This window comes from Pseudomonas prosekii, from assembly GCF_900105155.1.
Classification (GTDB): Bacteria; Pseudomonadota; Gammaproteobacteria; order Pseudomonadales; family Pseudomonadaceae; genus Aquipseudomonas; species Aquipseudomonas prosekii.
The window spans coordinates 1-114778 of sequence record NZ_LT629762.1 but is presented as its reverse complement, the minus strand read 5'-3'; the positions used below and the strand labels follow the sequence as shown (position 1 = coordinate 114778).

General features: G+C 60.2%; 101 protein-coding genes, 3 tRNA genes and 2 riboswitches (1 of these 106 cut by a window edge). Of the genes, 49 read left to right on the top strand and 55 right to left on the bottom strand.

What is annotated here, in order from left to right; genetic code table 11:
* The 4 genes from BLU01_RS00515 to BLU01_RS00500 form a co-directional block, all read right to left on the bottom strand.
* On the bottom strand, positions 1–655 hold the start of the coding sequence (locus tag BLU01_RS00515) for a hydrogenase maturation protein (protein WP_092269331.1). The gene continues 1064 nt to the left of window position 1, outside the view; 655 of the gene's 1719 nt are visible here — the first part of the coding sequence; it begins with the start codon at positions 653–655; the stop codon falls past the left edge of the window.
* 261 nt (positions 656–916) lie between these two features.
* Positions 917–2764 (bottom strand): amidohydrolase, encoded by a 1848-nt coding sequence (locus BLU01_RS00510; RefSeq protein ID WP_167370459.1) that lies wholly within the window; start codon positions 2762–2764, stop codon positions 917–919.
* A gap of 347 nt (positions 2765–3111) precedes the next feature.
* Positions 3112–3426 (bottom strand): SCP2 sterol-binding domain-containing protein, encoded by a 315-nt coding sequence (locus BLU01_RS00505; RefSeq protein WP_092269324.1) that lies wholly within the window; start codon positions 3424–3426, stop codon positions 3112–3114.
* A gap of 92 nt (positions 3427–3518) precedes the next feature.
* Positions 3519–4229: a histidine phosphatase family protein gene (locus tag BLU01_RS00500; RefSeq protein WP_092269321.1), complete on the bottom strand. Its 711-nt coding sequence runs from the start codon at positions 4227–4229 to the stop codon at positions 3519–3521.
* Between the two features lie 207 nt (positions 4230–4436).
* On the opposite strand from BLU01_RS00500, the gene sohB reads away from it, so the two are divergent.
* The 3 genes from sohB to BLU01_RS00485 all read left to right on the top strand — a co-directional run bounded on the left by sohB (position 4437) and on the right by BLU01_RS00485 (position 10013).
* The gene (sohB, locus tag BLU01_RS00495; RefSeq protein WP_092269317.1) at positions 4437–5459 is read left to right on the top strand and encodes a protease SohB; all 1023 of its coding nucleotides are present in this window, start codon (positions 4437–4439) and stop codon (positions 5457–5459) included.
* A gap of 352 nt (positions 5460–5811) precedes the next feature.
* Positions 5812–6096 (top strand): hypothetical protein, encoded by a 285-nt coding sequence (locus BLU01_RS00490; protein WP_092269314.1) that lies wholly within the window; start codon positions 5812–5814, stop codon positions 6094–6096.
* A 44-nt stretch (positions 6097–6140) separates the two neighbouring features.
* The gene (locus BLU01_RS00485; RefSeq protein ID WP_092269311.1) at positions 6141–10013 is read left to right on the top strand and encodes a dermonecrotic toxin domain-containing protein; all 3873 of its coding nucleotides are present in this window, start codon (positions 6141–6143) and stop codon (positions 10011–10013) included.
* Positions 10014–10083: 70 nt separating this feature from the next.
* Here the strand turns inward: BLU01_RS00485 and BLU01_RS00480 are convergent, their stop codons facing one another.
* From BLU01_RS00480 to metH, 4 genes are all read right to left on the bottom strand, one after another.
* Positions 10084–10578, bottom strand: coding sequence for a DUF934 domain-containing protein (locus BLU01_RS00480; RefSeq protein WP_092269307.1), 495 nt, complete (start codon positions 10576–10578; stop codon positions 10084–10086).
* Positions 10562–12220 carry a nitrite/sulfite reductase gene (locus tag BLU01_RS00475; RefSeq protein ID WP_092269304.1) on the bottom strand — a complete coding sequence of 553 codons (1659 nt, stop codon included), beginning with the start codon at positions 12218–12220 and terminating at the stop codon, positions 10562–10564. Before BLU01_RS00475 ends, BLU01_RS00480 begins: the two co-directional genes overlap by 17 nt.
* Positions 12221–12854: 634 nt before the next feature.
* Positions 12855–13073: a DUF2970 domain-containing protein gene (locus BLU01_RS00470; protein ID WP_092269301.1), complete on the bottom strand. Its 219-nt coding sequence runs from the start codon at positions 13071–13073 to the stop codon at positions 12855–12857.
* Between the two features lie 189 nt (positions 13074–13262).
* Positions 13263–16973: a methionine synthase gene (gene metH, locus BLU01_RS00465; protein WP_092269297.1), complete on the bottom strand. Its 3711-nt coding sequence runs from the start codon at positions 16971–16973 to the stop codon at positions 13263–13265.
* A 155-nt stretch (positions 16974–17128) separates the two neighbouring features.
* Between metH and BLU01_RS00460 the strand changes: the two genes are divergently transcribed.
* From BLU01_RS00460 to nfuA, 3 genes are all read left to right on the top strand, one after another.
* Entirely contained in the window at positions 17129–19426 is a 2298-nt protein-coding gene (locus tag BLU01_RS00460) for a fatty acid cis/trans isomerase (protein WP_092269294.1), read from the top strand.
* Positions 19427–19757: 331 nt separating this feature from the next.
* Positions 19758–20792, top strand: coding sequence for an acyltransferase family protein (locus BLU01_RS00455; RefSeq protein ID WP_092269292.1), 1035 nt, complete (start codon positions 19758–19760; stop codon positions 20790–20792).
* A gap of 57 nt (positions 20793–20849) precedes the next feature.
* Complete coding sequence (gene nfuA / locus BLU01_RS00450; RefSeq protein ID WP_092269289.1) at positions 20850–21434, top strand: Fe-S biogenesis protein NfuA; 585 nt, start codon at positions 20850–20852, stop codon at positions 21432–21434.
* Between the two features lie 108 nt (positions 21435–21542).
* On the opposite strand, the gene cobM is transcribed toward nfuA, so the two are convergent.
* From cobM to BLU01_RS00430, 4 genes are all read right to left on the bottom strand, one after another.
* Positions 21543–22289: a precorrin-4 C(11)-methyltransferase gene (gene cobM, locus BLU01_RS00445; RefSeq protein ID WP_092269287.1), complete on the bottom strand. Its 747-nt coding sequence runs from the start codon at positions 22287–22289 to the stop codon at positions 21543–21545.
* Between the two features lie 91 nt (positions 22290–22380).
* Positions 22381–22794: a cobalamin biosynthesis protein gene (locus tag BLU01_RS00440; RefSeq protein WP_092269284.1), complete on the bottom strand. Its 414-nt coding sequence runs from the start codon at positions 22792–22794 to the stop codon at positions 22381–22383.
* Positions 22791–23501, bottom strand: coding sequence for a CbtA family protein (locus tag BLU01_RS00435; protein WP_092269281.1), 711 nt, complete (start codon positions 23499–23501; stop codon positions 22791–22793). The genes BLU01_RS00440 and BLU01_RS00435 overlap by 4 nt, the downstream gene beginning before the upstream one ends.
* Positions 23502–23512: 11 nt before the next feature.
* Entirely contained in the window at positions 23513–23707 is a 195-nt protein-coding gene (locus tag BLU01_RS00430) for a CbtB domain-containing protein (RefSeq protein ID WP_092269278.1), read from the bottom strand.
* Between the two features lie 118 nt (positions 23708–23825).
* A riboswitch (cobalamin riboswitch) is annotated at positions 23826–24054 on the bottom strand.
* 213 nt (positions 24055–24267) lie between these two features.
* Positions 24268–24484: riboswitch (cobalamin riboswitch) on the top strand.
* A 96-nt stretch (positions 24485–24580) separates the two neighbouring features.
* Between BLU01_RS00430 and cobW the strand changes: the two genes are divergently transcribed.
* The 5 genes from cobW to BLU01_RS00405 all read left to right on the top strand — a co-directional run bounded on the left by cobW (position 24581) and on the right by BLU01_RS00405 (position 33047).
* Positions 24581–25642: a cobalamin biosynthesis protein CobW gene (gene cobW / locus BLU01_RS00425; protein ID WP_092269275.1), complete on the top strand. Its 1062-nt coding sequence runs from the start codon at positions 24581–24583 to the stop codon at positions 25640–25642.
* Positions 25643–25645: 3 nt separating this feature from the next.
* A complete protein-coding gene (gene cobN, locus BLU01_RS00420; protein WP_092269273.1) occupies positions 25646–29500 on the top strand; it encodes a cobaltochelatase subunit CobN in 3855 nt (1284 codons plus the stop codon).
* 68 nt (positions 29501–29568) lie between these two features.
* Complete coding sequence (locus BLU01_RS00415) at positions 29569–30567, top strand: ATP-binding protein (protein WP_092269270.1); 999 nt, start codon at positions 29569–29571, stop codon at positions 30565–30567.
* 2 nt (positions 30568–30569) lie between these two features.
* A complete protein-coding gene (locus BLU01_RS00410; protein ID WP_231987189.1) occupies positions 30570–31232 on the top strand; it encodes a vWA domain-containing protein in 663 nt (220 codons plus the stop codon).
* Between the two features lie 168 nt (positions 31233–31400).
* A complete protein-coding gene (locus BLU01_RS00405; RefSeq protein WP_092269264.1) occupies positions 31401–33047 on the top strand; it encodes a phospholipase D-like domain-containing protein in 1647 nt (548 codons plus the stop codon).
* Between the two features lie 112 nt (positions 33048–33159).
* Here BLU01_RS00405 and poxB read toward each other — a convergent pair whose 3' ends face one another.
* Together poxB and BLU01_RS00395 are read right to left on the bottom strand one after the other, a co-directional pair.
* On the bottom strand, positions 33160–34884 hold the full coding sequence (gene poxB / locus BLU01_RS00400) for a ubiquinone-dependent pyruvate dehydrogenase (protein WP_092269262.1): 1725 nt from the start codon (positions 34882–34884) through the stop codon (positions 33160–33162).
* Positions 34885–34989: 105 nt separating this feature from the next.
* Positions 34990–36522, bottom strand: coding sequence for an MFS transporter (locus tag BLU01_RS00395; protein WP_092269259.1), 1533 nt, complete (start codon positions 36520–36522; stop codon positions 34990–34992).
* Between the two features lie 140 nt (positions 36523–36662).
* Between BLU01_RS00395 and BLU01_RS00390 the strand changes: the two genes are divergently transcribed.
* Together BLU01_RS00390 and BLU01_RS00385 are read left to right on the top strand one after the other, a co-directional pair.
* The gene (locus tag BLU01_RS00390) at positions 36663–37529 is read left to right on the top strand and encodes a LysR family transcriptional regulator (protein ID WP_092269257.1); all 867 of its coding nucleotides are present in this window, start codon (positions 36663–36665) and stop codon (positions 37527–37529) included.
* Positions 37530–37907: 378 nt separating this feature from the next.
* A complete protein-coding gene (locus BLU01_RS00385) occupies positions 37908–39467 on the top strand; it encodes a TerC family protein (protein WP_092269254.1) in 1560 nt (519 codons plus the stop codon).
* 140 nt (positions 39468–39607) lie between these two features.
* On the opposite strand, the gene BLU01_RS00380 is transcribed toward BLU01_RS00385, so the two are convergent.
* Positions 39608–40039 carry a thioredoxin family protein gene (locus BLU01_RS00380; RefSeq protein WP_092269252.1) on the bottom strand — a complete coding sequence of 144 codons (432 nt, stop codon included), beginning with the start codon at positions 40037–40039 and terminating at the stop codon, positions 39608–39610.
* A 306-nt stretch (positions 40040–40345) separates the two neighbouring features.
* Here BLU01_RS00380 and BLU01_RS00375 point away from each other — a divergent pair, with 306 nt between their 5' ends.
* The 10 genes from BLU01_RS00375 (at position 40346) to BLU01_RS00330 (ending at position 47874) form a co-directional block, all read left to right on the top strand.
* Entirely contained in the window at positions 40346–40594 is a 249-nt protein-coding gene (locus BLU01_RS00375; protein WP_092269249.1) for a type II toxin-antitoxin system Phd/YefM family antitoxin, read from the top strand.
* On the top strand, positions 40584–40865 hold the full coding sequence (locus tag BLU01_RS00370) for a type II toxin-antitoxin system RelE family toxin (protein ID WP_092269246.1): 282 nt from the start codon (positions 40584–40586) through the stop codon (positions 40863–40865). Before BLU01_RS00375 ends, BLU01_RS00370 begins: the two co-directional genes overlap by 11 nt.
* 298 nt (positions 40866–41163) lie before the next feature.
* Positions 41164–42012 carry a transporter substrate-binding domain-containing protein gene (locus tag BLU01_RS00365; RefSeq protein ID WP_092269243.1) on the top strand — a complete coding sequence of 283 codons (849 nt, stop codon included), beginning with the start codon at positions 41164–41166 and terminating at the stop codon, positions 42010–42012.
* A 53-nt stretch (positions 42013–42065) separates the two neighbouring features.
* Entirely contained in the window at positions 42066–42728 is a 663-nt protein-coding gene (locus tag BLU01_RS00360) for an amino acid ABC transporter permease (RefSeq protein WP_092269241.1), read from the top strand.
* 9 nt (positions 42729–42737) lie between these two features.
* Complete coding sequence (locus BLU01_RS00355; protein WP_092269237.1) at positions 42738–43400, top strand: amino acid ABC transporter permease; 663 nt, start codon at positions 42738–42740, stop codon at positions 43398–43400.
* On the top strand, positions 43397–44188 hold the full coding sequence (locus BLU01_RS00350; protein ID WP_092269234.1) for an amino acid ABC transporter ATP-binding protein: 792 nt from the start codon (positions 43397–43399) through the stop codon (positions 44186–44188). The genes BLU01_RS00355 and BLU01_RS00350 overlap by 4 nt, the downstream gene beginning before the upstream one ends.
* Positions 44189–44231: 43 nt before the next feature.
* Positions 44232–44621, top strand: a complete 390-nt coding sequence (locus tag BLU01_RS00345) for a RidA family protein (protein ID WP_092269232.1) — start codon at positions 44232–44234, stop codon at positions 44619–44621.
* Positions 44622–44768: 147 nt separating this feature from the next.
* Positions 44769–45533, top strand: a complete 765-nt coding sequence (locus tag BLU01_RS00340) for an IclR family transcriptional regulator (protein WP_092269230.1) — start codon at positions 44769–44771, stop codon at positions 45531–45533.
* A 38-nt stretch (positions 45534–45571) separates the two neighbouring features.
* The gene (locus tag BLU01_RS00335) at positions 45572–46825 is read left to right on the top strand and encodes an amino acid deaminase (RefSeq protein ID WP_092269227.1); all 1254 of its coding nucleotides are present in this window, start codon (positions 45572–45574) and stop codon (positions 46823–46825) included.
* Positions 46826–46953: 128 nt separating this feature from the next.
* Positions 46954–47874 (top strand): sugar kinase, encoded by a 921-nt coding sequence (locus BLU01_RS00330; protein WP_092269225.1) that lies wholly within the window; start codon positions 46954–46956, stop codon positions 47872–47874.
* A gap of 102 nt (positions 47875–47976) precedes the next feature.
* Here BLU01_RS00330 and BLU01_RS00325 read toward each other — a convergent pair whose 3' ends face one another.
* Together BLU01_RS00325 and BLU01_RS00320 are read right to left on the bottom strand one after the other, a co-directional pair.
* Positions 47977–48252 carry a peptidylprolyl isomerase gene (locus BLU01_RS00325; RefSeq protein WP_029293742.1) on the bottom strand — a complete coding sequence of 92 codons (276 nt, stop codon included), beginning with the start codon at positions 48250–48252 and terminating at the stop codon, positions 47977–47979.
* Between the two features lie 55 nt (positions 48253–48307).
* Positions 48308–50845, bottom strand: coding sequence for a PAS domain-containing hybrid sensor histidine kinase/response regulator (locus BLU01_RS00320; RefSeq protein WP_092269222.1), 2538 nt, complete (start codon positions 50843–50845; stop codon positions 48308–48310).
* A gap of 147 nt (positions 50846–50992) precedes the next feature.
* On the opposite strand from BLU01_RS00320, the gene BLU01_RS00315 reads away from it, so the two are divergent.
* Positions 50993–52099 (top strand): PilT/PilU family type 4a pilus ATPase, encoded by a 1107-nt coding sequence (locus tag BLU01_RS00315; protein ID WP_092281394.1) that lies wholly within the window; start codon positions 50993–50995, stop codon positions 52097–52099.
* A 407-nt stretch (positions 52100–52506) separates the two neighbouring features.
* On the opposite strand, the gene BLU01_RS00310 is transcribed toward BLU01_RS00315, so the two are convergent.
* The 10 genes from BLU01_RS00310 to BLU01_RS00265 all read right to left on the bottom strand — a co-directional run bounded on the left by BLU01_RS00310 (position 52507) and on the right by BLU01_RS00265 (position 65626).
* Complete coding sequence (locus tag BLU01_RS00310; RefSeq protein ID WP_092269219.1) at positions 52507–54462, bottom strand: acetoacetate--CoA ligase; 1956 nt, start codon at positions 54460–54462, stop codon at positions 52507–52509.
* A 209-nt stretch (positions 54463–54671) separates the two neighbouring features.
* Positions 54672–55445 carry a 3-hydroxybutyrate dehydrogenase gene (gene hbdH, locus BLU01_RS00305; protein ID WP_092269216.1) on the bottom strand — a complete coding sequence of 258 codons (774 nt, stop codon included), beginning with the start codon at positions 55443–55445 and terminating at the stop codon, positions 54672–54674.
* Positions 55446–55452: 7 nt separating this feature from the next.
* The gene (locus BLU01_RS00300; protein WP_092269213.1) at positions 55453–56844 is read right to left on the bottom strand and encodes a GntP family permease; all 1392 of its coding nucleotides are present in this window, start codon (positions 56842–56844) and stop codon (positions 55453–55455) included.
* A gap of 274 nt (positions 56845–57118) precedes the next feature.
* Positions 57119–58534 carry a sigma-54 interaction domain-containing protein gene (locus tag BLU01_RS00295; protein WP_092269210.1) on the bottom strand — a complete coding sequence of 472 codons (1416 nt, stop codon included), beginning with the start codon at positions 58532–58534 and terminating at the stop codon, positions 57119–57121.
* Positions 58535–58672: 138 nt separating this feature from the next.
* Entirely contained in the window at positions 58673–60247 is a 1575-nt protein-coding gene (locus BLU01_RS00290) for an ABC transporter ATP-binding protein (RefSeq protein ID WP_092269207.1), read from the bottom strand.
* 14 nt (positions 60248–60261) lie between these two features.
* The gene (locus tag BLU01_RS00285; protein WP_092269204.1) at positions 60262–61284 is read right to left on the bottom strand and encodes an ABC transporter permease; all 1023 of its coding nucleotides are present in this window, start codon (positions 61282–61284) and stop codon (positions 60262–60264) included.
* Complete coding sequence (locus BLU01_RS00280; protein ID WP_092269201.1) at positions 61284–62345, bottom strand: microcin C ABC transporter permease YejB; 1062 nt, start codon at positions 62343–62345, stop codon at positions 61284–61286. The genes BLU01_RS00285 and BLU01_RS00280 overlap by 1 nt, the downstream gene beginning before the upstream one ends.
* Positions 62345–64213, bottom strand: a complete 1869-nt coding sequence (locus BLU01_RS00275) for an extracellular solute-binding protein (RefSeq protein WP_092269198.1) — start codon at positions 64211–64213, stop codon at positions 62345–62347. Before BLU01_RS00275 ends, BLU01_RS00280 begins: the two co-directional genes overlap by 1 nt.
* Before the next feature lie 136 nt (positions 64214–64349).
* On the bottom strand, positions 64350–64631 hold the full coding sequence (locus tag BLU01_RS00270; RefSeq protein ID WP_092269195.1) for a peptidylprolyl isomerase: 282 nt from the start codon (positions 64629–64631) through the stop codon (positions 64350–64352).
* A gap of 113 nt (positions 64632–64744) precedes the next feature.
* Positions 64745–65626, bottom strand: coding sequence for an esterase/lipase family protein (locus BLU01_RS00265; RefSeq protein ID WP_092269191.1), 882 nt, complete (start codon positions 65624–65626; stop codon positions 64745–64747).
* Between the two features lie 72 nt (positions 65627–65698).
* Here BLU01_RS00265 and BLU01_RS00260 point away from each other — a divergent pair, with 72 nt between their 5' ends.
* On the top strand, positions 65699–65965 hold the full coding sequence (locus tag BLU01_RS00260; RefSeq protein ID WP_146197719.1) for a hypothetical protein: 267 nt from the start codon (positions 65699–65701) through the stop codon (positions 65963–65965).
* The gene (locus BLU01_RS00255; RefSeq protein ID WP_092269186.1) at positions 65966–67003 is read left to right on the top strand and encodes a hypothetical protein; all 1038 of its coding nucleotides are present in this window, start codon (positions 65966–65968) and stop codon (positions 67001–67003) included.
* 75 nt (positions 67004–67078) lie between these two features.
* On the opposite strand, the gene BLU01_RS00250 is transcribed toward BLU01_RS00255, so the two are convergent.
* Together BLU01_RS00250 and BLU01_RS28160 are read right to left on the bottom strand one after the other, a co-directional pair.
* Positions 67079–68152 (bottom strand): 3-deoxy-7-phosphoheptulonate synthase, encoded by a 1074-nt coding sequence (locus tag BLU01_RS00250; RefSeq protein WP_092269183.1) that lies wholly within the window; start codon positions 68150–68152, stop codon positions 67079–67081.
* Between the two features lie 338 nt (positions 68153–68490).
* Positions 68491–68619: a hypothetical protein gene (locus BLU01_RS28160; protein ID WP_024164522.1), complete on the bottom strand. Its 129-nt coding sequence runs from the start codon at positions 68617–68619 to the stop codon at positions 68491–68493.
* Positions 68620–68780: 161 nt separating this feature from the next.
* On the opposite strand from BLU01_RS28160, the gene BLU01_RS00245 reads away from it, so the two are divergent.
* The 5 genes from BLU01_RS00245 to BLU01_RS00225 all read left to right on the top strand — a co-directional run bounded on the left by BLU01_RS00245 (position 68781) and on the right by BLU01_RS00225 (position 72553).
* A complete protein-coding gene (locus BLU01_RS00245; protein ID WP_092269180.1) occupies positions 68781–69248 on the top strand; it encodes a GNAT family N-acetyltransferase in 468 nt (155 codons plus the stop codon).
* A gap of 104 nt (positions 69249–69352) precedes the next feature.
* On the top strand, positions 69353–69994 hold the full coding sequence (gene gacA / locus BLU01_RS00240; protein ID WP_082356623.1) for a response regulator transcription factor GacA: 642 nt from the start codon (positions 69353–69355) through the stop codon (positions 69992–69994).
* A 2-nt stretch (positions 69995–69996) separates the two neighbouring features.
* A complete protein-coding gene (uvrC, locus tag BLU01_RS00235; protein WP_092269177.1) occupies positions 69997–71820 on the top strand; it encodes an excinuclease ABC subunit UvrC in 1824 nt (607 codons plus the stop codon).
* A gap of 33 nt (positions 71821–71853) precedes the next feature.
* The gene (pgsA, locus tag BLU01_RS00230; protein ID WP_092269174.1) at positions 71854–72414 is read left to right on the top strand and encodes a CDP-diacylglycerol--glycerol-3-phosphate 3-phosphatidyltransferase; all 561 of its coding nucleotides are present in this window, start codon (positions 71854–71856) and stop codon (positions 72412–72414) included.
* A gap of 63 nt (positions 72415–72477) precedes the next feature.
* Positions 72478–72553 (top strand) — tRNA-Gly (locus BLU01_RS00225).
* 115 nt (positions 72554–72668) lie between these two features.
* Here BLU01_RS00225 and ycaC read toward each other — a convergent pair.
* The 4 genes from ycaC to BLU01_RS00205 form a co-directional block, all read right to left on the bottom strand.
* Entirely contained in the window at positions 72669–73301 is a 633-nt protein-coding gene (ycaC, locus tag BLU01_RS00220) for an isochorismate family cysteine hydrolase YcaC (RefSeq protein ID WP_092269171.1), read from the bottom strand.
* A 169-nt stretch (positions 73302–73470) separates the two neighbouring features.
* Entirely contained in the window at positions 73471–73749 is a 279-nt protein-coding gene (locus tag BLU01_RS00215; RefSeq protein WP_092269168.1) for a Rho-binding antiterminator, read from the bottom strand.
* A gap of 1 nt (position 73750) precedes the next feature.
* Positions 73751–74014, bottom strand: a complete 264-nt coding sequence (locus BLU01_RS00210) for a DUF2024 family protein (RefSeq protein WP_092269165.1) — start codon at positions 74012–74014, stop codon at positions 73751–73753.
* On the bottom strand, positions 74011–74754 hold the full coding sequence (locus BLU01_RS00205; protein WP_092269162.1) for a hypothetical protein: 744 nt from the start codon (positions 74752–74754) through the stop codon (positions 74011–74013). Before BLU01_RS00205 ends, BLU01_RS00210 begins: the two co-directional genes overlap by 4 nt.
* A 70-nt stretch (positions 74755–74824) precedes the next feature.
* Here BLU01_RS00205 and BLU01_RS00200 point away from each other — a divergent pair, with 70 nt between their 5' ends.
* Positions 74825–75433: a MarR family winged helix-turn-helix transcriptional regulator gene (locus BLU01_RS00200; protein WP_092269159.1), complete on the top strand. Its 609-nt coding sequence runs from the start codon at positions 74825–74827 to the stop codon at positions 75431–75433.
* Between the two features lie 121 nt (positions 75434–75554).
* Positions 75555–76577, top strand: coding sequence for a UV DNA damage repair endonuclease UvsE (gene uvsE, locus BLU01_RS00195; protein WP_092269156.1), 1023 nt, complete (start codon positions 75555–75557; stop codon positions 76575–76577).
* Here uvsE and BLU01_RS00190 read toward each other — a convergent pair.
* Positions 76574–78994: a hypothetical protein gene (locus BLU01_RS00190; protein WP_092269153.1), complete on the bottom strand. Its 2421-nt coding sequence runs from the start codon at positions 78992–78994 to the stop codon at positions 76574–76576. The genes uvsE and BLU01_RS00190 overlap by 4 nt on opposite strands.
* Before the next feature lie 55 nt (positions 78995–79049).
* Complete coding sequence (locus tag BLU01_RS00185; RefSeq protein WP_092269150.1) at positions 79050–79559, bottom strand: PaaI family thioesterase; 510 nt, start codon at positions 79557–79559, stop codon at positions 79050–79052.
* A 197-nt stretch (positions 79560–79756) separates the two neighbouring features.
* Here BLU01_RS00185 and ligD point away from each other — a divergent pair, with 197 nt between their 5' ends.
* The 3 genes from ligD (at position 79757) to BLU01_RS00170 (ending at position 85700) form a co-directional block, all read left to right on the top strand.
* Entirely contained in the window at positions 79757–82312 is a 2556-nt protein-coding gene (gene ligD / locus BLU01_RS00180) for a DNA ligase D (protein ID WP_092269148.1), read from the top strand.
* Between the two features lie 13 nt (positions 82313–82325).
* Positions 82326–82550 (top strand): DUF2188 domain-containing protein, encoded by a 225-nt coding sequence (locus tag BLU01_RS00175; protein WP_092269145.1) that lies wholly within the window; start codon positions 82326–82328, stop codon positions 82548–82550.
* Positions 82551–82730: 180 nt separating this feature from the next.
* Positions 82731–85700 carry a sensor domain-containing phosphodiesterase gene (locus BLU01_RS00170; RefSeq protein WP_092269142.1) on the top strand — a complete coding sequence of 990 codons (2970 nt, stop codon included), beginning with the start codon at positions 82731–82733 and terminating at the stop codon, positions 85698–85700.
* On the opposite strand, the gene yghU is transcribed toward BLU01_RS00170, so the two are convergent.
* On the bottom strand, positions 85633–86472 hold the full coding sequence (gene yghU, locus BLU01_RS00165) for a glutathione-dependent disulfide-bond oxidoreductase (protein WP_092269139.1): 840 nt from the start codon (positions 86470–86472) through the stop codon (positions 85633–85635). The two genes, BLU01_RS00170 and yghU, sit on opposite strands and share 68 nt — an antisense overlap.
* Positions 86473–87008: 536 nt before the next feature.
* Positions 87009–89135, bottom strand: coding sequence for a TonB-dependent receptor family protein (locus BLU01_RS00160; protein ID WP_092269136.1), 2127 nt, complete (start codon positions 89133–89135; stop codon positions 87009–87011).
* A gap of 367 nt (positions 89136–89502) precedes the next feature.
* Here BLU01_RS00160 and BLU01_RS00155 point away from each other — a divergent pair, with 367 nt between their 5' ends.
* A complete protein-coding gene (locus tag BLU01_RS00155; protein WP_092269133.1) occupies positions 89503–90387 on the top strand; it encodes a manganese catalase family protein in 885 nt (294 codons plus the stop codon).
* 260 nt (positions 90388–90647) lie between these two features.
* Complete coding sequence (locus tag BLU01_RS00150) at positions 90648–91577, top strand: ZIP family metal transporter (RefSeq protein WP_092269129.1); 930 nt, start codon at positions 90648–90650, stop codon at positions 91575–91577.
* A gap of 226 nt (positions 91578–91803) precedes the next feature.
* Here the strand turns inward: BLU01_RS00150 and BLU01_RS00145 are convergent, their stop codons facing one another.
* The 3 genes from BLU01_RS00145 to BLU01_RS00135 form a co-directional block, all read right to left on the bottom strand.
* A complete protein-coding gene (locus BLU01_RS00145) occupies positions 91804–92058 on the bottom strand; it encodes a DUF6555 family protein (protein WP_092269126.1) in 255 nt (84 codons plus the stop codon).
* 193 nt (positions 92059–92251) lie between these two features.
* Positions 92252–92974: an NUDIX hydrolase gene (locus BLU01_RS00140; RefSeq protein WP_092269123.1), complete on the bottom strand. Its 723-nt coding sequence runs from the start codon at positions 92972–92974 to the stop codon at positions 92252–92254.
* On the bottom strand, positions 92967–93521 hold the full coding sequence (locus BLU01_RS00135; RefSeq protein ID WP_092269120.1) for a nucleotidyl transferase family protein: 555 nt from the start codon (positions 93519–93521) through the stop codon (positions 92967–92969). The genes BLU01_RS00140 and BLU01_RS00135 overlap by 8 nt, the downstream gene beginning before the upstream one ends.
* Positions 93522–93698: 177 nt before the next feature.
* Here BLU01_RS00135 and BLU01_RS00130 point away from each other — a divergent pair, with 177 nt between their 5' ends.
* The 4 genes from BLU01_RS00130 (at position 93699) to BLU01_RS00115 (ending at position 97190) form a co-directional block, all read left to right on the top strand.
* Entirely contained in the window at positions 93699–94346 is a 648-nt protein-coding gene (locus BLU01_RS00130; RefSeq protein WP_092269118.1) for a nicotinamidase, read from the top strand.
* A 10-nt stretch (positions 94347–94356) separates the two neighbouring features.
* Positions 94357–95586 (top strand): nicotinate phosphoribosyltransferase, encoded by a 1230-nt coding sequence (gene pncB, locus BLU01_RS00125; protein WP_092269115.1) that lies wholly within the window; start codon positions 94357–94359, stop codon positions 95584–95586.
* Between the two features lies 1 nt (position 95587).
* Positions 95588–96430, top strand: a complete 843-nt coding sequence (gene nadE, locus BLU01_RS00120; RefSeq protein WP_092269112.1) for an ammonia-dependent NAD(+) synthetase — start codon at positions 95588–95590, stop codon at positions 96428–96430.
* Positions 96431–96536: 106 nt separating this feature from the next.
* Entirely contained in the window at positions 96537–97190 is a 654-nt protein-coding gene (locus tag BLU01_RS00115) for a peroxiredoxin (protein ID WP_092269108.1), read from the top strand.
* A 61-nt stretch (positions 97191–97251) separates the two neighbouring features.
* Here BLU01_RS00115 and BLU01_RS00110 read toward each other — a convergent pair whose 3' ends face one another.
* Positions 97252–97683, bottom strand: a complete 432-nt coding sequence (locus BLU01_RS00110; protein ID WP_092269105.1) for a hypothetical protein — start codon at positions 97681–97683, stop codon at positions 97252–97254.
* Between the two features lie 79 nt (positions 97684–97762).
* Entirely contained in the window at positions 97763–98536 is a 774-nt protein-coding gene (locus BLU01_RS00105; RefSeq protein ID WP_092269102.1) for an L-iditol 2-dehydrogenase, read from the bottom strand.
* Positions 98537–98776: 240 nt separating this feature from the next.
* On the opposite strand from BLU01_RS00105, the gene BLU01_RS00100 reads away from it, so the two are divergent.
* On the top strand, positions 98777–99682 hold the full coding sequence (locus tag BLU01_RS00100; protein WP_092281392.1) for a helix-turn-helix domain-containing protein: 906 nt from the start codon (positions 98777–98779) through the stop codon (positions 99680–99682).
* 88 nt (positions 99683–99770) lie between these two features.
* Here BLU01_RS00100 and BLU01_RS00095 read toward each other — a convergent pair whose 3' ends face one another.
* Positions 99771–100616, bottom strand: a complete 846-nt coding sequence (locus tag BLU01_RS00095; RefSeq protein WP_092269099.1) for a GNAT family N-acetyltransferase — start codon at positions 100614–100616, stop codon at positions 99771–99773.
* A 282-nt stretch (positions 100617–100898) separates the two neighbouring features.
* Between BLU01_RS00095 and BLU01_RS00090 the strand changes: the two genes are divergently transcribed.
* The 5 genes from BLU01_RS00090 to BLU01_RS00070 all read left to right on the top strand — a co-directional run bounded on the left by BLU01_RS00090 (position 100899) and on the right by BLU01_RS00070 (position 102971).
* Positions 100899–100972: transfer RNA gene (locus tag BLU01_RS00090), tRNA-Cys, on the top strand.
* 210 nt (positions 100973–101182) lie between these two features.
* Positions 101183–101662 carry a DUF3757 domain-containing protein gene (locus tag BLU01_RS00085; protein ID WP_157720131.1) on the top strand — a complete coding sequence of 160 codons (480 nt, stop codon included), beginning with the start codon at positions 101183–101185 and terminating at the stop codon, positions 101660–101662.
* A 264-nt stretch (positions 101663–101926) separates the two neighbouring features.
* Positions 101927–102013: transfer RNA gene (locus BLU01_RS00080), tRNA-Leu, on the top strand.
* 87 nt (positions 102014–102100) lie between these two features.
* Entirely contained in the window at positions 102101–102469 is a 369-nt protein-coding gene (locus BLU01_RS00075) for a hypothetical protein (protein ID WP_157720130.1), read from the top strand.
* Between the two features lie 283 nt (positions 102470–102752).
* Complete coding sequence (locus BLU01_RS00070) at positions 102753–102971, top strand: hypothetical protein (protein WP_092269090.1); 219 nt, start codon at positions 102753–102755, stop codon at positions 102969–102971.
* A gap of 33 nt (positions 102972–103004) precedes the next feature.
* On the opposite strand, the gene BLU01_RS00065 is transcribed toward BLU01_RS00070, so the two are convergent.
* The 8 genes from BLU01_RS00065 to BLU01_RS00030 form a co-directional block, all read right to left on the bottom strand.
* Positions 103005–103235, bottom strand: a complete 231-nt coding sequence (locus BLU01_RS00065; RefSeq protein WP_092269087.1) for a hypothetical protein — start codon at positions 103233–103235, stop codon at positions 103005–103007.
* Between the two features lie 113 nt (positions 103236–103348).
* Positions 103349–103570 (bottom strand): hypothetical protein, encoded by a 222-nt coding sequence (locus tag BLU01_RS00060; RefSeq protein ID WP_092269084.1) that lies wholly within the window; start codon positions 103568–103570, stop codon positions 103349–103351.
* Between the two features lie 72 nt (positions 103571–103642).
* Complete coding sequence (locus tag BLU01_RS00055) at positions 103643–105298, bottom strand: ABC-F family ATP-binding cassette domain-containing protein (protein ID WP_092269081.1); 1656 nt, start codon at positions 105296–105298, stop codon at positions 103643–103645.
* A gap of 163 nt (positions 105299–105461) precedes the next feature.
* Complete coding sequence (locus BLU01_RS00050; RefSeq protein ID WP_092269078.1) at positions 105462–106502, bottom strand: DNA topoisomerase IB; 1041 nt, start codon at positions 106500–106502, stop codon at positions 105462–105464.
* 75 nt (positions 106503–106577) lie between these two features.
* Entirely contained in the window at positions 106578–107657 is a 1080-nt protein-coding gene (gene modC / locus BLU01_RS00045) for a molybdenum ABC transporter ATP-binding protein (RefSeq protein ID WP_092269075.1), read from the bottom strand.
* Positions 107658–107660: 3 nt separating this feature from the next.
* Complete coding sequence (gene modB / locus BLU01_RS00040; protein ID WP_092269072.1) at positions 107661–108341, bottom strand: molybdate ABC transporter permease subunit; 681 nt, start codon at positions 108339–108341, stop codon at positions 107661–107663.
* Positions 108342–109109 (bottom strand): molybdate ABC transporter substrate-binding protein, encoded by a 768-nt coding sequence (modA, locus tag BLU01_RS00035; RefSeq protein ID WP_092269069.1) that lies wholly within the window; start codon positions 109107–109109, stop codon positions 108342–108344.
* 241 nt (positions 109110–109350) lie between these two features.
* Positions 109351–110415: an NAD(P)H-dependent flavin oxidoreductase gene (locus tag BLU01_RS00030; protein ID WP_092269066.1), complete on the bottom strand. Its 1065-nt coding sequence runs from the start codon at positions 110413–110415 to the stop codon at positions 109351–109353.
* Between the two features lie 324 nt (positions 110416–110739).
* Between BLU01_RS00030 and acuI the strand changes: the two genes are divergently transcribed.
* Complete coding sequence (acuI, locus tag BLU01_RS00025; RefSeq protein WP_092269064.1) at positions 110740–111723, top strand: acrylyl-CoA reductase (NADPH); 984 nt, start codon at positions 110740–110742, stop codon at positions 111721–111723.
* A gap of 4 nt (positions 111724–111727) precedes the next feature.
* Here the strand turns inward: acuI and ada are convergent, their stop codons facing one another.
* The 4 genes from ada to BLU01_RS27710 form a co-directional block, all read right to left on the bottom strand.
* Positions 111728–112798: a bifunctional DNA-binding transcriptional regulator/O6-methylguanine-DNA methyltransferase Ada gene (ada, locus tag BLU01_RS00020; RefSeq protein ID WP_092269061.1), complete on the bottom strand. Its 1071-nt coding sequence runs from the start codon at positions 112796–112798 to the stop codon at positions 111728–111730.
* 86 nt (positions 112799–112884) lie between these two features.
* Entirely contained in the window at positions 112885–113565 is a 681-nt protein-coding gene (gene alkB / locus BLU01_RS00015) for a DNA oxidative demethylase AlkB (protein ID WP_092269058.1), read from the bottom strand.
* A complete protein-coding gene (locus BLU01_RS00010) occupies positions 113555–114256 on the bottom strand; it encodes a 2OG-Fe(II) oxygenase (protein WP_092269055.1) in 702 nt (233 codons plus the stop codon). Before BLU01_RS00010 ends, alkB begins: the two co-directional genes overlap by 11 nt.
* A 267-nt stretch (positions 114257–114523) precedes the next feature.
* Entirely contained in the window at positions 114524–114700 is a 177-nt protein-coding gene (locus BLU01_RS27710; protein ID WP_092269052.1) for a hypothetical protein, read from the bottom strand.
* Positions 114701–114778 lie beyond the last annotated feature (78 nt).

Genomic DNA, 114778 nt, shown 5'->3' with positions numbered 1-114778 from the left:
GGTAGTACTGGCCGCCGGCCAGACTGGCCAACACCCCCGGTTGACCGTCAGCCGCGTCGATCCGGCGTTTGATGAACCGCGAGCAATCGTGCCAACTGAACGCGCGATCCGCCTGCTTCATGCTCGGCTGTAAACGCCCGATAACCTGCGGTTGGCGGTAGTCCAGCGGCTCCGGAGTAAACCCGGCGTTGAATTTCTCGACGACTTCGCGGATGCAGCGGATCGCCGCATCACTGACCCGCCCGTTGTACAGCTCGGATTTGCGCAGGCCTGGCGGCAGGTTGAATTCGCAGGTGGCCCAGACCGGCCCGGCGTCCATCTCTTCCACCGCTTGCAACGCGGTCACGCCCCATCGCTGCAGCTCATTGGAAATCGCCCAGTCGAGGGCGCTGGCGCCGCGATCACCGACAATCCCCGGATGAATGATCACCACCGGGCGCTGCGGATCGCTCCACAATTGCTGCGGCACGCGGTCCTTGAGGAACGGGCAAATCACCAGGTCGGCGCCGGAGTGCTCGATCTGTTCGCACACCGCGTTTTCGTCGGTAAACAGCACCACGCTCGGCGAATGCCCGGCCTCGCGCAATTCCAGCCACGCGCGTTGAGTCAGGCCGTTGAACGCCGATGCCAGCAGGATGATTTTCAGTGAACGCATGAGTGCCTCTTCCTTGAGCAGTGATAGCCGTTGGCTCGTGATGAGCCGTCCCTGGCTGTCGATGGAAGTAAGAGGGTAATGATTGCCGCGCGCCGACAACTGACCGGGATCAAGCTTCGGTCGATCAGCCACTGATTCCCGTGGGAGCTAGGCTTGCCCGCGATGGCGTTGTGTCAGTCAACATTTGCATCAACTGACCCTACGCCTTCGCGGGCAAGCCTCGCTCCTACAGGCGATTTGCGAGGTGGGTAAAGCTCGAGCTCAGAAGGAGAAACAGGAGCAGCCGAACGCGCCCCAGAATCCCTGGAAATCACTCACCGGTGCCGACGACAATCGCGCGCGTTCGTGGCTGTGCGCATGCACCGCGCAGGCGCCGACACATTGGTGAACCTGCGCAGTCAGCGGCGCCAGCGGTTTCCAGTGCCCCGGCACTTTCGCCACGGGCGACCACTCAGGCACCACCGGAATCGGCGGCGGCGACAGTTTGTCGAACTCGACACTGCCGTAGACGATCTTGCCGTCGACAATAGTCAGCACCGATTCGATCCACTTGATCGCTTCGTCCTCGATGTGAAAATAATCCGCCGACAGCGCAATCAGGTCCGCCAGTTGCCCGACCTTGATCTGGCCTTTCTGCCCTTGTTCGGAGGAAAACCAGGCGCTGCCGTGGGTGAACAGTTCCAGCGCAGTGTCGCGGCTTAAGCCTTGCGGGTATAGCTCCAGGCCGCCGACGGTGCGGCCGCTGACCAGCCAGAACAGCGAAGTCCACGGGTTGTAACTCGACACGCGGGTGGCGTCGGTGCCGGCGCCGACCGGGATGCCTTCGGCCAACATGCGCGCGATCGGTGGTGTGTGTTCGGCGGCTTTGGCGCCGTAGCGGTCGACGAAATATTCGCCCTGAAACGCCATCCGGTCCTGAATCGCAATGCCGCCGCCCAGGGCTTTGACCCGCTCGATATTCTGCGGCGTGATGGTTTCGGCATGGTCGAAAAACCACGGCAGACCGTTGAACGGAATGTCGCGATTGACCTTCTCGAACACGTCGAGCATACGGCTGATGGACTCGTTGTAAGTCGCATGCAAACGGAACGGCCAGCGCTGTTCCACCAAGTGGCGAACGACTGGTTCGAGTTCCTGTTCCATGGTTTGCGGCAGGTCCGGGCGCGGTTCAAGGAAATCTTCGAAATCAGCGGCGGAGAACACCAGCATCTCGCCGGCGCCGTTGTGTTTGAGGAAGGCATCGCCCTGACCGTAATGCGAGGTGCTGGTCCAGTTCTTGAAGTCGGTGAGTTCTTCCTTGGGTTTTTGCGTGAACAAGTTGTAGGCGATACGCACGGTCAGCTGTTTGTCGTCGGCCAGTTGCTGGATGACTTGGTAATCGTCCGGGTAATTCTGATAACCGCCGCCGGCATCGATGGCGCTGGTCACGCCGAGGCGGTTGAGTTCGCGCATGAACTGGCGCGTCGAATTGACCTGATGTTCCAGCGGCAGTTTCGGCCCCTTGGCCAGGGTCGAATAAAGAATCATCGCGTTTGGCCGGGCGATCAGCATGCCGGTCGGATCGCCATTCGAATCGCGGACAATCTCGCCACCCGGCGGGTTCGGCGTATCGCGCGTGTAACCGACCACTTTCAGCGCGGCGCGGTTGAGCAGGGCGCGGTCATAGAGGTGCAGGACGAACACCGGCGTATCCGGCGCGGCTTTGTTCAATTCTTCGAGGGTGGGCAGGCGCTTTTCGGCGAATTGGAATTCGTTCCAGCCGCCGACCACGCGTACCCATTGCGGGGTCGGCGTGCGGTCGGCCTGGTCCTTGAGCAAGCGCAAGGCGTCGACCAATGACGGCACGCCTTCCCAGCGCAGTTCGAGGTTGTAATTGAGCCCGCCACGAATCAGGTGCAGGTGCGAGTCGTTGAGGCCGGGGATCACCGTGCGCCCGTGCAGGTCGATGATTTGCGTGCCGGGGCCTTGCAGCGCCATTGCTTGCGCGTCACTGCCGACCACCACGAAGCGCCCATCCTTGATCGCCACGGCGCTGGCCTGGGGTTTCTTGCGGTCAACGGTGTGCAAACGACCGTTGTACAGAATCAGATCGGCCGGGGCATCGGGCATGGTTTTACTCCCTGCGAAAAGTGGGCTGACCCAGGCACCCAAGGCGCCAGCGGTCAGGCCTTGCAATACGCGGCGGCGATTAAAACCGTCGTGGTCATCAGGTGGGCTCATGACAACGTTCTCCGCTCGGTTCTCGGTTCTCGGATCAGCAAACAGGCGTTGAACTGCCGATGGCTGACGCATGCGGCCAGAAGGAATATAGACGGCAAATCGCCGAATGGCCTGTTGACCTGCCCGACAGGCTGATCGGCGCCGGGATTGCGTGGGGGCCTGAAACGACAAATCCCGCCATGTCGGCGGGATTTGTTGTGCAGCACTGACGCTGCCCGGCGTGGGCAGCCGTCATCTTACGAAGGGAACAGTTCGGACAGTTTCATCGCCAGCATCATGTCGCCTTCAGCGCGCAGTTTGCCGCCCATGAACGCTTGCATGCCGTCGGTCGTGCCGTCGACGATGCCCTGCAGGGTTTCGCCGTCCATCACCAGAGTGACCTGCGCGTCCGGGTTTTCGCCTTCTTGCAGTTCGCAGGTTTTGTCCTTGACGATCAACGAGAAGTTTTTGCTGTCGTCGATGCGGAAACCGAATACCAGGTCCAGGCCGGCGGCGGCATCTGGGTTGAACTTGGCTTTCATTGCTTGTACGGCGTCGGCTACGGAGGTCATGGTTCGATCCTTTTCTTGGGAATTACAGCTGGGTAGCTACAGTTGGGTGATGACAGCAGGGTGATGACAGCCAGGGTCACACCAGTCCGGACTCAGCGAAATGTGATGAGTTCCGGGGCCTTCAACAATTGCAGGTGCGCATGACTGTTGAAGGAAGCCAGAGCCACCTCGCGACCACGAAACTTCAGTTGGTTGAGCGAGGTGTTGACGATTTGCCAGTTGAGTTCAAAAGCTTGTTTTGCCGGCATTTGCGTAATCAGGTGGAGCAGGGCAGTGATGGTGCCGCCGGAAGTAAACACGGCGATTTTCTGCGTGTTGTCGGCCTGGTCGAGAATCCGCTGCAAGCCTGCCTGGACCCGCTCGACAAAACCCAGCCAGCTTTCCAGCCCCGGCGTGTCGTAGGTGCCGGCCAGCCAGCGCTCGACGATCAGGGCGAAAATGCGCTGAAACTCGGCGCGGTTCTGCGCGGCGTTGCGCAGGATCTCCAGCGCCTCAGGTTCGTCGTCGAGCATTGCCGGGAGCAGGGCGCGGATCACCGCGTCGGCATCAAATTCGTTGAACGCGGAGTCGGTTTCCAGGATTGGCGTGGGCATGCCGACCGCAGCGAATTGTTCCAGCGCACTGGTGGCGGTGTGCTGCTGGCGACGCAAGTCACCGGCGAGGCAGCGATCGAAGCTGATGCCCAGCCCGGCGAGGTGCTGGCCGAGGACTTCTGCCTGGCGCACACCGGTCGGCGACAGGACGTCATAGTCGTCTGCACCAAAGGAGGCCTGGCCATGTCGAATCAAATAGATGCTGCCCACGTCCGCGTCATCCCGGTACGTTGAAGGTTTGGCGAGGTTATGAGGATGGCCGTGAGCTGTCAATGAAAAAACATACGCTTGTTTGAAATGCCCGTTACAGGCCTGTTTCCAGAGGTTTCACGGCTGGCCCCGAAGGCAGGGCATGGGTATGCTGGGGACATTCCGCGCGCGCGTTTTTAGCGGCGCATTGTATTGAAGGAGTCGTGTGTGGAGTTTTTCGCCGAGTACGCCAGTTTCCTGGCCAAGACCGTGACGCTGGTGGTCGCCATTCTCGTGGTCATGGCCAGTTTCGCGGCGCTGCGCAGTAAAGGTCGGCGCAAGTCGGCCGGGCAGTTGCAGGTCAGCAAACTCAATGATTTCTACAAAGGCCTGCGCGAACGCCTGGAGCAGACGCTGCTCGACAAGGATCAGCTCAAGGCGCTGCGCAAATCTCAGGCTAAAACCGAGAAAAAACAGAAAAAGAAACCCGAGCCGAAGGGCCGGGTTTTTGTGCTGGATTTTGACGGCGACATCAAGGCTTCCGCGACCGAGAGCCTGCGCCACGAGATCACCGCGCTGCTGACCCTCGCCACACCTCAGGACGAAGTGGTGTTGCGCCTCGAAAGCGGCGGCGGCATGGTTCACAGCTACGGCTTGGCCTCCTCGCAACTGGTGCGGATCCGTCAGGCCGGCGTGCCGTTGACCGTGTGCATCGACAAGGTCGCGGCCAGCGGCGGCTACATGATGGCCTGCATCGGCGAGAAAATTATCAGTGCGCCGTTCGCCATTCTCGGCTCGATCGGCGTGGTCGCGCAGTTGCCCAACGTCAATCGCTTGCTGAAAAAGCACGACATCGACTTTGAAGTGCTGACTGCCGGCGAATACAAACGCACGCTGACGGTGTTTGGCGAGAACACCGAGAAGGGCCGTGAGAAGTTCCAGGAAGACTTGGACATCACCCACGAACTGTTCAAGAACTTCGTTTCGCGGTATCGCCCGCAACTGGCTATCGATGAAGTGGCAACCGGCGAGATCTGGCTCGGCGTAGCGGCGCTGGGTCGGCAATTGGTCGATGAGCTGAAAACCAGCGACGAATACCTCGCCGAACGCGCCAAGAGCGCCGAGCTCTATCATCTGCACTACGCCGAACGCAAAAGTTTGCAGGAACGCATCGGCATGGCGGCCAGCGGTTCGGTGGATCGTCTGCTGCTGAGTTGGTGGAGTCGTCTGACCCAACAACGCTTCTGGTAATTGCACTTCGAGGCCCGGCCAATCAAGTTGGCCGGGTCTTTTTTTTGCCTGTTTTTTGCTAACTGCATAATCAGCCAGCGGCCGGTGGTATTTATATATAGTTTGCAATCATATTGCTGATCCAATAACGGTTTTATCAATCGACTATATAAGCTTTTATTTGAAAGTGTCTTCTCTAGACTGAAAGCTCTTTTGGTAAAAGGGATTTTACTCATGTCTTCGGATTCAACTATTTCGACTTCGCTCGAATTGACCAGCACAACGAGCGCCATGATGACGCCGGAACAACAAGGCATTTTTTATAACCTGGTCAAGAAGCAGCCGATTCCATCCTGGCTATCGGAGGCCGGCAGTGCTGCGCGAGTCCTGGGTCGAATACCTGCAAAGCGCTCATCAATCAGATTTCGATGAGGTGACGCTGCGTGCAGCCAGCTCTTTCGCGCGCCTCGACAGTCGACTGGATTTCACTCGCCAACAGTTCAACCAGACCATGGCCGCAATCGTCAGCAACTACACGAATGAGCGCGCGGCGCTGATCAAACGGCTGACTACCGAGGCCCTGCAACGCAATCCGGGGTTGCCATTACCCGACACTGCGCCGGACGTCACGCGTACTTCCTCCCGGTTCAAGGGTTGAACCCGAAGAGCATTTTTTCAAAACTGATCCTGCAAGGAACGCACATGGAAGGATTCCTACAAAAACCGGCATCAAGTGGACCGGCGCTCGAGCGTGGCACGTTGGCATTGGCCGATCTGACGCTGGGCAACGTGCTGCCGATGACGCCAATGCAATACGCCGCCCAGTTGATCGGCAACCGCTGGGGTAAGGAGGCGCCGGCAGCCATTCTGGTTGACCTCAATTACGATTTTTACGGCTACCCGGCCGACGGTGATATTCACCAGGGCAGGGCGCGCACTTGCCAAAGCCTGACCCAGGTGTTGCTGCAGAACTACCAGACGGTCGGCGCCGGGCGTTTCGGCGAGAGCGCATTCGGCTTGTATACGCCGCCCGTCGTCGGGCCGCACGTGCGGATCGTCGAGATTGACGAAGCCCCCAATCCCGGTGGCGGTTACCGCGATTACGAAGGCATCTATCGACACTCCACGCCGCAGGTCTACGGTCCCGCGACGCAATTGGCGATGCAACCGGCGGCGTTCAAGGAATGGGTCTGGACCCTGGATTTCAAGGCGCAATATGCCGCTTATGTCGCCCAGGCATGGCCGGCTGATCAGGCGTTGCTGGCCGCCGACGCTTACCCGCTGCGAACCTCGGTCAAACTGGCTTTTGTCATGGCGGCGTGTCTGCAACGTCAGGAAAACAGCTTGAGCGTCGCAGGGCTGACGATGGCTATGCGCGCTGCGGCGCTCGACGGGCAGCAAACCTGGGCGCAACTGACGCTCGCGCAACTGCAAGCGCACACCCTCGTGCCAGCGTCGCTGGAGGCGGCGCGGCTGGTGATTTATCGCTATACCTCGGTCGATATCTGGCGTTTTCGCGATCGGGCCACGGGGCGAATGTTGCTCTACGTGCCGGGCAACGCTTCGCCGTTTCACGAGTTTGCCGATCATCACGCTTTGTGCGAGTGGGTGGCCGGCATCGCTCGTGACGAGGCGCGCAAACAGGCGCTGGCGGCGCATTTCAACGAAGACGACCGCGAGGACGGGACATTCCACGCCGGGGTGCTGACAGCGTTGGCAGCGATGGCCACTTACCCGCAGCAATACCTGTTGAAGAAGGGCCACGGTTTTTTCAACAACGATGGTTACTGGCCGCCAGAAAGCTACATCAGTGCCGAAGTCGCGCCGCTTACCGAAGACCCGTTCGCCCAATGGGTGCTGGTGATGAAGCGCGCGGCGCAGGCCAGTATCGAGACCATTCGCACTGACGCGCAGGTCAATCGCGACAACTTGAGTGCGGTCGTCGAGCCGGTTGTGCAGTGGGTCAACCGCTTTGGTCCATTGGCCCTGTTCGTTCCGGGAGGCGAGGGTTTACTCGCGCTGGCCGGGCTGATCGACGCCGGTTATGGCCTCGATGAGGCGGTCGATGGCAAAACCACGGACGCGCGCTCGGCAGGCGTCGGGCGCACGTTGTTTGGTTTGCTTAACGCATTGCCGTTGATTCATGCCGCCGGGGTGCTCAAGGGCGCAGAGAACGTTGCAGCGGCGAGCGCGCCTGTCGTGTCTGCCGATGCGACGCTGGCCGCTGAACGTGTGGTCAGCGATGCCGCTGCCTCGGTGAACGGCGCGCCGATCAGCAGCGGTCTGTTGCGAGTACTCATGCCTGAAAGCGCGTTGTTCAGCGATGCAGCCCTGCGCAGCATCGATCAAGTCTGCGGGCTCGATGCCGACATGCTCACGCTGATGCAGAGCGGCCATCCGCCGCCGCCGATCCTGACGGACACCGTGAGCCGTTTTCGCATCGACCTCGATTTGCAGCAGGCGATAGACCGCCTGCCGGCCGACTCTGCCGCCGCTGCACAGGCGCAGCGTGCGCGCATCGAGCAATTCAACGCGCGCTACGCGGCGCTGCAGCACTCCGATCACGAATGGGTGAGGCTGTTTCAGTCGCAATACCCCGGCTTGCCGAAAAGCGCGATCGAGCAAATGCTTGACCGCTCGGGGATCGACATTGCGGCGCCGCACACCATGGCTGAAGCCAAGCGGGTGCTAAGCGAGTTGAGCAGCAAAGCCGAGCAATACGAGTTTCATCTGCGAGTGGCGCGCGCTTATGAAGGGCTGCACCTCGCCTCAGTCGCAAACGCCGACAGCGATGTGCTGGCATTGCATTCGCTCGAACGGCTGCCGGGTTGGCCGTCCGATACGCGCATCGAAGTTTGTCAAACGTCGGCGGCGGGGCGGGTGTTGGACAGTATCGGCCCGCGTGGCGCAGCGTCTACGCGCCAGTTGATCAAGCATGGCGGTAATTATCAGGGGCTCGCGGCTGGGCAATCCGTGGATTTTCACCAAGCCCTGCTCAATGCCTTGTCGCCGCAGCAACGATTGGCACTGGGGTTGCGCGCCGATCAGGCTCTGGCGGATTTACGCGCGCTCATCCGCGCCGCACCGAGGTCGCGCATCGAACTGGAGACAGGCCTGCAGCGCATGGATTCAGGCCTGTCATTCGACCCCCTCGGCCTGCGTGGTGGCGGATTCCCGACCACTGCGCAGGACGCAGGCTTCACCCGAACCTTTCAAAAGCTTCAGCTCGACGAGTTGTATCCGGCGCTGACACAGCAGCAACTGGATGCGTTGTTGACTGAATGGGGCGCCAACGCCCAGACGCATCTGATCTTTCTCAATGAGCAGTTGCAGCAATTGCGCGTTGATTTGCTGGCGTGGGTCCAGCAGGTCCAATTCGATATCGCCGCCATGGACGTCGACCTGTTGGCCGCCGGCGATGCCGAAGCAATCGGGCTGGGGCCACGCGAGATCGAAGCGCAAAACGATGCCCGGATCAGCGCGGCGATGCGCATTGAACACCAGAGTCGAATGGGCCTGGCCAACCAGTTGATTACGCTGTGGCAACGCAATGGCAGCGCGGCTGATCAGATTTTCAGCAACGGTCAGTTGACTGGATTTCGCCTGAGTCTGGACCTGGATTTTTTCCATACACTGCCCGCGCTGAATGTCAGGCTCACGGAGGTTGTGGAGCTGTCGATGCCGTATTGCTCATTGAACGAGCCCGCGAGTCTTTCGGCGTTTCTTGAGGGGTTTCCCAAGTTGCGCGTGTTGAACCTGGCGGGCACCGATTTGCGTCAACTTGATGCCGCCGGCAACTGGACCGCGCATTTGCCGGCGTCGATAAGCCAGCTCACTGAGCTCACTCACCTTGACCTCGGGGGCACCGGGCTGATGTTGACGGAGCAGGCGGCCGGGGCATTCAGTGAGCTGTCGCAACTGACCACACTCGACCTCAGCGGCAACCCGCTGACACGGCCGCCATTGGTTGTGCATTTGCCGGCCCTGCGCCGTCTCTACCTGCGGGCGACCGGCATTGAAATATGCCCGGTGGGTGTACTTGATCACCCGTATCTGGATTTGCTGGACCTGCGCGACAACCGGATTGATCGAATCCCCGACGCGGTGCGCAAGCAAGCCGTGCGCGAGAAGGTGGTGTTACTGACGGGCAATCCGATCAACGATGAGGACAGCCTGCGATGGATCAGTCGCCATCGTCAGGAAACCGGGATCAACGTCTGGTTGGGCCCGCCAACGGAAGATTTCGCTCAGCCCCATGCCTGGCTGTCCGGGCTTTCACCCGAACACACAGCATTTCAGGTTGAGCGCTGGCAATACCTGGCCGCTCGCCAGGGCAGCGAGCGGCTTTTTGCAATGCTCGACACGCTAAGCCGCACGGCAGACTTTCGCGTGAGTTATGCGCCGCTGCAACGGCGGGTCTGGCAGTTGATCGATGCGCTGCACGCGTCGCCGGCGCTGTATCAGCAGATGTTCATCGATGGCGAATGGGCCGCGGTCGATGGTTACGATCCGTTTGTCAGTTTCGAGCTGCTTGAAGGCCGGGTCGCGGCGTTGCGGATGGCGCCGGTACTTTAGCGCAGGCGAAAAAAAACCTTGAGCCCGGCTCTACGGCCATGGCTCAAGGTTTTGCTGTGACGAAGACGCCTTAACGTCGACGAAACAGTGGCAACGGCTCGTCAGTCGCGGCCTGATACGTCACCGAGAAGTCCTTCAAACCTTCAAGGGCTTCGTACGGGTCTTTGTCGGCGCGAATCGCGAAGGCATCAAACCCGCAGCGGTGCAGGTAAAACAACTGGTCGCGCAGTACATCGCCAATCGCGCGCAATTCGCCTTTGAAACCGTAACGGTCACGCAGCAGACGGGCATTGGAGTAGTTGCGGCCATCGGTGAACGCCGGGAAGTTCAGGGCAATCACCTTGAACTTGTCGACGTCTTCACCGATTTCCTCGGCTTCTTCATCGGCGTCCAGCCACACACCCAGGCCGCCATCGCGGGCCAGGAGCATGCGGCCGTGCTCGCGCCACAGCGCCAACGGGACGATGTAGTCGTCGCAGTTGCTGATTTCGTCAATGTTGAAATCCTTGGGCAGCAGGTGCCAGGTCTCGTCGACGACTTCGTTGTTCTTAATGATTCGCTGCATAGACGCGCTCCTTGAAGAGGTCGATGCCGATGCGCTGATAGGTGTCGATGAAACGCTCATCTTCGTGACGTTGTTCGATGTACACGTCGATCAGTTTCTCGATCACATCAGGCATGGCTTCCTGGGCGAAGGACGGGCCGAGGATTTTGCCCAGGCTGGCGTTGCGACTGCCGCTGCCGCCGAGGGACACCTGGTAGAACTCCTCACCTTTCTTGTCCACCCCGAGGATGCCGATGTGGCCGACGTGGTGGTGCCCGCAGGCGTTCATGCAACCGGAGATGTTCAGGTCCAGTTCGCCGACGTCGAACAGGTAGTCGAGGTCGTCGAAACGGCGCTGGATCGATTCGGCAATCGGGATCGACTTGGCGTTGGCCAGCGAGCAGAAATCACCCCCCGGGCAGCAGATGATGTCGGTCAGCAGGCCGATGTTCGGCGTGGCGAAACCTTGCTCGCGCAACTCGCCCCACAGGGTGAACAACTGCGTCTGTTCGACGTCGGCGAGAATGATGTTCTGTTCGTGCGAGGTGCGCAGTTGGCCGAAGCTGTAACGCTCGGCGAGGTCGGCAACGGCATCGAGCTGCTTGTCGGTGATGTCGCCCGGCGCAACGCCGGTCGGTTTCAGCGACAGGGTCACGGCAACATAGCCCGGCTTCTTGTGCGCCAGGGTGTTGCGGGTGCGCCAGCGAGCGAAACCCGGATGTTCCTTGTCGAGCTCGGCGAGTGCCTGGGTCTGGTTGTCCAGGGCCTTGTAGTCGGGATCGACAAAGTGCTTGGCGACGCGATGCACTTCGGCGTCGGTCAACGTGGTCTGGCCACCGCGCAGGTGTTCCATTTCGGCGTCGACTTTTTGCGCGAACACTTCAGGGGTCAGCGCTTTGACGAGGATCTTGATCCGCGCCTTGTACTTGTTGTCGCGACGGCCGTAGCGGTTGTAAACCCGCAGAATGGCGTCGAGGTAGCTCAGCAAGTCCTGCCACGGCAGGAATTCATTGATGAACGCGCCAACCACCGGCGTACGGCCGAGGCCGCCACCGACCAGCACACGGAAGCCCAGCTCGCCCGCAGCGTTGTGCACCGGCTCAAGGCCAATGTCGTGCACTTCGATGGCCGCGCGGTCAGAGGTCGAGCCGTTGATGGCGATCTTGAATTTGCGCGGCAGGTAAGCGAATTCCGGGTGGAATGTCGTCCACTGACGGACGATTTCGCACCACGGACGCGGGTCGATCAACTCGTCGGCGGCGACACCGGCGAACTGGTCGGTGGTGACGTTGCGCAGGCAGTTGCCGCTGGTCTGGATCGCGTGCATCTGCACAGTGGCCAGTTCAGCGAGGATGTCCGGGATGTCTTCCAGCGCCGGCCAGTTGAACTGCACGTTCTGCCGGGTACTGATGTGGGCGTAGCCCTTGTCGAAGTCGCGGGCAATTTTGGCCATCATTCGCGTCTGGCGCGAGGTCAGTTGGCCGTAAGGCACCGCCACCCGCAACATCGGCGCGAAACGCTGGATGTAAAGGCCATTTTGCAGGCGCAGGGGGCGGAATTCTTCTTCGCTCAGCTCGCCTGCCAGATAGCGTCGGGTCTGATCACGGAACTGCTTGACGCGGTCCTCGATGATCCGCTGATCGTACTCGTCGTATACGTACATATAAGTCCTGTTCTCAGGCTTGGGCCGGTCGGATCCAGTGGCGTTTTTCGCTTGCTGAAGTTTCCGATACTGCCTCGGCAATTCTGCGCGCACGGCCGCGCACTCCCTACGGAGCCGGGGCAAGATACCAGTTTGCAGTTATGCGCAAAAGTGATGTTTGAGTATATGTAAAGAACTAAAAGGCCTAACGAGAAGCGTTAGTGAAAAGCCCTTAGTTGTGGTGAGGGCAATCGTCGTCTTTACTGTGGTCGAGTCTTTATGCAATCACCGATAAAACCGACAAGAGGCGATGCAATGAGCAACCCAACCAAAGCAAGGAAAAGCGACAGTTCCGTTGATGCCTGGGCGATTTTGTTCCTGATCATCCTGGTCGTGGGCACCGCGGTGTTCTGGGTCAGCCACCAATAACCGCGATGAACCGCGCGCGTTAGCGCGCACGCCCCCTGTAGCAGCTGGCGCAGCCTGCGTTCGGCTGCGCAGCAGTCGTAAAACCTGCGAATGCGGTCTTGCTGAAACACCGCGGCGCATGATTCAGCGACTGCTGCGCAGCCGAACGCAGGCTGCGCCAGCTGCTACATGACGGAGGCTGCGCCAGCTGCTACATAAGGACGTGGGATGGCGCAAAAGGGGAGGATCAGATCCCGGCCAGCATCAGGACCAGTTTGACGATGCCGAACAGTGACAGCGCAAAAACTGCCGTGAACAAAATCCCCAGAATCACGAAATGACTCGGCTTGCCGTGAGTGAAGTCGCGGGCGCGATTCTTTCCGCTCTGCACCCCGAACGCCGCCGCCACCACGCTGTGCAGCATCTGCCATAAGGTCGGCGGCTTGTTGTCGACTGGATCGTCCATAAATCCCTCGTCACGAATGTGTGTCAGGCAAGCATAGACAATGCAGCGCGCAATATCCGTGAACGCCACAACCCCCCTGTAGGAGCGAGGCTTGCCCGCAAAGGCGATTGGCCAGCAACAATCATGTCAACTGACAGAACGCCATCGCGGGCAAGCCTCGCTCCCACAGGGTGCGCAATCAGCCGAGACTCAGTTGTCGTAACCCAGATTCGGCGCCAGCCAGCGTTCGGTCACGCTCAAATCCTGACCTTTGCGCGAGGTGTAGCTCTGCACCTGATCCTTGTCGATCTTGCCCACCGCAAAATACTGCGCCTGCGGGTGCGCGAAGTACCAGCCGCTGACCGCTGCTGCCGGGAACATCGCGTAATGTTCGGTGAGGAACACGCCGCTGCGCCCGGCCTGCATTTCGCTGGCCTCAGGGTCGAGCAACGCGAACAACGTGCCTTTCTCGGTGTGATCCGGGCAGGCCGGGTAGCCCGGGGCAGGGCGGATGCCGCTGTATTGCTCTTTGATCAGCGCGTCGTTGTCCAGCGTTTCATCCTTGGCGTAACCCCAATAATCTTTACGCACTTGCTGGTGCAACCACTCGGCGCAGGCTTCGGCCAAGCGGTCGGCCAAGGCTTTGACCATGATCGAGTTGTAATCGTCGCCGGCGTCCTGATACGCCTTGGCCACTTCTTCCGCGCCGATCCCGGCGGTGGTAATGAAACCACCGACGTAGTCAGTAATCTCGCTGTCCTTCGGCGCGACAAAGTCGGCCAGGGAGAAATTCGGTTTGCCGTCGGTCTTGATGATCTGCTGACGCAAGTGATGCAGTTTGGCCAAGGGCTTGCCGTCATCGCCATACAGCTCGATGTCGTCGTCGCGCACCTGATTCGCCGGCCAGAAACCGAACACCGCACGGGCGCTGATCAGCTTCTCGTCGATCAACTTGGCGAGCATTTCCTTGGCATCGGCGTACAGCGCCGTCGCCGCTTCGCCGACCACTTCATCTTCGAGAATGCGCGGAAACTTGCCGGCCAAGTCCCAGGAGATGAAGAACGGCGTCCAGTCGATGTACTCGGCCAGCACCTTCAAATCGATATTGTCGAGCACCTTGGCCCCGGTAAACGTCGGTTTCACCGGTGCGTAAGTGCTCCAGTCAAACTGCGGTTTCTTGGCGATTGACGCCGGGTAGCTCAGGCGTTCGGTGCGCGCGCTGCGGTTGGCGGTGCGCTCGCGGACCTCGATGTATTCCAGGCGCGTCTTCTCGATAAACGCCGGTTTCAGTTCCTTGGACAGCAACTGCGTGGCCACGCCCACTGCGCGCGAGGCGTCGGTAACGTAGATCACCGCGTCGTTGCTGTACTTCGGTTCGATCTTCACCGCCGTGTGCGCTTTCGAGGTGGTCGCGCCACCGATCATCAGCGGCAAGTGGAAATCCTGGCGCTGCATCTCGCGCGCCACGTGGACCATTTCATCCAGCGAAGGCGTGATCAGACCGGACAAACCGATGATGTCGCACTTCTGTTCCTTGGCCACTTGCAGGATCTTCTCGGCCGGCACCATCACGCCGAGGTCGACGATGTCGTAGCCGTTACAACCGAGGACCACGCCGACAATATTTTTGCCGATGTCGTGCACGTCACCCTTGACCGTGGCCATGAGGATTTTGCCTTTGGCTTCCGGTTTGTCACCCTTTTCCAGTTCGATGAACGGGATCAAATGCGCCACGGCCTGCTTCATCACGCGGGCGGATTTCACCACTTGCGGCAGGAACATTTTGCCGGCGCCGAACAGGTCGCCGACGATGTTCATGCCCGACATCAGCGGGCCTTCGATGACTTCGATCGGGCGGCTGAACGACTGACGCGATTCTTCGGTGTCTTCGACAATGTGCGTGGTGATGCCCTTGACCAGCGCATGTTCCAGACGTTTGTTGACTTCCCAGCCGCGCCACTCTTCGGTCTCGGCTTCCTTGACGCTGCCGTCGCCCTTGTACTTGTCGGCGATGGCGAGGAGGGCGTCGGTGCCTTCGGCGGTGCGGTTAAGCACCACGTCTTCGACGGCGTCACGCAGCTCGGCCGGGATCTGGTCGTAGATCTCCAGTTGCCCGGCGTTGACGATGCCCATGGTCAGGCCATTGCGGATCGCGTACAGCAGGAACACCGAGTGAATCGCCTCGCGCACCGGGTTGTTGCCACGGAACGAAAACGACACGTTGGACACGCCGCCAGAGGTCAGCGCGTACGGCAGCTCGTCGCGGATGTAAGCGCACGCGTTAATAAAGTCGACGGCATAGTTGTTGTGTTCTTCGATGCCGGTGGCGATCGCGAAGATGTTCGGGTCGAAAATGATGTCTTCCGGCGGGAAGCCGACTTCGTTGACCAGAATGTCGTAGGAGCGTTTGCAGATTTCTTTCTTGCGCGCTTCGGTGTCGGCCTGACCGGCTTCGTCGAAGGCCATTACCACCACCGCCGCACCGTAACGCTTGCACAGTTTGGCGTGATGAATGAACTGCTCGACGCCTTCTTTCATGCTGATCGAGTTGACGATGCCCTTGCCCTGAATGCACTTGAGGCCGGCTTCGATCACTTCCCATTTCGAGGAGTCGATCATGATCGGCACGCGCGAAATATCCGGTTCGCCGGCAATCAGATTGAGGAAGGTCACCATCGCCTTCTTCGAATCGAGCATGCCTTCGTCCATGTTGATGTCGATCACCTGAGCGCCGGCCTCGACCTGCTGCAGGGCGACTTCCAGCGCTTCGGTGTAGTTGTCTTCACGGATCAGGCGGGCGAATTTCGCCGAACCGGTGATGTTGGTGCGCTCGCCGACGTTGATGAACAACGAGTTGCGATCAATCGTGAACGGCTCCAGACCCGACAGGCGACAGGCCTTGGGAATGTCCGGAATCACCCGGGGCGCGTAACCGGCGACGGCGTTGGCGATGGCTTCGATGTGGCCCGGCGTGGTGCCGCAGCAACCGCCGACAATGTTCAGAAAACCGCTTTGGGCGAATTCTTCGATGACCTTGGCGGTTTCTGCCGGCAACTCGTCGTACTCGCCGAATTCGTTCGGCAGGCCAGCGTTCGGGTGCGCGGAAACGTGGGTGTTGGCCTTGTTCGACAGTTCTTCGAGGTACGGACGCAACTCACTGGCGCCGAGCGCGCAGTTGAGGCCGACGGAAATCGGCTTGGCGTGCGCCACCGAGTTCCAGAACGCTTCGGTGGTCTGGCCCGACAAGGTCCGGCCGGAGGCATCGGTGATGGTCCCGGAAATCATGATCGGCAATTCGATGCCCAACTCTTCGAACACACCTTGCACGGCAAAAATCGCCGCTTTGGCGTTCAAGGTGTCGAAGATGGTTTCGATCAGGATCAGGTCGGCGCCGCCCTCGATCAGGCCTTTGGTGGCCTCGGTGTAGTTTTCCACCAGCTCATCGAAGGTGACGTTGCGGTAGCCGGGGTTGTTAACGTCGGGCGACAGCGAGCAAGTACGGCTGGTCGGCCCGATCACGCCGGCGACGAAACGCGGCTTGTCCGGGGTTTCGAGGGTCTTGGCATCGCAGACCTTGCGCGCCAGACGAGCGCCTTCTACGTTTAACTCGTAGGCCAGGCCCTGCATGCCGTAGTCGGCGAGGGACACCTGGGTGGCGTTGAAGGTGTTGGTTTCGAGGATGTCGGCGCCGGCATCCAGGTAGGCTTTTTCGATCGCGCCGATCACGTCCGGGCGGGTCAGCACCAGCAGGTCGTTGTTGCCTTTGACATCGCTCGGCCAGTCGGCGAAGCGTTTGCCACGGTAATCCTGTTCCTCAAGCTTATAGCTCTGGATCATCGTGCCCATGCCGCCGTCGAGAATCAGGATGCGCTCTTTGAGGGCTTGCTTGAGAGCTTGAAGGCGAACACTGCGATCGGACATTGGGACTACTCGGAAAGACCATGACGAAGGGCCGGGATAATAGCAAACCTGTGCGGTTTTAGAGCATGTCCGGGTTTTGCATGAATATCGCTCATGTTGGCGATAGTGGCAAAACGGTAGAATCGCGGCGAATTTTCATGAGTGGGCCCAGAAACATGCCGTATCGCGTCGTCGTCAGCATGTTGTTGCTGCTCATAAGCTGGGGCGCCACTGCGCAGGATCCCACCGTTTCATCCGCCATTTCCTACACCCGCGACATTCAGCCGATCTTCACCGAAAAGTGCGTGGCCTGCCATGCGTGCTACGACTCGGCGTGTCAGCTGAACCTGGGTAGCGGCGAAGGCGCGTTGCGTGGCGCCAGCAAAACCCCGGTGTACGACGGTGAACGCAGCGTCGCGGCACCGCCAACGCGGCTGTTTTACGACGCTTTCGGCAAACGCGCTTGGCAACAAAAAGGCTTCTATTCGGTGCTGGATGCGCAGGGCAGCCAAGCCGCGTTGATGGCGCGGATGCTCGAACTCGGGCACACAACCGCGCTGACGCCCAATGCCAAACTGCCGGAAGGGATCGCGCTGGGCCTTAATCGCGAAAACACCTGCGCGATGCCGGCGGAGTTTGACGGTTACGCCAGCGCTCACCCCAAAGAAGGCATGCCGCTGGCGGTCACCGGACTCACCGATCAGCAATACCAGACGCTGCAGCGCTGGCTCGCGTCCGGTGCGCCGATTGATCAGCAAGGCCTGGCGCCGAGCGCCGAGGAAGCGCTGCAAGTGCTGCAATGGGAAAAGCTGCTAAATTCGCCTGGCGCGCGGGAAAGTCTGGTCGGGCGCTGGTTGTTCGAGCATTTGTTTCTCGCGCACATTTATTTCAAGGACGGCGAGCCGGGGCATTTCTTCCAGTGGGTGCGCTCGCGCACGCCGAGCGGTCAGCCGATTGATCTGATCAATACGCGCCGGCCCAACGATGATCCGGGCACTCGGGTGTATTACCGTTTGTGGCCGGTGCAAGGCGTGATTGTGCAGAAAACCCACATCACTTATCCGCTGAGCGCGGCGAAAATGGCCCGGGTCAAAAGCCTGTTCTACAGCGGTAACTGGCAGGCGAACGCGTTGCCGGGTTATGGCCCGGAGCGCCGCGCCAATCCGTTCACCACCTTCGAAGCGATCCCGGCGCAGGCGCGTTATCAGTTCATGCTGGATAACGCTGAATACTTTGTCCGCACCTTTATTCGCGGGCCGGTGTGCCGTGGGCAGATCGCCACGGATGTGATTCGCGATAACTTCTGGGCGCTGTTCCAGGCGCCGGAGCACGATCTGTACATCACCGACCCCAACTATCGCGGCCAGGCGACGCCGCTGCTGGCGATGCCGGGGCAGAACGACGATGTTGGCAGCGTCCTCGGCTTGTGGCACGACTACCGCGACAAGCGCAACGAATACGAGGCCTTGCGTCGCGACAGTTACGCCGATGCGCCAGCGCCGAGCTGGTCGACATTGTGGGCCGGCAACGACAACGCGTTACTGAGCATTTTTCGCCACTTCGACAGCGCTTCAGTGAACAAGGGCCTGATCGGCGAAGTGCCGCAGACGATGTGGCTGTTCGACTATCCGCTGCTGGAGCGCACCTATTATCAGTTGGCGGTCAACTTCGATGTGTTCGGCAATGTCTCGCATCAGGCGCAGACGCGGCTGTATTTCGACCTGATCCGCAACGGCGCCGAACAGAACTTCCTGCGCCTGATGCCGGCCGATTCGCGCGAGGGTTACCTCGACGATTGGTATCAGAACAGCGGCAAATTCAAGATGTGGCTGGATTACGAAACCATCGATGACGACAAGCCGACCGCGCTCAAACTCGATGAAAAAGACCCGAAACGCGACTTCGCCGAGCAATTGCTGGCCCGTTACGGCGACCTCGATGCGCGGCCCGATCCGATCAACCGTTGCGCCGGCGCTTACTGCTCGCGGCCGAATATCGACCCGGCGTTGCAGAACGCCGAGCAGGCCTTGAGCCAGCTGACTTCACGTCCGGCAGCGGGTTTACGGGTGATCGACCAGTTGCCGGAAGCGACCATGCTGCGCGTCGAAACCGCCAGCGGCAAACGTGAGATCTACAGCCTGCTGCGCAACCGCGCGCACAGCAACGTCGCATTCCTGCTCGGCGAATCCCTGCGTTTTCAACCGGGGCTGGACACTTTGACCATCTATCCGGGAGTGCTCAGCAGCTACCCGAACTTCATGTTCAACGTGCCGGCGGCGCAAATGCCGGCATTTGTCGCAGCAATGGAAAACGCCAAGGACGCCAACCGCTTCGAGAAAATCGTCGACCGCTGGGGGATTCGCCGCAGCCATCCGCAGTTCTGGTTCTACTTCCACGACCTGAGCCGCTACGTCCACGAAACCGACCCGGTGGAAGAGGGTGTGCTGGATATGAATCGCTACGAGAACCTCTGACACCGCCGCCGCCCCTCCGTAGGAGCAGAGCTTGCTCGCGAAAGCGTCAATTCAGGCGACATCCCATTGGCTGATACGACGCCTTCGCGAGCAAGCTCTGCTCCTACAAGGGATTTGCGGTGGTTCTGGATTGCCGATCTGGAGTGAGAAACCCTGATCGACCTTTGCCGATTATCCAGTGTCCCATCTGTAATAACGCCGATCCCCGTAGGAGCAAAGCTTGCTCGCGAAAGCGTCAGGTCAGGCGACATCACATTGACTGATACGACGCCTTCGCGAGCAAGCTCTGCTCCTACAAGGGATCTGTGGTGATTTATAGAGAGGGCCATTGATGTTGATTTCGGTGCAGGCCTTGCGTTTCATCGCAGCCTGGGCGGTGGTTTGCCACCATTTCATGCAGATTTTTTTCGACTTCCATGCGCGCGGGCCGGTGGGGCAGGCGTTCATCGACAAGGGCGCGGTGGGCGTCGATATCTTCTTTGTCATCAGTGGTCTGGTGATTTTCCTCTCCACTGAAGGCAAGTCGCTGCCGCCCGGCCGCTTCCTGTTGTATCGACTGTTCCGCATCGTCCCGGCGTACTGGCTGTACACCGCGTTAATGGCGCTGGTGGTGGTGTTCGCACGGCCGGTATTGCCGGACCAAAGCGTCGACTGGTCGCATTTCCTGCTGTCGCTGGTATTCATTCCTACGGAGAACCCCGGCGGTTACGGGATTTATCCCACACTCAACGTCGGTTGGACCCTGAACTACGAAATGCTTTTTTACCTGCTGTTTGCCTGGGCGTTGCTGTTTCGCTTGCAAGTGCGACTGCTGATCGTCGCGGCGCTGCTGTTTGCGGTATGCCAGGCGTGGACCGGTTATGGCTGGGTCAGCGAGTTCTACCGTTCGGATATCGTCTACGAATTCCTGCTCGGGATCGCCCTTGGCATGATCTACCGTCGTGGCTGGATCAAACCGGGGTTATACCTGCCGCTGCTGGGGATTGCCTGCGCGTTGTTGATGATTTATCACCTGCCGCCGGGGCCGCGATTCCTCGCGTGGGGCTTGCCGAGCGCAGTGCTGGTGATGGCGTGTATTGCGCTGGAGCGGTTTTTCGCCAACAACCGGGTATTGGAAGTGCTCGGTAATTGCTCCTATTCGGTGTACCTGATGCACGTGCTGGTGCTGTCCGCTGGCGGATTTGTCGCACAGCGTTATGGCGTTAATCCCTACGTGATGTTCGTGGTGTGTGCGCTGACAATCGGGTTTGCTTCGTGGCTGAGCTACGAATGGGTGGAAAAACGCAGCTATCGGTGGCTTAAAGCGCGGATCGACGGGGAAAAGGCTGCCGAACCGGCGCTGGCTCTTTCCCGACAAAAATACTAGGACTTTGTGCCGCGCGATGATTAGCGTAAACTGCGCCCAAGCCTGCGAGGAGTTTCCATGACCGCTATTACCATTACTGACGCCGCCCACGATTATCTGGCAGATCTGCTCTCCAAGCAGAACACCCCAGGCATCGGCATTCGCGTCTTCATCACCCAGCCTGGCACCCAGTACGCCGAAACCTGCATTGCCTACTGCAAGCCGGGCGAAGAAAAACCAGAAGACACCGCGCTGGGGTTGAAAGACTTCACCGCTTACATCGATTCGTTCAGCGAAGCCTTTCTGGATGACGCGGTAGTCGATTACGCCACCGACCGCATGGGCGGCCAGCTGACCATCAAGGCGCCAAACGCCAAAGTACCGATGGTCAACGCCGACAGCCCGGTCAACGAGCGCATCAATTACTACCTGCAAACCGAGATCAATCCGGGGCTCGCGAGCCACGGCGGTCAGGTCAGCCTGATCGATGTGGTCGAAGACGGCATCGCTGTGCTGAAGTTCGGCGGCGGTTGCCAGGGCTGCGGCCAGGCGGACGTGACCTTGCGTGAAGGCATCGAGCGCACTTTGCTCGAGCGCATTCCGGAGCTCAAAGGTGTTCGTGACGTGACCGACCACACGCAGAAAGAAAACGCCTACTACTAAGTAAGGTGTTCACTGCGACATAAAAAAACGGCGCCCCGTGAGCGCCGTTTTTTTATGCGTGAACACTTCCCTGTGGTGAGGGGACTCTCCACAGGGCTATGTGTGGTCTCAGGGCCTGTAGAGATGCGCATGCCCGGCGCGATACAGCGACGACTCGCTGAACTGATCGCTGCCCAGCACTCGACCGACCAATATCAGCGCCGTACGCCGAAAGCCCTTCGCCGCAACCTTCTCGGCAATATCGTCAATTGTCCCGACCACCCAATCCTGATCCGGCCAGGTCGCGCGGTGGATCACCGCAATCGGGCAGTCCGCGCCGTAATGCGGGAGCAGTTCGGCGAGGATTTTCTGCAAATGGTTGACGCCCAAGTGAATCGCCATCGTCGCGCCATGCTGCGCCAGACTGCCCAGCTCCTCACCTGCAGGCATCGCGGTTTTATCCGCGTAACGGGTCAAAATCACGCTTTGCGAGATGTCCGGCAAGGTCAGCTCAGCGCCGAGCAACGCCGCGCACGCCGCTGTCGCGGTCACACCCGGAATGATTTCAAACGGTATATCCAGCTCGCGCAGATAACGAATCTGCTCGCCAATCGCGCCGTACAAACTCGGATCGCCCGAGTGCACACGCGCCACATCCTGACCTTCAAGGTGCGCAGCCTTGATCAGCTCGATGATCTGTTCCAGATGCAATTCGGCGCTATTGACCACCGTTTCCGCCTGATGCCCTTCGAGCACCGCCGCCGGCACCAGAGAGCCGGCATAGATGATTACCGGGCAGCTGCGAATCAGCCGCTGGCCTTTGACGGTGATCAGTTCCGGGTCGCCGGGGCCGGCGCCAATGAAGTAGACGGTCATCGTCAATTCCTGAAAAAACGCTGAGAAAAACCTTCGAGGCAAGGCTTCAGATGAAGATTGCTCATGATCGAGGCGGGGATTATCGGGGATTTTACGCAGCACTGGCCAATGCGAGCGTGGCTTGGGCGTATTTTTGTCGCGAAATCAGCAGTTTTGCTGGCGCCTGGGCCAGATGTTCAGCGAGGGCGAGGGCCGCGCTTTCTGCCACGCCGTAACAGCCGGTGCGCTCGAAAGCGATCTGCGATTGATGGCTGAGTTGTGGTTGATAACCGGCCAATTGCTCGCTGCTGAAATACATCAATTGCAAGCCAAGTTGCTCAGCCAATTCCACCAAACCCGGCTCATCGCGTTTCAGATCGATGCTGGCCAATGCCTTGATGTGCCGAAGTTCGATGTGATGCGCCTGCAATGCCTGATCGAGCAACGCCCGCAGCGTGCTGACCGGGCAGCCGCGCTGGCAGCCCAGGCCGACCACCAGGGTCGGCGCTGTGCTGGCATCGGTCATGCGTGGTATTGACCGTCGCTTTTGCTGCGGAACAACCAGGCGCTGATCAGGCCAAGGGCCAGCCAGAACACCACGTTGGTCAACTGCGAAGCGATTTTGAACTGCGCTTCCAGCGCTTCCGGTGCCAGCATCGAGTGCACTTCCGGTTGCGGCGCGCCAATCACGTGCGGCACCGCGAGAATCGCCACGCCGAGAATCTTCATCAGCCAGTGGCGGCTGAACACGATCAGCGCGATGCCGACCGCGGTGGACGCTGCGGTGCTGATCCACCAGATTTGCCGTTGCGCCAAGTCAGCGGCAGCGGTGCCCGGCAGTTCAGGTGGCAGGCCTAGGGTCGGCGCCAGCACGAAGGTTGCGTAACCGGCCAGGCCCCAGAGCAGGCCCTGGGCGGTTTTGGTCGGCGCGCGCAGGGTGTACAGGCCCGCGAGCATCAGCGCAAAACCGACCGCGACCACCAGATTGCCGCCCGTGGTGAACAACACGCGCTGCCAGCCGTCTTCCGGCTCCCAGGCTTCGGCGTCATGCGTGTGAGCGGCGGCTGCACCTTCACTGTGCTCGTGAGCGACAACGGCTGCGGCGGGTTCGGATTTTTCATAGGTTTCCGCTTGGAGAATCAGCGGCGACACCCAGAAGCTTTGCAGCAGGGTCAGCAACAGGGCGGCCAGCAGCCCGGTGAAACCTGCGGTTTGCGCGATACGCTTGATCATGTCGGCAGGTCTCAATGGCACGGGAACGCAGAGCTGTGACGGGTATCGTGGGCGGCATTGTGCACCGCTTCGATGTGCGAGAAACCGGCGAAATACACCAGGCACGCGCCGAGAATCGACGCGCAGACGGCGGCGGTCAGGCGTTGGCTCAGGGTCGTAGTGTTGCTGGTGGCGGTGCTGTGGTCGGTGCTGGTGATGATCGACATGGCGCTTCCCTCTGGTCTGTCAGCGGGTGAATCGAGCGCATGAAAACCCCTGCGAGCGAGCGCGCAGAAGCCTAAACAGCGCCCGCCCACCGCGGGTTTGTCATTCAGTGATCGTAGTGGTCACTTTGCGTTGCGGGCCGGTCTCCGGGCTCACGAGGGGCGAGGGCAAATGCCCGAGCCTGCAAGAATCGCCTTCCCATGCCGAACTGCCGACACAGTGGATCTGATTCTTCGCTCGCTTACCGTTGCGGGGGCAGCACCGGACTGACATGGCTTTAGAGTAAAGCACATGATTCACCGGTTTCCCGTTTCACCCTGTGAAGGGCACCCGTAACAAGGCGTGTAGGAGAGCATGCGCGGGGCGAAGCGTCAATTGGCAGGGGTTCTCAACTCTGTGGCGAGGGGGCTTGCCCCCGTTCGGCGGCGAAGCCGTCGCAAAAACTGGGTGTGGGGTCTGCCTGAAGGAATGTCGGGGGCCGCTTCGCAGCCCAACGGGGGCAAGCCCCCTCGCCACAGGCATCGCAATCGCCTGCAGACATTGACCCGCCCCCGCACCATGCGTAGCCTTGCGCTTTCGAGGTTCTTCGGCAGGTGCCGAAGCTAAGAAGGGAACGCGGTCGATGCCGCGGCTGCCCCCGCAACTGTGAACGGTGATGTTCGCTGCCACGCCACTGCAAATCCCCTCCAAAACGGGTTCGCGGGAAGGCGCAGCGAATGCCAGGCCCCCGAGGCCGGCGCGCCGAAAGCCAGGAGACCTGCCTCGAAACGAATTCTCACTACAACCGGGCGGGGTGATCCGGTGGCGAAATCTTCCGCGCCTTCATCGCTGCGGTCGTCGTCCCGTATGCCCGCCACCTTGCCAAAGGGCATCCGATGAAAACACTGGCCAAACTCCCCGTCACCATCGTCACCGGCTTCCTCGGCTCGGGCAAAACCACCTTGCTGCGGCATATGCTCGACAACGCGCAAGGGCGGCGCATCGCGGTGATCGTCAACGAGTTTGGCGAGCTGGGCATCGACGGCGAAATCCTCAAGCAGTGCTCGATCGGCTGCACCGAAGAAGAAGCCAATGGCCGCGTCTACGAACTGGCCAACGGCTGCCTGTGCTGCACGGTTCAGGAAGAATTCTTCCCTGTGATGCGTGAACTGGTCGCGCGTCGCGGCGACCTCGACCACATCCTCATCGAAACCTCGGGCCTGGCCCTGCCAAAGCCGCTAGTGCAAGCCTTCCAGTGGCCGGAAATCCGCAGCGCCTGCACGGTTGACGCGGTCATCACCGTGGTCGACAGCCCGGCCGTCGCCGCCGGCACCTTCGCCGCGTTCCCGGACCAAGTCGACGCCCAGCGCAAACTCGACCCGAACCTCGATCACGAATCGCCGCTGCACGAATTGTTCGCCGACCAACTGGCCAGCGCTGACCTCGTCATCCTCAATAAAGCCGACCTGATCAGCCCGGAAGACCTCGCTCGCGTACGTCTGGAAGTCGCCGAAGAGCTGCCGCCAGCGGTCAAAGTCATCGAAGCCAGCAGCGGTCGCGTGCCACTGGACGTGCTGATCGGTCTGGGCGCCGGTTCCGAAGAACACATCGACAGCCGCCACAGCCATCACGATCATCACCACGAAGGTGAAGACGATCATGATCACGACGCTTTTGATTCGATTTCGATCGAACTGCCGCAGGCCGACGAAAGCCTGCTGATGGACGCGCTGACGCAATTGGTGGTCAAGCACGGCATCCTCCGCGTCAAAGGGTTTGCGGCGATTCCGAACAAGCCGATGCGCCTGTTGATTCAGGGCGTGGGCACGCGTTTCGACAAGCACTTCGACCGCCAGTGGGGCGCCGATGAAGTGCGCAGCACGCGTCTGGTGTTGATCGGTCAGGAACTCGACGCCGGCCAACTCGAAGCGCAACTGCGCGCCGCGCTCAGCGTTTAAGCCATGCACCTGCTCAGGACCCAGCCCGGCGGTTTCGTTTCGGATGACAACATCGCCGACCTTGGGCAAACCCCCGCCGAACTGGTGATCCTGTGCAGCGGCGACTCCAGCCTGGCGCTGCTCGCCGAGGCCGCGCAGCAATTGCCCGACGATTACCCGAGCGTGCGCCTGGCCAATCCGATGCAGGTGCAGAATCACGCCTCGGTGGATTTGTACGTCGATGAAGTGCTGCGTCACGCCAAAGTGATTCTGATTTCGCTGCACGGTGGCATCGGTTATTGGCGTTACGGCGTCGAGCGCCTGGTCGAATTGTCCGCGCGCGGTGTGCAACTGATTCTGGTGCCCGGCGACGACCGCCCGGACCCGGAACTCAGCGACCTCAGCACCGTGGCGGCCGACGAGCGCGATCGTCTCTGGCAGTTTTTGCGTCAGGGCGGCATGGCCAACGCGCTGGATTTTTTCCGCTGTCTGGCCAGCCAATGGCTGGGCCGCGACTATGCCTGGGCCGAGCCGCAAACCCTGCCGCGCACAGCTATTTATCACCCACAGAAAAGCCCCGCTGAACTGCGAGATTGGCAAGCCGAATGGCGCGCCGAGCAACCGGTGGCGGCGGTGCTGTTCTACCGCTCGCACCTGCAAGCGGCGAACACCGGTTTCATCGATATTTTTTGCCAGCGCCTGCAAGCCGCCGGGTTGAACCCGCTGCCGATTGCGCTGGCCAGCCTGAAAGAACCCGGCTGCCTGACGGTGGTCGAGGATTGGCTGGATGAGGTCGAAGCGGCGGTGATTCTCAACACCACCGGGTTCGCCCAGTCCAGCCCCGAAGCGCCGCACCTGCGGCCGTTTCGGCGCAATATTCCGGTGATCCAGGCGATTTGCGCCCAGGATAACGAACCCGGTTGGCGCGCCAGCGAGCAAGGCCTTGGCCCACGTGATCTGGCGATGCACATCGCGCTGCCGGAACTCGACGGGCGCATCATCAGTCGCCCGATCAGTTTCAAGGATCTGGCCTGGCGCAGTGAGCGCAGCCAGTCCGATGTGGTCTGCTATCGAGCGCAACCGCAACGCATGGATTTTGTCGCCGAACTGGCGCGGCGCTGGATCGATCTGGCCCGGGTGCCGAATGCCGAAAAACGCATCGCGCTGATCCTCGCCAACTACCCGACCCGCGATGGCCGCATCGGCAACGGCGTCGGTCTGGACACACCAGCGGCGGCGCTGAATATCCTCCGCGCGCTGCATCAGGAAGGCTACCCGTTGCCCGCAGAATTGCCGGCCAGCGGCACCGCATTGATCGCGCAACTGCTCGGCGGCGTCAGCAACGACCTCGACACGCTCGACCAGCGACCATGCATGCAGAGCCTGGCGCTGGACGACTATTCGCTGATGTTCGACGCGCTGCCCGAAACCAATCGGCAAGCGGTGCTGGAACGCTGGGGAGCGCCGCAAAACGATCCGATGTTCCGCGACGGTCGGATGATGATCGCCGGCCTGCGCTTCGGCCTGACCTTCGTCGGCATTCAACCGGCCCGTGGTTATCAGGTTGACCCGAGCGCGGTGTATCACGATCCCGATCTGGTGCCGCCGCACGGTTATCTGGCGTTCTACTTCTGGTTGCGCAACACCTATGGCGCCCACGGCGTGATTCACGTCGGCAAGCACGGCAATCTCGAGTGGCTGCCGGGCAAGGGTGTCGGGCTGTCGGAAAACTGCTGGCCGGACGCGCTGCTCGGGCCGCTGCCGAACATTTATCCATTTATCGTCAACGATCCGGGCGAGGGCGCCCAGGCCAAACGGCGCACCCAGGCAGTGATCATCGATCACTTGATGCCGCCGCTGACCCGCGCCGAGACCTACGGGCCGCTGCGTAATCTGGAGCTGTTGGCGGACGAATATTACGAAGCGCAATTGCTCGATCCACGCCGCGCCCGCGAGTTGCAGCGCGACATTCTGCAATTGGTGCGCGAGACACACATCGACCGCGAATTGCAGCTCGATGAAAAGCTCAATAGCGACGCCGACGCGGCGATCTGGTTGCCGCGCCTCGACACGTATTTGTGTGATTTGAAGGAATCGCAGATTCGCGATGGCCTGCATATTTTCGGCGAATCGCCGAGCGGGCGTTTGCGCATTGATACGTTGCTGGCGTTGCTGCGCATCCCCCGCGGCGACGGTCGCGGCGCGCAATCGAGCCTGCTGCGGGCGCTGGCGAAAGCGCTTGCATTGGGCTTCGATCCGCTCGACTGCGAGCTGGCCGAACCGTGGCTCGGACCACGCCCGGTGGAGCTACTGGCGATCAGTGACGACGTGTGGCGCACGGCAGGCGATACCCGCGAACGGCTTGAGTTGTTCGCCGCGCAATTGATCACAGACACGTTGGCCGACCCAAATCCCTGTGGGAGCGAGCTTGCTCGCGATGCGGTGGATCATTCAACTTCGATGTCGACTGAACCACCGTCATCGCGAGCAAGCTCGCTCCCACAAGGTCCCAGTTGGGCTGAGGTCAATGCGATTCTCGAGCATCTGCTGGAGGTCGTCGCGCCCCGACTCGACGCTTGCGGCCCTGCGGAAATGCGCGGTTTGCTCGATGCCCTCAGCGGTCGTTTTGTTCCCGCCGGGCCGAGCGGCGCGCCGAGTCGCGGTCGCCTGGACGTGTTGCCCACCGGGCGCAATTTCTACTCGGTGGACGTGCGCAATCTGCCGACCACCACCGCGTGGCGCATCGGTTTCCAGTCGGCCAACCTGATTCTCGAACGGCACATGCAGGACCACGGCGATCACCTGCGCCAACTCGGTTTGTCCGTGTGGGGCACCGCGACCATGCGCACCGGTGGCGACGACATCGCCCAAGCCATGGCGCTGATGGGCGTGCGCCCGGTGTGGGCGACCGGCAGTCAACGCGTCGATGATTTCGAGATCCTCCCGGTCAGCCTGCTCGACCGTCCGCGAGTCGATGTGACGTTGCGCGTTTCCGGATTCTTCCGCGATGCCTTCGCCAATCTGATTCGGCTGTTCGACGCCGCGGTACAAGCGGTGGCCGAACTCGACGAACCGGACGATCTCAATCCGCTGGCGGCCAAGGTTCGCGCCGAACGTGCAGCGTTGCTCGCCAGCGGTCTCGACGAAGACGCGGCCCGGCGTCAGGCCGGTTGGCGCATTTTCGGGGCCAAGCCCGGTGCCTATGGCGCAGGCGTGCAGGGCGCTATCGACGGGCGTTTGTGGCAAAGCCGCGAAGACCTCGCCGAGGTTTATCTGAACTGGGGTGGCTACGCTTATGGCGGTTCGGATGAAGGCACGGCGGCGCGGCAACAGTTCGCCCAGCGCCTGAGTCAGGTGCAAGCGGTGCTGCAGAACCAGGACAATCGCGAGCATGACTTGCTCGATTCCAACGACTATTACCAATTCCAGGGCGGCATGCTCGCCGCCGTCGAAAGCCTCAGCGGTGCAGCGGCGGCCAGTTATCACGGCGACCACAGTCAGCCGGATCTGCCGAAAATTCGCACGTTGAAAGAAGAGCTGAATCGGGTGATACGTTCCCGCGCGGCGAACCCGAAGTGGATCGACGGCGTCAAGCGCCACGGCTATAAAGGCGCGTTTGAACTGGCGGCGACGGTGGACAATCTGTTCGCGTTCGATGCGACTACGCAATTGATTGACGATCACCAGTACGCGTTGCTGGCGGACGCCTATTTGCTGGATCCGGCGACCCGGGATTTTGTCCGCGAACATAACCCGCATGCGTTGCGCGACATGACCGAGCGCATGCTCGAAGCGCAGCAACGCGGAATGTGGCAAGAGCCCGGCGAATACCGCGAAGCGCTGGAAAACCTGTTGCTGGACATAGAAGAAGACGGCTAGAGCACCGCACCCCCGCAAGGGATGGAAGTTGCTGCTGAGAAATTACCGACCATGACCGAGATTGCCCAATGACCGACACACCCCATTTCCCGCTCTCCGCCGTGGTCGGCGCTGATGATTTGAAGCTCGCGCTGTGCCTCACTGCTATCGACCCGAAAATCGGCGGCGTGCTTATTGAAGGCCCGCGCGGCATGGCCAAATCGACCCTCGCCCGAGGCCTGGCCGACCTGCTCGCCAGCGGCCAATTCGTCACGCTGCCGCTGGGCGCCACCGAAGAACGCCTGGTCGGCACCCTCGACCTCGACGCTGCGCTGAGCGAGGGCCGCGCGCAGTTTTCTCCCGGCGTGCTGGCCAAGGCTGACGGCGGCGTGCTCTACGTTGATGAAGTCAATCTGCTGCCCGATCACCTCGTCGATTTGCTGCTCGACGTTGCCGCCAGCGGCACCAACCTGATCGAACGCGATGGCATTTCGCATCGGCATTCGGCGAAGTTTGTGTTGATCGGCACCATGAACCCGGAAGAGGGCGAACTGCGCCCGCAACTGCTCGACCGCTTCGGCCTCAACGTCGCCCTCAGCGGCCACACCGCGCCGACACAGCGCGGGCAGATCATCCGTCGTCGGCTGGATTTCGACAGCAATCCGCAAGCGTTCTGCGCCCAATGGGCGGCGCAGCAACAGGCACTGCGCGAACGCTGCCAGCAGGCACGCAGCGCGTTGGCCGCTATCCCGTTGGATGACGCGGCGCTGGCGATGATCACCGAGCGCTGCTTTGCTGCTGGTGTCGATGGCCTGCGCGCCGACCTGGTCTGGCTGCGTGCCGCCCGCGCCCATGCCGCGTGGCGTGGCGCCGAGGCAATTGCCGAAGAAGACATCGACGCCGTTGCCGAATTTGCCCTGCGCCATCGTCGTCGCCAGCATTCGAATCCGCCGCCGCAACAGGAACAGCCACCTTCGACACAGAACAGCAACCCCAGCGAAGGCCAGGGCCAGTGGGGCGAAATGCCTGCACAGGCGTTGCCCATCGGTGCCCGACGTGAAGTGCCGAGCTGGCCAAAAAAGCCCTAGGCATTCGCCCTCGATCTGACGCGGGGGCGAATGCCAGACCCCGCGCCGGAACGCCCGACCATGGCCGCCAAGGCAAACGTCGCGCAGCGCCACAAGGTTCGATCAACTGGCCCGGCACTTTGCTCAACGGCCGTCCGCGCCAGCATGAAGACTTGCTGTTTCACCTGCGCAGCCGCTCAGCGCATGAGTTGTGGCTGGTGATCGTCGATGCTTCGGCTTCGACCCGCCGCCATAAGGCGTTGAGCCATGCCAAAGGTTTGCTGGCGCAGCTGTTCGACGACGCCTATCGGCAACGCGCGCGCCTGGCGCTGCTGACCGCCAGCGGCACGGCGCCGAAGTGGCAGGTGCAGGGGCTGAAGGCTTCCAGCGGTTTGCGCGAATGGCTCGACGGGCTCGGCGCGGGCGGTGGCACGCCATTATTGGCGGCGCTGGCGGAGGCGGGGCAGTGGCTGGACGCGCGGCGCAAACGCTTTCCGGCGGAACAACAGCGGTTGTTGCTGGTGACGGATGGGCGGCTGAAGGACTGGCCGGGTTTGCCGACGCTGGATTGCCCTGGGCTTTTAATTGATATCGAGCGCGGGCCGATCCGGCTGGGGCGGGCGCGGCAGTTGGCTTCGGAACTGCAAGCGGAGTATCGGCATATTGATGAGCTGGCTATCGGTTGAGGGCTTCCGTGTCTGGACTGGCCTCTTCGCGGGCAAGCCTCGCTCCTACAGGGTATGCGCATGACTTGTAGGAGTGAGCCTGCTCGCGATTGCATCACCACGGTTGCGGATCATCACCCTTCATCCGCATCTATGCTCTAGCAGGCCAGCCATTCACAGGAGTGAACCATGCGCGTGCTCGTCACCAATCCCCAGGACGATTTCCGCGTCAAAGCCTATGCCGGCACCAACGGCGTGCTGCTGGCCATGGACCTCGCCGAACCTCGGCGCAAAGGTCTGCTCGGGTTTGCCATCGAGAAGCAAACCGGCAGCAAACCGTGGCTGTTTCTGTTCAACAGCCTGACCTGTCCCGGCAAGTCGCACACCTTCCCCCAATATCACGCGACCCCGAGCAATATCGCGCCGCTGCAGAAATTTCGCTGGGCCGATTACGCGGTCAATCCGGGGACAACGCTGCACTACCGCGTGCACCTCGCCTACGGCACGCCCGACGCGCCGCAACTCGCTGAATACCTCGAACTGACAATCACTTCCGACGACGGTCAGCCAAGCAATCAGAGCGTGATTTTCAATCGAGCGGTGGCGGCCAGTCAGGCGTTCCAGCGCAAATTCCCCGAGCTCGACGCGCAGATCAGCGCCAACAAACACTTGCCGATCGAAGCCTGGCCACTGGCGGCGCAGCAGTGGCTGGAAAACGGCTTGCTCGGACGTTTGCTCGGGTTTATTCAGCGAGCGCAGGACTCGAATTGGGCGCTCGACATCGCGATCTACGAATACCAGTTGCAGTCGATCATCGACGCGGTGAACGACGCATTCGCCCGCGGGGTCGAGGTGCGGGTGCTGTATCACGCGCAACCCGACGACGAAGATACGGCGATCAACCAAGCCAGCCTGGCGAACATCCCGGCAGCGAACAAGCGCGGGCGCGTCACCCATAACATCTTCCACAACAAGTTCATCGTCCTCAGCCAACGCGATGACGCAGGCCAGTTTCAGCCGCAAGCGGTGCTCTGCGGCAGCACCAATTTCACCGCCAACGGCATTTACCGCCAAGCCAACGTGGTGCATGTGCTGGATGATCCACGTATCGCCGCGAGCTATCTGCAAACCTTTGAACAGGTCTGGGACAACCCGGCGGACGTCGGCGCCACGCGCACCTGGCTCAACCGGCACAACCCGATAGACCCGACGCAGGCGCTGTTCGCCGGGTTCTCGCCGCGCTCCGGTCATGCGGATTTGCAGGCGTTTATCCGGATCATCAACGCCGCGAAAAAGGACGTGTTGTTCGTTACCGCGTTCGCCTTGCCCGACGACATTCTCAACGCGCTGCTCGGTGCACCGCACGACAACATCCTGCGTTACGGACTGCAAAATACCGTCAGCCGCATCAGCGGTTTTCATGCCGACCGTACTGCAGAATTTGCGGCGACGGCGCTACTCAATACCGGGCTGGAAGGCTGGCTGCGGGAGAACATGAAAGGGCAGAAAGGCAATTTGCTGGTGCACACCAAAGCGGTGGTGACTGACTTCACCACGGACACGCCGACGATCATCAGCGGCAGCCACAACCTCAGCGCGGCGGCGAGCAATGGCAATGATGAGAACTACCTGATCATTCGCGGTGACACGGATTTGGCGGACCGTTACGGGTTGGAGTTGTTGCGCTTTTATGAGCACTACCGGTTTCGCTATTTCGCGAAAAAACTGGCGCTGAAAGAGGTGCAGCCGTTGGCGGCGGATGATCGCTGGACGCACGATTATTATGTGCAGGGCGATCTGCGTGAGTTGTCGCGGTTGCGCTTTTCTGGGAGGTGATTTGGTGTGGTCGATGGCATCTTCGCGGGCAAGCCTCGCTCCTACAGGTCATGTGCGAAACCTGTGGGAGCGAGCTTGCTCGCGATGGGGCCAGTCAATCCAACATCAAACCTCAGCGGAACCAGTTAGTCCGCGCCAGCGAAAGCACCTCGTCGCCACGTCCGCTCATCACCGCTTTGAGCATGTATAAACTGAAACCCTTGGCCTGCTCAAGCTTGATCGCTGGCGGCATCGCCAGTTCCTGAGTGGCGGTGACCACGTTGACCAGCACCGGCCCGTCATGCGCTAAGGCACGACGCAGCGCCGGTTCCAGCGCTTCGGATTCTTCGACGCGAATCCCGAGTATGCCCATCGCATTGGCCATCGCCGCAAAGTCTGGATTGTGCAGGTCTGTGCCGGTGTCGAGCATGCCGCCAGCCTTCATTTCCATCGCGACGAAACCTAGCGAAGCGTTGTCGTAAACGATGATTTTCACCGGCAGTTTCAACTGCGCGAGCGAGATGAAATCGCCCATCAGCATGGCGAAACCACCGTCGCCGGACATCGAAATCACCTGCCGATCCGGGAACGCTGCTTGTGCGCCAATGGCTTGCGGCATCGCATTGGCCATCGAGCCGTGGTTGAACGAACCGAGCAAGCGACGCTTGCCGTTCATTTTCAGATATCGCGCGGCCCACACCGTTGGCGTGCCGACGTCGGCAGTGAAGATCGCGTCGTCATCGGCCAGTTCGCTGAGCAGTCGGGTGAGGTATTGCGGATGAATCGGCCGGCCCGGCGCCGAGGGTTCGGCGAGGTCATCCAGGCCTTTGCGGGCTTTTTCGTAATGCTTGAGCGACGAATCGAGGAAGCTGCGGTCGCCGTTGTAGGGCAGGCGCGGCAGCAGCGCGGCGAGGGTTTCGCCAACGTCGGCGGCGATCCCCAGATCCAGCGCGGTGCGGCGGCCGAGCGCTTCGGGGTTATGGTCAACCTGAATGATGGTCGCGTCGGTGGGGTAGAACTGCCGATACGGAAAGTCAGTGCCGAGCATCACCAGCGTGTCGCAATTGAGCATCGCGTGATAACCCGAGCTGAAGCCGATCAGCCCGGTCATGCCGACGTCGAACGGGTTGTCCCATTCCACATGTTCCTTGCCGCGCAAGGCGTGCACCACCGGCGCGCCGAGGGCGTCGGCCAGCGCCACAACCTGATCATGCGCACCGGCGCAACCGGCACCGCACATCAACGTCACCGCTTTGCTCTGGCTGAGCAGTTCGACCATTCGATCGAGGTCATCGGGCGCAGGCAGGTGTCGCGGTTGCGAGAGCGCCGGCCATGCCTTGAGGTTGTCTTCGACTTCCTGCAACGCGACGTCGCCGGGAATCACCACCACCGCGACGCCGCGATTGAGGATCGCGCTGCGCATCGCCCGGTGCAGCACCTGCGGCATCTGCGCCGGGTTGCTGACCAGTTCGACAAAATGGCTGCATTCCTTGAACAGTTCTTGCGGGTGGGTTTCCTGGAAGTAATTGAGGCCGACTTCCGACGATGGAATCTGCGCGGCAATCGCCAATACCGGCACATGGTTGCGGTGGCAGTCGTACAAACCGTTGATCAAGTGCAGATTGCCCGGCCCGCAACTGCCGGCACACACGGTCAAACCGCCGGTCACCTCGGCTTCCGCGCCAGCGGCAAACGCCGCGACTTCCTCGTGGCGCACGTGCATCCATTCGATGCTGTCCATCTTGCGCAAGGCGTCGGTCAGGCCGTTCAGGCTGTCGCCGGTCAGGCCCCAGATGCGTTTGACGCCAGCCTGTTCGAGGGTGGTCGCGAGTTGCTGGGCAATGGTGATTTTCGCCATGGGATGCGGCTCCATTAATCGATGAATTGTCCTCGGGATAGAAAGAGGACAACTCAACGGCGGCCATGACTCACCGCAAATCATGAAGAATTGCTCATGTCGAACTTATGGCCGCACCGTCGCGCCGAGCGTGGAGGGCGCCGGGATCGGGCTGCGCATCAACGTGCCGACCACCAGCGCGCCGAGCAATGCCAGTAACCCGGCGACCAACAGCAACAGACTGAAACCGCCGACGAACGCTTGCCGGGCCAACGGCTCGACCGCCGCGCGCGCAGTTTCTGGCAACAAACCCAGCGCGGCGTTCATGTCGCCAGCGACCACCCGCGAGGCGATGCCGCGCGTCTGCTCCAGCCATTGACCGCCCAGGCCATTGCGCAGGAGCAATTCGGTGTGGCTGGCAAGCAGCGCACCGAACACGCCGATTGCCAGCATGATCGCGCTGAAACGCATGGTCGTGCTCATGCCCGACGCCATGCCGGCGCGGTCGCGCGGCACGCACGCCATGATGTTCTTCTGCGTGTCGCCATTCAGCAGTCCGGCGCCGGCACCGGTCACCGCAATCGCCATGGCAAACGCAGAATAACCGCCGCTGTTGACGGCCCATGCACTGAGCAAATTGCCGAGGCCAACCAGTGTCAGCCCGGCAGCCATCATGCTTGCCGGGGAAAACCGCCTGGCGAGGCGTGCGCCGATGCTCGGGCAGATAAGCATGGTCACGGCGAACGGCAACATGCCCATACCCGAAGCAATCGCCGAGAATCCCAAGCCGTTCTGCAGGTAGAACGGCAGCAACGTCATCATCACTTGCGCGCAACCGGCGTAAGCAAACATCCCCAGCAGCGCGCCGATGAAACGCGGATGCTTGAACAATTGCAGATCGACCATGGGCCGTTGCTGCATGCGCTCGATGATCACAAACGCGCCGAGCAACGCGGCGCCACCGAGCAGTCGGGCATAGGTCAGCGGGCTGCTCCAACCGATGCGATTGGCCTCGATCAGGCCCCAGATCAGGCACAACAAACTGGCGCTGAATGCGAGGCTGCCCCACGGATCGAGTCGCGCCGATTGGGTGTCGCGCGATTCCGGGACGTTGCGCCAGACCAGCGCCACCAGCAACAAACCCACCGGCAGGTTGAGGTAGAAAATCCAGCGCCAGCCGATGTATTCGGTGATCAAGCCGCCCAACGTCGGCGCGGCGGTCATCGCCACGCCCATGCACGCGCCCCAGAACGCCCAGGCCTTGGCGCGCTCGACGTCATCGTGAAACGTGTGGCCAATCGAGGCGAGCGCCGAGGTCAGCAACAACGCCGCGCCGACGCCTTTGATTGCGCGGGCGATATCGAGCAGCAACGCGGTCGGCGCGGCGCCGCAACCGAGGGAGGCGAGAATGAAAATGCCCAGGCCCCAGAGCAGGGTTTTCTGCCGGCCAAAGCGGTCGGCGATGCTCCCCGCCGGCAATAACAGTGCGGCGAACGCGAGCATGTAGGCGCTGACCACCCATTCGATGTCGGCGAAATTGGCGCCGAGGTCGCGGGCGATGGTCGGCAGGGTTACCGCGACAATATTGGTATCAAGGACGATCAGCGAGCAGACACCGGAGGCGGTCAGCAGAGTCAGACGCGGGCTGACCCGGCTCATGATCGAATTGTCTTTTGAGTAAGGTGGTTGACGGACATGCTCGGCTCTCTCTACTTTGGATGCCCTGGCAGCTTATCGCGCTCCATAGCAAGTGATGTTAGCTGCCAGTCGGGACTTCATTACCTTTGAGCTAACACACCATGGATATACGGCATTTCCGCTATTTTCTGGCCGTTGCCCGGCAGCGCAATTTCACCCGCGCCGCCGAGCAACTGGGGATCGCACCGCCGACGTTGAGCCGGCAGATCCAGGACATGGAAAGCGAACTCGGCACGCGTTTGTTCCTGCGCCAGCAACGAGAAGTCAGCCTGACCGAGGCCGGGGCGGCGTTGGTCATCGAGGCCGAGGCGACCGTGCGCCAATTCGAGTTCGCCCAACGCAGCGCGCAACGTGCCGGGCGCGGCGATCTCGGCCATATCGAGCTGGGTTACGTGGCGTCGGCGGTGTATTCCGGTCTGCTGCAAAAACAGCTTCAGGCGTTTGGCCGCGAGTGTCCGGACGTCAGCTTGAATGTGCGTGAAAGCCCGATGGCGGCGTTGCCGGGCATGGTGGTCGATGGGCGGTTCGACATCGGTTATGTGCGTTCGCCGATGCCGTTGCCCGAAGGGCTGGAAGCGATTCGGCTGGATGCGGAAGGTTTTGTCCTGGCGCTGCCGGACGATTCCTGGTTGTGCCGTTTACCGCAGATCAGCCCGGCGCATTTGCAGAACGAAGCGTTCATCCTTCCCGAACAAATCAACGGCACGCTGCAGGTCGCCGCGCAGGGCGGCTTCGCCCCGAACCTGGGCGCGCAGCCGGGCGGGTTGGTCGCGGTGATAGCGTTGGTTTCATTGGGGCAGGGCGTGGCGGTAGTTCCGGAATCGGTGGTCGGGCATGTCGGGTTGCCGGGCGTGGTGTATCGGCCGATTGCCGGGTGTGAGGCGAGTTCGTGGTTGTCGATGATCTATCGGCGGTTCGAGAAATCGCCGGCCGTGGCCAGGTATATCGAGCAGATCAAAAAGCGCTGAAAGCATCGCGAGCAAGCTCGCTCCCACAGGGATCTTCGGCGTTCGATAGTCCCCTGTAGGAGCGAGCCTGCTCGCGATGGCGCCCTCAAGAACAGCACGATTTCAATCCATTACAGATTTTGTAATGATTTCCCGCTGTAGGAAATGTCGCTGTCCGCTGTACGCTCCAAGTCCTTTTTTCCTTTCAGGACCTGCATGAACACCCTCTCGGAGCCTCCCAGTCAGCCACCCATCTCGCGCATTCGCGCGGCCCTGACGCACGCCAGACACCCGGTTTTCCGACCTCGGTTTCCTTCTTTAATCACAGCCCTACGGCCCTCGCGCCGCACTTTGCCGTGCCCGGCATTCTGAATTCGCTGAAGAGATCGAGACATTTTTATGGAATGGATAGCTGACCCCACCGCCTGGCTGGGCTTGTTGACGTTGATCGTGCTGGAGCTGGTGCTCGGCATCGACAACCTGGTGTTTATCGCGATCCTGGCGGACAAATTGCCGCCGCATCAGCGTGACCGCGCGCGAATCATCGGGCTGTCGCTGGCGCTGCTGATGCGTTTGGGCCTGCTGGCGAGTATCTCGTGGCTGGTGACCCTGACCCAGCCGCTGTTCGAGGTGTTCGACAAGAGCTTCTCCGGGCGTGACCTGATCATGCTGTTTGGCGGCGTGTTCCTGTTGTTCAAAGCCACCATGGAATTGCACGAGCGGCTTGAGGGCCACGTCGGCCAGCGCGCGAGCAACGCGGTTTACGCGATGTTCTGGCCAATCGTTGCGCAGATCGTGGTGCTCGACGCGGTGTTCTCCCTCGACGCGGTGATTACCGCCGTCGGCATGGTTGATGAACTGGCGGTGATGATGATCGCGGTGATCATTTCCATCGGCCTGATGATCGTCGCGAGCAAACCGCTGACGCGCTTCGTCAACGAACACCCGACGGTGATCATGCTATGTCTGGGCTTCCTGATGATGATCGGTTTCGCGCTGACCGCTGAAGGCCTGGGTTTCCACATTCCAAAAGGTTATTTGTACGCGGCCATTGGTTTCTCGATTCTGATCGAAGTGTTCAACCAGATCGCCCGCGCCCGCCGCAAACGCTCGATGCAGGGCTTGCGCCCGTTGCGTGAGCGTACGGCCCACGCGGTGATGCGCCTGCTCGGCGGTCGCCGTTTGGCTGCCGAAGAAGTTGGCGAAGAAATTGCCGATTTGCTCGATCACGGCGAAACGCCGACTGAAGCGCTGTTCGACCGCCGTGAACGGGTGATGATCAGCGGCGTGCTGCAACTGGCCGAACGGCCTATTCGCACGCTGATGACGGTGCGGGCTGACGTCGATCACATCGATTTGTCCGACGACGCCGAGACTATTCGTACACGGCTGATGCATTCGTCCTACTCGCGATTGCCGCTGATCCGCGATGGCGCGGTAGATGAGCCGTTGGGCTTCGTGCATAAAAAGGAGCTGCTGAAGGATTACCTGGGCGGCACCGAGCCCGATCTGCGGGACCTGGCGCGCACCACGATCAATCTGCTGGAAAGCTATTCGATCCTCAATGCCCTGGAGCAGATGCGCAAAGCCTCGACGCACATTGCCTTTGTGGTCAATGAATTCGGCGACTTCGTCGGCATTTTGACCATGACCGACATTCTCGAATCGATTGCCGGCGAGCTGCCGGACGCCAGCGAAATCGAAGGCCCGGACGTCATTGAAGAGCAGGGCGGGTTTATGGTCAGTGGTGCGTTGAACCTGACGCGAGTGCGCCAGTTGACCGGCTTCAGCGCCGAGCCGACCGACAACTACCAAACCCTCGCCGGGCTGGTGATGAGCGTGCTCGATCGCCTGCCGATGATCGGCGACAGCCATGAGCGAGACGGCTGGCTGATGACGGTTATGGCGGTTGAAGAGCGGCGGGTGGTGCGGGTGATGTTGAAGCGTATCGACGGCTGATTCTTCAGCGATTTTGCGGGCCTCATCGCGAGCAGGCTCACTCCTACATTGGATCGCGAATGAACACCAAATGTGTGTTCACCACCAATCCCTGTAGGAGTGAGCCTGCTCGCGAAGCTTTCCAACCGACGACACACCCCTCAAACCCCAACCAACCCTCGCGCCCGCGGCACAGTGCACAACCCCCGCAACGTGCGCCGCAGCCACGCCAGATCATGCTGCGGTTTGCGCGCCTTGTGCCGGGCCCGCACCCGGCCAATATGCGCAACAAAATCCGCCTCCAGCTTCTGCTGACTGCCAAACCCCTTGAGCTTTTTCAGCAGCTTCCCATCCCGGTAAAACAACACCGTCGGCGTCCCCGTCACATCCGGGTGCCGCGGCGATTCGCGGGTGTTCAACATATAAATGCTCGCGTGATGCCGATACGGCTCGGCAGTCTCGCGGAAAATCGGCGCAGCCTCTTCGCAAGCAGGGCAATGCTCGTTACCGAAATATAGAATCACCGGCCGCCACGTGTTCAAGGCCTTGCGATACAGCGGCGGTAACGCCGTTGGAGAAGTTGTCGAACGCATGGAAATCTCCTTTTTCACAACGATCATCGAAGGCTCGATGACGTTAAAGGAGGGCGAGGGGTGGGTCTACTGTCAGAAATTACAGTTCGTTTTCCTACGCTCATATGGATTTGTCCCACTGCAGTGCAGGACAGGCCTGACGGTAAACGCGGAAACGCAGGAGTGGCGGGCGTGATACTTTTTAGTCAATCGTTCAGGGTGATAACCAAGAGGCATTGAGTGCAGCGTTTATGCCAAAAGGACGGGCCGGCCGCGCTTCAGAGTGCTATTTTTAGCACTTCTTAAAGCACCCCGAGGGACAAGGTTATGACACATATCGTGCTTTCGCAGGTTGTTGCGAGTATTTCTGAATTGAAGAAAAATCCAATGGGTACAGTTGCTGCGGGTGGTGGTCTGTCTGTCGCGATACTCAACCGTAACGAACCGGCTTTCTACTGTGTCCCCGCCAAAGAATACGAAGCGATGATCAATCGCTTGGATGATTTGGAGTTGATTGCCCTTTGTAAAGAACGGGAAAACGACCCGACCATAAAGGTCTCAATCGATGACCTATGAGCTGGAGTTTTCTGAAAAGGCTTGGAAGGAATGGAACAAACTCGGGGCGAATCTCAGAGAACAATTCAAAAAAAAGCTGCAAGAACGGATCTTGAATCCGCATGTTGCGGGCGACCGACTCCATGGGCTAGGAAATGCTTACAAGATCAAGCTGCAAAGCGCCGGGTATCGACTGGTATATCGCGTTAGAGATGAAGTTCTTATCGTCACCGTGATAGCCGTAGGCAAACGAGAGCGAGGAGAGGTTTATAAGGAGGCGCAAATGCGCTAATGCGTCACGGATTGACCGTTTCATCTCGCGTTCTCCTGCACTGCTGCGATGCACCCAGTGCGTCCGACTTCAATATTGTGGTGCAAATACCCGCTCAACTGAGGCAAACGGTAGCGCTCGCTAACCTGTGCATCCGGTAACGCTCTTTGGCGTCAGCCATCCATCCCTCTGATTCAAAACACATTTAAATCTCCCCCACACCCTGCACCCATCCTGTGGCACACTTTCTGCTGTCTATTCCGTTGTTACACACCGACGTCCGGTATAGCGGAATAAACATTAATCTGGAGTGCTTGCCATGCATCGCCGACCTTCCTTGTTTAAAGCGTGTGTCTTTCTGTTTGTGGCTACGGCTGCGGCTGTGGGTGTTGCCCAGGCGGCGGACAGCAAGCTCGATAGCGTGCTGGCCCGCGGGAAATTGATCGTCGGTACAGGCAGTACCAACGCGCCGTGGCATTTTCAGGGAGCGGACGGCAAGTTGCAGGGTTTTGATATCGACATCGCGCGGATCGTCGCCAAGGGTTTGTTTAACGACCCGAGCAAAGTCGAGTTCGTGGTGCAATCCTCCGATGCGCGGATTCCCAATCTGCTGACCGACAAGGTCGACATGAGTTGCCAGTTCATCACCGTCACCGCCAGCCGCGCGCAGCAGGTCGCGTTCACCCTGCCGTATTACCGCGAAGGCGTGGGCCTGCTGTTGCCGGCGAACAGCAAGTACAAGGAAATCGAAGACCTGAAAGCGGTGGGCGATGACGTTACGGTGGCGGTGTTGCAGAACGTGTACGCCGAAGAGCTGGTGCACCAGGCGTTGCCGCAGGCCAAGGTCGATCAGTACGACAGCGTCGATTTGATGTACCAAGCCGTGAACTCCGGGCGTGCCGACGCGGCCGCCACCGATCAGTCCTCGGTCAAATACCTGATGGTGCAGAACGCTGGCCGTTATCGCAGCCCGACCTATGCCTGGAGCCCGCAAACCTATGCATGCGCGGTTAAACGTGGCGATCAGGACTGGTTGAATTTCGTCAACACCGCGTTGCATGAAGCCATGACGGGCGTTGAGTTTCCGACCTACTCGGCATCGTTCAAACAGTGGTTTGGCGTAGACCTGCCGAGCCCGGCAATCGGTTTCCCAGTCGAATTCAAATGATCCCGTGAGAGCAGGGCGGCTGCCACAGCGCCCCGCTCAAGGTATTGCTGACCATGAATTATCAGTTGAACTTTGCGGCCGTCTGGCGCGATTTCGACACCTTGCTGGCAGGGCTCGGTCTGGGCCTGGAGCTGGCGCTGGTGTCGATCGCGATCGGCTGCGTGATTGGCCTGCTGATGGCGTTTGCCTTGTTATCGAAGCATCGCGCATTGCGGGTGCTGGCGTCGGTGTACGTGACGGTGATCCGCAACACGCCGATTCTGGTGTTGATTCTGTTGATCTACTTTGCCTTGCCGAGCCTGGGCATTCGCCTCGACAAGATCCCTTCGTTCATCGTCACGCTGTCGTTGTATGCCGGCGCGTACCTGACCGAAGTGTTCCGTGGCGGCTTGTTGAGCATTCCCAAGGGTCAGCGCGAAGCAGGGCTGGCGATCGGCCTCGGCGAGTGGCAGGTCAAGGCTTACGTGACCGTGCCGGTGATGCTGCGCAACGTCCTGCCGGCGCTGTCGAACAACTTCATTTCACTGTTCAAGGACACCTCGCTGGCGGCGGCGATTGCCGTGCCGGAGCTGACCTATTACGCGCGCAAGATCAATGTCGAGAGCTACCGGGTGATTGAAACCTGGATGGTCACCACTGCGCTCTATGTTGCGGCCTGTTACCTCATCGCCATGCTGCTGCGTTACCTCGAGCAGCGTCTGGCGATCCGCCGATAGGAGCCTCTCATGTACGAATCCCCCAGTTGGCTGCATGAGTTATGGATTGCCCGCGAAACCCTGTTGTCGGGGTTCATCACCAGCGTGCAAGTTTCGGCGCTGGCGATTCTGTTCGGCACCTTGATCGGCATTGTGGCCGGGCTGGTGCTGACTTACGGCAACGTCTGGATGCGCGCACCGTTTCGCTTTTACGTCGACATCATCCGTGGCACGCCAGTGTTTGTGCTGGTGCTCGCCTGCTTCTACATGGCGCCGGCGCTGGGCTGGCAGATCAGCGCGTTTCAGGCCGGTGCCTTGGGGCTGACGCTGTTTTGCGGTTCGCACGTCGCGGAAATTGTCCGCGGTGCCTTGCAAGCGTTGCCGCGTGGGCAGATGGAAGCGGGCAAGGCGATTGGCCTGACGTTTTATCAATCGCTGGGCTATGTGCTGTTGCCGCAAGCCTTGCGGCAGATCCTGCCGACCTGGGTCAACTCGTCCACCGAAATCGTCAAGGCCTCGACCTTGCTGTCGGTGATCGGCGTCGCCGAGTTGCTGCTGAGCACGCAACAAATCATCGCCCGGACCTTCATGACTCTGGAGTTTTACCTGTTCGCCGGTTTCCTCTTCTTCGTCATCAACTACGCCATCGAATTACTCGGCCGGCACATTGAAAAGCGGGTGGCTTTGCCATGACTCAGACTTCTATCGCAGCAAACGGCCAGGCCCTGCTGGACATTCGCGGCCTGCATAAACAATACGGCCCACTCGAAGTGCTCAAGGGCGTCGACCTGACCATGCAGCGCGGCAATGTGGTCACGCTGATCGGTTCCAGCGGCTCGGGGAAAACCACGCTGCTGCGTTGCGTGAACATGCTCGAAGAGTTTCAGGGTGGGCAGATCCTGCTCGATGGCGAATCGATCGGTTACGACGAGGTCAACGGCAAACGCGTGCGTCACGGTGAAAAAGTCATCGCCCGCCATCGCGCGATGACCGGCATGGCGTTCCAGCAATTCAACCTGTTTCCGCACCTTACGGCGTTGCAGAACGTCACGCTCGGCTTGCTCAAGGTCAAGAAGCTGCACAAGGATCAAGCCGTCGCGCTCGCGGAAAAATGGCTGGAGCGCGTCGGCCTGCTGGAACGCCGCGATCACTATCCCGGCCAGTTGTCCGGCGGGCAGCAGCAGCGCGTGGCGATTGCCCGGGCGATTGCGATGAACCCGAGCCTGATGCTGTTTGACGAAGTGACTTCGGCGCTCGACCCGGAGTTGGTCGGCGAAGTGCTGAACGTGATCAAGGGCCTCGCCGATGAAGGCATGACCATGCTGCTGGTGACCCACGAAATGCGTTTTGCCTTCGAAGTCTCGGACAAGATCGTGTTCATGAATCAGGGCCGGATCGAAGAGCAGGGGCCACCCAAGGAATTGTTCGAACACCCGAAATCGCCGCGTCTGGCGGAGTTTCTGAAGAACACGCGTTTCTGATTTTTTTCACATTTTTACGAATTTTCAACCAGGAGAAACATTCATGAGCATTACTCGTTACGGCACCGGCAGCACCGCTGCTGGCGGCCAGCCTCGACCTTTCGCCCGCGCCGTTGAAGCCGATGGCTGGCTGCACGTTTCCGGGCAGGTGCCGGCGGTGGATGGCGAGATCATCACTGGCGGCATTGTCGAACAGACCCACCAGACCATGAAGAACCTGATCGCGATCCTCGAAGAAGCCGGTTATGGCCTGGAAGACGTGGTGCGCGCCGGGGTGTGGCTGGAGGATCCGCGAGATTTCAGCAGTTTCAACAAGGTTTTCTCCGAGTACTTCAAAAGCGAACACGCCCCGGCCCGCGCCTGTGTGCAAGCGAACATGATGGTCGACTGCAAAGTCGAGATCGACTGCATTGCGTACAAGAAAAAGGCCTGAGACTGGCGCTGACTGCTTCGCGGGCAAGCCTCGCTCCTACAGGGGAATGCGGTTTCATGTAGGAGCGAGGCTTGCCCGCGAAGGCGCCATAACAGTCACCACCGTACTCTGGTTAAACTCCCGGCACTTTGAATGGGAACTTGAAACATGACCGAAGACACCATCAAGCGCCGGGCACGAGGTCTGGACCGGGCGTTCGATATTCTCGATTTCCTCAAGGAAATCGGCCAGCCGCTGCGCCCCAACGAAATTGCCAGTGGCATCGGCAGCCCGAAATCGACGGTCTACGAACTGGTCGCTTCGCTGCTCGAACGACGGATTCTCGAACCGGTCGGCAAGGACGGTCACGTCTACCTCGGCCGCCAGTTGTACTTCCTCGGGCAGGCGCACTTGCGGCATTTCGACCTCACCCGCGAGGCCGATCACGCCTTGCAGGAGATCGTCAGCCAGACCCGCGAAACCGCCCAGATGTGCCTGCTGAACGGGCGCAAATACACGGTGGCGCTGATGAAGGAGGGCGAGCGGCATTTCCGCATTTCATCGGATATTGGGGAAAACGCGCCGATTCCGTGGACCGCTTCCGGGCGCCTGCTGCTGTCGCACCTGAGCGATCAAGCGATCGTCGACCTGATCGACCACGATGACTTCATCCTGCCCAACGGTGAACGCCTGCCGCTGGAGCAGTTTCTTCAAGAAATCCGTCAGGCCGGTGTCGACGGCTTTTTCTCCTTCGACAGCGTCGCCGACACCTTTACCCACTGCTTCGCCGCCCCGGTCAAAGACCCCAACGGCGTGGCCATTGCGACCCTGTGCATCGTCGCCCCAAGGGCCGACGCAAAAAACAATTACAACGACTATCGCCGGGTGCTGATCGACAGCGCCAACAGCCTCGCCCGGCGTATCAACGAATAAAGCGGCTGCCTGCGGCCGCGAATGTAAGGAGTTCGACCATGTATTCTGCCAAATCCGCTGCGCCATCCACTGCTCAAGCCACTGCGCAATCAACGGCCAACGTCGAAAAAGGCTTTGCGCCATTGGGCGCACACCTGGTGCGCGACGTCAGCCTGCCAGCGCTGGTGCTGCACCGTGAAGCGCTGGAACACAACATTCGCTGGATGCAGGCGTTTGTCAGCAACAGCGGCGCGCAACTGGCGCCGCATGGCAAAACCAGCATGACCCCGGCGCTGTTCCGGCGCCAACTGGACGCCGGCGCCTGGGGCATCACCCTCGCCAGCGCCACGCAGACTCGCGCCGGTTACGCGCATGGCGTGCGCCGGGTGTTGATGGCCAACCAATTGGTCGGCACACCGAACATGGCGCTGATCGCCGATTTGCTCGCCGACCCGACGTTCGAATTCCACTGCATGGTCGATGACCCGGACAACGTCGCCGACCTCGGCGCCTACTTCGCCTCGCGCGGCGTGCGGCTCAACGTGATGATCGAGTACGGCGTGGTCGGCGGACGTTGCGGTTGCCGCAGCGAGCAGGAAGTGATCGAGCTGGCCAAAGCCATCGCTGCCCAACCGGCACTCGCGTTGACCGGCATCGAGGGTTACGAAGGGGTGATTCACGGCGATCACGCGGTCAGCGGCATTCGCGAATTCGCCGCGTCGCTGGTGCGCCTCGCGGTGCAGTTGCAGGACAGCGGCGCGTTTGCCATTCCCAAGCCGATCATCACCGCGTCAGGCTCGGCGTGGTACGACTTGATCGCCGAATCGTTCGAAACCCAGAACGCCGGCGGACGTTTCCTCAGCGTGCTGCGCCCCGGCAGTTACGTGGCGCACGACCACGGTATCTATAAAGAGGCGCAATGCTGCGTGCTCGACCGCCGCAGCGACCTGCACGAAGGCCTGCGTCCGGCGTTGGAAGTCTGGGCGCACGTGCAATCGTTGCCGGAGCCGTGGTTTGCGGTGATTGCCCTGGGCAAACGCGACGTCGCCTACGATGCCGGTTTGCCAGTGCCGTTGTTGCGCTACAAGGCCGACGTAGTGCCATCGATTGGCGACGACGTGAGCGCCTGCAAAGTGACGGCGGTGATGGACCAGCATGCGTTCATGACGGTCGCGCCGGGGGTTGAGTTGCGCGTGGGCGACATCATTTCGTTCGGCACTTCGCACCCGTGCCTGACCTTTGATAAATGGCGTACCGGGTGTCTGGTGGATGAGCAGTTGCAGGTGATCGAGAACATGCAGACCTGTTTCTAAGGATTGAGACCGAGGCGCGGCATTCGCGGGCAAGCCTCGCTCCTACGGGGAACGCACCCTGCAGGAGTGAGCCTGCTCGCGATGGCATCCGCCCAGACAACATCGCATCACCAGAGACCCGAACAACCATGAACACCGCAAAATCCCCACGCATCGCCCTGATCGGCGAATGCATGATCGAACTGCAACAGCGCGCCGATGGCAGCCTGCAGCAAAGTTTCGGCGGCGACACACTGAACACCGCGGTTTACCTGTCCCGCGAACTTGGGGGGCGGGCGACCGTGGATTACGTCACCGCGCTCGGCGATGACAGTTTCAGCGACGCCATGTGCCAGAGCTGGGCCAGTGAAAACATCGGCCTGGGCATGGTCCAGCGCTTGCCCGGCCGTTTGCCCGGTTTGTATTGCATCCAGACCGACGCCGCTGGTGAGCGGCGCTTTCTCTACTGGCGCAGCGAAGCGGCGGTGCGCAGCTGCTTCACCACGCCCGCCGCGGCGCCGATTCTCGCGGCGTTGCCGGATTACGACGTGTTGTATTTCAGCGGAATAACCTTGGCCGTGCTCGGCGAACAAGGTCGCGTGAAGCTCCTGCAAACGTTGATTGACGCGCGCCAGCGCGGCGCGCAAATCGTCTTCGACAACAATTACCGACCACGCCTGTGGCCGTCACTGGAAGAGGCGCGCGCGGCGTATCGCAGTGTGCTGCCGTATGTGGACTTGGCGCTGCTGACCGTCGATGACGAGCAGGCGCTGTTTCACTTCGCCGACAGCGATGCGGTGTTTGCTGCTTACGAACAGATCGGCACGCCGGAAGTGGTGCTCAAGCGTGGCGCCGAGGCTTGCCTGATTCGTTGCGCGGGTGAGTCGTTTGAAGTGCCAGCGCAGCGGGTTGAGCGGGTGGTCGACACTACAGCGGCGGGGGATTCGTTTAGTGCGGGTTATCTGGCGAGTCGGTTGCAGGGTGGCAGCCCGGTTGCGGCGGCGGAGGCTGGGCATGCGTTGGCGAGCAGAGTTATTCAGTTCCCTGGAGCACTGATCCCAAGAGATTGAACTATCACCATGGTGGCGAGGGGCGGCCGAATGCCGCATAAGCGGGGGCGGCTTCGCCACCCAACGGGGGCAAGCCCCCTCGCCACAGGGGAATGCAACCGATCAATCGCGGTAAAACACTTGCACCAGGTGATAGCCGAATTTGCTCTTGATCGGCCCGTGCACCACGCGCAGCGGTTTTTTGAAGATGACCGCGTCGATCACGCCAACCATCTGCCCCGGCCTCACTTCGCCCAGATCGCCGCCGCGCTTGCCGGACGGGCAGGTCGAGAACTTCTTGGCCAGCACATCAAACGCTTCACCCTTGGCGATGCGTTGTTTCAGTTGCTCGGCTTCTTCTGATGTTTTCACCAGAATATGGCGGGCTTGAGCTTTCATGGATACGTTTACCTTGCAACGGTGATGACAGCGGGGCGCGCGATTATGCCTCAACTCACTGCGGTTGGCCGATCATCGTGCGAATCTTGTTCGCCAACACCTCAATCGAAAACGGCTTGGCGACCATGTCCATGCCTTCATCGAGGAAGCCCTGACGCTCGGCGGCTTTCTCCGCGTAACCGGTCATGAACAAGACTTTCAGGTCCGGCCGATGCTGGCGGGCGATTTCCGCCAATTGCCGGCCATTCATGCCCGGCAGTCCGACATCAGTCACCAGCAAATCCACGCGCAGATCCGATTCGAGCAACGGCAGGGCGGCGCGCGCGTCTTCAGCCTCGTGCGCGTGATAACCCAGCTCGTTGAGCAAATTCAGCACCAGCATCCGCACCGCCGGATCGTCCTCGACCAACACCACGGTTTCCCCTTCGATGGCCGAAGGCGCCGCGCCGCTGTCCGCGAGCAACACGTCCTGCGGCGTGCCGAGGTGCAAGCGCGGCAAGTACAGGCGCACGCAAGTGCCTTGGTCCGGAACGCTGTCGAGGCTGGCGTGGCCCCCCGACTGCTGGGCAAAACCGTAGATCATCGACAAACCGAGGCCGGTGCCCTGGCCGATGGGCTTGGTGGTGAAGAACGGATCGAAGGCTTTGGCCAGCACCGACGGGCTCATGCCGGTGCCGTTGTCGCTGACCGCAATCATCAGGTAGTCGCCGGCCTTCACCGATTCCAGCGACAGCAAATCGCTGCCGTCGAGATAGACATTCGCGGTTTCGATCAGCAAGCGGCCGCCATCGGGCATCGCGTCGCGGGCGTTGATCACCAGGTTGAGCAGGGCGTTTTCCAGTTGGCTGACATCGGTGCTGACCGGCCAGACGTCTTCGGCGAGTTTCAGGTGCAGCTCGATATGGTCGCCTTTGGTGCGGGTCAGCAGGTCTTCCAGCGACTCAATCAGTTCGTTGGCATTCAGCGGTTTGCGGTCCAGCGACTGCCGGCGCGAAAACGCCAGCAAGCGGTGGGTCAACGCCGCCGCACGGTTGGCCGAGGACACTGCGGCTTCCATGAACCGCCCGACTTCGGCCGCGCGGCCATCGGCGATGTAGCGCTGCATCAAGTCGAGGCTGCCGATGATGCCGGTGAGCATGTTGTTGAAGTCGTGGGCAATGCCGCCAGTGAGCTGGCCGACCGCTTCCATTTTTTGCGCGTGGCGCAAAGCGTCTTCGGCGCGCTCGCGCTCGACCATCTCGTTTTGCAGACGCTGGTTGGCTTCGGCCAGTTGCTGGGTGCGTGCGCCGACGCGCTCTTCGAGGGTTTCATTGAGATTGCGCAGCGCTTCTTCAGTGACTTTGCGTTCGCTTTCATCAATGACAAAAATGTAAAAACCATTCACTGCGCCGTCCGCGCCGTGCCGCGGCAGGTAATTCATCAGCGCGCTGCGGATGCTGCCATCGCGATGTTTGGTGTCGATGCTGAACGAGCAGGATTTGCCGGCCAGCGCCTCTTTGATGTATTCGGCACGCAATTGATAGGCGTGCTCGCCGAGCACTTCCTCGATGGTTTTGCCGAACAGTTCCTGCGGCGTCAGCCCGTACCAGTCGAGGTACGCCGCATTGTTCAAGCGGAAACGCTGATCCCGGTCGACGTAGCTGATCAGGATCGGCATCGCGTTGATGATCAGTTGCAGCTCGGTCTGGCTCTGGCGCAACGCCTGCTCGGTATTTTTGCGCTCGGTCAGGTCCAGCGCGGCGCCGAGGAAGCGTGTCGGTCGGCCATGGTGATCCTTGTAGCAACGCCCTCGGGCGAACACCCAGCGCAACTCGCCGTCGGCTTGCAGCAAGCGGTATTCCTCGGCGTATTCGGTGCCGTGGGTGATGCAATGCTTGATGCTGCGCGCGACCATGCTGCGGTCTTCGGGGTGCACGCCTTGCAGGTATGCACTGATCGGCAACTGGCTGGCCTGCGCCGGATCGACGCCGTGCAACTGGGCAAAATGCGCGTCGGCAATGAACCGATCTTCGCCGATGTCCCAATCCCAGGTGCCGACCGCATCGGTCGCGGCCAGCGCCAGTTGCAGACGTTGTTCGGTATCACGCTGGGCCTTGAGGCTGTCGGCGGAGCGCTGTTCGAGTTCGAGGGCGATGCGCCGGCGTTCGTTGGTTTCGATGGCGGTCACCAGAATCCCGGCGACCTCGGCGTTTTCATCGCGTATCGGGCTGTAGGTCAAATCGAGCCAGAAGTCAGAATTGCCTTCGTCGCGATGCAGGGTAAAGCGCTGCTCGCTGTAGGAACGCACCTGGCCTTGCAGGACGGCGCGGTAAATCGGGTCGGTAAAGTCTTTTAATTCAGGCCACACCAGGTGCGTAGGCTGTCCGAAAGCGTGCGGGTGCTTGCTTCCGGTCAACAGGGCGAAGCCGTCGTTGTAGATCTGTGTGAGCTGCGGGCCCCATAACAAAAGCATGGGCATCGGCGAATGAATCACGATGTCTACCGCGGTGCGCAGGCTTTGCGGCCAGCGACTGGCGGCGCCCAAGGGGCTGCGGCTCCAGTCGAGTCGGGCGATCAAGGCCTGGGCATCGCTGCCGGTCGGTGATGCGTTCATCAAAATGTCCTGCACGTCGGTCGCTGTGGCTACGTCTTTTTGAGGCTACGTCTACTATTGCTGCAAAGCGATAGACGCTGGATGGCCCGAGTCGTCACTGATTCGGGTCATATCTGTTCATTGAAAGCTTTGCAGGTGTTTTTTGCCATGGAAATTAATGCGCTGTTGCGGCAACTGGCCAGTCAGGACGGCTCCGATCTTTACCTCTCCACCGGCGCGCCGCCCAGCGCGCGGTTCGATGGCGTGCTCAAAGCGCTGTCGGACGAGCGCTTCAAACCCGGCGAAATCGCCGCGATGGCCGAGTCCATCATGGACGCCGAACAGCGCCTGGAGTTCGATCGGGAATTGGAAATGAACCTGGCGATCTCCCTCGCCGGCATCGGCCGCTTTCGCATCAACCTGTTCAAGCAGCGCAACGACGTGTCGATTGTCGCGCGCAACATCAAACTCGATATCCCGCGTTTCGAAGACCTCAACCTGCCACCCGTGCTGCTCAAAGCGGTGATGCTCAAGCAAGGCCTGATGCTGTTCGTCGGCGCTACCGGTTCCGGCAAATCGACGTCGCTGGCGGCCCTGATCGATTACCGCAATCGCCACAGCAGCGGCCACATCATCACCATCGAAGACCCGGTGGAGTATATCCACCGGCACAAAAAATCGATCATCAACCAACGCGAAGTCGGCGTTGATACCCGCAGCTTTCACGCGGCGCTGAAAAACACCCTGCGCCAGGCCCCGGACGTGGTGCTGATCGGCGAGATTCGCGACCGCGAAACCATGGAGCACGCGCTGTCATTTGCCGACACCGGGCACCTGGTGATCTCGACATTGCATGCGCACAACGCCAATCAGGCGCTCGATCGCATCGTCAATTTCTTCCCGCAGGAACGCCGGGAACAGCTGGTGCATGACTTGGGCAACAACCTCAAGGCCTTCGTTTCGCAACGCCTGGTGCGCACCATTGACGGCCAGCGGCGGGCGGCGGTGGAAGTGATGCTTGGCTCGCCGACCATTGCGGATTTGATCCGGCGTAATGCGCTGGATGAGCTGAAAGGCATCATGGAGAAATCGCTGGAACTGGGCATGCAGACGTTTGACGGGGCGTTGTACGGGTTGGTGGTGGAAGGCGCGATCAGTGAGGCGGAAGCGTTGAAACATGCCGACTCACAAAACAACCTGCGCCTGCGCCTGAAGCTGCACGCCGACGCATCGCCCACCCAGCCACCCTCCGGTGAATGGGGCTTGATGGACTGAAACCAGCACAAATCCCTCATCCTGCACAAATCCCTGTGGGAGCCGAGCTTGCTCGCGATAGCGGTGTGTCATCCAGCATTGATGTCGGCTGACATGACGCCATCGCGAGCAAGCTTTGCTCCTACATTGGTGATGCGCCGCACGCGAATCACTCATCCGGCACAAACCTCTGTAGGAGCTGAGCTTGCTCGCGATAGCGGTGGGTCATCCAGCGTTGATGTCGGCTGACACGACGCCATCGCGAGCAAGCTTTGCTCCTACATTGGTTATGCGCCGCACGCGAATCACTCATCCGGCACAACCCCCTGTGGGAGCCGAGCTTGCTCGCGATGGCGGTGGGTCAGGCAACATTGATGTTGAATGTGCGGCAGCTTTCGCGAGCAAGCTTTGCTCCTACGGGTCGGTGTTCAGTCCGAGAGTTCTGGGCGATTGCGGAATTGTTCCAGGGCTTCGGGGTTGGCCAGCGCATCGGTGTTTTTCACCGCTTGCCCGTGCACCACGTTGCGTACCGCCAACTCCACTACCTTGCCGCTGATGGTGCGGGGGATATCGCTGACTTGAACAATCTTCGCTGGTACATGCCGGGGCGTGGTGTTGGCGCGGATGACTTGGCGAATCTGCTGTTGCAGCGTTTCATCGAGCGTCACGCCATCCTTGAGCCGGACAAACAACACCACGCGCACGTCATCCTGCCATTGCTGGCCGATCGCGACGCTGTCCAGCACCTGCGGAATTTTTTCCACCTGACGGTAGATTTCGGCGGTGCCGATGCGCACGCCGCCGGGGTTGAGCACGGCGTCGGAGCGGCCGTGAATCATCATCCCGCCATGTGCCAACTGTTCGGCGTAATCGCCTTGCGCCCACACGCCCGGGAACTGGCTGAAGTACGACGCGCGGAGTTTTTCGCCGTCCGGGTCGTGCCACAAGCCAATCGGCATCGCCGGAAAGTGCCGGGTGCAGACCAATTCACCTTTCTCGCCGATCACCGCTTGCCCGGCGTCATTCCACACCTCGACCGCCATGCCCAGGCTTTTGCCCATCATCTCGCTGCGGCGCACGGCGGACAGGGGATTGCCGTTGACGAAACACGAAACTATGTCGGTGCCGCCAGACATCGAGGCCAGGCACACGTCGCTTTTGAAGTCGCGGTAGACGAAGTCGTAACTCTGCGGCGACAGCGCCGAACCCGTGCACAGCAGGGTTTGCAGACTGCTCAGGTCATGGCTTTGCCGAGGTCGCACGCCACTGCTTTCCAGCGTCGCCAAAAACTTCGGACTGGTGCCAAAAACGTTGATGCGTTCGTCGTCGATCAAGTCGAGCAAACGCTCGGGGCCGGGATAAAACGGTGAGCCGTCGTACAACACCAACGCGCTGCCGACCGCCAGCGCCGAGACCAGCCAGTTCCACATCATCCAGCCGCACGTCGTGTAGTAGAACAAACGGCTGCCGGGGCCGAGATCGCAGTGCAAACCGTGTTCCTTGACGTGCTGCAACAACACGCCGCCGCTGCTGTGGATGATGCACTTCGGCACACCGGTGGTGCCGCTGGAATACAGGATGTACAGCGGATGAGCGAACGGCACAGCGACGAAATCCGGCTCGCCGCCGACAGCATAAAAATCTTGCCACAGCGTCACGTTGGCCTCGGTGCGAAAGTCATCGCTGCGCGTTTGCGGGCGCGCGTACGGGACGATGATCAAATGCTGCAACGTCGGCAGGCGTTCGAGGATTTCATTGAGTTTGGCTGACTGGTCAATGTCCTTGCCGGCATAACGATAACCGGCGCACGTGATCAGCACTTTCGGCTCGATCTGGCCGAAACGGTCGATCACTCCTTGGGTGCCGAAGTCCGGCGATGAACAGGACCAGATTGCCCCAAGGCTGGTGGTCGCGAGCATGGCCACCAGGGTTTGCCAGGTGTTGGGCATGCACGCGGCGACGCGGTCGCCGAGGCCGACGCCGGCGGCTTTCAGGCTGTTTTGGAAACCGCTGACGTGGCTGGCCAGTTCAGCCCAGGTCAGTTGTTCGCGCTGACCGTTTTCGGCGATGGCGACCACCGCAACCGCATCGTCGCGCCGGCGCAGCAAGTGCTCGGCAAAGTTCAGCGTCGCGCCGGGGAACCACTCGGCGCTGGGCATGTGCGAGCCTTCGCGCAGCACCGCATCGGGTTGCTGGTGAAAACGAATGTCGAAGACATCGGCGATGGCTTGCCAGAAGGCTTCGCGCTGAACAATCGACCATTGATGCAGGGCAGGGTAGTCGGCGATTTCCAGCTGATGCCGCTGATTGATGAAGCGCCGAAACGCCTCCATGCGGGTCTTGCCGATGCGCTCGGCGCCGGGTTGCCACAAGATGTCGGACATGGCTTGCCTCTTTTGGCTTATCTGCACACACGCGGGCTATTTGTTGAACGAGCTTGTGTGGCGAGGGGGCTTGCCCCCGTTCGGCGGCGAAGCAGTCGTAAATCCATGCAACTCGGTGGCCCGAAGGAATGCAGGGCCCGCTGCGCGACCCAACGGGGGCTAGCCCCCTCGCCACAGCAAACCGCACGCATTCGGGGTCTAGCGCCTGGTTACTGCGCCAACCACCCGCCATCAATATTCCACGCCGCGCCACGCACCTGGCTGCCGGCCTCGCTGCACAGAAACAGCACCAGTTCGCCGAGTTGCGGCGGTGTGACGAATTCCAGCGACGGCTGCTTCTCGGCGAGCAAATCATGCTGCGCCTGCTGCGGGTCGATGCCTTTGGCGGCGCGGTCATCAATCTGCTTTTGCACCAGCGGCGTCAGCACCCAACCCGGACAAATCGCATTGCACGTCACCTGCGTGGTCGCGGTTTCGAGGCCGACCACTTTGGTCAACCCGATCACCCCATGCTTGGCCGCGACATACGCCGCTTTGCCCACCGAGCCGACCTGGCCGTGCACCGAGGCGATATTGATGATCCGCCCCCAATTCTTTGCGCGCATCTGCGGCAGGCACAAACGGCTGCTGTGAAACACCGACGACAAGTTGATCGCGATAATCGAATCCCAGCGCTCCAGCGGAAAATCTTCCACCGCCGCCACATGCTGAATGCCCGCGTTGTTCACCAGAATGTCGACGCCGCCGAACTCACGCTCGGCGTAGGCGATCATCTCGGCGATCTGCTGCGGGTCGCTGACGTCGGCCGGGTGATGGCCGACCTTGCCGCCAAATTGCCCGACCTCGGCAATCACTGCCGCCGCATCGCCGAAACCATTGAGGACCACGTTGGCCCCAGCCTTGGCCAGGCTCAGGGCAATGCCCAGGCCGATGCCGCTGGTGGAACCGGTGACCAATGCGGTCTTGCCTGTCAGAGTCGTCATGAATACCTCACACAATGCCAGTGGCGTAGAAAGTACCGATCACCACAAAAACCGCCAGGGTCTTGATCAGCGTAATACAGAAAATGTCTTTGTAGGCTTCGCGGTGCGTCAGCCCGGTGACCGCGAGCAGGGTAATCACCGCGCCGTTGTGCGGCAGGGTGTCCATGCCGCCGCTGGCCATCGCCGCCACGCGGTGCAGCACTTCCAGCGGAATGTCCGCCGCGTGCGCTGCGGCAATGAAATCATTGGCCATCGCCGCCAGCGCAATGCTCATGCCGCCCGACGCCGAACCGGTGATGCCGGCCAACAGGGTCACGGTGATCGCTTCATTGACCAGCGGATTGGGAATGTTCTTCAGCCAGTCGGCCAGCACCAGGAACCCCGGCAAGGACGCGATCACCGCGCCAAAGCCGTATTCGGACGCGGTGTTCATCGCCGCCAGCAGCGCGCCGCTGACCGCACTTTTGCTGCCCTCGGCCAGCTTGCTGCGGATCGCCTGAAAACCAAACGCCAACACCATGAGGATGCCGACCAGCAGCGCCGCTTGCACCGCCCAGATCGCCGTGAGTTTGGCGATTTCAGTGGTGACCGGCGTCGCCATGCCGGGCAACGACAGGCTGTGGGTCTTGCCGTACCACTGCGGAATCCAGTGAGTGAACAGCAGGTTCATGATGCCCACCGCCAACAGCGGCGACAGCGCGATCCACGGATTGGGCAGCTTGATGTCGGCAGCGGTTTCCGGTTCGTTGCGCAACTCGGTGCCGTAACCTTCACCGGCACGCTGGGCCTTGTTGCGTTGGCGTTGCAGAAACAGCATGCCGGCGCAGAACACGAAGATCGTCCCGATCAGCCCCAGCCACGGCGCGGCCCACGCGGTGGTGTTGAAGAAGGTACTGGGGATGATGTTCTGTATTTGCGGGGTGCCGGGCAGGGCGTCCATGGTGAAGGAAAACGCGCCGAGGGCGATGGTCGCCGGGATCAGGCGTTTGGGGATATTGCTCTGGCGGAACATCTCGGCGGCAAACGGGTACGCCGCAAACACCACCACAAACAGCGAAACGCCGCCGTACGTCAGCAGCGCACAGACCAGCACAATCACCAGCATCGCTTGCCGCGTGCCGAGCAAGCGAATGGCCGCCGCAACAATCGAGCGCGAGAAACCCGACAACTCGATCAGCTTGCCGAACACCGCGCCGAGCAGGAACACCGGGAAATACAGTTTGATGAAACCGACCATCTTGTCCATGAACACCCCGGTAAACGCGGGTGCGACGGCGGACGGATCGGTGAGCAGCACCGCACCGAGGGCGGCAATCGGGGCAAAAAGGATAACGCTGTAGCCACGGTAGGCAGCCAGCATCAGCAGCGTCAGCGCTGCCAAGGCAATGATCACACTCATGGGGGTGTGTCTCCTGGTTTGTTATTTTTGTAGGGTGATGCTTGTGGGAGAGGGCTTTAGCGGGAATCGTGCCAGATGGATAAGGTCTTGAAATATAAGCGGAATATTTTTTGATGGGAGGCGTATTTTGAAATTTGTCTCGGTTTTGAGATTTGCTTTGTCGGTGAGGACGCTTTCGTGGGCAAGCCTCGCTCCTACAGATACGGCGCCGGCCTTGTAGGAGCGAGGCTTGCCCGCGAAGGGGCCCTGTCTACCAACAGAGATCAATATCTCTCTAAAGAGACTCAACAATCCCCAACGCCACCATCTTCTTGTACAAAGTTGACCGCCCCAGCCCCAATCGCGCCGCCGCTTCAACCACTTTGCCGCCACATTGCGCCAGTGCCGCCTCAATCAACTGGCGATCAAACCGCTCCCGCGCCTGGCTAAACGTTTCCAGAACCACCGGCTCAAACACCGAATTCGCCACACGCTCAACCGGCGTAAACGTGCCAATCGCCCCGCGCATATCCGTCGCTGTCAGCACCAGGTCATCACTCAACAACGCCGCGCGCTCCAGCACGTTACGCAGTTCGCGAATATTCCCCGGCCAGGCATGCTGCCCAAGTAACTTCAGCGCTTCGCGATTCAATTCATGCTGACTGCGCAGTTCTTCAAGAATCGCTTCGCTGAGCGCCGGAATATCATCCAGACGATCACGTAGCGGCGGCACCTGGATCGGCAACACGTTGAGCCGGTAATACAGATCCGCACGAAACTCGCCGCGCTTGATCGCCGCTTCGAGGTCAGTAGACGTCGCCGCAATCACCCGCACATCGCTCTGGATCACTTCGTTGGAACCCACCGGTTCGAACTCTTTTTCCTGCAACACCCGCAGCAGTTTGCTTTGCAGCGGCAACGGCATGTCGCCGATTTCATCAAGAAACAACGTACCGCCCTGGGCGATTTGCAGTTTGCCGACCCGGCCCTTGCGATCGGCGCCGGTGAACGCGCCGGGGGCGGTGCCGAAGAATTCCGCTTCCAGCAACGCCTCGGGAATCGCCGCGCTGTTGATGCTGACAAACGCCTTGTGCGCGCGCGGCGAAGCGCCGTGAATGGCCTGTGCCAACAGCTCTTTGCCGGTGCCGGTTTCGCCGAGCAGCAACACGGGTGATTCGGCGCTGGCACTGCGTCGGGCGCGGCGTTTGACCTCAAGGCTGGCGGCGCTGGTGCCGATGAAATGGGCAAAGTTGTATTTGGTCTGGCGCGCACGCAGCAGCGAACGGGTCGAGGCCAGTTCTTCCTGCATGCTCAGGTAGCGCTTGAGCATCGGCGACAGGCTGCGCAATTCATCGAACAAGGCAAAACCGATGGCGCCAATCACCGCGCCGGCGTCGTCGTGGATCGGCAGGCGCATCACCACCAGCGGTTCCTTGGGCGTGTCTTGCATGTCGAGCAGAATCGGCCGCCCGGTGCGCACCACTTCGCGTAACAAACTGCCGGGGATCACACTTTCACAGGATTTGCCGATCGCCACTTCAGCGGACTCCAGACCAAAACGCCGGGCGTAGCGCTCGTTCATCCAGACGATGTTGGCGTCGCGGTCGACAATCACCGTGCCTTCGCTCGATTGCTCGATGATCTCGAACAACGAACGGATCGCCAGCAAGCGCACGCGCTGGTAGTCCTTGAGGCTTTCGCTGGTGTTCATGTTGGTCAGGTCCGGAAGTTGTGGTGGTTTTCAGGGCCCCATCGCGAGCAAGCTCGCTCCCACATTGGATTTGCGGCGTTCAAAAATCCAATGTGGGAGCGAGCTTGCTCGCGATGGCCGCACCTCGGTTACAAGGCCTTACACCAAATGCGCCGCCGCCAGCAGTTCCTTGGTGTACGGATGCTGCGGCGTATCAAACACGTCATGGCTAGCGCCGCTTTCCACGACTTTGCCGTCCTTGATCACGATCATGTCGTGCGCCAGCGCGCGCACCACCGCCAGGTCGTGGCTGATGAATAGATAGGTCAGCCCATGCTTTTCCTGCAGATCGCGGAGCAGGGCGACCACTTGTTTTTGCACCGTGCGGTCGAGCGCCGAGGTCGGTTCGTCGAGCAGGATCAGCGCCGGTTTCAGCACCAGTGCGCGGGCGATGGCGATGCGTTGGCGCTGGCCACCGGAAAACTCGTGCGGATAACGATGGCGGCTCTGCGGGTCGAGGCCAACCTCCTCGAGTGCGCGAATCACTTCAGCCTTGCACTGTTCGGCGGTCAGCTGGCTGTGCACTTCCAGGCCTTCGCTGATGATCTGCGCCACCGACATGCGCGGGCTCAAACTGCCGAAAGGATCCTGGAACACCACCTGCATTTTCTTGCGCCACGGTCGCAGCTGCTTTTGCGTCAAACCGTCCAGCGCCTCACCCTGAAAGCGAATGCTGCCTTCGGAATCGAGCAACCGCAGGATCGCCTGACCCAGCGTCGACTTGCCCGAACCGGACTCACCGACGATGCCCAAGGTCTTGCCGCGCTGCACGTTGAGGCTGATGCCATCCACCGCGTGCAAATAGGTCTTGCGCTGAAACAAACCGCCGCCCATGGCGAATTTGACTCGCAAGTCGTCGACCTCCAGCACGTTCTCGCGCTCATCGCGCGGCAGCGCTTCACCCTCCGGTTCGGCGTTGAGCAGCACGCAGCTGTAAGGATGTTTCGGCTCGGTAAACAGCGTTTCGCACGGTGCTTGCTCGACAATGTCCCCGGCCTTCATCACGCAAACCCGCTGGGCGATGCTGCGCACCAGATTGAGGTCATGGCTGATCAATAACAGCGACATGCCGAGGCGTTGTTGCAGGGATTTGAGCAGCAGCAGAATTTTGCGTTGCACCGTGACGTCGAGCGCGGTGGTCGGCTCGTCGGCGATCAGCAATTCCGGTTCGCAGGCCAGGGCCATGGCGATCATCACCCGCTGCCGTTGGCCGCCGGACAACTGATGCGGATAAGCCTTGAGCCGTTCCTTGGGATGTTGGATGCCGACCAGTCCCAGCAACTCAAGAATCCGCGCCTGCGCCGCTTTGCCCGCCAGGCCCTTGTGCACCAGCAAGGTTTCGCCGATCTGCTTTTCGATGCTGTGCAGCGGGTTCAGCGAGGTCATCGGCTCTTGGAAAATCATCGCGATGCGGTCGCCGCGCAACTGACGCAAGACCTTGGCATCGGCGCCGACCAGCTCCTGGCCGCGATAACGAATGCTGCCAGTGGTCACGGTGCCTTCTTCGGGTAGCAGTTGCAGGATCGAATGCGCGGTCACCGATTTGCCCGAACCCGACTCGCCGACCAGCGCCAGGCACTCGCCGGGGCGGATGTCCAGGCACAGATTGCGCACCACGGTCTGGCCGCTGAAGGCGACGTTGAGGTCACGGATTTCGATGAGGTTTTCAGTCATGTCCAGTGTCCGCTTCATGATCTTGGGTCGAAGGCGTCACGCAACGCCTCGCCGATGAACACTAATAAAGAAAGAATCAGCGCCAGGGTGAAAAATGCGGTCAGTCCCAGCCACGGCGCTTGCAGGTTTTGCTTGCCTTGGGCGATCAGTTCGCCCAGCGAAGCGCTGCCGGCCGGCATGCCGAAACCGAGGAAATCCAACGCCGTCAGCGTCGAAATCGCCCCGGTCAAAATGAATGGCAGATAACTCAGGGTCGCGTTCATGGCGTTGGGCAGGATATGCCGGACGATCACTTTACGGTCGCTGAGGCCCAGTGCGCGTGCGGCTTTGACGTATTCCAGGTTACGTCCGCGCAAGAACTCGGCGCGCACTACATCGACCAGCGCCAACCAGGAAAACAGCGCCATGATCCCCAGCAACCACCAGAAATTAGGTTCGACGAAACCCGAGAGGATGATCAACAGATAAAGCACCGGCAGCCCCGACCAGACTTCGAGCAAACGCTGGCCCAGCAAATCCACCCAGCCGCCGTAATAACCTTGCAGCGCACCGGCAGCGATGCCGATCAGCGCACTGACAAACGTCAGCATCAGCGCAAACAGAATCGACACCCGCGCGCCGAAAATCACCCGTGCCAGCACATCGCGCGCCTGGTCGTCGGTGCCCAGCCAGTTGACCTCGGACGGCGGGCTCGGCGCCGGTTTGTTGAGGTCATAGTTCGGCGTGTCGTCACTGAACGGGATCGGCGGAAACAGCAGCCAGCCGCCATCCTGCTTGATCAGCTTCTGCACGTAATCGCTGCGGTAATCGGCCTGGAACGGCAGTTGCCCGCCAAACTCCTGCTCGGTGTGGCGCTTGAACGCCGGGAAGTACAGCGAGTCCTGATAACTGACGATCAACGGCTTGTCGTTGGCAATCAGTTCGCCGCCGAGGGTTAACAGGAAGAGGCCGATAAACAGCCACAGCGACCACCAGCCACGGCGGTTTTTCTTGAAACGTTCGAAACGGCGTCGGCCCAGCGGCGAGAGCTTGACCATCAGGCGTTCCTCGCGGCGAAGTCGATACGCGGGTCGACCAGGGTGTAGCAAAGGTCGCCGACCAGTTTTATCAGCAGTCCGAACAACGTGAAGATGAACAACGAACCGAACACCACGGGATAGTCCCGCGATACCGCCGCTTCGTAACTCATGCGGCCGAGGCCGTCGAGGGAGAAGATCACTTCGATCAACAGCGAACCGGCAAAAAACACGCTGATAAACGCCTGCGGAATGCCCGAAACCACCAGCAACATCGCGTTGCGAAACACGTGGCCGTAAAGCACGCGGCGCTCGCTCAAGCCTTTGGCTCGCGCGGTGACTACGTACTGGCGGGTGATTTCATTGAGGAAAGAGTTCTTGGTGAGGATGGTCAACGTCGCGAAGCCGCCGATCACCAGCGCCGTGACCGGCAATACCAGATGCCAGAAGTAGTCGGCGACTTTGCCCACGGTCGACAGCGATTCGAAATTGTCCGAAACCAGACCGCGCACCGGGAACCAGTTCAGCGAAGTGCCGCCGGCGAAGACCACGATCAAAAACATCGCAAAGAGGAATGCCGGCATCGCGTAGCCAATGATGATCGCGGTGCTGCTCCAGATGTCGAAATGGCTGCCGTGGTGCACGGCTTTGCGGATGCCCAGCGGGATCGACACCAGATAGGTGATCAGCGTCGCCCAGAGCCCGAGGGAAATGGTCACTGGCATTTTTTCGAGGATCAGGTCAGTCACCGTCGCGCCGCGGAAAAAGCTCTTGCCGAAGTCCAGTTGCGCATAGCTTTTGAGCATCAGCCACAGGCGTTCCGGGGCCGGTTTATCGAAGCCGTACTGTTTTTCAATTTCTTTGATCAACTGCGGGTCCAACCCGCGACTGGCGCGCGAATTGCCGTGCAGGGTTTCGCCCGAACCGCCGCCGACACTGGCGCCGCCGATGCCTTGCAGGTGCGCAATCGCCTGTTCCACCGGACCACCGGGCGCCGCTTGGACGATCACAAAGTTGACCAACAGAATGATCACCAGCGTCGGAATGATCAGCAGCAAACGCCGCAGTATGTAAGCCCACATCAGTGCGCTCCTCCGGATTGCCCGCGTTTGATCAATTCGGCGGTCATCTGCTCGTTGGTCAGCGGCGTCGAGCTCACTTGCCACCAACTTTCGATCGCTTCGTCATTGCTCGCTTGCACGTTGGGAATGCCGAAACGGTTCCACCATACGGTCGAACTGCCCGGCGGGTAATAGTTGGGAATCCAGTAGTAATTCCATTGCAACACCCGGTCCAGCGCGTGGGCGTAATGCAGCATGTCGGCCTGGGTGTCGGCGCGAATCAGGCCGTTGATCAAGCTGTCGACGGCCGGGTCCTTGAGCACCATGTAGTTGTTGGCGCCGGGATCGTTGGCCGACGAGGAACCAAAATAATTCACCAGTTCGCTGCCGGGGGAGGTGGTGACCGGGTAGCCGGTGATGATCATGTCGTAGTCGCGCGACATCAGGCGGTTGACGTATTGCGAGGAGTCGATGCGGCGGATGTTCAGGTCGATGCCGATCTGTTTCAGCGTGCGTTTATACGGCAGGAGCAAGCGGTCGAGGCCGTTCTGGCTGGTGAGGAAGGTGAAACTCAGCGGCTGGCCTTGGGCATTCACCAGTTGATCGCCGTCGGGTTTCCAGCCGGCTTGTTCCAGCAGCTCCAGCGCCTGCAGCTGTTTGTCGCGAATCACCCCGCTGCCATCGGTTTTCGGTGCTTCGAACACTTTGCTGAAGACTTCGTCGGGAATCTGCCCGCGCAGCGGTTCGAGAATTTTCAACTCGGCCTCGTCCGGCAGTTTGCGCGCGGCGAGGTCGGTGTTGGAGAAGAAGCTCTGCTGGCGGATGTACAAGTTGCGCATCATCTGCCGGTTGCTCCATTCGAAATCCCAGAGCATCGCCAGGGCTTGGCGCACGCGGCGGTCCTCGAACAGCGGATTTTGCAGATTGAACACAAAACCCTGGGCGGCTTGCGGCGCTTCGGTAGCCAGATGCGCCTTGCGTAGACGACCGTCACTGAGCGCCGGGCTTTCGTAGCCGATCGAGTAACCCGTCGCGGAGAATTCGCGGTTGTAGTCGTAGGCGCCGCCGCGCAGCACTTGGCGGGCGACGTCGGTATCGCCGAAATACTCGATGCTGAAGTGATCGAAGTTGTACAAGCCACGGCTGACCGGCAGGTCTTTGCCCCACCAGTCGGCATTGCGCTCAAAGGTAATGCTGCGCCCGGAATCGACTTTGCCGACACGATAAGGGCCGCTGCCCAACGGCGGCTCGTAACCGCCGCCACTGGCGAAATCGCGGGTTTTCCACCAATGCTCGGGGAACACCGGCAGCGTCGCGACGTCGAGCGGCAGGGTACGGTTTTCGTTGCTTTTGAAGTCGAAACGGACCACCAGCGGCGACTCGATCACCACTTCTTTGACGTCGGCGAATTGCGTGCGATAGCGCAGACTGCCCTGGGTCATCAGCAAGTCGAAGGTGTAACGCACGTCTTGGGCGGTGATCGGCTTGCCATCGGCGAAACGCGCTTTCGGGTTCAGGTAGAAACGCAGCGACAAGCCGTCTTCGGAGCGCTCGATCTGCTGCGCCACCAGGCCGTACACCGTGTAGGGCTCGTCCTGGGAACGCTGAGCCAGCGGCGAATAGAGCAAACCATCGATCTGGTTAACGCCGATGCCTTTGTCTATATAAGGAAGGATGTGATCGAAGTGACCGATCTCGATTGCGGAGCGGCGCATGGTGCCGCCCTTGGGCGCCCGCGGATTGGCGTAGGCGAAGTGACTGAAGCCGGCAGGATATTTCGCCGGTTCGCCATACACGGTCAGTGCATGTTGCGGTGCTGCATTCACACCAACGGCGCTCAACAGCAGGGCTGCGGCAGTGAATAGCAAAGTAGGGAAAGCCAGTCGCATTGTCAGCCTTAGAGCCGGGTGATCGATAAGCACAATTTGTACGCTAGCGGCGCGTCCCTCGCCAGCCGTATCACGTATCGCAAACACAACGGCCCACCAAAAGGCGGGCCGCTGTGCACAAAACTCAGGCGTCGGATCAGTCCTGGCGGCTGGTCACTTCCAGCAGGTGATAACCGAACTGGGTTTTAACCGGGCCTTGCACGACGTTGATCGGCGCGCTGAAAACCACGGTGTCGAATTCCTTGACCATCTGGCCTGGACCGAACGAACCCAGATCACCGCCCTGACGGCTGGACGGGCAAGTGGAGTTGGCCTTGGCAACTTCGGCGAAATCAGCGCCACCTTCGATTTGCGTTTTCAGTTCGTTGCACTTGTCTTCGCTGGCAACGAGGATGTGACGGGCAGTGGCTTTAGGCATGGGAAATTCTCCAGTCAATGTTCAGTAAAGTGCGGAGCCTACCGGATTCAGTGGCCTATTTCTTCTCAAAGTTCCATCCGAAGCTGGCCAGCGGGGCAAACCGGGGCGCCGGATCAGAGCCCGACTTTTCTCAGACGCTCGGCATGCAGCAGGTACAGCTCGATCGGGTCGACGCCTTTGCGGCTGCGTCCCGGCGTGTGCATCAGGCTGTCCAGATGGTCCATCGGGTAATCCGAACGAATCACCTTGCCCAAGTGCGAGCTGAAGCGACCGACCAGCCCGTCGTTTTGCCCGGCTTCGGTGGTGAAGTATTCGGAAAAGGCCCGCAGGAAAGCGTGGGCCGGGTCGAAAGCACCGAGGCCTTCATCAATGATCGATTCCGGCAAAATGCCGCTCCACGAGTAATAACGCACACCATTGACCAGCTCTTTACCCTTGCCGCCCCAGGTTTTCGGCAGGCCTTGCGGGTATTTGTCATTGAAGGCGCCGACGCCTTCGGTGGTCAGCGCGTTGAGCGCGGCGACGGCGTTTTGCGGCATCTGATGGTTGCCGCTGAGCAGCGACAGAAAGTCTGCAAATAACGTTGCGATCTGCTTGGCCACTTTCTCCGGTAAACGCCCGGGCTTAAGCGCCATGCGCAACGAGTCCGCCAGTTCCGAGCCGTGATTCGGGCCACTGACGGAGGTCACCGACGCCACGCAATCTGGCGCGATGGCCGCAGCGTAACGGGCTGCCAATGCACCTTGGCTGTGGCCAATCAGGTTGACCTGACGTGCGCCGGTTCCTTGTAAAACACGATCAATCTGCGCCAACAACTGTTCGCCGCGTACCTCGTTGCTATGGGTAGCCGACAGGTGTGGTACGAAGACCCTGGCGCCGTGGCTGCGCAGAGCCTGCTTGACGTCCTGGAACAATTCGACTTTGCCGATACGGTCGAAGCCAAAAAGACCATGTACCAGAAGGATTGGATGTTGAGTTGTCGCATTCCGTTGCATGTTCTTACCTTTTTCGCAGAAGTTCAGGGAGGTGAGCAGACGGCCACTCTAAAACACTCCAGCGGGTAGGCGATGTACGAAAAAGCCGCGGTGATTGCGGGAAAACGGAATAGAAAAAGTATGAAATTTCCGATCTGGGTGAAGCCTGTTTCGGAACATTTCGACATCTTTTTGCGTGGATACACGGAATTCGCACCAGTGGCCTACCGAGCGGACAGCATTTGCCTGGCCTCTGTAGAGCGATCCCCTGACATCCGCCAGCAAAACGTTGAGCTTAAATGGGCCTCGTTCGATGCCGCCCTGCGGGACGGCACGTATACCAAGGACTGGAGTAGATGAATGAGCACACTTGAAGCAGAAGCAGGAAGGCTGGCAGCTCCACAGGTAGAAAAAGCTGAGAACCAGGTCCTTGATCCGGCACTTAAAAAAGCCATCGTCAGGGTCCTGCCTTATCCGGGCATGGCGAGCGGTGACAGATTGGTGCTGCATTGGTCGGGGCTGGACGCCGAAGGCCTGGCTTATCAACACGACGCGACGCATTTTGTCAGCCAGCGCCAGGTGGGCCGGGAGGTGATTTCTTCCGTCGCCCGTCAGCACCTCGGCGCGATTGATGGCGGTTCTCTGGAGATTTACTACACGCTCACCAGCCGTTGCCTGCCCGAGTCGGTGCAGTCCCGGCGTTTGCAGTTGAACGTGGGCGATACGCCCAGCGGGTTGCTGCCGGTTGTGATCAATGATGCGGTCAGCGGCACACTCGATCCGGATCGGGTGACTGAAGGTGCGCGGGTGACGATTCGACCGTATGCGCGGATGGCGGCGGGAGATCGTGCCGTGCTCTTTTGGGAAGGCGCGACGCCACAGACCAGTTTCAGCGACCGCCTGAAAATCGAAGCGTTCGCCGTTGGCCAGGCGCTGTCGTTCTGGGTCAATCCCGAGTTCATTGCGCCGGTCTTGGGTAAGTCGGTGATGATCAGGTATTGCATTGAACAACACGGCCAGGCGCCGCATTACTCGGAGCCGACCCAACTGTCCATCGGGCCGCTGCAACGCGCGCCGCTGCTGGCTCCGGTGATACTGGAAGCCGAGGAAGGCTGGCTGGACCTGCAAGACTCGATTGATGGCGTCACCATCGTGATTGACGATCCGAAGACCGAGGAGGGCGAGTTGGTCTATCTGAAAATCGACGGCAGCCATTTCAGTCACCGCGACGAGCGCGATATCTCACAAGAGATGGCCGGCGAACCGCTGGTGTTTGTCGTTCCCTATCGGTTCTGGCGAGAGCATCAGGGCTCGTCGGTACGAGTCAGCTATTCGATTGAACGGCTGGATGACATGACGCAGGTTTCGGAAGCGGCTCTGGTACAGGTGCAAGGCTGATACAGGTGCAACGCTGAGCGATTGCTGAATTGTCAGGCCTTCCAGTCTTCGATTGAAAACCGGAAGGCCTGATAGTTAGCGCGTTTGTGCGCGCAACTGTTCGGCGGCCTCGCGCAGCAACTGCTCGGTGCCGGTCCAGCCGAGGCAACCGTCGGTCACCGATACGCCGTACTGCAACGACGGGCTCAACGGCTGGCAGCCTTCGAACAGGTGGCTTTCGATCATCATGCCGATCAGCGAGCGATCACCGTGCAGACGTTGTTCGAGAACATCGTTGAACACCGCAGGCTGGCGCAGCGGGTTTTTGCCGCTGTTGGCGTGGCTACAGTCGACCATGATCCGTGCTGGAATTTTCAGTTTGGTCAGGTCGTGGTTGATCCGGGCGACGCTCTCGCGGTCGTAGTTGGGGCCGTGATGGCCGCCGCGCAGCACCAGATGGGTGTCGGGGTTGCCAGGGGTTTGAATGATCGCCGGATGCCCTTGGCTGTCCACGCCGAAATGCCGGTGCGGATGGGCCGCTGAACGCATGGCGTCGCTGGCGACGGTGACGCCGCCGTCGGTGCCGTTCTTGAAACCGACCGGCATGCTCAAGCCGCTGGCCATCTCGCGGTGAATCTGCGATTCGGTGGTCCGTGCGCCAATGGCAACCCAGCTCAGCAAATCGTCGAAGTACCCGGCGGCCATGGGTTGCAGCAATTCGGTGGCAATCGGCAAACCGAGCTGGAGCATTTCGCGCATCAGTTCTCGCGACAGGGTCAGGCCGGCGGCCATGTCGTCGCTGCCATCGAGGTGCGGATCGTAGGCCAGGCCTTTCCAGCCGACAGTCGTGCGGGGTTTTTCGACGTAGGCGCGCATCACCAGAAGCATTTCGTCGCTGACCTCAGCGGCCAGTCGGGCGAGGTTGGCGGCGTATTCCAATGCGGACTGCGGGTCGTGGATCGAGCAAGGGCCGACGATCACCAGCAAACGGGAGTCTTCACCGTTGAGAATCGCGCGAACGGCTTGGCGGTGCGCGGCGACTTGCTGGGTCAGGGCAGTGCTGAGAGGTAATTGCTGTTTGAGCTGCAATGAGCTGGGCAGACGCAAGGTCAGTGCTTCATTGGCCGGGCTCAAGGTGGACAGTGGCAAAGCGGAGACGGACGAGTTCATATGCAAATTCCTGGGCTGGCGGCGGGTTTGTTCCCGCGTGCTCGGCCCTACTGGGGTGTTCGACAATTGGCCGGATTGGCTGCGTGTGTGTGCTTGCCACCTGTGGGTGACCGATCGGAGGCGGCAGGCTGTCCCGAGCGGAGGCTGGTAAATCGCCAGGCGGAAAAACTGTCGTGACGGTAATAAGTGGCGTAGTTCATTGGGTAAATCCTCAAGTTGTCTGGTAGGTGTCGCTGAATTTTTGTACGGCTGAAAAAACAAAACCCCCGGTCGGGAAGCCGACCGGGGGTTGAGAATTCTCTGGTGGCGACCCGTTTAAAGTGGGCGCCGTGTGGGTATCAGGCGCGCCAGTGGCTAAACCAATACCCAAAATAAAAGCTGACCGGAGCGCAAACGTCATTCACCCGGGCAGCCGCCACCGAGCGCAGGGCGCTGACGGTACGAAGCTGTGAGAGGGCGTTGAACATGGTCTGTCTCCGATGAATGCGCCGAGCTTACTAGAGGGCGGCAGGCGGATTCAATCAGAAAATGCTATCGGCGCTGCGCGGCAATTTCTATCGCTTGAGTGCTCGCAGGGTTGTGACACACTCGGGGCTCGGCCGAATCGGTCACTGTTTCGGGGCTCTGAATGACTTACGCATTACGGCCGGCGACATCTTCGGACCTGGGATTCGCGCGAGAGCTGACCTGTCAAAATATGCTGCGCTACTACATTCAGTACGATTTGCTCTGGCAGGACGAAGCCTTCGATGTCGCCTGGGCGGGGCGCGAAAACTGGATGATCATGCAGGGTGACCTCTGCAGCGGATTCGTCAGCCTGAGTCGTGATGCCAAGGCGCTGTACATCCGCGAATTGCAAATCAGCGAAGCCTTTCGCGGGCAGGGCGCCGGTTCCTGGGCGATCGATCAGGTTCTGGCCAAGGCCCGCGCCGAGCGAAAACCTGCATTGCGCCTGACCGTGTTCAAAAATAATCCGGCGCAGGCGCTGTATCGGCGAATGGGCCTGGAGGTGGTCGGCGAGGACGAGTGTTTCCTCAGAATGCAGCGCGATGTCCGGGCCTGCTCCCCGCTGAAACACACGGATAGCAAGCCCTGAAAGACGAATTGAAACTTTTTATATGCCGCTTGCCGCTAGGTCTGCCAGTCGCTTTTTGCTAAGGTGTCCGGCAACCCAATACGACCATATCGCGAGGTGTCTGCTTGATTAGGGTGCTAGTAGTCGATGACCATGATCTCGTTCGTACAGGCATTACACGAATGCTGGCTGACATCGATGGCCTGCAAGTAGTCGGCCAGGCCGAGTCGGGAGAGGAATCCCTGCTCAAGGCGCGTGAGTTGAAACCCGATGTGGTTCTGATGGACGTCAAGATGCCCGGGATCGGTGGTCTTGAAGCCACGCGAAAACTGCTGCGCAGTCACCCGGACATCAAAGTTGTCGCGGTCACTGTGTGCGAAGAAGATCCGTTCCCGACCCGCTTGTTGCAAGCCGGGGCCGCGGGTTATCTGACCAAGGGCGCCGGTCTGCCGGAAATGGTCCAGGCCATTCGCCTGGTGTTTGCCGGCCAGCGCTACATCAGCCCGCAGATTGCCCAGCAACTGGCGATCAAGTCGTTCCAGCCAACCAATGATTCACCTTTCGACGCATTGTCCGAGCGCGAGATCCAGATCGCCCTGATGATTGTCGGTTGCCAAAAGGTCCAGATCATTTCCGACAAACTCTGTCTGTCACCGAAAACCGTGAATACCTACCGTTACCGCATTTTCGAGAAGCTTTCGATCAGCAGCGATGTAGAACTGACACTGTTGGCGGTTCGTCACGGCATGGTTGATGCCAATCTCTGAAAATGACTGAAGTCTTCGATCCGAGTGCATTCCTGTCGACAGTGAGCGGACGCCCAGGCGTCTACCGCATGTTCGACAGCGACGCGCGCCTGCTTTACGTCGGCAAAGCCAAAAACCTCAAGAAGCGTCTGGCGAGTTATTTCCGCAAATCCGGTCTCGCGCCGAAAACGGCGGCGCTGGTTGGGCGTATCGCCCAGGTCGAAACCACGATCACCTCCAACGAAACTGAAGCGTTGTTGCTTGAGCAGACGTTGATCAAGGAGTGGCGGCCGCCGTACAACATCCTGCTGCGCGACGACAAATCCTATCCGTATGTATTTCTGTCGGACGGCCAGTTTCCAAGGCTGAGCATCCACCGTGGCGCAAAAAAAGCCAAAGGCAAATATTTCGGGCCTTACCCCAGCGCCGGCGCCATTCGTGAAAGCCTCAGTCTGTTGCAGAAAACTTTTTTCGTCCGCCAGTGCGAAGACAGCTACTACAAGAACCGCACGCGGCCCTGCCTGCAATATCAGATCAAACGTTGCAAGGCGCCGTGTGTCGGGCTGGTAGAGCCGGAAGTGTATGCCGAGGACGTGCGACATTCGGTGATGTTCCTCGAAGGCCGCAGCAACGCGCTGACGGACGAGTTGTCGGCCGGAATGGAAGAGGCGGCGATCAACCTCGAGTTCGAGCGCGCAGCCGAATTGCGCGACCAGATTTCTTTGCTGCGGCGGGTCCAGGACCAGCAGAGCATGGAGGGCGGCTCCGGTGACATCGACGTGATCGCCGCGTTCGTCAACCCGGGCGGCGCCTGTGTGCACCTGATCAGCGTGCGTGGCGGGCGGGTACTCGGCAGCAAGAACTTCTTCCCGCAAGTCGGTATTGAAGAAGACGTTTCCGAAGTCATGGCGGCATTTCTGGGCCAGTACTTCATCAGCAGTCCCGAACGGGATTTGCCGGCCGAACTGATCGTCAACGTGGTTCACGAAGATTTTCCGGTGCTGATCGAGGCCATCCACGAACTGCGCGGTCGCGAACTGTCCATCAGCCATCGGGTGCGTGGCACCCGGGCGCGCTGGCAGCAGTTGGCGGTCACCAACGCCGAGCAGGCATTGGGCGCACGTCTGGCCAATCGTCAGCATGTTGCCGCTCGTTTCGATGCGTTGGCCGAAGTGCTGAACCTCGACGAGCCGCCGCAACGCCTCGAATGCTACGACATCAGCCACTCCAGCGGCGAAGCCACCGTGGCGTCTTGCGTGGTGTTCGGGCCGGAAGGGCCGATCAAGTCCGATTACCGCCGCTACAACATCGAAGGCGTGACGCCGGGCGATGATTACGCGGCAATGCACCAGGCCCTGACCCGACGTTTCAGCAAACTCAAGGACGGCGAGGGCAAGTTACCCGACATTTTGCTGGTGGACGGCGGCAAAGGTCAGCTGTCGATGGCGCGCGACGTGCTTAATGAACTCGCGGTGCCGGACCAGATTTTGTTGGGCGTGGCCAAGGGGGCGACGCGCAAGGCCGGTTTTGAAACCTTGTATTTGAATGACGCCGCACATGAATTCACGTTGCGCGGTGATTCCCCCGCGCTGCATTTGATCCAGCAAATTCGCGACGAAGCTCACCGTTTCGCCATTACCGGCCATCGCGCCCGACGTGGCAAAACCCGCCGAACGTCAACGCTGGAAGGCGTTGCGGGGGTTGGGCCGACACGTCGCCGCGATTTGCTGAAACATTTTGGTGGATTGCAGGAGCTGTCTCGTGCCAGCATCGAAGAGATCGCCAAAGCACCGGGGATCAGTAAAAAGCTCGCTGAGTCGATTTATGCAAACCTGCACAGCGAGTAGAATGCCCAACTCACCTCGTAGCCAGTTGTGCCGATGAATATCCCTAATCTGATTACCGTTTTACGCGTCCTGCTCATCCCGATCTTCATTCTGCTGTTTTATCTGCCTTACCAATGGAGCTACCTGGCCTCCAGTTCGGTCTTCGCTTTCGCCGCAGCCACTGACTGGCTCGACGGATACCTGGCCCGCCGCCTGGAACAAAGCACACCCTTCGGAGCATTTCTTGATCCGGTGGCCGACAAACTGATGGTCGCCGTTGCGCTGGTGTTGCTGGTGCAAGAACACGGCAACCTGTGGCTGACGCTGCCGGCAGCGGTGATTATCGGTCGCGAGATCGTTGTCTCGGCGCTGCGCGAGTGGATGGCCGAACTCGGCGCCCGTGCGCACGTTGCGGTATCGAACCTGGGCAAATGGAAAACCGCCGCGCAAATGCTCGCGCTGGTGATCCTGCTGGCCAACCCGTCGGACTTTACGTTCTGGGTATTGTTCGGTTACGCGTTGCTGCTGATCTCGGCAGGCCTGACATTGTGGTCGATGGTCCAGTATCTGCGGGCTGCCTGGCCGCATCTGAAGACCGACGTCGAAAAGAAATAAAACTTTTTTGAATCAAGGGGTTGACGGGGCTTCTGGATTCTATAGAATGCGCCACACCAAGACGCGGGAATAGCTCAGTTGGTAGAGCACGACCTTGCCAAGGTCGGGGTCGCGAGTTCGAGTCTCGTTTCCCGCTCCAAATATTAAAAAGCGCCACTCATTGAGTGGCGCTTTTTTTTGCGTGTTTTTTGCTTGGCGTATTTTGCAGACAACAAAAAGCCCGCTAAAAAGCGGGCTTTTGCGATGCTGCTGACTTACGCCTGGCGAGCTGCCAGTGCCGAGTAGCTGTTCATCAGGTTGCGGTAGTTCGGGATGCGTTGCGACAACAGATTGCCCAGGCCTTCGATATCGTTGCGCCAGTCGACCTGCAACTCACAGGCTACCGAGAACCAGTTCATCATCTGCGCGCCGGCCTGAGTCATGCGGTTCCAGGCGGCTTGCTGCACGGTGGTATTGAAGGTGCCGGAAGAGTCGGTGACCACGAATACTTCAAACCCCTCAGCCAGTGCCGACAGTGTCGGGAAGGTCACGCAGACATCGGTCACGACGCCGGCAATGATCAGCTGCTTGCGGCCAGTTGCCTTGATTGCTTTGACGAAGTCTTCGTTATCCCAGGCGTTGATCTGGCCAGGACGGGCGATGTACGGCGCATCCGGGAACATTTCTTTCAGCTCCGGGACCAGCGGGCCGTTGGGGCCTTGTTCGAAACTGGTGGTGAGAATGGTCGGCAGTTCGAAGAACTTGGCAACGTCGGCCAGAGCCAGCACGTTGTTCTTGAACTCGTTCGGCGAAAAGTCCTGTACCAACGAGATCAGACCGGTCTGGTGGTCGATCATCAACACTACAGCGTCATCTTTGTTCAGGCGGTTGTAAGTGGCGTTGCTCATGATGAAATCCTTTATCGAGGTTGGTAGGGGTAGGGCGTCGTCCGTAGGGCTGAGCTGGGTCAGTCGCTTCGTTCAACATGGGCCCAGATTAATCACCTGCCTCGAGATGAAAAAGCGCCTGGAAACGGTTTTACTGTCAACTCAAACAGGACAATACCAACGCTCCAGCTCAAAAGCGGCAAACGGCCTCACTGAAAACGATCCGGCCAAATTCTGCATGATCGTCCAGCGGAGTGATTGCCAGCAGTTGATCGAGGCGCAACTCCACTGTGTGACCATCCTGCTCAAACACCATGAATTCCTCCTTGCTCGGCGCAGTGCGGGTGGTCACGGCCCGGGCGATCAGCCGTTGACCGTCGACCCGTTCGACGTTCAACACGTAGCCGCGCAGGCAGGCGATTTCCAGAAAGTCGTGCAGATCACAGTTCAACGGCTGATAGGTGTGCATTTCAATCCTCCTGACAACCTTGCAGTTCAAGAATGTAATAACCCTGTTGGCTGATCGCTTGCGCCACCACCGGGTTACCGGGTTCGACGTGACAGAAGCGGCATTCGCTCTGGGCAATGTCTTCGTCGTTGAGGCCTTTTTCCAGCAGATACTGACGGGCGTGCGCTTGGGCTTTCTCGGTGTCGTTGCCTTCGATCAGCACATCGAAGTGCAGGTAGCGGCCGGTGTTGGTGCGCACGTGGGTATCGAATACTTTGATGGTCATTTTTGCTTGCCCTCCAGTTTCCAGGTGCCCGGCAACGACAGGTCGCCTGAGGCAATGTCATAAACGCTGCTGACGCACAGCAGCGGGTTGTGCAGGTCGGCGTTGACCTTGAGCGTGGCGGTCACGCCATCGAAATTGAAGCTTTGCGGAAAGCCGACTGCGGCCAGCGGCACACGGATCTGCGCGGCCTTTTCCTTGACGCTCAGCGTGTAACCGGGAGAGTCGATGTAGATCGGCGCGCCGGGCCAGGTCGCGGGCAGTTTCGGTTTCGCGTCTTTGGGAATGTCGCGCACTTTCAGGCCGCCGGGGCCGCAGCTCTCATCCTTGCTCAAGACCACCCAGTGCGAGTGCCACAGGCCACCGTCGTTATCCTTCTTGCCGTCGTGGTTTTCATCGGCCTGCGGCGTGTCGTCGAAGTCCGGGTGCGAGGTCAGGGCGAGCGCCAGAATGCCGGACTTGGCGTCGAAACCGACCGCGCCGCTGTCGAGGCTGGTCGGCCAGACGTAGCTGTAGACTTCGGCGCCGGCGAACGAACCCTTGGCGGTCGGCACGCGGCTGCCAGCCTTGCCGTCAACCAATTGCTCGAAGACCAAGTCGCTGCCGTCCTTGAAAACCCGGGTTTGCACCAGGTCGAAAGCGGCGTCGGTTTTGCCCGGTTCGCTGTGAATGTGATTGCTTTCGTGGGCCCAGGCCTGCGAGGTGAGGAGGGCGCTGACGGCGATGGCCAATGCAGTTTTCATGGTGGCTTCCAAAGGTTAGTTGGTGTTGATCCGACACCACAAGCCTAAGGGAGCAGCGATTTTTGTCAATATGGTTTTTATTCGATACTATCTATCGGCCCGATTAATCTGGACATGCCTTGTGTTATTTGACCTGTTGGAACGCCTTTCAAGCCTGACCCGCGTGTGGTTCCGCGAGCATCCGTTGCTCGCCGAATTGCAGCCAATCCAGCTCAGCGCGCTGATGTACCTGGCGCGCTGCAATCGCTATTCGAATACGCCGCTGGCGGTCACCGACTATCTGGGGCTGACCAAAGGCACGGTGTCGCAGTCGCTGAAAGCGCTGGAAGCCAAAGGCTTGCTGACCAAGGTTCAGGACGTCCGGGACAAGCGCAGCGTGCACCTGGAATTGACCGACAGCGCCCGCGAGCTGATCGGCGCGGTGATGCCGCCGGAATTTCTGGTGAAGGCGACCCGGCAAATGGGCAGCCACGCCGCCGATCTGGAGACCCTGCTTCTCGAGTTACTGCGCACCATCCAGCGCGGCCAGGATGTGCCCGGTTTTGGTTTGTGCCACTCTTGCCGTTTTCATCAGGTGTCGGCGCAAGGCCCGGTCTGCAAACTGACCAATGAGCCGCTGAGCGTCCGCGAAGTGGACCTGATCTGCCGCGAATTCAAGCAACCGGAAAAGATCGCCTGACATTGACATTGACACAGCCGCGCAAGTCGATCGAACCGTGGCCGCCGGAGCACAGTCAGAAGATCACTAGCCAGAAGATCAGCTGTCACAACACATAAGCGCCAACACTCCAAGGATCCCCATGTCGTCGCCCCGAATCGGTTTCGCCTGCCAGTATCGCCACCCGCAACGCAGCCTCGCGCTGGCGGAGTTGAAGGTCATCGAATCGGCACTCAACCCGCGCACCACCACTCTGCGCTGGATGAACAGCGTCGAAGTGCACGTCGCGCAGCAACGGTTGATCGAGATCGTCGAGCACAACCTCGGCGCCCAACTGAAGTTGTTGGCGTACGTCGCCGAGTTGCCGGCGGCGCTGCGCATGCTGCGCCTGAGCAGTGATCTGTTGCCGTTCTACAGTCATCCGCAGATCAGCGCGTTCTACCAGCAACCGGAGGTTGTGCTGAAGCTCAGTGAAGGCTTTGCGGCGATTGGTGCGCTGGCGCGAAGTAGCGGGATTCGCTTGTCGATGCACCCCGGCCAATACTGCGTGCTGGGCTCGGATCGCCCGGACGTGGTGGAAAACAGTCTGGCCGAATTCGAATACCACGCCGACATGATTCGCATGATGGGTTACGGCGTGCAGTTCCAGGATTTCAAATGCAACATCCACATTGCCGGCCGACTAGGGCGCGAAGGCATTCGTGCGGTGTGGCCACGGCTCTCGCAAGTCGCGCGCAATTGCATCACCTTCGAAAACGACGAAAAGACCTACGGCGTCGACGACTGCCTGGCGCTCGCGGATCTGGCTCCCGTGGTGCTCGACGTCCACCATTGCTGGATTCACGAAAACGACTACATCGCGGCGGATTCCGAGCGTGTATCGCGCATCGTCGACAGCTGGCGCGGCGTGCGCCCGACCATGCATTACTCGCAACCCAAGGAGCAATTGCAGGAAATGGGCTTCAGCGCCGAGATGAAACTGGAAATGGACGCCGTGACTCAAGTGGTGACCAAACGCGATCTATACGCGCACAGCGACCGCATGTGGAACCGCTGGACCAACGAATACGTCGCGCAGTTTCTCGATCGCTTCGACGTGATGTTCGAAGCCAAACACAAGAACCTGGCGACGCAGGAATTTTACGAGCAATACCTGCGCGGCTAGCGCCACGGCTGCAACGCTGCCTTATCGAGCGCTTGCCACGCAGGCGCATTGGCCAACTGATCCTTGGTCAGCCACAGTCCGCCGCTCGGCAGCAACGGTTCGGCGGGAAGTGCGAGCAAGTCGCGCAACTTGATCACATTGATCGAACCGCGATCGCGGTCACCCTCGGCGGCCCAGTCGTGTTCGAACAGTCGAACGCTCAATGCCTCTGCGGTAAAACCTTCAAACTGCGGGCGATTGCGCAACCACTGGGGTGATTGGCGCAAGGTTCGTTCCTGCACATCCAGCAACAACAATTGCCAGGCCATTGCTCCGTCGACATCGCGGTGCAGCCGCGTCAGCGCCAGATAACGCGCTTCCCCGGACCAGACCATCGACGGCGCGAGATCGTTTACCGCGCAACCTGACGCCGTCAGCAAATAACCGCCCAAGCGCGGACTGTGCACGCGCAGCCAACTGTCGGCGTATTCGGTTTCACAGCCAAACAGCCATGCCGCATCTTTACCGTTCGGGGCTGGCTGGACGAAATCGCCATCGGCAATCGCCACTTGCGGTTGCGTCACCTCGCGCCAATTGGGCAGAACATTCACCCCCTGAGCGCTGACCTGCAGTTCGCACCATTCAAAGTACAGCCGCGAATCTTCTCGATATCGACAGAACTCAGGCACCTCGCCGGCCTTCGGTGGCGCTTGATCAAAGCGCTGCAGCACGGTGCTTTCGCGAGCCTGATCCAGCCGTCCGCGAATCACAGCGACAGCGACAATTGGCCCACGAAAATCCAGCAAGCGCGCCGCCAATAACGCCGGGCTGCTGAGCAATTGTCGTTGCTCGGTATCGGCGACCACCACACCGCGGCCAACGGCAAACGGGATCAACGCGATGTAGCGTCCCGCGTCGCACACCCGATGATCGAGCTGCCAAACGCCCGGCAACTGCCACTCGCCAATTGTGCAGGAATAACCGCCATCCGCTTGCCCAGTGAATCGCGCACGGGTTGCAGCGCTCACCGGCGCCGACTCGACCAGCGTCGCACCGCGCTGACCAGTTCCATTCAAAGGCACGGCCAATTGCACACGAGTCAGGCGCCGCTCGGCGACCTGAATCCGCCCGGCAGCGTCATGCCCGACCTGCGCATCACAGTCGCTGTGAATGCTGTACAAACCGTAGCCGTAACGCCCGTGATCAGGTTGCGGATAGTCGAGGTACGAGGAAACCCGCAGGTGAACCTCATCAAGTTCCAGCGGTTCGGTCCAGCCGAGCGACGGCTCGTCGTCGGCGCCGATCCACGGTTCGGGCAACATTTGCCAACCTTGGTCAACGTGCCAGAGCCAATAGCCGAGCGCGTCACCGGAGCGCGCGCGGCAAGCGAACGAGCGGCTGTCACGGCTCCAGATGATCGCGGTGTCGGCGTTGATCAATAACGCCGTTGTTTCGCCGTTGACGCTGACGCGATAGTCGGGATTGCTCAGCGCCTCGCAGGGTTGCGGCAATTCGCGCAAGCTCGCGGGCATTACCTTGAACGCCTCCGCACGCTGCTGGCCATCCGGGGAAACATGCTCGAGCGCGTCAGGCGCGAGGTTTTGCTGCCACGCGCCGGGCTCCAGCCACAGGTCGGCAACCGGCACCAGACTGACCTTTTCGGCGCTCGCCAACAGATTTTCCAGGCTGATTTGGCGGGCGCCGTTGTCGATCAGCGGGCTGTAGCGCCCCACCAGAACGCCGTCGCTGAAATCATCCAGTTCCCAGAATTCATCGCAAGAACACTGGTAGAGCTGGCGCGCCTGCCGATCCAGAATCACCAAACCCCACTTCTGCCGCGAAGGCACGGGCGCGGCGAAATAACGCCCGTCCGTGGAGAACCGCGCCGATGAGCCAAGCCCCTGCAGCAGCACGCCATCGGGAAACAGGTAATCGCAGAGCACCGGCCCGCCCATGGCGATTTCGCTGTCATTGAATACGCGGATCGGTTCGCCCTCGGGCGTCTGCCGTGGCTCGCCGCCGCCCCAGGCACTGGCGCCGCCGGAGGAATGGCCGTGCGGCGATGACTTGGCGCGTTTGTCCTCGGCAAAGCCAAAACGCCGTTCCAGATGACTGACGCACGCCAGTCCGCCAAACATCACCAGCGCCGCCCCGGCGATATCCCAATATTGCGGCAACGCCCGGCCGACGTTGAACCCCAAGCCAATCGCCGCAGAGGTCATCAACCGCGCCAAACCGCGCCCGGTGGCTTTCCAGCCGAATCGCGCCGCCAGCCACATGCACGCCGCGCAGCCCAGCACCACACCCACTGCCCACAGCAACGGGATGACCGTCACCAGAAAAATCGGCACCAGCAGCACGGCGATTTGCCAGAGCAGATCGAGCAACAGTCGCGGCAGGCTTTTTTCGTCAGCGGGTTGCTCGGAAGAGTAGGGCACCGTTACCTCGATAACCAAATATGGACGGACTTCAGCGAATCAAACCAGTGCGCGCTCAGCGGCCATGCGCGGCGTTGGCCAGTTGCCCGGTGTCGACGCGCACGAAGGTCGAGTCGCCGATGGCGGTCAGCACTTCGCCGGCGTAGACCTCGCAGATCACCCGGGTCTTGCGCCCGACGTCGCCCTCGACTTTCGCCCGCAAGGTCAGCGTGACGCCCATCGGCGTCGGTTTGATGAATTTGATGCCGAGGTTGCCGGTGACGCAATCGATGCGCGGCACGCTGTCGACTGCGCGCTGTTCGGCCCGGTAGTGATAAGCCATGGCGGTCCAGTTGGAGTGGCAATCGACGAGCATGGCGATCAAGCCACCGTAGACCAGATCCGGCCAGCCGCAATACTTGGCGTCCGGTACATGCTCGGCGACCACGTGCACGCCGTCCTCATGCCAGACACTTTTGACGTGCAACCCCTGCGGATTGCGCCCGCCGCAGCCGTAACAAACGCCGTCGGGCGCGGCGAGGTCTTGCAGAGGTTTGCTGGAGAGAGGTGTATCGAAAGTTGGCATGGCGAGGTCATCCTGAACAGTGTGGGCCAGAGCAGATATCGCTGGATTCTAACCCCGGACCTCGCCGGGCGTTAACTCGCGTGCTGCGCTTCACCCCGCGCGACTGTGCCGTCGATCGGCTGAGCGGCGGATGGTCGAATACTCGGAACTAGTCGCGCAGCGCTTGCCTCTCAACAGGATTGAGCGAGGGTTTGGGCATGAGCGATGCGCTGGACGACTACAACAGCAAACGCGACTTCGACGCCACGCCGGAGCCGTCGGGCGCGGTAAAACGTACGCGCCGGACCGCGAAGGCGCATGCGCTGCAGTTTTGCATTCAGAAGCACGACGCAACGCGCCTGCATTACGACTTTCGCCTGGAAATCGACGGCACGCTGAAGAGCTGGGCCGTGCCCAAAGGCCCGAGCCTTGATCCGCAGGTCAAGCGTCTGGCCATGGAAGTCGAAGATCATCCGCTCGATTACGCCTCGTTCGAGGGCAGCATTCCGCAGGGCCATTACGGCGCCGGCGATGTGATCGTCTGGGACCGTGGGATCTGGAAACCGATTGGCGATCCGCTCGAGTCGCTGAAAAAAGGCAAACTCAAGTTCGAGCTCGAAGGTGAGAAGCTCGGCGGCATCTGGAACCTGGTGCGCACGCATCAGGAAGGCAAACAGAAACCGTGGTTTCTGATCAAACATCAGGACGCCGCGGCGAAACCCGAAGCCGAGTTTGACGTGGTCAAAGCGCAGCCCGATTCGGTGCTCAGCGAGCGCACGCTCATCCCGAAAAAGCGCAAGGGCAAAACCGCCGAGGCGAAACCGGTCGAACAAGTCCCGGCGCCGCGCAAACGCAAGGGTTCCGGCACGTTGACCGGGGCGAAGAAAGCGCCGCTGCCGGCAGCGCTGAAACCGCAATTGGCGACGCTGGTCGAGTCGGCGCCGTCCGGCGATTGGCGTTACGAGATCAAGTTCGACGGCTACCGCATGTTGGCGCGGATTGAAAACGGCACCGTTCAGCTGTTCACCCGCAACGGTCATGACTGGACCGCCAAGTTGCCAAGGCAAGCGCAAGCGCTGGCCAGCCTGGGGCTGGAGTCGGCGTGGCTGGATGGCGAAGTGGTCGCCGCCGACGAAAACGGCGTGCCGAGTTTTCAGTTATTGCAGAACGCTTTCGAGTCCGGCAAGAGCGGCGCGATTGTGTTTTACCTGTTCGACATGCCGTACCTCAACGGCGTCGACCTGCGCGAAGTGCCGGTTGAAGAACGGCGTTCAGCGCTGGCGAAAGTGCTGGAACGCAGCGAAGACGCAATCCTCAGGTTCTCCGAAGACTTCGGCGAAGACGCCAGTGATCTGTTGGCCAGCGCTTGCCAGATGAAGATGGAAGGCTTGATCGGCAAGCGGGTCGGCAGCCCTTATGTTTCGCGACGTTCCGATGATTGGATCAAACTCAAATGCCAGCAGCGCCAGGAATTCGTGGTGGTCGGTTACACCGAGCCGAAAGGCGCGCGGACGCTGTTCGGCGCGCTGCTGCTCGGCCTGCACGACAAGGACAGCGGCGAGTTGCGCTATGCCGGCAAGGTCGGCACCGGGTTTAACGAACGCACGCTGAAGTCGATTCACGCGCAACTGACGCCACTCGAAGTCAAGAAGCCTGCGGTGGTCAATCCGCCGACCGGATTCGAGGCCAAAGGCGTGCATTGGCTCAAACCCGAGCTGCTGGCAGAAGTGGCTTACGCGGAAATCACCAAGGACGGCTCGGTGCGCCATTCGGTGTTCCATGGCATGCGCAGCGACAAACCGGCCAAGGACATCACTGAAGAAACGCCGAAAGACGTGAGCGAACCAAGCACGCCAGCGCCTGAGAAAAAACCGAAAAAATCTGCCACCCCGACGCCCGGGAAGATCCGCATCACTCACCCCGACCGTGTGATCGACGCCAGCAGCGGGTCGACCAAGATGCAACTGGCGGAATATTACGTCAGCATCGCCGACTGGATTTTGCCGACCCTGAAAAACCGCCCGATCGCGCTGGTGCGGGCGCCCGAAGGCGTTGCCGGCGAATTGTTCTTTCAAAAGAACGCCGAGCGCCTGGCGATTCCCGGCATCGAATCGGTCGACGGCGAAACGGTGATGCTGATCAATAACGCCGAAGCGCTGGTCGGGGCGGTGCAGATGAGCACCATAGAATTTCATTCCTGGAATGCCCGAGCGCCGGACCTGGAACGCCCCGATCGCTTCGTCCTCGACCTCGACCCGGACCCGGCGCTGCCGTGGAAAAGCATGGTCGAAGCGACCACGCTGACCCTGACCATTCTCGATGAGCTGGGCCTGACCTCGTTCGTCAAAACCAGCGGCGGCAAAGGCATTCATCTGGTGGTGCCGCTCACGCCCAAGGACAGTTGGGACTCGGTCAAGGAATTCAGCCACGGCATCGTCAAGTACATGGCCAAGCTGATTCCGCAGCGCTTTTCGGCGGTGTCGGGGCCGAAAAACCGTGTCGGGCGGATCTTCATCGATTACCTGCGCAATGCAAAAGGCGCGACTACCATTAATGCCTATGCGGCGCGTACACGCGAAGGTTTGCCGGTGTCCGTGCCGATTTATCGCGAGGAAGTCGCCGAAATCAAAGGCGCCAACGTCTGGAACATCCACAACTTGCATGAACGCCTGGGCGAACTGGGGGAGGATCCATGGGCCGATTACGCGAAAACCCGACAGACGATCACTAATGAAATGCGCCGCAAAATCGGTTTGAAACCCGTCTCTAAATAACAAGGAAAACACCATGGATAACTATCACATCGCGATATCGGGCAAAGGCTGGCAGTTGAAGAAGGAGGGCGACGATAAAGTGTTGAAGACCGCCGAGACCAAATCCGAGCTGATCGAAATGTCGGCGGCGTTTTTCAAAGATAAAACCGCTTCGCTGAAGATTCACAAGGAGGACGGCACTATTCAGGAAGAACGCACCTACCCGCGTAGCGCCGACCCGTCGAGCAGCAAGGGCTAGAATCGATTGAGCAGAAAATCCCCGGCCGAGGCGAGTGGCCGGGTTATCTGTCTCCTGGTTGAACTTAAGTGAATAAAAATATTGAAAAAACCCGCTATAAGCTTTAAACGAGAAGTCCACTGGCACATTGCTAGCAATTAATAAAAAAGTCTCGCCAGTTTTTGGCCCCAGGGAGTGCTGATGAGTTTTCTTCCATTGACCGCCGACGCCTCGCGGCAATCGAACGATTGCGACGGTCTCGCCTCTCAATTGAAAGAGAACCCGGACACGCTCTACATGGCCCACGCTGACAGTGGCGACAGCATCAACAGCATCGACAACTTGCTGGAAGCCGCGCGCAACGGCGCTCACAGCACGGCGTGGGTGGTTTATCGCGCCGGGGAACATTTGCATCTGGTCGGGCAGGGCGATGCGCAGGCGCAATGGCCATCGACCGTCAGCAACGAAGAATTTGCACAGTTTTGCCAGACCCGAGGCCTGCACCGTTGGCCCACCGGCCGTGGCGAAACCGTGCTCGGCTGGCTGCTTGCGCCGATTAACGAGGCCGCCGACCCGGCGCTCGCCGAGTTTGCCCAACGCCTGGGCGTTCAGGTGCAGACCAACACCTTGGCGCGGGCACAGATTACTCAGCGGGTGCTGTACGAAATCACTTATCTGGCCAGTTCGACCCGCGACCGCTCAGTGTTTCTGGTCGGCGTCCATCAACTGCTGGCCAGCCTGATCGACGCGGAAAACTTCTACCTCGTCCTCTACGACCCGCACACGCGCAAGATGGATTACCCGTATTACGTCGACACCATCGACGTTGAAGCGCTGGAATCGGAAAACTACGAGTTCCTCGACCCCGAGCACCTGTCGCTGACCGCGCAGGTGTTGACCTCCGGCCATCCGCTGCTGATCGACGCCGCCGGGATTCACGCGGCGGAGGCTGAGGGGCGTTTTTATTGCGTGGGTGACTGTCCGGAATTCTGGATGGGTGCGCCGCTGAAAAATGCCTCGGACGACGTGTTTGGCATGCTCGCGATGCAGGTCTACGAGGTGTCGCGGATTTACAGCGCCGAAGATCGCGCGTTGTTTCTGGTGGTTGCGCGCCACGTGGCGATGGCGCTGGACCGCATTCTGCACCGCGCCGACCTCGAAGAAACGGTGATGCGCCGCACTCTGGAGCTGTCAGCGCTGAACGATGCCTTGCGTCAGGAAGTGCTCGACCGCGAGCGCGCCGAGCACCTGCAAAGTGCGCTGTTCCAGATTGCCGAACTGTCGAGCCAGCCCGGCGACATGGCTGAGCTGTTTCAAACCCTGCATGGCATCGTTGGCGATCTGCTGTTCGCGCAAAACTTCTACATCGCGCTGTTCGACGACGCGACCAGCGAAGTGACCTTTCCGTATTACGTCGATGAACGGCAGATCGTTCGTCCGGTCGCCCGGCGTGGCCGTCGCGGCTTGACCGAGTATGTGATCCGCCAGCGCCGCCCGTGCCTGATTGACACTGGCGAGGCTGAGCGTTTGTCCGCAACCGGCGAAATCGAATTGGCCCATGAATCGGTGCGCTCGTATTCGTGGCTGGGCATTCCGTTGTTCGACGGCGACGTGGTGCGCGGCGTGCTGGCGGTGCAAAGCTATACCTCGCCGGTGCGTTACACGTTGCGCGATCAGGAACTGCTGACCTTTGTTTCGCGACACATCGACACCGCGTTGTCGCGCCGTACCGCCGCCGAAGCGATTCACGCCGCTAATCTCAAACTCGAGGCGCGGGTGCAGGACCGCACCCGCGAGCTCGATCACGCCAACGCCAAGCTGCAACACGAAAACTCCCACGATGCGCTGACCGGGCTGCCAAACCGCACCTACCTTCAACAGCATCTGAATCAGGCCTGGGAACGCTTCGGCAGTGAGGGCGGCAATCTGGCGGTGATGTTCATCGACCTCGACCGTTTCAAAATGGTCAACGACAGCCTCGGCCACCACTTTGGCGATCTGTTGTTGATGCAAGCCGCGAATCGTCTGCGCGGCTGTCTGCGCGACACCGACATGCTCGCCCGGTTGGGCGGCGACGAGTTTTCGGTGCTGGCACCGGGCGCGCCACTGGAAGCGGTGATCGACATCGCCGAGCGTATTTTGCTGGCGTTCGACCTGCCGTTTTTCATCAATGGCCACGAGGTGTTTTCGTCTTGCAGCATCGGCATTGTCAGCGCCGACAGCCAGTTTCACCACGAGCCGGCAGACTTGCTGCGCGACGCCGATGCGGCGATGTATCGGGTCAAAAGCGCCGGGCGCGACAGTTACGCGGTGTTCAATCAGGAAGTGCGCCGCGAAGTCTCCGATCAGGTCGAGCGCGAAGGGGCGTTGCGCAATGCGCTGAAACGCAGCGATGAACTGCTGCCGTATTTCCAGCCGATTGTCAGCGTCGACACTGGCGAGTTGGTTGCGCTGGAGGCATTGATTCGTTGGCATCAACCGGGCGGGCGGATTATCGCGCCGGGTGAGTTTTTGCCGGATGTCGAAGGCTTGCGCCTGATCGGCCGGCTGGATTTGTACATGCTCAACAGCATCGCCGCGATTCTCGCGCAAGCGGAACACGCGAACTGGCCGCCGGTGCACGTCAATTGCTCGAGCTACAGCATGACCCGACCGGATTTCGCCACTGATGTGCTGGCCTTGTTGGCGTTGCACCAAGTCGCGCCGTCGCGGATTTGCCTGGAGCTGACTGAAGGCGCGTTGGTCGCGGAACCGGCCATCGCCCGGCTGACCATGCAGCAATTGGCCGACAACGGCATGTCGGTGGTGCTGGATGACTTCGGCGCCGGGTTCTCGTCCCTGAGTTACGTGCACCAATACCGCTTCAGCGGGTTGAAGATCGACAAGTCGTTCATCCTCGAACTGACCAGCAGTTCGCGCAGCCGCGCGATTGTCCGGGCGATTGTGCGCATGGCGGAATCGCTCGATCTCAGCGTGGTCGCCGAAGGTGTCGAGGATGAAGCGACGCTGGTCCTGCTGCGCGAAATGGGCGCGGGGCAGGCCCAGGGTTATTTCTTCGCCAAGCCGATGGGCCTGGAGGCGTTGCAGGCGAGTGCGCTGATCTTCAGTCCAGGTCCGCAGCCTGATGCCGCTCCGGCACTTGGCTCGCCTCGTCGCCCCACGTCCGGTTGACGCGCTGCCCACGAATCACCGCCGGACGATTGGCGATGTCCTCGGCCCAGCGCTGCACGTGGGTGTAGTCCTGCGCAGAGAGGAATTCGGCGGCTGAATAGACGTTGTCGCGGACCAATTGCCCGTACCACGGCCACACCGCGATGTCGGCAATGCTGTACTCATCGCCGGCCAGATACGGACTCTCGGCGAGGCGTCGATCCAGCACGTCCAGTTGCCGTTTGGCTTCCATGGTGAAGCGATTGATCGGGTATTCGAGCTTCTCCGGCGCGTAGGCGTAGAAGTGCCCGAAACCACCGCCCAGGTACGGCGCGGCGCCCATTTGCCAGAACAGCCAGTTCAGGGTTTCAGTGCGTCCGGCGGGGTCGCGGGGCAGGAATGCGCCGAATTTTTCCGCGAGATAGAGCAGGATGGAACCCGATTCGAACACCCGAATCGGCGGTTCGGCGCTGCGGTCGAGCAGTGCGGGGATTTTCGAATTCGGGTTGATATCGACGAAGCCGCTGGAGAACTGATCGCCTTCGTTGATGCGGATCAGCCAGGCATCGTATTCGGCGCCGCTGTGGCCGAGTGCGAGCAACTCTTCCAGCAGAATGGTGACCTTGACCCCATTCGGCGTGGCCAGCGAATAGAGCTGCAACGGGTGTTCGCCGACTGGCAGCTGTTTGTCGTGAGTCGGCCCGGCAATCGGCCGATTGATGCTGGCGAACTGGCCGCCAGACGGCGCGGTGTTTTTCCAGACCTTGGGCGGGACGTAAGACGCTTTGCTCATGAGAAAAACCCCCATTCGATGATTGCGCTAATCGCGAATAGGCTTTCTTACGCGGCATGCCTGAAAACGTCAACCGCCGATAACCCCGGTCCTTTCTCGATAACCCCGTCCCTATGTAGCAGCTGGCGCAGCCTGCGTTCGGCGGCGAAGCCGTCGCCAAATCAGCCAACGCGGTGTTTCAGTTGAGTCTTGCCATCCGGATTTACGACGGCTGCGCCGCCGGACGCAGGCTTCGCCAGCTGCTACAGGACGCGGCGTTGCCGATGAAGATTTACTTCCCCGCAAGGCATGCCTCTAGACGTCATCCGCCGATAACCCCGTCCTTCGCCAACAACCCCGTCCCTATGTAGCAGCTGGCGCAGCCTGCGTTCGGCGGCGAAGCCGTCGCCAAATCAGCCAACGCGGTGTTTCAGTTGAGTTTTGCCATCCGGATTTACGACGGCTGCGCCGCCGGACGCAGGCTTCGCCAGCTGCTACAGGACGCGGCGTTGCCGATGATGTGGCGCAACCCTATAAGTGGCGCGATCACTTGGTGGTTAACGCAAACTCCACGACACGCCGAAGTACATCGCCATGCCTTCGCCCGGCGTCGAGCGGGCGGCGTCGAGGCCTTTGTCGTCGTAGCCCGGCGTGACGGTGGCGGCGTAGTGTTTGTTGGTCAGGTTGCGCAGGTCGAGCCAGGTTTGCCAGTCATCCTTGGGCGCGTTGTAACCGAGGGTTGCACCGAACGTCGCATAAGGGTCGGCGTAATAACTGTTGGCGTAATCGACCGCGGTTTTCGACACCCATTGCGTGTTCAGCGCCGCGAAGAAACCCTGGCGCCAGTCGTAGCGTAACTCGCCCTGGTAGTAATGCATCGGCAGGCCGGGCAGGCGGTTGTCCCCGAAACGCTCGTCGTCGCGGTAATGGAAATCGCTGAACGTATAGCTCTGGCGCAGGCTCAATCGGTCGCCATTGTCCGCCGACCACAACGTGCTTTGCAGGCTCGCCTCAACGCCTTGGTGCACAGTCGGGCTGGCGTTGAGTTCGTAAGGCGTGACGGCGTTGGCGTCAGGCAATACCGAGAGCAGTTCGTGGCGCACTTGCGCGTAATACCAGGCCAGGCTCCACTGGCCGAACGCGCTGTCACCACGGCCGCCGAGTTCGAGGGTGGTCGCCGTCTGGTTTTGCAGTTTGATCGGGTCGCGCTGGGTGCCGGTGGCCGCGCCGCTGCCTGCCGGGAAGCGCTGGTCGGCGCTGTAGATCAGCGACCACGGGTGCGGCCCTTCGACCGAACGGCTGAGATTGCCGAACACTTGCAGGTCCGGCGTCACTTGATAGCGCAGGCCCAAACGTGGCGCGTAATCCCAATCGCCCATGCTGGTCTTGCCGCCACCCTCGGGGTAAGTCACTGCGCTTTCGCGGCGGGTATAGATCGCCGCGAGGCCGGTGGTCAGCCACAGGTCATCGGCGATTTCCAGGTCGTTGCCGACGTGCAGTACGGTGTCCGAGCCCTGATAAGTGAAATTGCGCATGTGCGTGCCCGGCGCGTAACCGGCAGTGTTGCCGCCGGGGATGCGCACCAATTCGCTGGCGCCGTCATTCGGCAAGTGTTTGGTCACACGCAGCCCTAGCGTACTGCGGCTTTCCATGCCCCAGAGGCTGTCGCGGCGCTTGTAATCGAAGGTGCCACTGACGTCGCTGTAGGCAACTTTCAAGCGGTTCGGGCCTTCGCGCAAATCCATCGGATAGTCGTGATAAACCAGGCCGGTCTGGAGGCTCGAATCGTCGTCGATGTAATAGGTGGTCTTGTTGCCGAAGAAGGTGCTGCCCGGTTGCTTGCGGCTGTCGTCGCGCGACACGTAGGCCGGATTGGCCGCGCGCGGGTGGTGCTCGATGGAATGCTTGGTCACGCGTCCGGCAAGGTCGTTATCGGTTTCGCGATAACGCAGGTAAAAGCGCGTTTCGAGGTTCGGATTGAAGCGATAACCGACGTTGGCGATCAGCCCTTGGCTTTCGCTCGCGGTGTGGTCCTGATAACCGTCGGCGCGCGCATCGGTGAGGGCGACGTAGTAATCGAGGTCGCCCAGCACTTGCCCGGAACTGATCTGGCGCTGCTGATAGCCGTGGCTGCCGGTGGCGTAACGCACTTGCAACTTCGGTGCGTCGTAACCGGTGTGGCTGACGTAATCGATGGCGCCGCCGAGTGCCAGCGCGCCACGGTCGAAACCATTGGCGCCGCGCAGCACTTCGACGTGATCAAGCCACAGCGGCTCGAGCAATTCATAAGGCGTGCCGCCGGGGCCGGTCAGCGGCAAACCGTCGAGCATCGCGTACAACCCCGATGCATGCGCGCCCGGTGCGCGGTTGATCCCCGAGCCGCGAATCGAAATCTTCACGCCTTCATTGCCCGCCGACTGCGCATACACGCCCGGTTGATAGGCCAGCACGTCCTGATTGCTCGCGACACGGCCCTGCAACGGGCGGCGCAGGTCGACGACATTGGTCGCGCCGGGCACCTCGGCGAGCCGTGTTTCAGCCGCTTCGATGCTCTGATCTTCGCCACTTTGCTGCTCACCTTGAATCAACACTTGCCCCAATTCCAGGCCTTCGGCCGCAGCTATGGCCGGGCAGGCGAGGGCCATCCCGAGCAACGCAACGGGCAGGGATTTGGGCGACGGCATCGAGGAAGCTCCAGGCATTACAAAGGGAAGAAAAAAGGCATAAAAACCGGCAGTGAACACTGCGACGTAAGTAAGAACGAGCAGAGCACATGGCAATTTTGCTTTTTGCGCCCAGCCCCTCGCTGATCGCCTCGAATCGGCGTGACAGCGGTTGAGATCGGCGAACAATCCAAAGTTTGAAGTGTTTCGCCAATCACCGACGACTGGCACAGAAAACCGCCGATTTGCCGCGTTCGATGCCGCCTGTCGCGGGCCTTCAATCTTTATAAAATTTTCCCGATGGCCCCAGCTTCAGATGATTGTGGGCGGCGCATTCAGTCAACCGGCGAATGAGTTACGCAGCCTTAAAGGCCTGAGGAGATCCATCATGTTTTTACACAACAAGCGACTCCAATACACCGTACGCGTAGCTCAACCGAACCCAGGGTTGGCAAACCTTTTACTTGAACAATTTGGCGGCGCCCAAGGCGAACTCGCGGCCGCCTCGCGCTACTTTACCCAGGCGCTGGCCGAAGATGATCCAGGCAGGAAAGACCTGCTGATGGACATCGCCACGGAGGAGCTCAGCCACCTGGAGATCGTCGGTTCGATCATCGTCATGCTCAACAAGGGCGCCAAGGGTCGACTGGCCGAAGGCGTGGAGGAAGAGGGCGAGTTGTATCGCGCGATCAATGGCGCCGGTAACGATTCGCACATCACCAGCCTGCTGTACGGCGCCGGCGCGCCACTGACCAACTCGGCCGGCGTGCCGTGGTCAGCCGCTTACGTCGATACGATCGGCGAGCCGACCGCAGATTTCCGCTCGAACATCGCCGCCGAGGCGCGGGCGAAAATCGTTTACGAACGACTGATGAACGTCACCGATGATCCCGGCGTGAAAGAAGCGCTCGGTTTCTTGATGACCCGTGAAATCGCCCATCAACTGTCCTTCGAAAAAGCCTTGCACGCGATCCAGCCGAACTTCCCCCAAGGCAAGCTTCCGGGCATGCCGGAGTTCACCAACGTCTACTTCAACCTGTCGCAGGGCGAGGGCAGTACACGCGGGCCGTGGAATCAGGGCGAGGATTGGGAATACGTCGAAGACCCGCAACCGGCGGTGGACGGCGGCGATGGCTCGGCCAGCGTGCAGTTGAGCGCCGAGGACGAAGAACTGCTGCTGGACATGAAAATGCGCACCATGTCCGACCCTGACAGCGACCCGGTCACGGGCGCGGATCTGGGTGCAGGCATGCAGCAACAGGCAGATGCCTGACGGACGACCGCACGCCACGTTGGCGTGCGGTTTTTTTTTGCTGAAAAACTCCATTTAACAAAAGCAGATTGAACAATTGAGGTGAATCAAATGGTCTCTACTACAAGGATGTCCTCGGCAGAATCGTTCGAGGACTTTTCGCGTCTGTTCAGCTCCACCGCAATGGCTTTCGAGCGGGAGGCGTCACGGCTCTCGCGGCAGATCCACGCGGCGGCACCGAGGGCGAACGGCAAACGCTCCAATGGCAAATAGAGGTTTTTATGTCTGACCCTTCTTCGCCCAGCAGAACGTCCTGGCACGCCGGGCTTGACCCCGGCAAGAGCGGCAATTGGTTGGCCGTCCTGTTCTGGGCGACCCTGGTGGGCGTCACGGTTCTGTTGCTTATCAGCGGTTACAGCGCGTTCACTGGCGACAACCGCGCCAACCTGAATTACGCCTTGCTCGGTGGTTTTTCCGGTTTCGGCGCGACTGCCCTCGGCGCCGTCGCCGCTGTGGTATTGCGCGACATCAGCGCCCGCACGCAAGACATCATGCTCGGCTTCGCTGCCGGGATGATGCTGGCCGCCAGTTCGTTCTCGCTGATCCTGCCCGGCATCGACGCGGCGCAGTCGATTGCCGGCAACAAACTGCTCGCAGCCTGTGTCGTGGTGTTCGGATTGGCATTGGGTGTGGCGCTGATGGTCGGGCTGGAGCGCTTTGTTCCGCATGAGCACGAGAAGAGCGGGCGCAAAGGTCCGGAGGCGCAGCGCTTCAATCGCGTCTGGCTGTTCGTGCTGGCGATCACTTTGCACAACCTGCCCGAAGGCATGGCGATTGGCGTGAGTTTCGCCAATGGCGACATGAAAGTCGGCCTGCCGCTGACCACCGCGATAGCGATTCAGGACATCCCCGAAGGCCTCGCCGTGGCACTCGCCTTGCGCGTCACCGGCATCTCGACCTGGCGCGCGGCGCTGATCGCGGTAGGCTCGGGATTGATGGAGCCACTGGGCGCGGTCATTGGCCTGGGCATCTCCAGCAGCTTTGCCCTGGGCTACCCGGTTGCGTTGGGCCTGGCGGCCGGCGCGATGATCTTTGTGGTGTCGCATGAAGTGATTCCGGAGACTCACCGCAATGGCCACGAGACTCCGGCGACGCTCGGTTTGATGCTCGGTTTCGGGGTGATGATGTTCCTCGATACCGCGCTGGGCTGACGCTGCAAAACCCTCCTGTCACGCGCTAACGTGCAGCTGCAACAAAACGGCGCCGGCAAATTTGCCGGCGCCGTTTATTGTGCATAAATGAAACCCCCTGTAGGAGCGAGGCTTGCCCGCGAAGGCGTCTGCACGTTCAACATCACTGCTGACTGTTGAAGAGCCTTCGCGGGCAAGCCTCGCTCCTACGGGGGCGGTAGTGGTCAGGCGAGGTGTCCGTCAGTGCTTACGATGTCGTCACCTCCGACCACGTCAACGTTGCCGATTCACGCCACTTGACCTCGGTCACCCCGTACTTTTCAGCCTGGGGTTTGGACACAACCTTGAGCGGCGGTCGACCGGGTTTGGGTATCGGCGCGATGCCGGCATCACAACTTGCCCAGTGCCAGGCATCCCCATTGTTCATTACCTTGGCGCGGATAATGAACGACTTGGTTTTGCCGTGCAGTTTGTACTCAATGACATAAAGACCGGTGTTCATGAGTCCCCCTCCTTTTGCTCATAGATAAAGGAGTGGTCGCGTCAGAAAAAAATTCAAAGCAATTGACGGCCGACGTTACCTTTTGATTTGCGGAAGGAAAATCGGGCTGATTTGTGGGGTTTTCAAGGGGTCGACTGCGCTCCGACTGAGCGCAATGCTGCCGTTCAAAGGCTCGCCGCGTACTGGTCAATCGTCACTCGAGAAAACACCGGTCAAACAGATAAAGACTCGCAGGTTTCAGGTTCTCGACGGTGGCTTGCGGGCGGCCGCCGTCGCCGCTCTTCTTGCGCCCGGTTTCCTGCAAATGGCCGGCCTCGGTCATCTTCAACAGGCGTTGGCGAATGCTGGTTTTGAGCACCGGGCGTTCGAGCACCAGCGAGAAAATATTCACCGCTTCCGGCGCGCTGAACTCGTTGCCGAGGAACATCAGCGGCAGGCTGCTGTAGAGCGATTTCGACAGCAGGCGATCCTGCACGGCGGCGACCAGTTGGTTGTGATCGAACGGCAATTTGCTCGAGGCATCGGCGACGTCCTGCAACGGGAAAAAGCGCTGATGCTCGGCGAGCTGCACCGGCTCGCTGACGATCGCCAGGTAAAACGTCGATGACGACCAGCAGCGTGGGTCGCGAAACGCATCGCCGACCGTGCCGACCTGTTCGATCCACGCCAACGGCATGCCGACCTTGCTCGACTGGCGCAGCCGCTCGACCGCGTCGGCCAGTGTCAGGTCTTCGACGCCGCCGTTGACGACGATGCCGGGCAACGCCCAGTGGCCGGCGAACGGCTCGGCTTCGCGGCGATTGAGGAGGATTTGCAAGGCGTGACTGTCACGGCAGTAGCGCAACACGCACAGGTCGATGGTGTGCAAGTAGGCTCGGGGCAAAGTTTCAGCGGGCAGCGCGGTGCGGTCAGGCATGGGAGTTTCCGTGAGCGGCGTAGAGGTCGTAGTTTACCGGGTTCATCCCCGGCGCCATCCATTGGCTGGGCAAAGCCTCGCCCAACGCCAGACGTTGGCGAATCGCGGTGCTGCGTACATGAATGGTTTCCTCGATGCACATGATCGAAAAACGCTCCAGTAATTCCTGGCCGCGATAGAAGGTCGGCAGCAACTGCGCAATGTCTTCGCCAACCACCAAGGCAATCTGTTTACCGTCCAGCGCCAGGCTCTCGGCGAGGTGGGCGAGGAGGGTGTAGCTGTAGATCGGCCCGTCAATCTCGCGTGCAATCTGCTGTTCAACGCGGCTGACCGCAATATCGCCACGGCACAGCGGCCGGACGTGCTCGACAATCGAATCCAGCCAGCTCAGCCGCAACGGGTAATCCGCCATGCGTTTGCCGTAGGGGTGGCGAAAGCTCGGGGCGACCAGCACGCGCCTGGCCCGTGTTGCGGCTTCGATCATCACTTGGGCGTGACCGGCGTGTGGCGGGTTGAACGCGCCGCCGTACAGGGCTAACTCGAACATGGCTGATCTTCCTGCTAGGTACATGACGTGTACCCTAGCATCAAAATCCGTTCGCACCAAATTAGAGAAGTCGCAGGGTTTAAGTAGAACAAACTGTTCGAAAATCTTTTTTTAAAACTCGCTTGCTATGAAAGTACACGACATGTACCTTTGGCTCCAAGAACAGGAGAGCACGCCATGACCAGCCCAACCGTGAAAACCGCTTCCTTTGATGTCGATGCACAAAAAAGCTTTACGCCGCTGTGCCCGGATGAGCTGCCCGTGGCTGGCGGCGATCAGATCGGCGGCGAACTGAACTTCATCGCCGCCCTCGCCAGTCTGCGGGTCGGCAGCAAGGACGCCCATTCGCCGCACGCACCGTGGGTAGTCGCCGAACACGCGCAGATGCTTCAGCCAACCGGCCTCGAACACGCCGATGTGACCTGGGTCAGCCACTGCATCCCCGGCACCGAAGGCTTCAAATTGCTCGACGAATTGCCCAGCCCATATGACTACGACTACTTCGTGTGGAAAGGTGTCGAGCCGGACCTTCACCCGTATGGCGCCTGCTACCACGACCTGCACGGCAAGCTCTCCACCGGAGTCATCGAATACCTGAAAAGCCAGCAAGTGCAGCAGGTCATCGTTGGTGGTCTGGCCCTGGATTTCTGCGTCAAGACCACCGCGCTGCAACTCGCCGCTGCCGGTTTCAAAGTGATCGTGCACCTGCCGGCGTGCCGGGCGATCAGCGAGGAGGGCGCCACTCAAGCCATTGAGCAAATGCAACACGCGGGCATCGCGGTTACCGCGACTCGCGAAGAAACCGCCACGTTGGCAAACGCATAAGGAAAATGACATGGACAGTGCATTCGACCGCGACAACGGCGTGATCCAGAGCCTTCTGGACACCGATTACTACACCTTCACCATGATGCAAGCGGTGTTGCACCAGCACCCGAACGTCGAGGTGGAATACCAGTTCATCGTCCGCTCGAAAGAACGCCTCGGGCACCTGATCCCGCAGTTGCGCGAAGAACTGGAGAAACTCGCCGGCCTGCAACTGCGCGAGGGCGAGCAGCGGTTTCTGTTCAACAAACGCTTCCGCGAATACCTGACACCGGACTTCGAACAATTTCTCGGTTTGTTCCGCTTCAATCTGCGTTACATCCACGTCTCGGAAATCGACGGTCAACTGAACATCCGCGTTCGCGGGCCGATGCTGCACTGCATCATGTTCGAGCAACCGGTATTGGCGATGGTCAGCGAGTTGCGCAACCGCGACAAATACCCTGAAGTCGAACTGGCTGACGTGACGCGCCAGCTCTATCAGAAGTTTGAATGGCTGGAGAAAAACGCCAGCCGCGAAGAGCTCGCCGAGTTGCGCGTTTCGGACTTCTCGACCCGGCGGCGCCTGTCATTCCGCGCCCAGCGCGAAGTGGTGAACGTGATGCGCAGCGACTTCCCTGGTGTGTTCGTCGGCACCAGCAACGCGCACCTGGCATACGAATTCGACTTGCCACTGATCGGCACCATGGCCCACCAGTGGCTAATGGTGCACCAGCAACTCGGGCGGTTGCGCGAGAGCCAGAACGCCGCGCTGGAAAACTGGGTGCACGAGTACCGTGGCCGCTTGGGGATCGCGCTGACCGACTGCATCAGCACCGACTTTTTCCTCAAGGATTTTGACCTGTACTTCGCCAAGCTTTACGACGGTCTGCGCCAGGATTCCGGTGACCCGATCGTCTGGGCCGACAAAGTGCTGGGCCGTTATAAAGAGCTGGGCATCGACCCGCGGACCAAGGACCTGATGTTCTCCGACGGTCTCAACTTCGAAAAATGCCTGCCGATCCTGCGCCACGTGCGCGGCAAGGCCAAATTCGGCTTCGGCATGGGCACCAGCCTGGCGTGCGACGTCGAAGGCGTCGAGCCGCTGAGCATCGTCATGAAACTGGTGCGCGTGCACGGCGAACCGGTGGTGAAGTTCTCCGATGACCCGATCAAAAACGTCTGCGAAGACGCCTCGTTCCTGCGCTACGCGGCGCAAGTGTTCAACGTCACGCTGATCAATCCGCAACTGGGAGCCTGAGATGAGCACACAACAGCAAGGCATTATCGCCCGGGACCTGGGCATCGACCGTCAACTGAAAAAGGGTGGCGAAAGCGTAGAAATCGCCCGGCGCATCGGCTTCATCAAACAGGTGTTGCGCGAGTCCGGTTGCAAGGCTTTGGTCCTGGGAATCAGCGGTGGCGTCGATTCGCTGACCGCCGGGCGCTTGTGCCAAATGGCGGTCGAGCAACTGCGCGACGAACACTATCAGGCACGTTTCATTGCCGTGCGTTTGCCCTACAAAACTCAGGCCGATGAGCAAGATGCCCAGGCGTCGCTCGACTTCATCGGCCCGGACCTGATCACCACCGCCAATATCGCCGCGTGCGTCGACGGCTTGATGGCCAACATCGCCATTGACGGCTTGCAGCCTTCGGCCGAATTGCTGGATTTCGCCAAGGGTAACGTCAAGGCGCGGGCGCGGATGCTCGCGCAATATGCGATCGCCAATTTCAGCGGCGGGCTAGTCGTCGGCACCGACCACGGCGCCGAAGCGTTGATGGGGTTCTTCACCAAATTCGGCGATGGCGCCTGCGATCTGGCGCCGCTGTCAGGCCTGACCAAAACCCAGGTGCGCCTGCTCGCCGATGCCCTGCAAGCCCCGACGCATTTAGTGCGCAAACCACCGACCGCCGACCTCGAAGAACTGGCGCCGGGCAAGCTCGATGAGGCGGCGTATGGCTGCACTTATGAGGAGATTGACGCTTACCTGATGGGCGAAACAGTGTCGGCGCAGGCGCGGCAGATCATCGAAAATTCCTACAGCAAAACCGCACACAAACGCGCCTTGCCAAGGGTTCCTGTTACCGCAAGTTGCGAGTAACCGGCAGGTCGCAAACCGTCTCCTATACTGTCTCGCGTTGACAAGGTTCAACGCCGTTGGCGAAGGCTGTTGGGCTCCCCCACGACCTCACCGTAAGGAGATCATCATGGCAATCCGTATTGGCGACGAGGCACCGGACTTCACCGTTGAAAGCACTGAAGGCACACTGAATTTCCACCAATGGATCGGCGATAAATGGGCGATTCTGTTTTCCCATCCGAAGGACTTCACCCCGGTCTGCACCACTGAACTGGGCTATATGGCCGGGCTCAAACCGGAGTTCGACAAGCGCAACACCAAGGTCGTCGGGCTCAGCGTCGACCCGGTCAGCAACCACGCCAGCTGGGCCAAGGACATCGAAGAGACCCAGGGCCACGCGGTCAATTACCCGATGATCGGTGACGAGAATCTGGTGGTCGCCAAGCTCTACGACATGATCCACCCGAACGCCAGCGGCGGCACGCGCACCGCCGTGGACAACGCGACGGTGCGCTCGGTGTTCATCATCGGCCCGGACAAGAAGGTCAAGGCAATGCTCATCTACCCGATGAGCGCCGGGCGCAATTTTGACGAAGTATTACGCCTGCTCGACGCGCTGCAACTGAACGCCAAACACACGGTGGCGACCCCGGTGAACTGGCGTCCGGGCGACGACGTGATCATCCCGACTTCGGTTTCCGATGAAGACGCACGCAAGAAATACCCCGAAGGTTTCACCACGGTGAAACCTTATCTGCGCACTGTGGCCCAGCCCAAGTAATCCGTTCAGGGACTCGCAACTGGCAGCATCGGGGGGCATTAAGATGTCTCCCGGTGCTGGGTCAGGCCGCCAGTTGTTGTTGCAATTGCAGGTTACCGTCGACGTCCTTGACCAGACCGCTGGCGAGGAACAACGGTTGCAGGCGTTTGTGCAACTGTGGCTCGACGAATTCCTTGACCGTGTCGAGCGCCAGGTTGCCGTAAACCTCCAGCTCCGCTTTGGAATACGACAGCCAAGCCTTCTTCAACACCATTAAAACGTCGCTTCCGGCGGTGGAAGCGAAGCGGCGGTTGAGCACCTGGCCGTCGAGGTTGAAGGTGTGCTGATACTCGTAATCGGTCTGGTCACCGGCGGTTTCGACGCAACGGATGCACGTGCATTTGCCGTCACCGAAGGCCATCCGCAGATAGTTGTTGAAGTCGACCACGGGTTTGAGGCCCAGGCGCTTATCGACTTCGAACAGGTCGCCAGTCAACTTTTCATCATTACTCAACGTCAATTCCCTCACAGTCATGCGGCGTATTTTCACAGCGCTGCACAATACCAGCCGAACCGGCTGCGCGGGTACTCGATCAGCTCATCCAGTTGCCGCCATCGACGTTATAGGTCTGCGCGACGATGTAATCGCTTTCCGCCGAAGCGAGGAAAATCGCCATCCCGACCAAGTCTTGCGCCGTCGCCATGCGCCCCAGCGGCACATCGTCGCCGACGAGTTTTTTCTTCTCGCCGAGCGGGCGGTTTTCGTACTTGGCAAACAACGCGTCGACGCCGTCCCAGTGCTCGCCATCGACCACGCCCGGAGCAATCGCGTTGACGTTGATCCGGTGCTTGATCAGGTTCAGCCCGGCCGATTGGGTCAGGCTGATCACCGCTGCTTTGCTCGCGCAATACACCGCCACCAACGCTTCACCGCGCCGCCCGGCCTGACTGGCCATGTTGATGATTTTGCCGCCATGCCCCTGCGCGATCATTTGCCGCGCGGCAGCCTGCAGGGTAAACAGCGTGCCGGCGACGTTGATCGAGAACAGCCGATCGAAGCTGTCGCGGGTGATCTCGGTGATAGGCGCGAGGTCAAACAGCGCGGCGTTGTTGATCAGGATGTCGAGCTTGCCGACCTTGCCGACCACCGTGGCGATGGCGGCGTCGATAGAGGTCTGGTCAGTGACGTCCATTGCCACGGCGTAGGCATTCGGGCCCAGCTCGCCAGCGGTGATTTGCGCACGTTCGAGGTTGATATCAGCGATGGCCACGGTCGCGCCTTCGTCGATATAGGCTTGGGCGAAGGCGCGACCAATGCCGCGCGCCGAACCGGTGATCAGGGTGCTTTTACCTTGCAAACGTTTCATGGTGTTCTCCGCTCTGCAGCGTCGGCAGCAGGAATTTATTGTTGTCAGCCGCAATGGCGAGCCGATTACAGCAGCTCGACCAGCGCCTCACAAATCATCGGCCAACACCTGACTGGTACTTTTTTAACCGCAAGGTCGAAGGAAAAAAAGTATCAGCCGCCGCCAAACGTCGAGCTAGCCAAGGCCTGTATCGCAGTGGGATTCTTGCCGTACCAAAAAAATAACAAAGGCGTGATCGTGATGAGCTCGACCACCATGGCGGAAAAACCAGCGGCGCTCGAAGTGATCCTCAACGAGCCGCAGCACAGCTTTCGCTGGTATCAGCACGACTATCCGTTTGATCTGGCGCGCTGGAATCATCATCCCGAATTCGAAATTCACCTGATCCGCGAGGGCAGCGGCCGCTTGCTCGCGGGCGATTACATTGGTCTGTTCGAGGCGGGGCACGTCGCGCTGATCGGGCCGGGATTGCCCCACGACTGGATCAGCGACCTGGGCAAAGGCGAGATGATTGCCGGACGCGACGTGGTGTTGCAGTTCGATGGTCAGGCGTTGATGCAACTGCGCAATCTGGTGCCTGAACTCAGTGAGCTGCAAAGTCTGTTTCGCCAAGCGGCGCAAGGTGTTGAGTTCAGCGGTGCCACGCGTGAGAAAGCCGCGCAGTTGCTTGAGCAAATTGGCCAGAGCCAGGGGTTTGAGCGGTTATGCCTGTTCCTTGCGCTGCTGCAAGTGCTGGCCGCAGCGCCCGAACGCGAACGCAAAACCCTCGCCAGCCTGCACTACGCGCCGATGCTCGATGCCCTGACTGCCGAGCGCATGAGCATCGTGTTCGACTACATCCTCAACGACCTCGGCGATGAACTGCGCCTGTCAGTGATCGCCCAGCGCCTGCAGATGAGCGAACCGGCGTTCTCGAAATTCTTCAAACGCTCGACCGGCCACACTTTCGTCGACCTGACCCGCAAACTGCGCGTGCAGCGCGCCTGCCGATTGCTCGCACAGAGCGGCCTCAGCGTGTCGAATATCTGTTTTGAAGTGGGCTACGCGAATCTGTCGAATTTCAACCGGCACTTCCGCCACGAAATGCACGAAACCCCGAGCGAATACCGGCAGCGGTTGCGCGCAAGCGTGGCTGTAGGTTTATAGGACTGCCCAATCAAACAAAATGCCTGTGGCGAGCGAGCTTGCTCGCGTTGGACTGCGCAGCAGGCCTAAGTCAAAAGAGCTGCCGTGCTCAACCAATCGCCTGGCTCACCAGCGCAAACTGACGCACATCACCGGTTACTTGCGGTGGGCCGCCGCGAGCCATTTGGGTAACGCTATCAACTGCCATCAGGCCGACGGTTTCCAGCCAATCACCCAACCCGCCATCGGCCGGGATATCGATGCGCACGAACTCACCCGGCACCTGCGCGAGCAAAACTGCGATCAAATGACGGGCCTGATCGAGATTCTCCGCAACCACCGGGCCAATACTCAAACCCCGTCCGCAAACACGCAACAGGGCAAAGGCGCGCAACCGGCCTTCGCTTTCGATGCCGAGCGAATAGTCGACGGCGTCAAACAGAACATCAAGCACAGCGCCACGGTCCATTCGGGTCGCTGCATTCGCCAGCTCCAGCACTCGCGGCTGATCGGCACCCTTCAACGGGCGGCAAGTTTCCGAGTCAGCCAATGGTTGCAGGGCAGGGGCGTGCGCCAAGCCCTGATGCTGCGCAATCTGCCCGAATTCGACAAAACCCTGACTGACATACAGCAGCGCGCCGGCGCGGGTGGCGTTGAGAATTGGCGTTCGCGTCTGACAAGCATCCAGCGCCAGTTCCATCAACGCGCGACCGATGCCTTTGCCTTGGTAATCGCTGCTGACAATCACCAGGCCAATCGTTGCGTAATCACCTTGAGGGCAGGTGAATGCCGTACCGATCAGACGTTCCCCATCCAGCGCAACAAAACCGAGGCTGAGCCGCAGCAGCATCGCCCAGTCGTCCAGCCGATGTGGCCACTTCAATTGCTCGGACAGGGCGAGGGCGGCCGGCAGATCGGCATCGGTCATCGGGCGGTAAACAACAGTGGCGGGCATGGCGAGTCTCCGTTGAACAATGGGCGCGAACGGCGGGAGTGATGGTGCCTGCGTGAAGCCAGGATGAAAACCTCCCTGTCGCGCTGTCTTCAACCCCGGAGAATTTTTTTTGAAATCAAGGGGTTGCCACCCTCGGCAATTCAGTACATAATTCACGCCATCGAAAGCACTGACCGCTGAAAAAGCTCAATGTTTTCAAAGAGTTAGAGAGTGATTGAATTGTCTCTCGAAACTCAACGTTTGTATGCGTCTGGTGTCGTGCTACTGACATCCGATGTTTGAGGCCGAGTAGCAAAATGGTTATGCAGCGGATTGCAAATCCGCCTACGCCGGTTCGATTCCGACCTCGGCCTCCACTTTTAAAAGCCCTGTAGATCAATGATCTACGGGGCTTTTTTTATGTGTGTTGGAAACTACCGGCAACGTGACGTTTTCGGGCAGTGCTCAAGGATCCTTCCGATCACGGTCAACAGGAATTCTTACTCAATATCGGATAAGTCCTACATATAAATAATCTGGCGAATGCTATCTAAGCCTCCTTCCCCATTTCTGACCGGAGGGCGGTTGTGTTCAGACTTATTTTTGTGAGGCTTGTTTGCTTGTCATCGCTGCTTCTTTCGATTTCCGCGACTGCACAGAGTCAATATTTTCGAACATCGGTCTGGCCGGACAGCGAGGAATCATGCCCGCTGCCACAGGATATTCACAACAATGCAGGGATCTTTACCGCGCCCGCGAGTACGGATGGCGTTGAATGGATCGGAGCCGTGGCTGATGGGCAAAATGATCGGGTCAAGGACTTCCACAAAGGCTTATTCGTGCTGACCAAGGACGAATACAACGGCCTCGGGATTCTGAGTAGCTGCATGTATGAGCTGTCGGGAGGGCAATTTTTGGCGATGCGCCTGGACTTGGGTAAAAACTACCAACAAGGGATGTGGATCGAACTGGCCTCGCAGTGGAGCAAATCTGCCGACGGTGCTTTGCCGACAATGCTTGAATGCAACAGTAAAGAAGCCGCTGGCTGCGCGTTTTATCTGGAGTGAGCACGGGGTTGGGTGCGCGGATTCAAGCTTTTCACTCCGTAGCTGCGGCAACCTCGACCTTGTTCCTTGCCGTATTTCGTAGTCCTTTGATCTATCAAGCTTTTTCCTGTGCGCCGCATTGAGGCATTTAGTCTTGAAAAGTGCATATGCGAACTTGCTTCACGGGGGAGGGATGTATATATTTCCACCTCCGCTGCACCAGCGTCAGAACTGTCGCCAAGCCAAACAGCTGTCGCGACGCTCAGACCGCTTCACCGCGCTACCGCCCGAATGGCGAAATTGGTAGACGCATGGGACTTAAAATCCCCCGCTCGTAAGGGCGTGCCGGTTCGATTCCGGCTTCGGGCACCATATTTATCAAAGGCCTGCATGAGGTTTCTCATGCAGGCCTTTGTCGTTTCCGGGTTCGCCATTTATCACTAGCAAGGAGCTTGAGTTTTGATTTCAATGATGAAAATGACTGTTTTTGGATTCGGCGTCGCGGTTATGGGTTTAAGCGTTGTACCGTTTTCCTCGGCAGAGGAAATGACCGAACGCGAGATGGCAGTGACACTCGTCGCAGCGCAGAGAGCATGCACTCACGTGTATCCTGGCATCGAATTCACAATTCGGAACGCCATCGATGACCCTGACATGCAGTTACCCGCCGAGGTGGGTGAGGAAGCACTGCTCGCCGAAAAATCGCCGGAGTATCAAAAAGAAATTCGCTTGGCTCAAGACCCAATGGAACAGGACGTGACTGGACGAGCAGCGCTTGGCCTCATGTGTTCATTCATGAAGCCGCCCAAGCGTTTCTGGCAGTGGTGATTCCGCGCGTTTCAGTTCGCTGCTCGAAATCCAGACAAAAAAAGGCCCGCATGCGGGCGGGCCAAGGGGATTTATCAAAAGGAGTGGGTCCACAGTAGAGCTTGGGTTGTGAACGCGATGTGAAAGGGATGTGCAAGAAAAGTCCCGGCCGCGAGCGCTCAAGCGATTCACCTGGCGCGCTACCGGTTATCGGCTAACAGGAATCATTCAAATGTTCCTGACTCAATTCCCTCACACGCAATTGCTTCGCCGTCGGCGAGCAAGTCAGATGGGGTTGATATAAATGACATCAGTCGATGATTTCCGGATCAAGTCACACGAGCTTTTGATGAATCTGGATGCTGCAACATCAGAAATGATGCAATTGATTTCATCCCGCTCAGTGTCCGGCCCGCTTTGGGAGGACGCGGTCAAACGCCAACACGACGCTTACGTGCGTTGGAACGCGTTTATCAATAGTCGCGACGGCGACGAGCCGCTTGAGGTGCCGCCGGCCAACTGATTACTGCCCGTCGAGCAATGCGCGGCGGGCAAGTTATCTGAACCGTGGCAGTGGTCGCTCGACCGGACGCAACGAAGACAGCGTGCTGCGAATCAGCGGCGTGTCCTTTTCGATGTCGTTCAGGCGATCACGGATTTTCAGCGCCGTCGGGTGCCCGCCCTGGTGATCAACCCAGTCGGCAATTTCTTTGCAGGCTGCAGCGAGACGCGCCTGACGGGAGTCAAGCAGGGTGAGCAGGGTGGTGATGGACTCTTTTTCGGACATGACACACCTCCGTTGAGAGAAAACCTGGCAATGCAACAAAGGGCCCGCGGGTGCGAGCTCTGCCGGTGGCGTCGCTGGTCCTTCAGCTTAAATAATAAGTGTAGACCGGCGCTTTAGCCTTGTCGGGCCGTGACTTGCGACTTGGCATTAAGCTGCCGGCATTCACGTCGCGCGTCTTCTTCCAGATCAAAACCGTCGCCGATAAAGCCGCGGGTGCGGGTGTCAGCGATGCGAAACCAGACCGCCGCTTCGGGCGGCGTGTGGCTGACTTCTCCAGCGCGGCGGCCATGGATGATGATCTTGTTGCAGCGCTTCACGACGAAAATGTCTTCCATGGCACCACCGTGGCTGATTCGTGTTCACATCAACTATAGAAGCCCTTGGCTATCGTGCAAAAAATACACAGGTCAGTTCGTCGGTTGGTTGCGCGTGACCGGCTGCAATTGCCAGCCAGACGCCTGACATTGCAGCGTGTGGCTCGGGTCCAGCGCCGCGAGAAACGCCGGATCGTGAGACACCGCGATGATCGCGCCGGGGAAGCTGCGCAAGGCGTGCTCGAATGCCTCGATGGATTGCAGGTCCAGATGATTGGTCGGTTCGTCCAGCAACAATAATTGCGCCGGCACCTTGCGCCATAAGGCGATGGCGAGCGCCGCTTTCAGCCGTTCACCACCACTCAATGAACCGCTGGGCCGGGTGACTCGGCTGGCTTCGAGTTGCAGATTCGCCAGATAACTTCGCAACAGGCCTTCCGCCAGCGGCGTGTCCAGCAAGCCCAACTGCTCGACCACTGCACGCCGATCGTCCAGCAACGCCAATTGCTGATCGAGAAACGCGCTCGGCACATGCGTAATGCATGCACCGCTGATCGGCGAGAATTGGCCAGCGAGCATTCGCAACAAGGTCGATTTGCCGCAGCCATTCGGACCGCTGACCGCAATGCGCAGCGGGCCACAAATATTCAGAGACACATACGTGGCGGGTTGGTCGGCGGCGAGCCAGGGTAATTGCGCGTTGATCAGCGTCAGCACCTGGCGCGTCGCCGGTACCTCGGCGCCGGGCAGGTTGACCACTACGCATTCATCCGGCAACACCTTGGCGTGTGCCTGTCGCACCTGCTGATCAAGCGCGTTTTTGCGCGATTGATGCGCTTGGCGCACCGGCCCCATGGCGTCCGCCGCTGCGCTTTTTATCCGCGCTCGTTCAAACCCCGAGACATTGGCGATATCAGCCTTTTTGCGCGTGGACGCGGCGCGGCGCTGCACCGTGTCGTGCTCACGCTGCAAACGACTGCGCTCGCGTGTGCGTTCGCTGCGAGCCTGATCAAGGACTCGTTGCACGGCTGCGTTTTCGATAGTGCGTTGCTGCTGAAACGCCGAGTAATCGCCGCTGAACACGCTCGCCCCATGCGGCGTTATCTCGACAATGCGCTGCATGCGGTTCAACAGTTGCCGGTCATGGCTGATCACGATCAAACCGCCGCGCCACATGTCGAGCCTGCGCATCAGCCAATGTCGTCCCGCTGCGTCGAGGTGGTTGGTCGGCTCATCCAGCACCAGAAGTTGCGCCTGCCCAAGCATCGCGCCGATCAGTGCGATGCAGGCTTGCTGGCCGCCGCTCAACTGTTGCGTCAGTTGCTCAAAAGCAATGTCCGCAAGACCAGCCTCGTCCAGCAACTGCCGCAGCCGCTCAGGCAAATCCCAACGGTCGGCCAGAGTGTCGAAATCCTCACTGGAGGCGTGCCCGAGATTCAATCGCGCGAGGGCTTGCAGCGCTGGGGCGCAACCGGTGGATTCGGCGACGGTTTGCCCTTCAATGATTGGAAACGTTTGCGCGACATAAGCGACGCTGGCTTGGCGAGTCAGGCTGCCGGCGGTGGGTGTGAGTTGCCCGGCAATCAAGCGTCCGAGCACGCTTTTGCCGACGCCATTGCGCCCGACGATAGCGCTGGGGACGCGGTCGAAGCTGAGGTTCAGTGAATCGAAAAGTGTCTCGCCGTTGGCAAACTGGAAACCCAGTTGGTTCAGGGAGACGAGAGCAGGCAGACGCGTGACTTGAGTCATCGGCACCTCCGGAAAATGTCGAAAAACCAACAAGCGCCGTAGCGGCTTGTCGCGGGAACATTTTGGAAGGCTTAGTTGTTCACGTTGGCGGTCGTCCTGCGAGAAGGAAAGGTCGTCAGGCTAGACGAGGACTTGCATTCGAGCAAGTCCTCGAACAGTGCGGCTATGAAGCTTTTTCCGCGGCTTCGACCATTTTCTCAAGGAAAATCGCCAGCCCGACTTCCTCTGCTCGCAGGCCTTTGCGCACTCGCGAGCGTGGCAATTCGGCCAGCGAGCCCAGCAAGAAGCCATCGACCACCGCCGGGTGGATGTAGCATTTGCGGCACACGGCCGGGGTGTTGCCCAACTGTTTGGCGACGTTCTTGACCATTTCCACCACATGCCGCTTGGCATCGGATTCCGGCTCCCAATGCAACTCGCGCAGCACCGACAACGCTAACGCGCTGCCCGCCCAGGTGCGGTAATCCTTGGCGGTGAAATCGGCGCCGGTGAGGGTTTGCAGGTAAGCGTTGACGTCGGAAGAAGTGATTGAGTGGCGCTCGCCGTTTTCGTCGAGGTACTGAAACAGGTTTTGCCCGGGGATTTCCAGGCAACGCTTGACGATCCGCGCCAAGCGGCGGTCTTTCACGGTGATCTGATGTTCGACGCCGCTCTTGCCGCGAAACTGGAACAGGATCGCGCTGCCGTTGACCTCGACATGCTGGTTGCGCAGTGTGGTCAATCCATACGAGCGGTTATCGCGGGCATATTGCGTGTTGCCGACCCGGATCAACGTCGCGTCGAGCAAGGTAATCACCGTGGCCATAACCTTGTCACGGCTGAAACCGGGCGCCTCCAGCAGGGCTTCCAGTTGTTTGCGCAGCTTCGGCAGGGCCATGCCGAAATCGCGTAGGCGCGAGTATTTGTCGGCATCGCGCACCTCGCGCCAACGCGCGTGATAACGGTATTGCTTGCGGCCTCGCGCGTCGCGCCCGGTGGCTTGCAGATGGCCGCGCGGGTCGGCGCTGATCCACACATTGGTGTAGGCGGGCGGTACGGCGAGGGCGTTGATGCGTTTGATTTCGTCGGGATCTTTGATGCGCTGGCCCGACGGATCGAAATAGCAGAACTTGCCGCGCAATATCTTGCGCGTGATACCGGGCTGGGTGTCATCGACATAATGCAGGTCGGGTGGCAACACATCGGTCAGCGCGGTATCGGGCATGGCAGTAGTCCTGGGCAACAATAAGAAGGCGTGTACAGGATTGACCGCGCGCGATTGCGGTTGGTGCCGACGGATTTACGCGAGGACGGCCACAGCCTTGATTTGCGCCCAGAGTTGTTGCCCCGGATGGATGCACAACTGATCCCGTGAATACCGCGTAATGCGCGCCAACAGTGGCGAGCCGCCGGCGTCCAGGCGAATCAACACGTGCGCCGCGTTATCGGCAGGTTGCTCGCTGACCACCGTCACCGGCAGGCGATTGAGAATGCTGCTTTGCTCGACGCCGTGCTGGCTGAGGCTGACATCGCGCGCCTGAACCTTGCAGCGCAGCGCCTGACCGTCGGCCATCGGCGAATGCGCGACGCGGATGCTCAGCTCGGTATTCGGCAGTTGCAGGGTCAGCAATTGATAGTCGGCGTCATAAGCGCTGGCATGCCCCTCAATCACCACGCCCGCGTCGTCGCCCAAGGCCAGCGGCAAGTCGAGCCGCGCCAGGGTTTCGCCAATCGGTCCGCTGGCCAAGGCTTTGCCGTCACTCAGCAGCACGAGGTGATCGGCCAGCCGCGCCACTTCATCCTGCGAGTGGCTGACGTACAGCACTGGTATGTCCAGTTCGTCGTGCAGACGTTGCAGGTACGGCAGGATTTCGTTTTTACGCTGACTGTCGAGGGCGGCAAGCGGTTCGTCCATCAGCAGCAATTTCGGGCTGGTCAGCAGGGCGCGGGCGATGCCGACGCGCTGGCGCTCGCCGCCGGACAGATTCTGCGGATGACGGTCGAGCAGATGCGCGATGCCGAGCAGTTCGGTGGCATGGGCCATGTCGACGCGGCGCTGCGATTTGGCGATGCGCTTGAGGCCGAATTCGAGATTGGCCAGCACCGATAAATGCGCGAACAGGCTGGCTTCCTGAAACACGTAACCAATCGCGCGTTTATGCGGCGGCACGAAAATATTCTGGCTGCTGTCCTGCCAGACTTCATCGTTGACCTGAATAAAGCCTTCTTCGGCGCGCTCCAGGCCGGCGATGCAGCGCAGGCACGTAGTCTTGCCCGAGCCAGAATGCCCATACAGTGCGCTGACGCCGCGACCGGGCAATTGCAGGTCGACGTCGAGGGAGAAACCGGAATAGCTGAGTTTCAGGCGCGTGAGAATCATCAATCAGCTCCAGGCCGTTTTGGTTTTACGGCTGGAATACAGCGCCAGCAACACAAGGAATGAGAACACCAGCATGGCCCCGGCCAGCCAGTGCGCCTGGGCGTATTCCATGGCTTCGACGTGATCGTAGATCTGCACCGAAACTACGCGGGTCTTGTCCGGGATATTGCCGCCGATCATCAGCACCACGCCGAATTCGCCGACCGTGTGGGCAAAACCGAGGATCGCCGCGGTGATGAAACCGGGGCGCGCCAGTGGCAGGATCACGCTGAAAAATGTGTCCCACGGATTGGCGCGCAGCGTTGCGGCGACTTCCAATGGGCGAGTGCCGATGGCGGCAAAAGCGTTTTGCAGCGGCTGCACCACAAACGGCATCGAATACAGCACCGAGCCGATCACCAGTCCGGCAAAACTGAAAGTCAGCGTGCCGAGCCCCAGCGCTTGGGTGAACTGGCCGATGAAGCCGTGAGGCCCGAGCGCCAGTAATAAATAGAAGCCAATCACCGTCGGCGGCAATACCAGCGGCAGGGCGACGATGGCCCCGACCGGGCCGCGCCACCACGAGCGGGTGCGCGACAGCCACAACGCAATCGGAGTGCCGATGACCAGCAGGATCACGGTCGTCAGGGACGCCAGTTTCAGGGTCAGCCAGATGGCGGAAAAGTCGGCACTCGTCAGCGTCATTTAGAGTTGATAACCGTAGGACTTGATGACAGCCGCAGCTTTTGGCCCCTTGAGGTAGTCAACCAGTGCCTTGGCGGCCGGGTTGTCCTTGCCTTTGTTGAGGATCACCGCGTCTTGTTTGATTGGGTCGTGCAGTTGCGCTGGAACGATCCAGGCTGAGCCGCTGGTGACTTTGCCGTCTTTGTAGATCTGCGACAAGGCTACAAAACCCAGTTCAGCGTTGCCGGTGGAAACAAATTGATAAGCCTGGGTGATGTTCTGGCCTTCGACGATTTTACTTTTGACCTTGTCGGTCAGGCCTTGCTTGGCCAACACCTGGGTCGCGGCCAGACCATACGGCGCGGCTTTCGGGTTGGCGATGGACAGGTGCTGGTACGCGTTGTTTTTCAGCACCTCGCCGTTGGCATCGACATAGCCTTCTTTGGCCGACCACAGCGCCAGGGTGCCGATGGCGTAGGTGAAGCGCGAGCCTATGACGATTTCGCCTTCGTTTTCGAGTTTTTGCGGGGTGCTGTCGTCGGCCGAGAGGAACACTTCGAACGGCGCGCCGTTTTTGATCTGGGTGTAGAACTGCCCGGTTGCGCCATAGGCTGCGACCAGTTTGTGCCCGGTGTCTTTTTCGAAATCGGCGGCGATTGCCTGGATCGGCGCGGTGAAGTTGGCGGCTACTGCGACCTGGACTTCATCGGCCTGGGCCGAGCCGAACGCGAATATTGCGAGCAGGCTGGCGAGGCAAGTGGGGGCAAAACGTGAGGCACGAATGGTCATGAAACGGCTCCGTTGTTATTGGGGTGAACGCTATATAGCGGAATATATAGCGAAATGCCTGTGAACGGAACTTGCCGGTTTTAACTTGTGCTCAATGTAGGTGCTGAACTTGGTGGGTGCTGAACTTGGTGGGAGCTGAGCTCGCTCGCGATGGCGGTTGGGACATTCGGCATCTTGTTGATTTGGAAGTCCGCTATCGCGAGCAGGCTCACTCCTACAGGTGATTTGTTGGGTGAGGAGGTTAGTGGTGGGTCAGTTTGGCCAATGCTTCTTCGGCGAAGCGCCGGGTCAGTTCTGCAGTGGTCAGCTCGATACCTAGGGTAAACGCCTGCCCAGCCCAAAGGTTGGCGAAGTCCGCCGGATCCTTCGCCCGCAGCGGCAACAGCGCGCCACCGGCCAACGGGAACGCCGGCGCCTTGTCGCTCATCGGCCCGATCTCGCGCATCACCCGGTTGAGAATCCCCCGCGCCGGCCGGCCGGTGAAGAGATTGGTCATCGCCGTTTCGCTTTCCTTAGCCGTGCGCAACGCCTTGTGGTGCGCCGCGCTGATTCTGGCTTCGGGCGTAAACAGGTACGCCGTACCCAATTGCACCGCCGACGCGCCAAGGTGAAACGCGGCAACAATCCCGCGCACGTCGCCGATCCCGCCAGCAGCGATCACCGGCACCTTCACTGCGTCAACCACCTGCGGCAACAGCGCGAACGTGCCGACCTGGCTGCTCAAGTCATCGCTGAGAAACATCCCGCGATGGCCGCCGGCCTCGTAACCCATGGCGATAATCGCGTCGCAGCCGTGCTGCTCCAGCCACACCGCCTCTTCGACAGTGGTGGCCGAGGACAGAATCTTCGCGCCGGTGGCTTTGACCCGTTCCAGCAGCGCCTGCTGCGGCAGACCAAAGTGGAAACTGACGACTTCGGGGCGAAACTCTTCGATCACGGCGCACGCCGTCTCATCGAACGGCGCGCGATTGGACACCGGCGTCGGCGCATCGAAATCGGCGCCCAATTCGCGGTAGTAGGGCTCCAGCAGATTTTTCCATGCGTCAGCCTTTTGCTCGTCCGGCGCCGGCGGTTGATGACAGAAGAAGTTGACGTTGAACGGGCGCTGGCTCTGCTGGCGAATGGTTTTCAGCTCTTCGCGCAATTGCTCGACGCTGAGCATCGCCGCAGGCATCGAGCCCAGGCCGCCAGCGTTGCTCGCAGCAATGACCATCGCGGAATCGGTCGCGCCGGCCATTGGCGCCTGGATAATCGGCAGCTCGATCCCGAGCAGGTCAAGAATGCGCGTATCTGGCCACTGGCTCATGTGCTTGCTTCTCCGACGGTGAGGGCAGGGAGGTTAATGTCGGTTTTGTAACAGCTATGGCCAGTCTCACGCCAGTTGGTTTTTCTGAACGGTGGCGTCTGTTTTTATGAAGCCTTGACCAGTTAAATGCGCGCAGGCTGGGCATTGCCAGCTCAATCAACAGCAAAGTTTTTCACGGATTTGCCGGCCGAAAAAAAAGCATAGTCGGCGCTCATGGAAACGCCCGGCGGATTTGGCGATTGGCGGAAAGTCGGGTAGGGCAATGTGTTGCTTTGTGTTATTTGATGGGCACTCCAACCTCAGCAAACCCCTCGGGAGGCAGCGATGTTCAACGGTATTTTGATCGACAAAGACGACAGCGGTTATCGGGCCACACTGCAGGAAATCAATGAAGAGCAATTGCCCGAGGGCGATGTCACCGTGCGCGTGGCGTACAGCACGTTGAATTTCAAGGACGGTCTGGCGATCACTGGCAGCAGTCCGGTGGTGCGAAAATTCCCCATGGTGCCGGGGATTGATCTGGCAGGCAGCGTCGAAGCCAGCGAGCATCCGGACTACAAGGTCGGCGAACTTGTCCTGCTTAACGGTTGGGGCGTGGGTGAAGGGCATTGGGGCGGATTGGCGCAGAAAGCGCGGCTCAACGGCGACTGGTTGATTGCGCTGCCAAAGGCCTTCACACCGGCGCAAGCCATGGCAATCGGCACCGCCGGTTACACGGCGATGCTGAGCATTCTGGCGCTGGAGCACAATGGCGTCGCCCCGCAGCAGGGTGAAGTGCTGGTGACCGGCGCGAATGGCGGTGTAGGCAGTTTCGCCATCGCGTTGTTGAGCAAGCTTGGCTACACCGTCGTGGCCTCGACCGGTCGCACTTCGGAGCACGATTACCTCAAACAGCTCGGCGCCAGCGAAATCATCGACCGCGCGACCTTATCCGAGCCGGGCAAGCCGCTGGCCAAGGAACGCTGGGCAGCGGTCATCGATTCGGTCGGCAGCCACACGCTGGCCAACGCCTGCGCCAGTACCAAAGCTAACGGCACGGTCGCCGCGTGCGGATTGGCCCAGGGCATGGATTTTCCGGCCTCGGTCGCGCCGTTCATTCTGCGCGGAGTGACCCTCGCCGGCATCAACAGCGTGACCCAGCCCAAAGCCAAACGCGTAATGGCCTGGAACCGTCTGGCCGCGGATCTGGACTTCGCTTTGCTGCCGCTGATCAGCCACGAGATTGGTCTCAGTGAAGCCATCGCAGCCGCGCCGAAATTGCTCGCCGGCCAATTGCGCGGCCGCGTGGTGGTGGATGTGAATCGCTGAAGGATTACTGGCCTTCGCGCTCCAGCAGCTGCCGTTTGCGCTCGACGCCCCAGCGATAACCCGAGAGATTGCCGTCACTGCGCACCACGCGGTGACACGGGATCGCCACCGCCAGACTGTTCGCGCCGCAGGCCTGGGCCACGGCGCGCACGGCTTTCGGCGAGCCGATACGCAGGGCGATGTCGGCGTAACTGGCGGTGCTGCCGACCGGGATTTCACGCAGTGCCTGCCAGACCCGTTCCTGAAACACCGTGCCGCGCACGTCCAGCGGCAAGTCGAGGCCAATTGCCGGTGCTTCGATAAACCCGACGACCTGAGCGATCAACTGCTCAAACTCGTGATCAGCGCCGATCAGGTTGGCGCGGCGGAATTTGTCCTGCAGGTCACAGACCAACTGATGCGGATCGTCGCCAAGCAAAATCGCGCAGATCCCGCGTGCGCTTTGCGCCACCAGAATTGCTCCCAACGAGCATTGCCCGACCGCAAAACGAATGTCGTTGTTCTGGCCCTCGGCGCGGTAATCACCCGGTTTCATCCCCAGCAGGTGATCGGCGGATTCGTAGAACCGGCTATTGGAATTGAAACCTGCGTCGTACAGCGCGTCGGTCACCGAGCCACCGTCGCTCAAGCGTTCACGAACCCGGCGTGAGCGGTGGGCGCTGGCGTAACCCTTGGGCGTCAGACCGGTGACGGCTTTGAATACGCGATGAAAGTGGAAACTGCTCAACCCAGCGGCATCCGCCAGTTCGCTTAGCGCAGGCAAATTTTCCGCCGATTCGATCTGCCGACACGCCGCCGCGACCGTGGCGGCATGTTGCGCGGCGACCTCGCTCTGGTCCTTCGCTGCGCGTTTGCTCGGGCGGTAACCGGCGGCCTGGGCTTGCTCGGCAGTGTCGAAAAATTCCACGTTCTGCGGTTTCGGCAAGCGCGCCAGGCTGCTCGGGCGGCAATAGATGCCGGTGGTTTTCACCGCGTAGACAAACTGTGCGTCAGCCTTGGGATCGCGCGCGACCACCGCAGCCCAGCGTGGGTCGTTTTCGGTGGTGGGCGTGGTTTTGCTGATGGAGGTGCTCATGGCTTCAGGTCCGTGGACTGGTTTCGCTCAGGTTAATCAGCCGACAGTAAAGCAGCACTCCGGGTCTTGCGGTCAAACTCGCAAACTCATCCGGCGAGCCGAAAAGTGAAGTTGATCCGTTGTTCGCCCAGTTGCGGATGCTGGCCGTCCTTGATCGGCAAAACGCCGTGGTAACGCAAGCGATCAACGCCGCCCCAGACCACCACGTCGCCGTGGAACAACGGCACGCGCTGGGTTTTGTCGCTGCGCTCGAAACCACCAAACTGAAACATCGCCGGCAAGCCCAGTGACACTGAGACGATAGGCGCGGCGTAGGAACCTTCGTTTTTATCCTGATGCAAAGACATCTTCGCCCCAGGGATATAACGATTGATCAGGCAGGAATCCGGCACAAAGTCAGCAAATCCTGCTTCCTGTGCTGCCGCTTGCGCCAGTTCGAAAAACGCCGGTGGCATGGCTGGCCACGGTTGTCCGGTTTGCGGATCGTGACGCGTGTAACGGTAACCGCTGCGGTCGGTGGTCCAGCCCAGCGCACCGCAACTGCTCAGCGCCACCGACATGGTAAAACCGCCCGGCGTGACCATTTGCCGGAAAGGCGCGGCCGACAGCACGGCTTCCAGCGCTGGCAGCAATCGGTCAAGCAGAGGCAGGGCAAAGCCGCGCAGCACGTAGGACTGTTCGCCGATCTGCTCGCGCCGTGGCGTTTGCTGTGGCTCGTCATCAGCGAACAGGTCGAGGGTGGTCGGGCTCATGGTTTCATAACGCATCGTGAAAAATGATTCCAAGGGTATGGCGATTGCCGCTGTGCAGGCGACTGACGCCGTGGCGCAGGGTCACCCGGTAATAACCGCGAAGGCCTTTGACCGGGCGCTGGCTGACGGCAAAGATCAGCGCATCTCCTTTGCTCAGGCCAATGACCTGAGGCCGGGACTGCATGCGCGGACGTTGCTCGGTCAACACAAACTCGCCACCGGTGAAGTCTTGCTGCGGCTCTGACAGAAGAATCGCTACTTGCAGTGGGAAAACGTGTTCACCGTACAGGTCCTGATGCAAACAGTTGTAATCCTGCGCACCGTATTGCAGCAACAACGGGGTAGGGCGCTCCTGACCAGCGGCGTGGCAGCGCTCGATGAACTGCGCGTGACGTTCGGGGAAACGCGTCGGCAAGCTCATGTGCTCGTACCAGCGATTGGCGATCGGCACCAGGCGCGGGTACAGCGTATCGCGTAGCTGACTCACCACGTCGGGCAACGGGTATTTGAAATACTTGTATTGCCCGCGCCCGAAGCCGTGGCGAGCCATCATGACCTGCGAACGGAAAGGCTCCTGTTGGGCGTACAACGCACTGATTTCGTCGCACGCCTGATGGCTTAACAGTGAGCGCACAATCGCGCAGCCGTCCTGATCGAGTTGCTGTTCAAGCGCCGGCCAATCCGCCGATTCCACGCAAGTGGGCATGTCGTGACTCCTGAACCGTAGGTTGAGGTGGCCAGACTAGGGCGTGTGCGCTGAGCGAACACCCCGGCGCTTGCGCTCGAATTTTGCGGCGGGGGCGGTGACGTCCAGGTGGTCGCTCCCGACAATGTTCTGCTGTCACGCCCCTGTGGGAGCGAGCTTGCTCGCGATGAGGGCGTGTCAGTCGACATCAATGCCGCCCGACCCATTGCAATCGCGAACACGCTCGCTCCCACAAAGAGTCTTCATCAAGCAGGAGAGTTGCGAGTGTTACAGCGCTTTGCTGACAGCAATTTCGCTGATCACGTCGTCGCTCTGGCCATGAATCGCGTCCAGCGCGGCTTTGGCTTCCTCTTCGGTGCCGTCTACAAGCTGGGCAAATTCGAAGCGGCGCTCACCGTTAAGTTTGTATTTGATGACGTACTTGGTCGTTTGGGCCACGGTCATGTCAGGTCTGCCTGTTTGCGTGTGTGGGTGCGGCTCAGCTCAATTTGGTGCTGGAGCGGCGGACGATCTTGATTGAGT

What these genes read in the sequence shown, in the direction of transcription:
- BLU01_RS00325 (WP_029293742.1), bottom strand. Translation starts at nt 48,252, where the DNA reads ATGAAAGCTCAAGCCCGCCATATTCTGGTGAAAACATCAGAAGAAGCC.
- BLU01_RS00055 (WP_092269081.1), bottom strand. Translation starts at nt 105,298, where the DNA reads ATGACTCAAGTCACGCGTCTGCCTGCTCTCGTCTCCCTGAACCAACTG.
- BLU01_RS00175 (WP_092269145.1), top strand. Translation starts at nt 82,326, where the DNA reads ATGGATAACTATCACATCGCGATATCGGGCAAAGGCTGGCAGTTGAAG.
- BLU01_RS00060 (WP_092269084.1), bottom strand. Translation starts at nt 103,570, where the DNA reads ATGGAAGACATTTTCGTCGTGAAGCGCTGCAACAAGATCATCATCCAT.
- BLU01_RS00270 (WP_092269195.1), bottom strand. Translation starts at nt 64,631, where the DNA reads ATGCCTAAAGCCACTGCCCGTCACATCCTCGTTGCCAGCGAAGACAAG.
- BLU01_RS00155 (WP_092269133.1), top strand. Translation starts at nt 89,503, where the DNA reads ATGTTTTTACACAACAAGCGACTCCAATACACCGTACGCGTAGCTCAA.
- BLU01_RS00310 (WP_092269219.1), bottom strand. Translation starts at nt 54,462, where the DNA reads ATGTCCGACATCTTGTGGCAACCCGGCGCCGAGCGCATCGGCAAGACC.
- BLU01_RS00065 (WP_092269087.1), bottom strand. Translation starts at nt 103,235, where the DNA reads ATGTCCGAAAAAGAGTCCATCACCACCCTGCTCACCCTGCTTGACTCC.
- BLU01_RS00350 (WP_092269234.1), top strand. Translation starts at nt 43,397, where the DNA reads ATGACTCAGACTTCTATCGCAGCAAACGGCCAGGCCCTGCTGGACATT.
- BLU01_RS00405 (WP_092269264.1), top strand. Translation starts at nt 31,401, where the DNA reads ATGCGCGTGCTCGTCACCAATCCCCAGGACGATTTCCGCGTCAAAGCC.
- BLU01_RS00435 (WP_092269281.1), bottom strand. Translation starts at nt 23,501, where the DNA reads ATGATCAAGCGTATCGCGCAAACCGCAGGTTTCACCGGGCTGCTGGCC.
- BLU01_RS00395 (WP_092269259.1), bottom strand. Translation starts at nt 36,522, where the DNA reads ATGAGCCGGGTCAGCCCGCGTCTGACTCTGCTGACCGCCTCCGGTGTC.
- BLU01_RS00115 (WP_092269108.1), top strand. Translation starts at nt 96,537, where the DNA reads ATGGCAATCCGTATTGGCGACGAGGCACCGGACTTCACCGTTGAAAGC.
- BLU01_RS27710 (WP_092269052.1), bottom strand. Translation starts at nt 114,700, where the DNA reads ATGACCGTGGCCCAAACGACCAAGTACGTCATCAAATACAAACTTAAC.
- BLU01_RS00460 (WP_092269294.1), top strand. Translation starts at nt 17,129, where the DNA reads ATGCCGTATCGCGTCGTCGTCAGCATGTTGTTGCTGCTCATAAGCTGG.
- BLU01_RS00135 (WP_092269120.1), bottom strand. Translation starts at nt 93,521, where the DNA reads ATGTTCGAGTTAGCCCTGTACGGCGGCGCGTTCAACCCGCCACACGCC.
- BLU01_RS00290 (WP_092269207.1), bottom strand. Translation starts at nt 60,247, where the DNA reads ATGACTGAAAACCTCATCGAAATCCGTGACCTCAACGTCGCCTTCAGC.
- uvrC (WP_092269177.1), top strand. Translation starts at nt 69,997, where the DNA reads ATGACTGAAGTCTTCGATCCGAGTGCATTCCTGTCGACAGTGAGCGGA.
- yghU (WP_092269139.1), bottom strand. Translation starts at nt 86,472, where the DNA reads ATGAGCAAAGCGTCTTACGTCCCGCCCAAGGTCTGGAAAAACACCGCG.
- BLU01_RS00475 (WP_092269304.1), bottom strand. Translation starts at nt 12,220, where the DNA reads ATGTACGTATACGACGAGTACGATCAGCGGATCATCGAGGACCGCGTC.
- BLU01_RS00210 (WP_092269165.1), bottom strand. Translation starts at nt 74,014, where the DNA reads ATGACCATCAAAGTATTCGATACCCACGTGCGCACCAACACCGGCCGC.
- BLU01_RS00380 (WP_092269252.1), bottom strand. Translation starts at nt 40,039, where the DNA reads ATGCGTTCGACAACTTCTCCAACGGCGTTACCGCCGCTGTATCGCAAG.
- modB (WP_092269072.1), bottom strand. Translation starts at nt 108,341, where the DNA reads ATGACGCTGACGAGTGCCGACTTTTCCGCCATCTGGCTGACCCTGAAA.
- BLU01_RS00255 (WP_092269186.1), top strand. Translation starts at nt 65,966, where the DNA reads ATGAGCACACTTGAAGCAGAAGCAGGAAGGCTGGCAGCTCCACAGGTA.
- BLU01_RS00340 (WP_092269230.1), top strand. Translation starts at nt 44,769, where the DNA reads ATGACCGAAGACACCATCAAGCGCCGGGCACGAGGTCTGGACCGGGCG.
- BLU01_RS00315 (WP_092281394.1), top strand. Translation starts at nt 50,993, where the DNA reads ATGGAAATTAATGCGCTGTTGCGGCAACTGGCCAGTCAGGACGGCTCC.
- BLU01_RS00185 (WP_092269150.1), bottom strand. Translation starts at nt 79,559, where the DNA reads ATGCCAACTTTCGATACACCTCTCTCCAGCAAACCTCTGCAAGACCTC.
- BLU01_RS00160 (WP_092269136.1), bottom strand. Translation starts at nt 89,135, where the DNA reads ATGCCGTCGCCCAAATCCCTGCCCGTTGCGTTGCTCGGGATGGCCCTC.
- BLU01_RS00430 (WP_092269278.1), bottom strand. Translation starts at nt 23,707, where the DNA reads ATGTCGATCATCACCAGCACCGACCACAGCACCGCCACCAGCAACACT.
- modA (WP_092269069.1), bottom strand. Translation starts at nt 109,109, where the DNA reads ATGACCATTCGTGCCTCACGTTTTGCCCCCACTTGCCTCGCCAGCCTG.
- ycaC (WP_092269171.1), bottom strand. Translation starts at nt 73,301, where the DNA reads ATGAGCAACGCCACTTACAACCGCCTGAACAAAGATGACGCTGTAGTG.
- pgsA (WP_092269174.1), top strand. Translation starts at nt 71,854, where the DNA reads ATGAATATCCCTAATCTGATTACCGTTTTACGCGTCCTGCTCATCCCG.
- BLU01_RS00480 (WP_092269307.1), bottom strand. Translation starts at nt 10,578, where the DNA reads ATGCAGCGAATCATTAAGAACAACGAAGTCGTCGACGAGACCTGGCAC.
- BLU01_RS00390 (WP_092269257.1), top strand. Translation starts at nt 36,663, where the DNA reads ATGGATATACGGCATTTCCGCTATTTTCTGGCCGTTGCCCGGCAGCGC.
- BLU01_RS00140 (WP_092269123.1), bottom strand. Translation starts at nt 92,974, where the DNA reads ATGCCTGACCGCACCGCGCTGCCCGCTGAAACTTTGCCCCGAGCCTAC.
- BLU01_RS00250 (WP_092269183.1), bottom strand. Translation starts at nt 68,152, where the DNA reads ATGAACTCGTCCGTCTCCGCTTTGCCACTGTCCACCTTGAGCCCGGCC.
- cobM (WP_092269287.1), bottom strand. Translation starts at nt 22,289, where the DNA reads ATGACCGTCTACTTCATTGGCGCCGGCCCCGGCGACCCGGAACTGATC.
- BLU01_RS00385 (WP_092269254.1), top strand. Translation starts at nt 37,908, where the DNA reads ATGGAATGGATAGCTGACCCCACCGCCTGGCTGGGCTTGTTGACGTTG.
- BLU01_RS00130 (WP_092269118.1), top strand. Translation starts at nt 93,699, where the DNA reads ATGACCAGCCCAACCGTGAAAACCGCTTCCTTTGATGTCGATGCACAA.
- modC (WP_092269075.1), bottom strand. Translation starts at nt 107,657, where the DNA reads ATGATTCTCACGCGCCTGAAACTCAGCTATTCCGGTTTCTCCCTCGAC.
- hbdH (WP_092269216.1), bottom strand. Translation starts at nt 55,445, where the DNA reads ATGACGACTCTGACAGGCAAGACCGCATTGGTCACCGGTTCCACCAGC.
- alkB (WP_092269058.1), bottom strand. Translation starts at nt 113,565, where the DNA reads ATGCGTTATGAAACCATGAGCCCGACCACCCTCGACCTGTTCGCTGAT.
- BLU01_RS00345 (WP_092269232.1), top strand. Translation starts at nt 44,232, where the DNA reads ATGAGCATTACTCGTTACGGCACCGGCAGCACCGCTGCTGGCGGCCAG.
- BLU01_RS00170 (WP_092269142.1), top strand. Translation starts at nt 82,731, where the DNA reads ATGAGTTTTCTTCCATTGACCGCCGACGCCTCGCGGCAATCGAACGAT.
- BLU01_RS00510 (WP_167370459.1), bottom strand. Translation starts at nt 2,764, where the DNA reads ATGCCCGATGCCCCGGCCGATCTGATTCTGTACAACGGTCGTTTGCAC.
- BLU01_RS00440 (WP_092269284.1), bottom strand. Translation starts at nt 22,794, where the DNA reads ATGACCGATGCCAGCACAGCGCCGACCCTGGTGGTCGGCCTGGGCTGC.
- BLU01_RS00260 (WP_146197719.1), top strand. Translation starts at nt 65,699, where the DNA reads ATGTACGAAAAAGCCGCGGTGATTGCGGGAAAACGGAATAGAAAAAGT.
- cobN (WP_092269273.1), top strand. Translation starts at nt 25,646, where the DNA reads ATGCACCTGCTCAGGACCCAGCCCGGCGGTTTCGTTTCGGATGACAAC.
- BLU01_RS28160 (WP_024164522.1), bottom strand. Translation starts at nt 68,619, where the DNA reads ATGTTCAACGCCCTCTCACAGCTTCGTACCGTCAGCGCCCTGCGCTCG.
- BLU01_RS00505 (WP_092269324.1), bottom strand. Translation starts at nt 3,426, where the DNA reads ATGACCTCCGTAGCCGACGCCGTACAAGCAATGAAAGCCAAGTTCAAC.
- metH (WP_092269297.1), bottom strand. Translation starts at nt 16,973, where the DNA reads ATGTCCGATCGCAGTGTTCGCCTTCAAGCTCTCAAGCAAGCCCTCAAA.
- BLU01_RS00200 (WP_092269159.1), top strand. Translation starts at nt 74,825, where the DNA reads ATGGTTTTTATTCGATACTATCTATCGGCCCGATTAATCTGGACATGC.
- cobW (WP_092269275.1), top strand. Translation starts at nt 24,581, where the DNA reads ATGAAAACACTGGCCAAACTCCCCGTCACCATCGTCACCGGCTTCCTC.
- BLU01_RS00265 (WP_092269191.1), bottom strand. Translation starts at nt 65,626, where the DNA reads ATGCAACGGAATGCGACAACTCAACATCCAATCCTTCTGGTACATGGT.
- BLU01_RS00215 (WP_092269168.1), bottom strand. Translation starts at nt 73,749, where the DNA reads ATGCACACCTATCAGCCGTTGAACTGTGATCTGCACGACTTTCTGGAA.
- BLU01_RS00070 (WP_092269090.1), top strand. Translation starts at nt 102,753, where the DNA reads ATGACATCAGTCGATGATTTCCGGATCAAGTCACACGAGCTTTTGATG.
- pncB (WP_092269115.1), top strand. Translation starts at nt 94,357, where the DNA reads ATGGACAGTGCATTCGACCGCGACAACGGCGTGATCCAGAGCCTTCTG.
- BLU01_RS00320 (WP_092269222.1), bottom strand. Translation starts at nt 50,845, where the DNA reads ATGAACGCATCACCGACCGGCAGCGATGCCCAGGCCTTGATCGCCCGA.
- BLU01_RS00095 (WP_092269099.1), bottom strand. Translation starts at nt 100,616, where the DNA reads ATGCCCGCCACTGTTGTTTACCGCCCGATGACCGATGCCGATCTGCCG.
- BLU01_RS00030 (WP_092269066.1), bottom strand. Translation starts at nt 110,415, where the DNA reads ATGAGCCAGTGGCCAGATACGCGCATTCTTGACCTGCTCGGGATCGAG.
- BLU01_RS00100 (WP_092281392.1), top strand. Translation starts at nt 98,777, where the DNA reads ATGAGCTCGACCACCATGGCGGAAAAACCAGCGGCGCTCGAAGTGATC.
- BLU01_RS00470 (WP_092269301.1), bottom strand. Translation starts at nt 13,073, where the DNA reads ATGGACGATCCAGTCGACAACAAGCCGCCGACCTTATGGCAGATGCTG.
- BLU01_RS00245 (WP_092269180.1), top strand. Translation starts at nt 68,781, where the DNA reads ATGACTTACGCATTACGGCCGGCGACATCTTCGGACCTGGGATTCGCG.
- BLU01_RS00050 (WP_092269078.1), bottom strand. Translation starts at nt 106,502, where the DNA reads ATGCCCGATACCGCGCTGACCGATGTGTTGCCACCCGACCTGCATTAT.
- BLU01_RS00335 (WP_092269227.1), top strand. Translation starts at nt 45,572, where the DNA reads ATGTATTCTGCCAAATCCGCTGCGCCATCCACTGCTCAAGCCACTGCG.
- BLU01_RS00285 (WP_092269204.1), bottom strand. Translation starts at nt 61,284, where the DNA reads ATGGTCAAGCTCTCGCCGCTGGGCCGACGCCGTTTCGAACGTTTCAAG.
- BLU01_RS00280 (WP_092269201.1), bottom strand. Translation starts at nt 62,345, where the DNA reads ATGTGGGCTTACATACTGCGGCGTTTGCTGCTGATCATTCCGACGCTG.
- BLU01_RS00330 (WP_092269225.1), top strand. Translation starts at nt 46,954, where the DNA reads ATGAACACCGCAAAATCCCCACGCATCGCCCTGATCGGCGAATGCATG.
- BLU01_RS00145 (WP_092269126.1), bottom strand. Translation starts at nt 92,058, where the DNA reads ATGAACACCGGTCTTTATGTCATTGAGTACAAACTGCACGGCAAAACC.
- BLU01_RS00105 (WP_092269102.1), bottom strand. Translation starts at nt 98,536, where the DNA reads ATGAAACGTTTGCAAGGTAAAAGCACCCTGATCACCGGTTCGGCGCGC.
- BLU01_RS00150 (WP_092269129.1), top strand. Translation starts at nt 90,648, where the DNA reads ATGTCTGACCCTTCTTCGCCCAGCAGAACGTCCTGGCACGCCGGGCTT.
- BLU01_RS00275 (WP_092269198.1), bottom strand. Translation starts at nt 64,213, where the DNA reads ATGCGACTGGCTTTCCCTACTTTGCTATTCACTGCCGCAGCCCTGCTG.
- nadE (WP_092269112.1), top strand. Translation starts at nt 95,588, where the DNA reads ATGAGCACACAACAGCAAGGCATTATCGCCCGGGACCTGGGCATCGAC.
- BLU01_RS00370 (WP_092269246.1), top strand. Translation starts at nt 40,584, where the DNA reads ATGACCTATGAGCTGGAGTTTTCTGAAAAGGCTTGGAAGGAATGGAAC.
- uvsE (WP_092269156.1), top strand. Translation starts at nt 75,555, where the DNA reads ATGTCGTCGCCCCGAATCGGTTTCGCCTGCCAGTATCGCCACCCGCAA.
- nfuA (WP_092269289.1), top strand. Translation starts at nt 20,850, where the DNA reads ATGACCGCTATTACCATTACTGACGCCGCCCACGATTATCTGGCAGAT.
- acuI (WP_092269064.1), top strand. Translation starts at nt 110,740, where the DNA reads ATGTTCAACGGTATTTTGATCGACAAAGACGACAGCGGTTATCGGGCC.
- ligD (WP_092269148.1), top strand. Translation starts at nt 79,757, where the DNA reads ATGAGCGATGCGCTGGACGACTACAACAGCAAACGCGACTTCGACGCC.
- BLU01_RS00365 (WP_092269243.1), top strand. Translation starts at nt 41,164, where the DNA reads ATGCATCGCCGACCTTCCTTGTTTAAAGCGTGTGTCTTTCTGTTTGTG.
- BLU01_RS00010 (WP_092269055.1), bottom strand. Translation starts at nt 114,256, where the DNA reads ATGCCCACTTGCGTGGAATCGGCGGATTGGCCGGCGCTTGAACAGCAA.
- poxB (WP_092269262.1), bottom strand. Translation starts at nt 34,884, where the DNA reads ATGGCGAAAATCACCATTGCCCAGCAACTCGCGACCACCCTCGAACAG.
- BLU01_RS00375 (WP_092269249.1), top strand. Translation starts at nt 40,346, where the DNA reads ATGACACATATCGTGCTTTCGCAGGTTGTTGCGAGTATTTCTGAATTG.
- ada (WP_092269061.1), bottom strand. Translation starts at nt 112,798, where the DNA reads ATGAGCACCTCCATCAGCAAAACCACGCCCACCACCGAAAACGACCCA.
- BLU01_RS00485 (WP_092269311.1), top strand. Translation starts at nt 6,141, where the DNA reads ATGGAAGGATTCCTACAAAAACCGGCATCAAGTGGACCGGCGCTCGAG.
- BLU01_RS00355 (WP_092269237.1), top strand. Translation starts at nt 42,738, where the DNA reads ATGTACGAATCCCCCAGTTGGCTGCATGAGTTATGGATTGCCCGCGAA.
- BLU01_RS00295 (WP_092269210.1), bottom strand. Translation starts at nt 58,534, where the DNA reads ATGAACACCAGCGAAAGCCTCAAGGACTACCAGCGCGTGCGCTTGCTG.
- BLU01_RS00360 (WP_092269241.1), top strand. Translation starts at nt 42,066, where the DNA reads ATGAATTATCAGTTGAACTTTGCGGCCGTCTGGCGCGATTTCGACACC.
- BLU01_RS00300 (WP_092269213.1), bottom strand. Translation starts at nt 56,844, where the DNA reads ATGAGTGTGATCATTGCCTTGGCAGCGCTGACGCTGCTGATGCTGGCT.
- BLU01_RS00415 (WP_092269270.1), top strand. Translation starts at nt 29,569, where the DNA reads ATGACCGACACACCCCATTTCCCGCTCTCCGCCGTGGTCGGCGCTGAT.
- BLU01_RS00205 (WP_092269162.1), bottom strand. Translation starts at nt 74,754, where the DNA reads ATGAAAACTGCATTGGCCATCGCCGTCAGCGCCCTCCTCACCTCGCAG.
- BLU01_RS00455 (WP_092269292.1), top strand. Translation starts at nt 19,758, where the DNA reads ATGTTGATTTCGGTGCAGGCCTTGCGTTTCATCGCAGCCTGGGCGGTG.